This is a genomic window from Ruegeria sp. TASC047 (genome assembly GCF_059612445.1).
The window spans coordinates 1-98,024 of record NZ_JBXWQP010000021.1 but is presented as its reverse complement, the minus strand read 5'-3'; the positions used below and the strand labels follow the sequence as shown (position 1 = coordinate 98,024).

Here is a 98,024-nt window from a genome sequence, read left to right as displayed (position 1 = left end):
CGGTTGCGTTTCAAATAATGGCATGGCGTCAGCCAAACCGGCCCCGCAAGTAGTCTGCTGTCGCCGCCAGACCTTTTTCAAGCGAGTAGTCGGGCTGATAACCCAATCGCTCCTGTGCATGTGCGATGCTGCACCTGCCCTTGGCAGCAAAAAGTTCCAGCAGATGCCGGTCGGGATAGGCGGCACCATCGCCGGAAGACACGCGCCTTTTGATGGCACGCACCAGCGCTTCGAACCGTTCCCGCCCCAGCAGCGTACGGCCAAGCGCTCCGATCCGGGCCGCAGCCGAGAGGGTCTCGGGATCCGCATCATGATCGGGTTCGGGGCCCAATCGGTCCGAGAGGGTTTGATACGGTTCCAGGCGGAGCTCGCCTTTGCCGATGATCCGCGAATAGCCGGATAAAAGGTCGGACCAAGCCACCGGTTCAGGTCCGGAGATGATAAAGCGTTCCTGCCCCAGATCCGCCAGAACTGCCGCCCTGAGAATGGCCTGTACCACATCGTCGACGAACACACCGTTACACAGGCCCAGGGGCTGCGGCAGGACTTGTGTTCCTGTGGCCAGATTTTCCGTCAACTGATCCGTCCACAAGGCGCTGCCGGGCCCATAAATCAAGGTGGGTTGAAGGATGGCGGCCGAGATGGGTCCAGCCATCAGCTGTTTCTCCATCTCGATCTTGGCATGGCGGTACGGGCTGCCACCGGAGCGTTGCACCGGACTGGTTTCATCCAGATCCGCGTCGGGCCAGACATCATAAACCACGATGGAGCTGATATGGACGATCCTGCCGATGCCAGCATCCTGTGCCGCGCTGAACAGTGCGGTAAAATCTGACAGGTTCTTCTCGGAAGTGGCCCGCACGTCATAGGCCAGATGCATCAGTATGTCGTGGCCGCGCAGGGCGTCTGCAATCGCCTTCCGATCACCAAGTGCTGCGGTGACGACAGTGGCGCCCTTTGCCTCTAGGCCCTTCGCGCCATGGCGGCTGCGCAACAGCGCTGTAACCCGCGCCCCGCTTTCCAGAAGGGCCGAAATCAGGCGCCCCCCGAGAAACCCTGTCGCGCCGGTGACAAAGACTGCCTGCCCCCGCAGTTTTTCTGATCCGGTGAAGTTCACTGTTGCCAATCCTTCTTCAATTCAAATCTAGGCATGAAATCGTTGCGCCTCAGAAGCCTAGCGCAGGGTGGTTGCGCATGCTACTCCGCTAACAGATGATCTGCTGTTATAGATGTCCGGGGTGTAACACCCCAAGGTTTTTGAGTGAGGAATTTTATGAGGATCGGTGTGATCGGCGCAGCCGGCAAGATCGGGCAGATGCGCGTGCAGACCATTATCGACAACCCTGACACCACGCTTGCCGCCGTTATGGATATGGACATGGACCGCGCCGAAGCCGTGGCCAGTGGTGCGCCAGCCTTTACCGATGCAGACAGGTTTTTTGATGCCGACATGGACGCGGTCATTATTTCGACTCCGGCACATGTGCGCGAACCTTTGTGCCTGACCGCGTTTGAGCGGGGGTTGCACGTGCTGGCGGAAAAGCCACTGGCCACCACGGCCGAGGCCAGCCGCAGGATCGTTTTAGCAGCCCAGGCGGCGGGCAGGGCTCTGGGGGGCGGATTCAACATGCGCTATTACCCAGCCTTCTCTTACGTGAAAGATATCATCGGATCGGGCCAGATCGGAGAGGTCGATCATGTGCGCATCTATGGTGGCCATGAGGGTCTGACGAAATTCGTGCATGACTGGGAATACAAATCCGAGATATCCGGGGGTGGCGCGCTGTGGGATGTGGGGATTCACATGACCGACATGGCCCGCCATATACTGGGTGAAATCACCAGCGTTTATGGTGTCGCCACCGAAAAGGTCTGGAACGAGCCCGGCTCTGAGGACAACGCGATGGCGATCTTCAAAAACCCCGAGGGCATTCCGGCGATCTATCAGGCGACCTGGACAGACTGGAAAGGTTATAAAAGTCAGGTCGAGGTCTACGGCAGCAAAGGCATGGTGCGCGGCGCCTACGCGCCGATGGAGACACTGCTGATCACCATGGATCGCCCGGGTGGCAGGCCCATCCGTCAACATCGCCGCTATCCCGGGATCATGCTGCGGGAAAAACTGAAATCCTGGAAAACTACGGCGTTGTTGTCTTTTGCAGATGAGCTGCAGGAGTTCGTTGGCCTTTGTGCGGGTCGGACAGGTTTGCGCATTTCCGATGGTCACGCCGCCCTGCGGGCGATCGAGGTTGCCGATGCTGTGCGCGAAAGCAGTGCAACCGGCCAGCCTGTGACGCTCAAGGCGCTGGGGGACATGGCCGCATGACCACTGACCGGTTTCCAGACGACACTTGGCATCCCGACCGGGCCTTGTCAGTATCTGCCTTGAAGAGGCAGGGTTTTTCCAGTTGCAGGAGCTTGCGGTGATAGATCATCCAACGCTTTCCATTGTCGTGACGATTGTCGATGGCGGCTCTTACCTGCGTGACTTCCTGCTGTCGGTTGCCGCATTCGAAGACCCGCCGCCGCTGGACATCATCGTGCCATATGATGCGAGCGTCTCAGACGCCGCTGATTACGCGGCGGAGTTCCCGGATGTGAATTTTCTGGACCTTGGGGTCATCACGCCCGCCCGCCCGATTACCTCTGAGGCAGGTCAGCATGAGCTGTTTGACCGCAGGCGCGCAGCCGGGCTGGCGGCTGCCACTGGTGACGTGATCGCGATCCTCGAAGATCGTGGTCATCCACACCCGGACTGGGCCCGCACCGTCATGCGCCTACACGCGGAAACCGGAAAGAATGTCATTGGCGGCGCCATCGACTGTAAGGAACCGGTCTCGCTGCTGAACTGGGCGTTTTATGTGACCGACTTTGGCCGCTACGGCCTGCCGTTCGACAGCGGCCCGGCGGAATGGGTTTCGGACGTGAACGTGACCTACGGCCGGAAAGCGCTCGAGGCGACCCGCCATCTGTGGAAAGAACGCTTTCGCGAACCGGTCGTTCATTGGTTCCTGATCGAACAGGGCGAAGAGTTGTTGCTGTCCAATGAGTTGGTTGTCGACCATGTCCGCCCTCCGGCTCGGCTGCGCCAGTTGTTGCCCGAGCGCTTTCACTGGGGGCGTCTGTTTGGCCATATCCGGGCGATGCATATGAGTGGTCCGAAACGGCTGGTCTATATCCTGTCCAGCCCGCTGATCCCACCGGTGCTGTGGGTGCGCCATGGTCTGACACAGGCGGGCAAGGGGCGGCTTTTGCGATACTTAGCAGCACTGCCCTATATCATCATCCTGACCATCGCCTGGACCTGTGGCGAGGTCTGGGGCTACATCACGCGCAGGCCCTGAACGATGCAGGCATCCGGACCAGAATACGATGTCATCGTCATTGGCTCCGGCGCAGCCGGTGGATGGGTTGCGAAGGAAACAAGCGAGCGCGGTTGCCGGACATTGATGCTGGAGGCCGGGCGCGCGCTGGATCCTCAGGGTGATTTTCCCGACAGCGACCGCACGGGCGGATCCCGTGTCAGCATCCTCAGCCGTGTCATGGCGATCCTGCGGGGGCAGCATGTGCAGGCGCGCTGCATGTCCTTCACACCTCTGACCGAACATCTGTTCGTCAATGACCGGCAGAACCCTTACACCACACCGTCCGGGGCCCAATTCAACTGGTTCCGCTCCCGTCAGGTGGGTGGGCGGCTGCATCTTTGGGGGCGTAACGCGCTGCGCCTTTCGGATCAGGAATTCAAGGCGGCCGAGCAGGATGGTTTTGGCGACAGCTGGCCAATTTCCTATGCCGATCTCGATCCCTGGTACGGTCGGGTTGAGCAGTTTCTGGGTGTTGCGGGGGAGGCGGCGCAGATTGAAAATCTGCCCGACGGTATCTACGACGCCCCTCACCCGCTGACCAAAGCGGAACGCCGGATCATGGTCGAGCTTGCGCAGAAATGGCCGGATCGGCCAGCCACCACTTGCCGGATCATCCGACATGTGCCCGCGCGAACGCCTTTGCCTCTGATGGTGGCACAGGCAACCGGGAATTTCGAACTGCGCAGCGGGGCGGTGGTTTCAAAGATAGAAACCGATGCACAGACGGGCCTGGCAACTGGCGTCCGGTACATCGACGCGGCCAGCGGTCAGGAACACACCGTGACGGCGCGGGTGATTGCGGTTTGCGCCTCGACCATTGAATCTGTGCGGCTTCTACTGAATTCTCACGGGCCACGACATGAGCGGGGGCTGGGTAATTCATCGGGTAATCTGGGTCGCTACCTGTCGGATCATCTGATGGTTTTCCGGGCGGGCACCCTGCCTGAAATCGAAGGTCTGGGGCCGGATCATGATCCGTATGATTTCGGCGCCCAGTCCGGCATTTATATTCCCGGTTTCCGTAACCGTGGGGGCCATGAGGATTGTGGGTTCCTGCGCAGCTATTCTTTGCTGGGGTCCGTTGGGCGGATCGAGCCCGGCTGGTTTTTCATGGCAATCGGCGAGGTTCTGCCGCGTGCTGAAAACCGGGTGGAGCTTGACCCAACCAAACGCGATATTTGGGGCATCCCCGCGCCAAAGGTCACGCTGCGCCATTCCGATAATGAACGTGCAATGGTGCAGGACATGAAAGACACGCTGAAGGACGTGTCACAGACTTTTGGTCTGCCCGATGACCTGCTGGGGCGTGAAAGTTTGATATCGAAACTGGCCTATAAAATGGCCGGGCCGCTGGTCTATACCCCCGACGGGGCCTTGCAGCCGGGGTCGTCGATCCACGAAACCGGAGGAGCATGTATGGGTGATGACCCAGCTCGACATGTGCTGAACAAAGATCTCGAAGTCTATGACTGCCCCAATGTCCATGTCACGGATTCGGCGTCGTTTCCGACCAATCCTTTCCAGAATCCGGGCCTGACCATCATGGCCTTGTCCGCCCGTGCGGGCGCGCGTATCGCCGAGAAAATAGCAACAGAACGCACGCGCGGTATTTGACGGAGGAACAGGCGTCAGCCGCGTAACCGTCCCACCAGATCGTAATAGGTTTTTTCAAACTGATGATGCACCCAATCCGGGTCGAACCGATCTTCCCTGCTGCGTTTCAGGGCGTTTTTCGCAAGGGTTTTCCGGTGCCCTTCGTCTGACAGGACATCTGCAACAGCCGTGCAGATCGCAGCGACATCACCGATAGGCACCACTGCACCGACGCTGTTGTCGATCAGTTCGACCACGCCGGAACAGGCGGTGGCCACGGCGGGTGTTCCGGCCTGAAACGCCTCGGCGATGGTGAAAGGTAACGCCTCCCACCGAGAGGTTAGCAGGAATAGATCAGCCGCCCGAAGATGACGGATCGGTTTGTCTGTTCGGCCGATGAATTGTAGGTGCTTGCCAACACCTTTTTCCTGCGCCAGAGCATGCAGTTTTACCTCATCCGGCCCGTCGCCGGCGACGACAAAGCGATAGCCGGGGTGGGTCTGTTTCATCCGGGCGACACAATCGATCAGAATATCGATCCCCTTCTGCGGTTGCAGACGGGCCAGCGTTAGGATCACCCGCTCGCCATCCCCAAGCAGCTTGGCTCGCAATTCGGCGATATCCTCGGCGCTGTCCTCGGGCGGAGGCGAGACGCCCAAGCCGATCACCTTTAACTTTTCCTTTGGCACATTCCCGATCGTGGCCAGATCCTCGGCGGAACGATGGCTGGGCGTGATCACCAGATCGCATTTTGCAGCAATCCGACCGAATGCAGCGATCCGTTCAGGTTCGGACCCGTGATAGGTGACGGCAACCGGAATCCGCCGCCCGGTTCGGGCCAGATTGGCGACCAACGCAGGGGCGGATTCATGGCAATGGATCAGATCGACCGGATTGTTTGCCAGCCAACGCCGCAACCGCCAGGCGGCGCTGGCCGTATGGCGCAGCCGGTTGGTGATGCTGCCGCCGTCGCCCGCGACATAGCGGGTGGGCAGGTCCAGAAACCCTGCACCGCGGTCCGGCCCCGCCCAGATGTCGGCGGTGCCCGCAAGCGTGATGCGATGGTTCCTTGCCTCCAGCCACTCGCTCAGCCCGAGGATATGCCGGGTGATGCCGCCCATGCCAAACTGGGAACCCATTTCGACAACATGGAGGGGATTTGAAGAAGGGGCGGTCTGCATTTTTGTGTAGGTCTGAGCCAAATTTCTCAACAATCGGGCAATCATAACACGCGCATGGTATTTGCCCATGTCATGAAGGCGGATCACAGCAGCTTGCAATAATCTGAAGCAAGCCCGCAACACCGGGCGCGAACCGGGCAACTGCGTGGCTTGTGTCTTTCGATTGTGACGAGGATCGTGTTTGATACCGGAAAGTTATTGGTAATCTGGTACAATTCGCATGCAGTCGTTACGCATTCTGATGTTCACCACATTTTACCCGCCATACTCTTTCGGCGGCGATGCTATTGGTATTCAGCGCATGGCCCGGGCGCTGGTGGCGCGGGGACATGACGTGACGGTGGTGCATGACGAAGACAGCTATCTGATCCTGGGCGGAAAACCACAGCCCGAAGGTGCCCCTGACGGGGTCCGGCGGATCGGGTTGCGCAGTCGCAATGGCATGATGTCGAACCTGCTGACCCAGCAGCTTGGCCGCCCGGTTGTCCATGCCGCCCGCATCCGCGAGATACTGGCCGAGCGGAAACCGGATATCATCTGGCACAACAATACTTCGCTGATCGGTGGGCCCGGCTTGTTGCCGATGGGCGAAGGGCTGAAGATCTATGAGGCGCATGAGCACTGGCTGGTCTGTCCCACCCACGTCCTGTGGCGGCACGGGCGCGAGCTGTGCGATGACCGCCAGTGCCTGCGCTGCGTGTTAAACTACAAACGCCCACCGCAGCTGTGGCGTTATACCGGCGCGCTGGACCGGGCATTGGATCACATGGACCTGATCATCGCCAAAAGCGAATTCAGCCGGGCCAAGCATCGCGAGTTCGGCCTGCGGCAGGAGATGCAGGTGCTGCCCTATTTCCTGCCCGATCTGGATCAGGACGCCTTGCCGGAACCGGCGGCGCATGACCGCCCCTATTTCCTGTTTGTCGGACGGCTGGAAAAAATCAAAGGGTTGCAGGATGTGTTCCCGGCCTTTGATCGTTACCCGGATGCCGATCTGCTGATCCTCGGTGATGGCGATTACGCGGATGAGCTGAAGGCTCAAGCCGCAGGCAATGACCGGATCAGATTCCTGGGCCGCAAGGCACCCGACGAGTTGAACGCCTATTACCGCGGCGCGCTGGGGCTGATCGTACCGTCGGTCTGTTATGAGACCTTCGGCATCATCCTGATCGAAAGCTTCCGGCTGGGCACACCGGTGATCGCCCGACGGCTGGGCCCGTTCCCCGAGATCGTCGAGCGGGCCGGGGGCGGGTCGCTGTTCGAGACCGAGGATGATCTGATTGCAGCGATGCGCGATCTGCAACACCAACCCGACCGACGCGCAGGGCAGGGGACCGCTGCGCGCAAGGCGTTTCTGGATATCTGGCACGAAACCCGGGTGCTTGAGGCGTATGGAGCGGCATTGGCCCGTGCGGCACACGGCAAAGGCAACCGCGCGTTGGGCGCGGCGTTGGAGGCCGGGGCGTTTGAGTTTGGAGCGATGAATCAAATGCCCACCGGGCTTGCGTGCACGCAGGAAGGATTTTCAAATGGCGTACGGTAGAACTTCGGGCAGATCAGAGGGGGATTCATTTGTGAGAGGAATGCTCCGATGGGTGCTGCGACTGTTCTGGGCCATCCTGTCTGGTGTGCTGGTGATCTTCGCGCTGCTGGCTGGCTTTCTTCTGCTGCTTGTGATTGCGAACACGGCGCTGCGAGATCTTGAGGTTACAATGCGGGCAACCACAGAACAGGAGCAACTGCCTGAACCCAATCTGTCAGGCTTGCAACGTGCGGCGCTTTTCGCAACGGCGCAGTTTCTTCCGTTGCATCAACCGGGATTTCAGATGGTCACGCCTGGCCGGATTTTCCGGGATTGCGTGGACTGCCCGGAAATGGTTGAGGTTCCCAAAGGGTATTTCCTGCTAGGTTCTCCGATTTTCGAAGAGGGGAGATATGCGCATATGTTTAGTCACACACCTCTTCGGGCACAGTTGAAATTGGCAAATCGGGAAGGTCCGCGGCGTTTGGTACGCATTCCGCGCGCATTGGCATTTTCCCGTTACGAGATCACGTATGGGCAATGGCGCCAGGCGCAGGAAGATCCGGAATGGGCGGCGATAACCGGGCAAGATCCGTATTTGCCCGATTTGGACGCAGGCTATCGCGACGACCAGCCCATGACCCTGATCGATTGGAGCGACGCGAACGCCTATGCGGATTATCTGAGCGCCAAGACCGGGCAAACCTACCGCCTGCCAACAGACGCGGAATGGGAATATGCTGCCCGGGCTGGAACTGTGACGCGGTTCCCATGGGGGAACGACATCGGAAAAAACAACGCTAACTGTATCAACTGCTCGTCTCTTTGGCCGGATCGTAAGCCGGGACCTGTTGGTCTGCACCCACCCAACGACTTCGGTCTTTATGATATGCATGGCAATGGCTTCGAATGGGTCGAGGATTGTTATGAAGCCTATCATGATCCTGTAACGATCGATGGTTCTGCATTTGTGCGGGAAGCTTGTGAGTTTCGAACCGTTCGAGGGGGTGGTCCGTCGTCACCGGCCTGGCAGAACCGGTCTGGATTTCGGGTTGGTCCACACTATTACAATCGTGGTCATGGCCATGCCATTCGCCTTGTTCGAGAGTTGAACTAGACGAATGGTATAGTGTTAGGGGGCCAGCATTCCGATCCGGTGGGCGTTGGCCATGACCGAGAAGGTGATGGTTGTGGCCGGGATGCTGGGCAGGCATGAGGCATCGACCAGATGTATCCGTGACAGCCCTTTCGGCCGCCCCAGAATATCCGACTGCCCCGCACTAGGCGTTTTGGCCATGGGAACCGATCCGCCCACGTGAAAGCTGGATCCCACATCGCCGGGGCGGCGGGCGAAACTCAGCGGCACAAGCCCTGCCAGCTTCATGACCTGCCCCATGCGTGCCGTGGCGCGCGCCATGATCTGTTCGGTTTCGTCATTACCTTGCACGGTCGGGGTTAGCCGCCCGTCTGCGGCCATCGTCAGATCGATCCGGGAGGAATGGGCAGAATGTAAAAACGCCTGCGCCACGACCAGCCGTTGCGCCAGCAGCCTCCATAACGGGGCCGATCCGGGTAGTTTCGAGCCATAAGTATTGATCAGATCATGGTCATAGAACTCGTTCCAGGTATAGACCTGCGCGTGGACCAGATGCGATGAGACCGCGGGGTCATCCAGTTCAATGAAGATCTGCGGCAGCGTATGATAGGGTCTTCGGTCCGGGCGCCGCGGCGCGCGCCAGCGGTGCAGGCTGGGCAGAAAGAAATGCTGACTGTCCTGTAGTTGCAAGCGGGCCGAAGTGTCCGGAGATGTCGCCAGCATCAGCCGCGCGGTTTCCAGAACCCCGGCGGCGACAAAGATACGGTCGGCTTGCAGGGTTTCGCCGTCCTCCAGCGTGACCGTGACATGACCCGGGCGTTCCTCGAACTGGCGGACAAGACCGGTGCGATAGCGGAAATCCGGATTGTGACGCAGGACGTCAAGCGTTTGCCCGGACGCATAAATCAGACCCCAGGGGCAGCCATGCAGGCACTGGCCGCAATATTGGCAACCGGGTTCAACGGCCAGCCGAGCGGCACCGGCATGGGCCCCCAGTTTCGCAAGCCTCGCTGCTTGGCGATCCAGATTCGTCAGCATCCGTTCGGCTTGTGGCGATGGGGTCAGAGGGGCGCGATCCTGCATGGAAAGGGTGGGGAACAGAGTCTGTAATGCGTCCACCCGACCGCTGATGGGAAGGAATTCCGCAACCGCGCGGTAATGCGGTGACAGATCGTCAATTCCGATCGGCCAGTCGGCGATATCTTCGGCGCGGTTGGGCAAAACGGCCGAGCCCCAGAGATTGGACAGCCCACCCGCTGCGTGTGAGGCGCGCAATCCGATCCGGTCGGGCGATACCAGCGTTTCCGCCCCCGGTACCATGGCAAAATCCGATCCGAACCGGCGGACTTGCCCAGGTGGCGTGTCGAACTGAGGAGCTTGCCAGGCTTTTACATCATCGGCGGGCCAGCTTTCGGGATCGGCCGCAGCCAGCCTGTTACGGCGGGACTGCGCCGAGCCTTCCAGTCTGCGCCCTCCATCCAGCATCAAAACCTGTCGCCTCCGCGCCAATAGGGCCTTGGCCACGGACACCCCCGATGGCCCCGATCCGATGACCAGATCGGTCACGAGGTTGGGTCCGTCTGTGCCGGGGTATGCGGCCTCATGCGGGAACCGGGCGCTTCATCTCGGCGACGATGTCATCGATGATCTGCTGCAGCGTTCGCATCGGGCGGAACCCGGTGACACGCTGCAGTTTCGAGACATCAGGCAGGCGGCGCTGCATATCTTCGAAGCCTTCGGGATAGACCGTGTCATAAGGAACACATTGAATTTCCGAGGCAGAGCCGGTTGTTCGGATGACCTGTTCGGCCAGTTCGCGGATCGTGACCTCCTGATCGGTTCCGACATTGAAGACGTCGCCGCGCGCCTCGGGCAGGGTCATCAGACGGCACATGGCCTCGACCACATCGGCGACATGGCCGAAACAGCGTGATTGTTCACCAGTGCCGTGGACCATCAGTGGCGCGCCTTCCAGTGCTGACTTGACGAAATTCGGTAGCACCATCCCATAGCGCCCAGTCTGACGCGGACCGGTGGTGTTGAAGAACCGCAGCACCGTGACCGGCAGGTCGGATTCACGCGCGTGGGCCAGTGCCAGAAACTCGTCGAGCGTCTTGGCACAGGCATAGGACCAGCGCAGATTGCGGGTGGCGCCGATGGTCAGATCGCCTTCTTCCTGAAAGGGGAAATTGGTGCTTTTGCCATAAACCTCGGAACTGGAGGCGATGAACGTATGCGTCTTGTTCACCAGCGCGGCATCCAGCACGTTCTCTGTCCCCGCCACATTGGTCAGGATCGACCGACTGGGTTCGTCCATGATCAGCTTGACCCCGACGGCGGCGGCCAGGTGGAACACCACATCCGCTGGATCGACCAGTTCGGCGACCAGCCCCCGGTCAAGAATGCTGCCTTTGACAAAAGTGAAGCCCGGGTGGTCCGCAACAGAAGCCAGATTGGACATCAGCCCGGTCGACAGATCGTCAAGGATCGTGACCCGATGCCCTTCACCGATCAGTCGTTCCGTTAAATGGGAGCCTATAAACCCGGCGCCACCGGTAATCAGAATATGCATTTGTTTGTACCAGTCACTGTGTAAGAACCAACTTTACCACGATTTTCCCCGCACCATCGCACGGATGCCGCGCATTGCCCTGCGGGCCGTCAGATAGGGCCCGCCGCGCCCGGCAAGATGTGCCTTCCAGCGGGCGATGTTGTTGAAATAGAACATCTCGAGCCGGGGCAGGTCGTGCATATCATCCCCCGCTTTGGCCACGCCCAGCCTTGTGCCGACCGAGGTGTCGTAATGCTGCGCGACCTGTCTGAGAACGCTAGAGTTCGACGCGCCATAAGGCGGTGCGAAATGCCGGGTGGGCTGGCCAAGCCGGGCGGCAATGTCCTGACCGGATCCGCTGACTTCCTCTTCCAGCATGAGCGCATCCAACGTGGTGAGATCGGGATGAGTGACACTATGCGCGCCAAAACAGACCCCTTCAGCTGCCAGCGCCTCGACCTTGTCCCAGCCCATCAGCGGGCGGGCAGGGATATTGCCTCCGGCCCAGCTGTCGCGGCCGCCCATCAGGCCCGAGGGCAAATAGACGATCGGGCAGAAGCCGTGATCGCGCAGGATCGGCCAGGCGGTGTCGGCGAAATCTTCAAACCCGTCATCGAAACTGATGATGACCACGCGGGGGGCGGGCGGGTTGGCCAGCGCGTCCGGCGTGATCACCGGCAGGCCGGATGCCGCCAGCGCCTGCATCTGCGCGGCAAAGATGTCGGGCGCGATCGAGGTCGGCCCCGGCGCATCCGAGATCGAATGATACATCAGGATATCGGCCTGCCAGGCGGACATGGATCAGTCTTCCACCACATGGGTGGCAAAGACTTCGCGATACCGGTTCCATTTCGCGCGGTCGACATGGCCTTTGCCGTCGATGCAATCCGCCGCGCCATAGGCCATGGCAAAGGCGTGATGGGTATTGTCGTGGGCGAACAAACCCTGCCGCCCAAATACGAGCAATCCGTTCAGATTTGAGAGCCACTGATCCACCGTACCGAAACGCTCTTCATAGCCCATATCGTAAACCGGATAGGCGTGGCTCAGCCGTCGGGTTTCACAGCGGCGCACCGGCACAGTGACCGGCAGACCCAGCTGACCCAGCCATTTGGTGAATTCCTGCCCCAGCTCCTCGTCGGACATGGACCACCATTTCTCATCCGGGTCGCAGGGCAGTTCGGCGCACAGCACGGTGACGCCCTTTGGCGCGCCGCTGGCGTTATAGTTTTTGGGCTCTGACATCCGGCTGATCGGGATCGAGAGTTCCGGGAAGTAATGTGCATCGAACTCGGTGAACTGGTCGGTCTCCAGCACCAGGTACAGCAGGATCATGCCGCGGAATCGGATCGCGCGAGCCGCCTCGACCACCTCGGGTGGCGGCGTGTCTATCAGGCGGGTCAGCCCGGTCAGCGGGATGGTCGACAGGATCAGATCGCCGGTCAGGTGCCGTTCACCCTCGCCCTCGCGGATCGTCAGGCCGGTGATGCGATTGCCGTCCCTCTCGATGGCAGTGATTTCGGTGTTGAACAGGAAAGTTGCCCCGTTGCTTTCCGCGCTGTCCCGCATCGCATCCGAGATTTGCCCGAACCCCTTGCGCGGATAAAAGAACCGACCGGCGGTTTCGCTGCGCAGCCCCGGCAGCAGGCGCAGCATCTTCATCAGGATCTTGCCGACCGATCCACTGCCGACCCGGCGCTCGGCCAGTTTCACGGCCAGTTTGTCCGGGTCCAGCCCCCACAGTTTGCGCACGTAGGGGAAATAGAAATTGTCCGAAATCGTCGGCCCCAGCCCGTCATAAAGCACGGTCGAGAATGTCTCGGGCCCGGTGCTTTTCTTGCGGAACGGCTTCAGCACCATGTCCCCGATCAGCGACAGGGCAAAGGGTTTGGGCAAGCGCATCAGCGCGTCGGTCAGTTTCAGCGGGAAGTGGATCCATTTTCCGCCCAGCCGGATGCGCCCATGACGCGGGCGCAGCAGCAGATCGTCCCCCAGCAGGGCTTTTACATCGGCCAGAACCTCGGGCTCTGCCGCGGGGTGAAACCGATGCGAGCCATAGTCGCAGATCACGCCCTCAATCGGGAAGGAAGCCGAATTGCCACCGGCAATAGCGGCGCGTTCGATTACCGTTACGCGGGCCTGCCCGGTTAACGCATGGGCCGCGGCCAGCCCGGCCGGTCCGGCACCTAGTATGATGATCTCGGGCTTGTCGCCGCCATTGGGTCGGGAAACATCCGTCACTTGCACTCTTCCTTTTGGGAATTTGCCGGGGTGCTGAACCGCATCCCGGACAGGGTCAGAACCAGCGCGCCAAGCCCGCCTGCCGTAAACAACACTACCTGCCAGACCAGCCCGGCGGCCACGACCGCAGGCGCGCTGGCGCCAAATGGGGCCAAAAACCCGGCCAGCGTGGCTTCGCGCAGGCCGAGCCCGTTCAGCGAGACCGGCAGTACCGCAATGATTTTGGCCAGCGGCCAGGCGAAAATCCACGGCCCGGCTGTCACATCGACACCCGCCGCAATGGCCAGCCACCAGGCCAGCAGGACCAGCACCAGCTGGATCAGGATCGATGCGACAAAGGCAATGGCCAGCGTGCCGGGTTTGCGGCCCATCCCGGCCAGCGCCTCAGCCAGACGATGGGCAAACCCTTTGCCGGGCAGGGACGGGATATAGCGCCAGGGCAGAGGCAGCAGGCGCGGCATCGCGACCATCCCCGCCAGTGCGGCCAGCAGGATCAGCGCAACCGGCCAGATCATATACCCGCCCGCAGCGCTTTCCCATGTCAGCACCAGACCCAGACAGGACAGGGTCAGCAGCGCCACCATGTCGATCAGCCGGTCAACGGTTGCGCCCGCAACAACCTGCGCGCCGTCTTTCATCGCCGCCTGCGCCAGACCGGCCCGCACCGTATCGCCGCCAATTGCACCGGGCAGGCACAGATTGGCGGCGAGACCAGCAAAATGCGCCCGGATGGCCAGCAGGGGCGGAAGCCCCCGGTTCAGCAGCAGCCACCATTTCAGCGCGGCCCCTACATGGGCCAGCAGGAACAGGGCCAGCACGCATAGAAAGACCCAGATCGGTATCGACTTCAGTGCCGTCACGATGGCCTCAGCCGGAAGCAACCAGAACAGGATCGCCAGCACCACGACCGATCCGGCCACCCGGATCAGCCAACGCCGTTGACTTGGGTCGGAAAGCAGCCTGCCGCTCATGTCACGGTCTGAGGTGCAGCCGCGAGATCATGTCGGCGATCAGCCCCAGTGACCAGATCATGATCGCTGCCAGGAATGAGAACACTGCAGTTTCGCTGAGGTTCCAGTAGAACATGTCGATAATGAACTTCACCGTGCCCAACGTGAAAAATGCCAGACCCAGCGGAATGAACACCCGCAGCGGATTGAAGAGCGTGCTGATGCGCAGGATCAGGATGATGAAATTCAGGAAATCAATCGGGCGGATTTTCGATTTGCCCACCCGTTTGCCGTATTCGATGGGCGTATAGATCATCCGCTTGCCATTCGACGTCATGCACAGCGTGATCGTGGTGGTGAACGAAAAGTTCTGCGGCAAAAGCGGCAGGAACGGGATCAGCTCGGATTTGCGGAACACGCGCAGGCCCGAGTTCAGATCGTTGATCTTGCGCTCGGCCAGAAATGAAGCGAAGGCGAACAGGAATTTCTTGGCCGGCCTGCGCAGCAGCGGCACGTTTTTCATCGCAGCGCCCCGATCGCCCACCACCATGTCCTGATCGCGGCACATGGCCAGCATGCTTGGCAGATAGCGCGCAGGGTATGTGCTGTCGGCATCCAGAATGGCCACATATTCATGCTGCGCCATCCGCACCCCGCGCTTGAGACTGGCGCCATAGCCGGAATTGACGTCGTTGAAGGTAACGGTGGCACCACTGGCCTCGGCCTCGGCGCGGGTATTGTCCTGGCTTGCGTCATCCACCACGATAATTTCGTAAGGGATATTCAGCGGCTCGAGATGGGCGCGCACGTCCTCGACGGTGTGACGCACGGCATTTTCCTCGTTATAGGCGGGGATGACCACGCTCAGGCTCATGCCGGCGGTGTCCGATGCGATCAGCTCTTCAGATGTGGTGCTGCTCGTCACCATCGGCTCTGCGACTTTGTTCATGAAAATGAAAACCTTTTATTCACTTAATAGTCCCAGCCCCAGCCCCCGCTGCAAGATTTGCGTGGCGCATGGAACGTAACGGGCATAATTCCCTGTATTGCGTATAGTATTCGAACACGTACAGACTGAACATAGACAATAAATTTGACCAAATTCGACCGTTAAGGCGTCAAGTTTGTAATTACGTATATTGCACGCAGCAGGTGCAAGTGTTTGAGGTATGTGTCGCCTGGAACATGGCGGGGTGCGGGCAGCAGGAAGGAAACGGATGTCAGGGCGGCAGAGTTTCAGCAGCGGAGTTGCCTGGATGTCGGCTGGTATCTGGGTAGAACAGGCGTTCAACTTCATTATTTTTGCCATTCTTGCCCGTATTTTAGGGGTCGAAGCCTTCGGCCTGCTGGCGATGGTTGCGGCCTTTGTGCTGTTTTCCGAATTTCTGGTGCGTGAAACGATTTCCGACATTCTGCTGACCCGTGATGCGCTGTCACCAGAGCGGCTGAATTCGGTTTTCTGGTTGCTGGCGCTGCTCGGGGGTGTGTTGACAATTGCGCTTTATCTGGGCGCAGGGCTGGTCTCGAAATTCTACAATGAGCCGATTGCGGGCGAATTGTTGATAGGATTATCCCCAACAGTGCTGATGATTTCGCTGACGGCAGTGCCTGTGGCGATCCTGCGCCGGGAAATGAAGTTCCGTGTTCTGGCCATCCGCGCAGCACTTGGCGCGGCGGTCGGAGGGGTTGTGGGAATTGGCATGGCGCTGACCGGGTACGGGGTCTGGAGCCTGGTAGGTCAGCGGCTGGCGATGACAGCGACCAATATCGTGATGGCCTGGGGCGCAGTGTCCTGGCGTCCGGCATTCCACGCGTCGCGGGATCACATGCGCAGGATTTTGCATTTCAGCCACCGGATTCTGGGCCTGCGCGCGGCGGAACTGGCGGCGGTGCAATCCCCCGCGGTGATCATCGGCGCGATGCTGGGGCCGGTGCAGGCGGGGTATTATGCAATTGCCTGGCGGGTGATCGAGACAGCCTCGTTCCTCATGATCACGCCACTGCGCACGGTGGCACAGCCCGCTTTTGGCGCAGCGGCGCGCGATGGAGGTCAAGCGGCGGATCTGCTGATCGACGTCATGCGCCTGACCGGGTTTCTGGCTTTTCCCGCCTTTGCCGGTCTGGCGGTTCTGTCGGAACCGGCGCTGGTCTTACTGTTTGGTCAGAAATGGGCTCCGGCGGCTCCGGTCCTGAGCCTGATGTCGGTGTTCGGCATGTATCTGTGCGCCGAAAAGGTGCAGCAGACCTTCTGTCTGGCCGCGGGTCAGGTCGGGCGTCTCGCGATCCTGTCCTGGGTCGAGGTGGCGCTGGCGGCGGCAGCGATTGTAGTGCTGGCCCCTTATGGCTTATCGGTTGTCACAGCTGGTTTCGTGGCGGTCTTTCTGCTGATCTGGCCGCTCAAATTCGCCAATCTGGGCCATATTGCAAAGCTGCCCGGCCCGGCTTTGATGAAGCAGCATCTCGCACCGTTTCTGCTATCTGCAGGAATGGCTCTCGCAGTGTTTGGAATTGTGCGGCAACTGGACGGGATGTCTCAGGTTTTGCGTCTTCTGATCGGCACTGCGACCGGAATTGTTGTTTATTGTCTGTTGGCTGCTTTGGTTTTGCGCGACAGGTTGCGTCTGCTGATCGCAATGGTGCGCAGGAAAGAGGAAACAGGTCCCGAGATTGACCCGCAAGAGGTCAGTGGATAGCACATATTAATGCGCTACCCATCCTGGTTGATGAGCGGGACAGGCAGCTACCAAATCGGTGCGCCGAGGCGGAAATTGACGGTCTTTTCACCGCCGTCGGATTTTTTGAGGTGAGCGGTGATATTGTTCTCCGTCTCCGAAGGGAGCAGCTCAAAACTGGCGATGGCCCTGTCACCGTTCTGTGTGAATTTGACCGCCTGCACCTCATCGCCATTAATCGTGATCGCTGCAGCCTGAACATCTGGCTCACCGATCCGAAGTTGGATATCAAGGGCGGTGTCGCGTCGGAGTGGGGCATCCATAATCAACCGGGCAACCGACGGTGGGGTGTCAATTGCAAAAGCTCTGGTTCTGTCGTGGGAATTGGGGCCAAAACGGTAATACGCGGTAAACAGAATTCCCGCCAATAACAAAAGATAGCCCCACCGGGTCCATCCCATACCACGCCAGATGCGCCTAAGTGGGCCATTTCGTGTGGCATCAGGGGCAATTCTAGCAGCGAAAATCAGGGCGCCTGTAAGGGCAAGGCCGGTGGCAATCAGGCCGAGAATAATCCATAGTGCCATCGAAAACGCGCCGCCCCAGGTGCCGAAATGCAGCATATCCATCAAGGGCTTCCAATAGGTGAACCCTCCAATATCATCCGGCGTAAATGCCCCCAAAACGTCAAGCGTGACAGGATCTATGAACACACTGCCTGTTCCGAAAAAGCCTGAATGGCCATCCAGATTTCCGGAAAAGTTTATACTATCGGTTTTCTTGTCTGGCAGGAATACAAGGAACGGATCAAACCCTGGCAGCGCTTCCCGGGCCCGGGCTTCTGCCTGGTCGATAAGGGTCGCGTCAAGATTGGCGGGCAGAGCAACATCGCGGGGAACGGGGGGCTTCGGGTGTGGTCTGGTGCCGTCGAGCCCCAGACTGCCCAACAGGAAATAGAAGCTGGTCACAGCGGTCAAAAACAGCAGCGGCGCGGCCCAGAGGGCCGTCAGTCGATGCGTGCTGCCTGCCCATGATCGGAAGCCGGCTGCGCGGCCAGGCCAGCGGAAAAATCCTTTCCAGAAGCGCCTATAGGTAATGAGGCCGCTGACAAGCTGAAACAAAAGCACGACCGACATGGCGCAGACCAGCATGAATACGATCCGCTGTTCGGTCAGGAACGTGTCATGAAGATCACGCAGGATGTTGCGAAAGCCCAATGGTCGTGTTTCCGCGACAACCGCGCCAGTGGTGGGGTCGGTCCAAAAGCTGACTTTCTCTCCCCAGCCTGTGTGGGCTGCCGTACGGTCCACGAACCAGGGGGCCGGTCGCCTATGGATGATAAAGATGCGACTTTCAGGGTGGGTCTCTTTGATACTGCCGTAAATTTCGCCGAAGCTGGCGTTGCGTTCTTCCTTGGTGGCGGTGGTCCAGATTGCCGTACGACCAACCGATTCAAGTTCGAAACCGGCAACAAGCAATGTGCCGGTCAGAAACATGAATGCGAAGAAAAGCGACAGATGCAGCCCCAGCCAGGTGTGGAGTTTGAAAAGTGAATTGCGGATTTTGCGGTTCATCTGAATGTTTATCTGTCTACAATGTCTGGGAACACTAAGCCGAGTAATCGTGCCGGAAACAATGGCAAGATAGCCTTGCCGCAGAAGAGGGGTGAATTGGGCTTTTGATGTTGCGATGAGCACACGTTATTTCATGGTATTCCCGCAGGTTAGGTGTTGTGCGAATCCCGAACTTCGCGGGATGATATAATTATACCCGGGTATTGTTGGGGTAAGCGGTGCTGTTTGATGTTAAATAGAGCTATGAAAACAATTTCCATTGTCTCGCCATGCTTCAATGAAGAAGACAACGTGGCGAATTGTTACGAAACCGTAAAGTCGATTTTCGACACGGAACTGCCGGGCTACAGGCGCGAGCATATTTTCATCGACAATGCCTCCACGGACCGGACCGTGGATATCCTGCGCGAGATCGCCGCAAAGGATCCGGACGTGAAAGTGGTGGTCAATGCCCGCAATTTCGGAGTGTTCCGGTCAACCTTCAACGGGTTGCGCTATGCCACTGGTGACGGGGTTGTTGTCATGCTGCCTGTTGACCTACAAGACCCGCCCGAGCTGATCCCGGAGTTCGTCGAGTTGTGGGAAAGCGGCTATGACGTGGTGGCCGGTGCCCGCAGTACCCGAGAGGAGGGGTTCGTGATGCGTAATGCGCGCGGTCTTTTCTATCGGATCGTCAATGGCCTGTCGGACGTCTGGCTGGAACCATCGGTCGGAGAGTTTCAGCTGATTGACCGCAAAGTGCTTGAGGCAGTGCTGGCCCACAATGACCACTACCCTTATATCCGCGGCATCATTGCCAGCTGCGGCTTCCGCCGGATCATCAAACCTTATGTCTGGCAGGCGCGGAAAAGCGGCTTGACCAAGCACAGCTTGATGGCGCTGACCGATCAGGCGCTGAATGCTATTTTTTCTTTCACGCGTGCCCCGATGCGGTTCTGCACGATCAGCGGACTGGTGATTGCGGCCGGCTGTATTCTGTTTTCGCTCATTTCCGCGGTTTTGTTTTTCTTTAATCCCGATCAGGCGCCGCGCGGGACGACAACCATCATCGTATCCCTGTTTTTCCTGTCAGGTATCCAGATGCTGTTTATTGGAATGTTGGGGGAATACATCACCTCGATCCACAATCAGGTACGCGGCGGCCCCATCGTGACCGAGCAGGAGCGCATCAACATTGAAGGCCCTGCGCGGGATCCGGCACTGACTAGAGACGAGCGTCTGGCATGATTGCCGGTTTGAGTCGCGGCAAATGGTGCGGCCTTGCGCTTGTGATGGCGCTCTGCGCCAGCCCGGCCTGGGCTGTTGACGCACCGACCACCAATGCAACTCTGCCCGAGCTGCGCATATGGTTTGGGTGCATGGTGGTGGCCTCGGTGGTTTTTCTGGGCTTCTTCTGGCTGCGTGGTCAGGTTCTGTTTGGCATTCTGAGTGCAATGGCTCTCTTGGGCGTTGCAGCCCGGCTGTGGCTGACGCAACCGCTTTGGTTTCCACGCCTTGAGATCTCTGCAGACCCGCCTGAGAACCTGATCATGCTGGCGATACTGGCGATGCAGACGGCGGTGATCGGCGTTGTTCTCATACGGCCCTCAGGGCGCGCAGCCATCTGCGGTCTTTTCGCCAAAGCGGGGATATTTCGCCTGTTTCTGCTGATGGTTCTGGTTGCGGTTTTCAGTCTGTCGGCAACTCCTTATATCGCCTATGGCTATCATGTGGCCTATGGCTTGCAGATCGGTGTTGGCGGAGTGTTGTCACTGGTTCAACTGGCCACGCTATTGGCCATGTTTGTTGTGGTTGGGCCAGACCACATGCCGCGAATCCCAGTGGCTGGTTTGGCGGTGTTTGCGATTTTGGTCAGCGCCATACTGGCCTGGACAGCGTTCGATCGGGTGCCCCATGTCGAGGATGAGCTGGCCTATCTTTTTCAGGCACGGACCTTTGCGGCTGGCACGCTCTGGGCTCCGGCCCCGCCCGAAGCGGCACACCCCGCGCTGGAATATTATCTTCTCGAAATACATGAGGGCAAATGGATCAGTGTTCCGGCGCAGGGCTGGGCCATCGTTTTGAGCCTTGGGGTGCTGGTCGGGGCGCCATGGGTGATCAATCCGATCCTGACCGGGATATCGGTTTGGTTGGCCCATGACATTGTCCGCCGGGCTGTCAGCCGGGAACGCGCAGATATGGTCGCGTTGCTTATGGCAACCTCACCCTGGGTGCTGGCTGTTGGGGCCACGCTGATGAACCACGCGCTTATGCTGGTGACGATCTTACTGGCCTGGTGGTGTTTGATCCGGGCCGGAGAGGGGTCTGCCCGCCGGGCGGTATTACTGGCATTTGCCGCCGGGTTGGCCTTGGGATGGGGATTTGTCACCCGACCGTTGGACGGGCTGATCGTGGGTGGTCTGACAGGCCTGTGGGTGCTTCGCCGACTGCCTGCCGGGATCGGGCAAGTGCTTGCCTGCGGTGTCGGGGGCATCCTGTCCGGGTCTGTCGTTTTTCTGCTCAATCACGCGATCACGGGCGATCTGTTGTTGACCGCACAAGCCGACTATCTCAGCCGTCTGTGGCCGGACACGCAAAACGCATTTGGATTTGGGGAGAATGTGGGCCCGCCCGCCCAGAGCTGGGGCGCGCTGGATATCTGGAGCGGTCACAGTCCCGCCGAAGCCGTGTTGAACCTGATCAATGCGATTGCCTCGCTTAACCTCGAACTTCTGGGCTGGACATTCGGATCGCTGGTTCCGTTCTGGATCGTCTTTATCTGGCGCAAAAAGCTGACCGGGTTTGACCGTGCGATGCTGGTGATCTTTGCTGCCCTCGTGGCAGTTCTGTTCTTCTATTGGTTTACAGGCACCTTCTACCTCGGACCGCGCTATTGGCACACGGCATTGCTGCCTATCCTGGTTTTGTCCGCGGCTGGGATCGAGGCGATCAATGACCGGTTGCCCGAGCAGTATCGCGGCCGCCTGCATTGTGTCGTTCTGTTGCTCTGCGCCATTTCGGTTGTCAGTTTCACATCCTGGCGCGGTGTTTCGAAATATGACGGATATGGTGGGTATAGCGGTGACATCAGGCGACAGGTTGAAGCCGCTGATCTGGGCAATGCGTTGGTTTTTGTTTCGACAAAGGGGGATATAGGGTCTGCGCTTTATCTCAACGATCCGTTCCTGCCACAGAATAAACCGATCTTCCTCAATGATCTGGGGCCGGATCAGAACGCCGACATTATCGCTGCCTTCCCCGGACGCGAGGTTGTCTACCTAAGCGACGCAGACTGACACGCCCCGGGTCAGTCGGGTTTTCCCGAGCGCAATTACTCAGCAGCGTGCTGGTTTTCGGCGGCCACAAAGTTGCGTCTGAAATCATTGGCAAACATCGTCCGCGTGAACCGGCCCAACCCCGAGGCATGTTCACCAAAGGTGTCGATCCGGGACAGCAGGGTCGTTTTCACACGCGGATCGACCTGCGTCTGGAACTCACGCGGGGTGTCAAACTGATAATCACGCAAGGAGCCTTCATACCCCGAATTCCGCCAGGCCTCGACGTCGAATGACGAACTCCAGACCGGTTCATGCTCCAGACTCTGTGAAAAGGGAGCATGCAGCATCACGGCGCTGTAATAGTTGATGATCGTATCAAGCATCGCATGCGCTTCGTGATCACCCTCATCCAGCAGGTCCGAGATGGCCCGCTTCAGAAAAATAAGCGCTTCGTCCAGTACAATGAACCGGCCAATCATCGAGTATTTGCTGAGCAGATTGCCCCCCAGTTCACCGCTGATCAGGTCATCGTAATTGTCCTGCGCCCAAGCCACGCAATCGGCGCGGGTTTCAAACAGCTCAGCCTGGTTCTCTTCTAGATAACTAGCCAATGCATTGCGGAACGGCTCCGGTGCCTGATCCAGAATCTTTTGCATATGTTTGATGATCTGGAACGGTCGGATGTCCAGAGAACGCGCCAGCCGGAAGGCTTCTTCGAAATTGTCTTCATAATAGAAGATCGTCAGCAGCAGATGGAAAACACGGGTATCCAGGTAATCCTGGAACGAGAAATTCTCGGACTGGACCACCATTTCCTCGGTCTCGACCACGGTTGGTCCGTTATATTTGCCCAGGCATCGGGCAACGACTCGGTGCAGGGTTTTGAACCCAAATTCTTTGCGGCTGTCAGGATTGGCCAGTGGCGCGCCATGCAGGAGCATCAGCTGGTGTGCCGCCACCCGGCTGACACCGGTTTCGATCAGCTTGTCGACCGCATCCATAAAGGATTCCTTGGTCTCACCCGGCATGCACAGGATCAGCTCGCCATAGGATTGCATGCCCTTTGAATGAAGCTCCTGCTGCACCTCGGTATAGGTATCCAGACTGATGTTGTCGCGTTTGATGTTCTTCAGAACTACCGGATTCAGGGACTGGACCGACGAGGTCATTGGCAACCGGCCCTTGGCCTTACGCATCACCTTGATGATCCGGTCGCCGCGGTTTTTCCCGGTGGTTGTCCGGATGTATTTGGGCCAGTCGTATTTATCCATCAGATGGCCCAGATAGTCGGCCACCTCTTCGTCCTGCACATACATGCCGAAATTGTCGTCAGCAAAACACAAAGGGCTGGCGTGGTTGATGCGGGCTACGATGTAATCCAGATCGGCCTTGGTCCGCTCGAACGAATGGCGGAAAACTTTTGAGTTCGATTTGACCGCCGAGTTGCAGAATGCGCAGGTGAACGGACAGCCGCGGGCCAGCTGCATCAGTGCAAACAGGCCGGTGTCAAAGAACTTGTCCATCAGCCCGGCAAGATAGGGTGACGGGATTTCGTCCAGATTGCGGATGCGGGGCGGCTCACTCCCGCGCAGGATCTCTCCGGTTTTCGGGTGCACGTAAAGCGCGCCATCGACGGCCTCTTCCCACATGCCTTCGCGGCGGGCGCCAACATCGATGAACCGTTGCAGCGTGCTCAGGAAGGCGCGCTCGCCCTCATAGGTGGGGCCGCGCACATGCATGTCGATCTGTGGCATGGTCCGGATCCAGCTGTCCTGTTCTTCTTCGGTCAACGGAAAGTTGGGGCCGCCCATCAGCGTCAGAACATTGGGGTCGATCGCTTTCACGTAGTCGGCAAAGGACAGGGCCAGATGATGGTTCCAGGAATAGCTTGAGAAACCGATGATGTCGGGTGCCGCCGCATCAATGGCTGCCTTCAATTCCTGAGGGTCGCGGAAGATTGCAACTTCCAACGGTGTCGGGCTTTTGGCATAGGTTTTGGCAAAAGTAGCAAGATTGCCGACACCCAGCGGATAGGTGTCCGACGTAGCGGTAACGAGGTTATGGCCGAGATCGGCAAGGTAAAGACGCATTAGTTAACTATCCTCGCGGTACAGTTCTTATGTCAAATTTTTGGCTCCATGGTCGGTTTGGACTTCGATGGCCAATGTGCCGGATTGTTATTTTTAATCATCTTCAAACACTCTGCTGCCAGGGGAAGTGACCCGTCAACACCCTGGAGATCATGATGAAGGCCAGGATGGCGGTGGGCAAAACAAGTACCCCCTGCGCGATGATCGGTTGCAGACCGGCGGACAGCAAACCCTCAAGCGAAAGGGCGTTGAACGCGTAGACGAACAGATAGGACAGCACGTAATAGGGCAAACGCCCAAAACCCTTGGTGTCGAAGACAAGCCGGGCGTGGGTCATGAAGTTCCACAAAACTCCACCAGAAAACGAAATCGCCAGTGCGGCTTGCGGTGGCAGGCCTGACAGGCTGAGGCCGGTAAACAGCGCATAGCCAAACGCCGTATTCAGTACCCCGACCAAAGCGAAGCGCATGAATGATTTCTTTCGGGGGATGAGCAGCTTTTTCATACGCGGGCCCCTTCTGTACAAAGAATGTCCGCCACCCCTGAAGCGATATTGTGTTGCGGGGTAAACCCGGCTTCGTTCCGCAGCCGGGTCACATCCGCTGCAAGCCGGTCGGGATCATTTGCCGCGCGGGAGATAGCCCCCAGCCGGATCAGGTCAGGGTGATGCATCTGGTTTGCGACCTCTTCAATCAACTGCCGGACCGGGACGGCGGTGCCGCTGGCGACATTGATCGCGCCGGTGACATTGGTTTCCAGTAAAAGCGCCAGCGCGCGCGCCAGATCATCGACATGCAGGAAATCCCGTTCCTGTCGTCCATCGGTGCAATCTACGGGCTCACCTATCTTCAGATTTGAAATCAGATCGCCAAACAACCGGCCCGGCGGTTCATCCGGTCCGTAGACAAAGAAAATGCGGGCCCAGGCCAGAGACAAGCCAAGCACATCCTGGCCTGCGCTCAGCGCCAGACCGGTCGCAGCCTTTGCGGCCCCGTACAGGGTCCGGGGCCGCAAAGGTGTTGCTTCGGTCAGCTCCGGCACCGACCAGTCATATTCGGCACAGCTTCCGGCGCAGACCACACGCCGCCCGCCTGTACGCGCAAACTCCCGCACCAAGTGCAGCGTGGCGGCCATCCAGTCCAGATTGGCCGGGGAATCCCAGCGGTCGCGTGGTCCGTCATGCCAGGCCAGATGAACCAGATGGCTGGCGCGGGTTGTTTCAAGGGCCGCTGTGGTGGCGCTGGGGTCCAGCAGGTCACAGGGGATATCGCTTGTCGGGTTGCGGCCCAGCGTCACCACCTCATGGCCCGCCTGTGTCAGAGCCGGAACCGTCGCGCGTCCGATCAATCCGGTTGCGCCGGTCAGCAGAACCCGTGCCATCAGCTGATCCTGACTTCCGGCACGGCGGTCACGAACCGTACCTTCAGGTCGTACAGTTGCCCGATGACCTCATCCCGGATGTTCCAGGGCAGGATCAGCACGTAATCCGGCGGCGCCTCGCGCAGGGTTTCGACCCCATGCACGGGGATATGGCTGCCGGGCAGCAGCGTGTTCTGCTTGGCCGGGTTGCGGTCGACGCAGTAAGAGATCAGATCGGGGCCGATCCCGGCATAGTTCAGCAGCGTATTGCCCTTGGCAGCGGCACCGTAGGCGGCAACCGTGTCGCCCCGCGCCTTTGTTTCACGCAGGAAGGCAAGCAACCCATCGCGCAACGCTTCGACCTGAGTGGTGAAGTTCATGTAGCCCTCAGGCCGGTCGAACTGTGCCGCAGTCTCGTCCGCGCGGACCTTGGCCAGGCCCGGCCCTTCGGGGTGGCTGGCCTCTTCAAGGCAGGCATAAACCCGCAGCGATCCGCCATGGGTCGGCAGCTCTTCGACGTCGAAGACGCGCAAACCCGCCTTGGCAAAGATTGCCTCGACCGCCAGCAGCGACAGATAGGAATAGTGTTCGTGATAGATCGTGTCGAACTGCACGCTTTTGATCAGGTTCAGAAGGTGCGGAAATTCAACTGTATAGACCGCGTCCCCCGTCAGCAGGGTGGCGATGCCGGCAACGAAATCGTTGATGTCAGGCACATGCGCCAGCACATTGGCCGAGGCAATCAGGGCCGGGGGTTTCTCGACCGCAGCAACCTTTCGGGCCAGCGCCTCGCCGAAATAATCGACCAGCGTGCGCACACCCCTTTCCTGTGCCGCCGCCGCCACATTGCCTGAAGGTTCGATCCCCAGAACCGGGATGCCTTTTTCAACGAAATACTGCAGCAGATACCCGTCATTCGAGGCGATCTCGATCACCAGATCGTCCGGCCCGAGATCAAACCGATTGACCATTTTTTCCACGTAATCCCGGCAATGGGCCAGCCAGCTGTCCGAGAAGCTGGAGAAATAGGCGTAATCGGTCGAAAAAATCTCTTCCGCCGGTACGACATCATCCACCTGAACCAACCAGCATTCGGTGCAGACGCGGGCGTGCAATGGATAGACCGGGTCCGGTTTGTCCGCTTTCGCGGGGTCCACATAGGAATTGGCCAGAGGGGACAGTCCGAGATCGACAAGCGTCATCTCAAGGTCCGCGCCGCAATGGCGGCAGGTGGGATGGGTCGCGCCGGTCATACCTGTCTCATGCTCAGTGTTTCGAATTCGGCAATCTGGGCGTGGCACAGCTCGGTTGCCGGAGTGCCGCGGGCCCAGCCCGCATACCAGTCTGCCGTCAGCCTGACGGTGTCGTCAAAACTCAGAACCGGGCGCCAGCCAAGCAGTGCACGCGCCTGCGATACATCCAGCCGGAGCATCTTGGCCTCATGCGGCGTATCCGCCGGGGTGTCGATATCGATCCGGCCCTGCCCAAGCGCCTTGATGACCGCCTGGGCTACATCCAGAACCGGGCGTTCATCGTCACGTTCGGGGCCAAAATTCCATCCCGCTGCGAAGGCACCGTCCTGTTCGAGCTTCTGGGCCAGCATCATGTACCCCCTGAGAGGTTCCAGAACATGTTGCCAGGGGCGGATTGCGCCGGGATAGCGTAATACGACGCGTCCTTCATCGCTCAGACAACCGCGCACGATATCGGGAACCAAACGGTCTTCGGCCCAGTCGCCACCGCCAATGACATTGCCCGCGCGTGCGCTGGCAATCCGGGCCGGATGTGGATCGGCAGCATCCGGTGAATAATAGCTGCGCCGCATTGCTGCGACCGCTATTTCGGTCGCACCCTTCGATGCGGAATATGGATCATGCCCGCCCATCGGGTCGGTTTCGCGATAGCCCCAGACCTGTTCGACATTCTCGTAGGCCTTGTCCGAGGTTGCCACCACCACCGCGCGCAGGCTCGGGGCTGCACGCAGTGCGTCCAAAAGCTGAACCGTGCCCAGAACATTGGTGGCGAAGGTCTCAACCGGAGTGCGATAAGAGCGCCGGACCAGGGATTGCGCTGCCAGATGAAATACGAATTCAGGATCGGTTTCCGCGATGATCCGGTCCAGGGCCGCGCGATCATTCAGGTCGCCGGTGACCGACCTTATTTTGCGCTGATCCAGCAATGCCCAGAGATTGGGTTTCGTTTCGGGGGCAAGGGCGTATCCGGCGACTTCTGCACCAGCCTCGGTCAGCCAGGCAGCCAGCCAGGCGCCTTTGAAGCCGGTATGCCCGGTTACAAGCACCCTACGTCCGGAAAATGCGCTCGCACTCATTCCCAGATTTTCCACGGCGCATTGCCTGTGGCCCAGTGTTCTTCCAGTTCCTGGCGTTCGCGAATAGTGTCCATGGGCTGCCAGAAGCCTTTATGTTCAAAGGCCATCAGCTCGCCATCGCGCGTCAGGTTCATCAGGGGGCTGCGTTCCCAGGCGGTATCGTCGCCGTCAATGTAATCGCCCACTTTGGGGGACAGCACAAAAAACCCGCCATTGATCAGCCCACCATCCCCGACGGGTTTTTCAGAGAAATTCAGGACCTGATTGCTCTGCAGCTCGAGCTGGCCGAAGCGGCGGGGCGGAGGAACTGCCGTGACGGTTGCGAGCTTGCCATGCGCCCGGTGAAAATCGATCACGGCCCGAATGTCGATATCACCAACACCGTCGCCATAGGTCAGGCAGAACGCTTCTTCATCCTTGAGCAGATGCATGACCCGGCGAAGTCGCCCGCCAGTCTGGCTGTCGTCTCCGGTGTCGATCAATGTCACGCGCCACGGTTCTGACTTGCTGTTTGCAATTTCAAGACCGCCATTGGCCAGATCGATCGTAACGTCCGAGTTATGCAGAAAGAAATTCGCGAAGAATTCCTTGATGACATAACCTTTGTACCCCAGGCAGACGATGAAATCAGTGACGCCATGGGCCGCGTAGATTTTCATGATATGCCAGATGATCGGCTTACCACCGATCTCGACCATGGGTTTTGGAATCTTGACGGTTTCTTCGCTGAGCCGCGTGCCTAAGCCGCCGGCCAGAATAACGCACTTCATAAAATTGCTCCCTCGTTAACAACGAGACTGGCTACCAATACACTCGTCTTAACCCGGATCTGGGCATCTAGGTTATTGCAAACATTCGCACGCATTAGGACGACAGCGCCGCCACCCTGTCAAGATTCACAAAGCCACGAGTCGTGAGGCACTGAATTTCCTGTTGCCTTGACGCTCAACCATACACAATGGGTGGAAAGAGACGATATTGTTGACGCGCTCTTTCAGCCGGGCAATCCAGTGAAGAACATCACAGAGATAGCGCTCAAAAGAGCTCATATTCAGGGCCGTACATGTTGTATCAGAATTGCGCGGAGCAAATGCACGTTTCACACCTGCGGGAAATTTTGACAAAGCTATACCGGTCAGAAAACATCGTTACGATTCAAATTATTGGAAAAAGCGCATGCGGTTTAGGACTGTATAGGAGACAGAGGTTTTCACCAATTCTGAACCGGTTTTCGACACAGGCGATCTGGTTCGCATCTGCCCCCTCTCTCTGTGGGATGGACAGCGGGTGCGGTTCGTCTAATCAGGGTGCCGATTTTCTGTACGGAAGGCCGGGCTTCAAAACTCAGGCCCTCTGTTTAAGGGGCTGACAGGATTTTGTTGTGAATCCCGGATAACCTCTTGTAGCCTTAGGTAAGTGTTTTGGTATGGGTGTTAGTCATTTGAAAAAAGATATTGTTCCCGTTGTAGTCATCGGTGGCGGCCCAGCCGGGCTGACAGCCGCCTATGAACTGCAAAAATTGAGCGGCACACATGTTCTCCGGGTCTTTGAAGCTTCGGATATGGTGGGCGGCATTTCCCGAACTGAAACGCATAAAGGGTACCGCTTTGACATAGGCGGGCACCGGTTTTTCACCAAGGTGCGTGAGGTCGAGGACATGTGGCATGAGGTGATGGGGGATGATTTCATCACCGTGCAACGCCTGAGCCGCATCTTCTACCGCAACAAGTTTTATGATTATCCGCTGCGGATCTTCAACGCTTTGGGCAATATCGGCCCTTACGAGACCTACAAGATCATCGGTAGCTTCATCAAATGGAAGCTGCGGCCCAAACCGCAGGAAGACACGTTCGAAGAATGGGTGATCAATCGCTTTGGCGGACGGCTCTACATGCATTTCTTCCACAGCTACACCAAGAAGGTCTGGGGTATTCCACCGTCGGAAATCCGGGCCGACTGGGCCGCGCAGCGGATCAAGAACCTGTCCCTGCCCAAGGCGGTCTGGAATGCGATTTCGGGTGCCAATGATACGGCCAGCCTGATCGAGGAATTCCAGTATCCCCGCCTGGGCCCTGGCATGATGTGGGAAAAGACCCGCGATCTGATCCAGGAAAAGGGCGGTTCGGTCGAAACCCGTTCCGAAGTGGTGAAGGTGAACCGCGATGGCAACCGCGTCACGTCGATTGATGTGCGTCATTGGGACGAAAACGGTGACAAAACAACCGAACGGGTCGAGGGTGAGGAATTCATCAATTCGATGGCCGTGCGCGATCTGATCCATTCCTTTGATCCACCACCACCGTCCGAGGTGGTCGAGGCTGCCGATCGCCTGAAGTATCGCGATTTCCTGATCGTGACCTTGATTCTGGATCACGCCGATCCGTTCCCGGACAACTGGATTTACATCCACAGTCCCAAGGTGAAGGTCGGTCGCATTCAGAATTTCCGCGCCTGGTCCAAGGAAATGCTACCCGACCAGAATACTGCCTCGATCGGGATGGAGTATTTCTGCCAGAAGGGCGACGGGCTTTGGTCCTCCTCCAACGAGGATCTCAAACACCTCGCCAGTGAGGAACTTGAAAAGCTTGGTCTGGCCAAAGCCAGTGATGTCATCGATTGTGCGGTTATCCGGCAACCCAAGGCCTATCCGGTCTATGACAGCGAATACAAAGAGGCACTGGACACGGTCAGTGACTGGCTGAAGACGCTGGAAAACTTCCAGACCGTGGGTCGCAATGGTCTGCACCGCTATAACAATCAGGATCATTCGATGCTGTCGGCGATGTATGCCGCCCGCAATATCATGGGCGAGAACTACGACGTCTGGGACGTGAATGTGGAACGCTCCTACCATGAAGAGTTTGAAGCCAACCCCAAGAAAACGGCTGCGCCAAAAAAAAACTTTCGTAAAAGCACGGCGCTCTGATCCTTAGCCAGGAACTGCGGTGCTTGTGGGTTTGTTTCTGATTGACGTGTTGGGATGATATGTGTCCGGCCAGATGGTGATGTGATCGCGTAATCTGGCGACTTCCCGGCCTTCGTCCTGATGGTCCAGTCCGCATCGTAGCCAAACTTCGGCCAGCAAAAGCCGCAACCGAAGGTCCGGGGCCGTTTCGGTGATTACGTCGTGCATTTGGGTCCGGGTCAGGCCGATCAGGTCCCGCAGATGGGCGTTCCTGAAGTATTCAGGACGAATTTCCAGTCGCTGAAATACCGTCGTCTGTGTCGCGTTCTTGATACGGGGGCTCAGGTTGCGCGGGACATAACGATTGGCGACTTCTTCAACGACCCATTTGTTGCGAACAAACGGATGAGCGTTCCCGAAGGCAAAGGGCGAAAGCCGGAGTTTATGCCGGGTCGGAAGATTGACGGAAAACCGGGCTAATCGGGTATCCAAAAACGGAAGCCGCACTTCGATACCTGCGGCCATGCCCATCGTGTCATTGAGATGCAAAAGCTCTGACAGGGGATGGCGCATGCGATCCAGCGTCCATTGTCTGCCGTGATCCCTGGGGTTTTGTGGCGATGCGTTGTGATGGCAGGAGATCTCCTGCAGCTCTCTCTGTTTTGCATGGTCATGCACCAGCTTTTTTGCGCGCTTCGTAGTCAGGATGGGCCCTATGCCCGACATTGCCTGCACCCGGCGCATCAGCCGTCTGTATCCATCGTTCAAACGCTTTCGCCCAAACCGGGGATTTTCGAGGAACAATTCGTCTGCGCCTGCACCAGAAATCAGACCTTTCATTCCGGAATCAGTTGCAAGCCGGGCTGCCATCATCAGTGGCGTGCAATTTGCAGGTTTTGAGGGGGGGCGTTCATAGTGCCGAATGACTCGGGGAAGCATGTCAATAAAATCGCACTCATCGACATCGGTAACGTGCAACTCCAGTTTAAGACTTCTGGCCAGGTTGCGAGCCGCGTCAACTTCACTGCGTTCACCTTTCACATTGGCATGGAACAACGGCAGGTTTTGATGTTGTGCTGCTGCTATGGCAGCAATCAGTGACGAATCCACACCGCCTGAACAAAAAGCCCCAACAGGCGCTTCGGCGAACAAATGCGCGGCCAAGGATTTGTGCATCAGATCCGCAAACTCATCGACAATTTCGGGCGTGGGCAAGCCGTCAAGCCGGGTCATTTCATCGGGGTCGAAGAAATCGTTCAATCGGAAGAAAGATGAAACCTTGATCTTGTCCGGCCCGTCAAACTGCAGGCAAGTCCCTGGGATCAGGCTCCGGATGCCGTTATAGAAGGTCTGGCCCGGATCTGGTTCTCCGGAATTCATCAGATAAGCTGTTACCGAGTTGATGTCCGGCTGTAATGTCATCCACGGCTCGAACGCCTTTATTTCCGAAGCAAACAGAAAGGCGCGGCCTTCTTTGGTCGGGCTCTGCACCCAATAAAGCGGCTTCATTCCGAAGCGATCCCTTGCCAGCAGAACCTGCCGCGTGCTTCGATCAACAAAAGCAAGTCCAAACATGCCTTCGAACCGGATCAGTGCGTTCGAACCCCATTGGATCAGACTGTGTAAAACAACCTCGGTATCGGAAGTTGTCCGGAAGGAAATTCCCAGTGCTTCCAACTCAGACCGCAAGGACCTGAAGTTGTAGACTTCACCAGTGTAGGCAAGGGTGTAACGGCCCGTTGGGTCCGTGAAAGGCTGATCCGACCGTATATCGGTATCGACAAGGGACAGGCGTTGGTGCGCCAACCCAAGGCCGGGTTCTGTCAGAATATGGCTGGCATCCGGGCCGCGATAACGTATGGAAAACGCGCTTTTGCGCAGCCGCAGATTGTCAGGGGTTTGTGCTGCATCCTCTGGAAAGATACCAAACAGGCCACACATTCGGAACTCCGGTATTACAGTAGGTTAGCGAGGCAAAACCCGCCATATCAGATTCTGATCGCTTTCGACGGCGGGTCAGATGCACTATAGGAAAAGCGGAATGAATGGCACATGTCAGCCTTTGTCATGCCCTGTTCATGTTCGCTGCGCGTGTCAGCTATGAGGGTCTGATGAAAATACTTGTTGCCGAAGACGACGATACGCTGCGCAATAATCTTGGTTGCCTGATGCGAGCGCGTGGTGATGTCGTGCGGCTGGCTGAAAACGGCAATGACGCGCTGTTTCTGGGGGAAACCGAAGATTGGGATGTCATCGTTCTGGATCTGGGGTTGCCGGGACTGGACGGGCTTTCGGTTCTGCACGAATGGCGCAGTCGCAATATGGCGACTCCGGTTCTGATTCTGTCGGCACGTGACAGTTGGAATGACATCGTATCCGGGCTACGCAGCGGGGCTGACGACTATCTGGCAAAACCCTTTCACTCCGAAGAACTCATGGCACGGCTCGAAGCCTTGGTGCGGCGCGCAAGCGGACGCGGCGCACCCTCGATTGAAGTCGGGGACCTGTCAGTTCTGCCCGATGAAAAGACAGCCTATTTCAAGGGTCGGACAGTTTCGCTGACCGCGTTTGAATTTCGCGCTCTGGAGCATCTTGCCCGGCATGCGGGTTCGGTCGTCAGCCGGGCAGACCTGATTGAGCATATCTATGCCGAGGAGATAGACTTGAATTCAAACGTCATCGACGTTTTGATCTCGCGCTTGCGCCGCAAGATGGCGGCCTCTTTGGTGGAAACCGTGCGCAGGCAAGGTTATCGGATTCCCACAGATGATCGGTGACTGGGCCACGATTCCACGTCGCGTATCGATTGCGTCAATCGCGATATGTTGTGCCGTACTTGGACTTGGCGCAGCTATTTTCATTCAGCTCTATCGCGTTCAGGAAATCCGCGAACTGGAATTGCTTCTGGCCCAGGACCTGTTGATCGAATCCAGCCGGATTACTTTGAACGGGACCGACATAGAGCTGTCCGAAGGAGTTGGGCGCGGAATTTATGACCTGGCAGAAGTAAACTGGGTTTGGCAGCTTATCGAAGATCAGGAGGGGGGGGGCTCCAGGATTCTGTTTCAATCTCTGTCACTTGGCCCGGTCACCGCGAACAGCAGGGTCCTTGCCGTACCGCCCTCGGGCAAGGGTGATTTCATAAGCCCTAACGGAGGCTTTGTGCGCGGTATATCTGCCCCCTTTCCGGGAGCCGCGCCCGAAGAAGGGTTGAGCTTTCGGATTGCGGCGCCCATGCGACGTGTCAGCGAAGGAATTCGCAGCGCGACCCAGCTGGTTGCACTGGTTTTCTTCGGTATCGCCCTGACGGTTTCGGTTTCAGTCTATTTTACAGTAAACCGGGGTCTCAGACCGCTCAAACGGCTCAGCGAATCTGTCAAAGCCATGCGCCAGCAGGATACGATCATTGATGGGAAAAACTGGCCGCCAGACTTGATCCCAGTGGTTGATGAGTTGCGAGAGCTGCATCGTCGCAACAACACAAATCTTGAAAAAACTCGTAGGAAGAATGCCGAATTGGCGCATGGATTGAAAACGCCGCTGGCCGCTCTGATCCGCGTTGCCGAAGCGCTGGATGATGACAGGCGCGAGCAGATTATTGGCCTTGTCGATCGGATGACGCGGGTCATCAAGCGCAACCTCAGCCGCGCCCGGACCGAACGTCCTTATGGCAAATCTTCAGCCGTTCGCACCAGCGCCGAAGACGTAATGTATGCGCTTGGTGTTATTTTCAGAGACCGAATGCCCGAGGTGGAAATCACCATTGATGCCGGAATGATATTTTTCGGCGAGATGGCGGACATTCAGGAAATTTTTGGCAACCTGATGGAAAACGCGTGTTTCTGGGCCGAAAGCCACGTGCGTATTTCAGCGATCGCAGAGGGAAAGGATATGATTAAGCTTTGCATCGAAGACGATGGCCCAGGTATGGAGCAAGGTCGGCAAATGTCCGACATGTCCACCGGTGAAGACAGGGGTGAACGCGGGTTAGGCTTGTTGATTGTCCGAGATATAGCCGAGCTTTATGGGGGAATGGTCAATATTGGGAAATCTGCTCTGGGCGGGGCGAAAGTGTCGGTCATACTGCCTGGATGGATCGAAACGTCGAAATGATGCCGATACGGCTATTTGTTTCCCTGATATCATCAATGTGGGTATGCTTGCAGTATTGATATCACATTGCGCATGCAATCCATCCGCTGGACATAAAACACGCAACCAGATGAGAGTTACATGTTATCAGTAGATTGGTTGATTGAAGACATATGCTTTCAGCCGATATCCAGTATGCCTTTCATTGGGTAATCGTCGACTGCTGTATTTGATGAGATTGTATAAGACGTGATGGTATTGCGCCTTTTTATTTCACTCATTGTGTTGGCTGGCATTGTACTGGCCGGTCAGGGCGTCGCAGCAACACTTGCTGCTGATGCGGTGCGGCTGGATGAGGTATCGCCCTATTTCGCAGCCAGCGGTGTTCTGTTTTCCTATGCTTGGGTTCCTCTGGTCGCGCTGTCTGCTTCGGCGCTTTTTGTTGCACCGGGGTTGCTGCTCGCTTTGGGAATAGCTGCGCAGGGGGACCGGTTTGAGCACTGGCTGCTCAAGGGGTTTACATTATCCTTGTTCGGAGTGCCTGCGCTCGCCGCAACGGTACAGGCCGTCAGCGGTGTTCCCATGGCCGGGACGGCCTTCATTCTGTTGCTTGTTTTGCTTTGCCTGCCCGGCATCGGCCTGATCGCAGCCCGACCCAACCCCGAGATCTTGCGGGGCAGGGGTTGGGATATAGCCGGCATGATTGCCTTGCCGCTGGCTGTTCTGCTCTTGCTGGCTCCGAAATTCTACTGGGAGTCGCTGAATGACGATGGGGCGCACAGCTTTCTGAACGCGATGTTGTTCATGACCCGTGGCTTGCCGTTCTGGCCACCGGATGCAGGGGGGGTCGGGGGATATCCGACCCCGAAAATGATGACGGAAACCTTCCTGCAAAGCGGATTCATGCGGTTTTTCGGGTCCTATGAAGTCTCTATCCGTCTTGCATATTTGCCAGGGGTTTCGATCCTTTTTGGGGTGATGTTGTCCTTTGTACGCGATCCCGAAGGACATACTGACCCACGAACCGTTTTCGGGCTTGGGACTGCTCTGCTGCTGTTTTCGTTCGTGATGGCATTCAATCCATCCTACAATCCGTATTTCGCCGACATTGCGCTGCCCATGGCGCGCGAGCCGATGATCCTGCTGGGGGTGCTGGGCTATATCCTGTTCTTCAGCGAACGCAGGTTCGTCGGGATGGCGTTTGTGTCAACACTGGCTTTGCTGACCGCACCGAATGGCACCCTTCTTATCGGGTTTTTTCTGATTTCCCACTTCCTTCTGACCCGACCACTGCCGTTCCGGCAGGTGATTGTCGGAGGGATGGTCGCCCTTGGTTTCCTGGTTCTGGCATCACTGTTTGAGATGATGCTGACATGGTGGGGGTTGATGGACGTGTCCGATGAGTTTGGGGCTGACAGTATTCTGCGCCGCCTGCGCTTCGTGACGATCTTCGACACCGGGCGGTTCCTGTTCTGGCTGCTCCCTTGCGGGATTCTGCCCGGCCTGGCACTGCTGGCCTGGCCCTGGCAGGATAAGCTGTCCAGAACACTGACGCTGACGGTCATTGCCTATGTTCTGTTTTTCTATGTTCAGGCCTATCGGATCCTGCCCCATCATTTTGCACCCGCCGCAGTCATACCACTGATTGTCTTCTGGCGTTTGCGGCCGGTTCAGGTTGCTCCGGTCTCTGCACTGGCTTGTGCTCTGACAGGGCTTGCGGTCAGCGCCTGGATCAGCTGGCCGGAAACTCTGCGCCCGTTTACCCAGACCCGGGATCTTGGCTATCGTATCTCTATCGAAACTGATGAGAGCCCGTTCCCTGACCTGAACGAGATACGTGTTGTTCCGGCACTGATTGCCGGGGCATTCCCGCCCATCTGGACACAGGCCGAGTTGGAAAAGCGCTATATGGCTGGCCAGTTGTCGGTCTATGTTCATGCCAGAATGCCTGCACCCGACACTGCGACCGCAGACTATTTCATACGCGCGGCAACAGCAGCTCTGGTGGATGGAGAAACTGTAATTGGCGAAGCTTTGGAGGGTTGGGTTTTGGTGGCGCGCGATCAGACGGTTTACGAAAATGACCTCGGGAACACCGATGTTCCGGTCAGTATTGCACGTGCCTATCGCGTACCACTTGATACCATCTTCGGACAGGGCACACGTGAGACACCCTACCCGGTTTGGGACATCGCGAAAGTAGCGGGTCTAAGATAGCCACCGATTGAGAAATATAAGATTTGTCCCGAAGAAAAACGGGCAGCTAAATGGAGAACTTTATGAAGCAAAATCTTGCAAAACTGGTTGAATCATACCCGGTCCTCCAGAAGCCTGCCTATTTCGCCTATATCGGCGTGGTCAGCGCCCGGAATGTCAGCCGCCGGTTCGCCATGAACAATCTCGGCTACCTGCCCAAGCGCGTTTCTGACAGGGGCCAGGACATGTGGGTGATCAACGAAGTCTATAATGGCAAGCGCAATGGTTTTTTTGTCGAGCTTGGTGCCGCCGATGGATTCTCAGACTCAAACACGTTCGCTCTGGAAAAACACTATGGCTGGACCGGACTTTTGATTGAACCCAACCCGGTCAATTACCATCGGATTACAAACTGGCATCACCGCACGGCCACCCCGGTTCCGCTGGCGGTTGATCCCGAACCGGGAAAGCTGGAATTCATGATCGACGGTCAGCGCAGCAGCCTGCTGGTGGATGAGGCCGACAACATGACCGAGCGACGCGCTTCGAAACTGGCCCGGTTCCGGGAAAAGGGCAAGGTTGTAACGGTTGAGGCCGTACCTCTGGATGAGGTGTTCGATCGCTATAACGCGCCCAAGGATATTGATTACTTCAGCCTGGACGTCGAAGGGTCGGAAACGCGGATTCTGCGCAATTTCCCGTTCGACAAATACCGTTTCCTGGCCATGACAATCGAACGCCCGACGCCGGAGCTCAACGAGTTGCTGTTCGCCAATGGCTATCATTTCGTGCGCAATTCGCTTTACGACACGTTCTATGTGCATGAAAGCAACCCGCGCTTCGATCAGGTTGAGAAATTACCGTTCGAACAATTACCTGCAAAGCAGTTCTGAACCTGCCTCTGGCACACAGCCATGTCGCGCGAACAGTCAGTTCCGCGTGACATGGAGTTTCTGCTTCTGCCCCAGCACATGATATTCGAACAGGCACCAGACATAGATGGTGGCCGAGTAGACATAATAGACCTGATGATACAGCAGGCATTTGAATGCGAACCACGGTCCGCCATGCCCGGACATGGCGCGCACCAGATCGAAATTGGCGACAAAGGCGGCTGCAAGCAGCAATAAGGGCAGGGGCCATGCCCCCGGCCAGAATGGCAGGACCAGAAGCGACAACAGCAACAGCCCGGCGATTGCTGCCCGTGCCCGCTCGGCCATTGAGGTGTTCAGATCATCCGTCAGCCCCTCACGCGAGATCATCAGCCGGGCCCAGGGCAGGGCACGACAGAAGATGTCCGTGCTCAGGCTGTTGCGGATGGTCCAGACTTTCAGGTGTTTACCCTGCAGCTGTGGCTCGACAAGGATACGGCGACCGGTCCCCGCGATCCGGTAGCCCAGTTCGATATCCTCGATCGAGGGGACCTCGTAGGTTTTCACATCAAAGCCACCGACCTCAAGAAACACGTCGCGCCGGATTGCGCCGCACCCGGCCCAGAAGGTGCGCGCCTCGCGCCGGGCGCGCTGATGGTGATAGCGATGCAGAAGGTTCTTGTATCGCGAGAACCACGATTGCCCATCCGGCGCGTCGTCATAGGATCCGAACACGGCGCCGACATTATCCTCGGACATGGCACGGCGGATATGCTCCGGGCCATCGGGCCAGGCGATGACGTCGGAATCGACGAACCACAGGATGTCACCGGTGGCGTGTTCGGCGGCCAGGTTGCGCGCAGCCCCCGGCCCGCCATTGACAGGCGTGGTCAGAACCGTGGCCCCCATTTCGCGGGCAAGGGCCGCAGTGCCGTCCGGGGACTGGTCATCGACGACCAGAACCTGCTGCACCTGGCCGGTGTTCAGCATTTCAATCAGGGGGGTCAGGACACGGGGCAGCAGATGCTCGGCCTTGTAGGCGGGCATGACGACGCTGATGGAAAGGGTTTGATCTGAAGTCACGAGGTATCTCCGGCCGCGCCTTGCGACACTGACGAACACTGAACAAGAAAAAGAAAGGCAGCCGTAAAGGGCAGCAGCCACATCACACGGGCACCATATCGGTCAGCGGGTTGCGAGACCCCGCCACAGACCAGCGCATTCACTGCAATCCCGATCAGAATGAACAGGGCGAACAGTTTCAGCGGTGGGGCAACTCGTCCGGGCCATAGCAACAACCCGATCACAATGATCGCCGAGATCAGATAGATTGTCGCGTGGATGGAATTGACCGGACCCAGCCAAGGCTGATCGCGCGTCAGGACAATTTTGTCGAGAACCGCCAGCTGCGCCTCGGGCAGCCCCGAAAGTGATTTTGCGTTTCGAATGACAGCCTCGTTCGGGATGGTCATCTCGATGCTGTTCATTCCCAGCTGGGTGAACGCATTTTTGCCAAGTGCGTATATCGTCCCGAACGGCCGGGCGACCAGAACCTGCAGGAAAAAGGCCCGCTGTTCGGCTGCTACGGCCCGCTGATCCTCAATCGGCATCAGCCGGAAAGACCCCAGCTTTTCGGATTGTTCGAAAATGATATGCGTAGCGGTCAATCGGTAAGGGTCATCGGACCAGGACAAAGCCTCGTGCAGGGCGCAGGTTGCCAGATCGGTGCGTGGACAGACATCATCCAGATAGTCCAGGCCGGGGCCGTCAACGATCAGACGTGCCGTGATATAGGGTGTATAGATTACCTCTTTCCGCGCAACGGTTTCTGTTGCGAACTCAAATGCTTTGCGCTCGGCAATGGCCAGCGCAACAAGGCATATGACAAACCCTGCCGCAAGCCATCGCCCGTATCCAAGACGCAGCAAGGCAGCCAGTACGACAAAGGGCACCATCAGTACGGCAATCCCCAGGTGCGAGGGGTGCAGGACCACCGCGAACGCTGCCAAGGCCAGCGCGCCCAGCCATTCCATCAAGTTCATGTAACGACCTGCGGCAACAACCGCCGCAATCAGGATCAGCATCACCGATGTGAAAATATCCGGCATGACATAGGCAATATAGAAGGGCAGCGCGGTCACTGCCCCCGCTAATAAAGGAATGGTTACCAGTTGAAGCGTGCTACGCCCGGTTTGTGCGCTGCGCTGCAACAGGCGCATCGTCAGCCAGACTGCAAACAACAATGCGGCCAGATGAACCCCCGCAACGGCCCCCAGCGCATCGCCCCGCCAGAAAGTCGCAACCAGCAGCGCATAAGCCATCGAGCGTGATCCGCCGGTTACCTCATCCTCTTCACCGTTTTGTTCTGCCTGGCTGCCACTTGCCCCATTTTGAGCACCGGCCGGTTTTGGTGCAGGCAGGATAAGTGAGAGCGCTATATTGCCCTGTCGAAAATAGCTCCCGGTGTCAAAGTAATAGAGCGGGCCGCGATTGATAATCAAAACCGCCAGGCAAATGACCACCGTCGCTGCAAACAGCAGAGCCCCTCTGAACCTTCGGGGTGATCTTCCCGATGCAGTTTGCGCGGCCACCACTGTCCTACAGCTCCTTCATCGCCATCGCAGCAGGCTGAAACAGGCAGTTTTTATCTTCAGCCACTTCCCGGATGCATATCCCGAGCAAAGCGCCCAATTTCATGGCGCTGGTTACACCCCCGGACGAATTCATCAGCGGTTCCCGCAATTTCTGCCATCTCAGGCACAACATCAATTCGCATTATCTCCCTGCTCACAGGCAGGCACTTCAAACAAACGGGCAAATTGCAAAAAATCCGATCGAAAATAAGCGCCTGTACTCAGCACAATAACAACTCAACGCTACACGAAACTTCCAGTGCGTCGAAGGAGAAATGTGACAAGCTTCGGGTTTCATATCTTTTTCCAGGCAGGGGACATCTACAGACACCAAGCATTAACTTTCTTGCAGACAGTAGTTCGTTTTTACTGGAATTGTTTCCTGAGCGGAGTGCAATGCAATCGCGCCTGATCTCGGGGACAGATTTTATTTTTACACGATGATTAGTGCGGTGATGCCGGCAGGACAGCAGTCAAACCTTATGCTGTACGTGTCAGCAGGTCCGCTCATCAGCCTCTAACAGCGCGTGCACCATGAACATGAACAGAGCATGACAACCTCAGCCACGCCACGTTCATCTACCGCTCTTATATTTCCCCGGACCCCACTTCGTCAGTAATCAGTTCCCAGTTTTCAAAATGAAATATAGACCCGAAGTAGATGGATTACGTGCGATCGCGGTGGTGCCAGTTGTGTTTTTTCACGCTGGCTTTTCACTATTCAAAGGCGGTTTTGTCGGCGTCGACGTCTTTTTCGTAATTTCGGGTTATCTGATTACCTCAATCCTTCTCAAGGAACTCGAAGCTGGTACGTTTTCTCTTCTGAAATTCTATGAGCGCCGTGCCCGACGCATTCTACCCGCTCTGGCAGTTATGGTCGTCGCCTGCATACCGGTGGCGATTTTCTTAATGACACCGACAGAAGCAAAGAATTTCGCGCAAAGCGTCGCGGCCGTCGGCCTTTTTGCTTCGAACGTATTGTTCTGGGTCGAGAGTGGTTATTTTGATCTAGACTCGGAAGAGAAACCGCTTCTTCACACTTGGAGTCTCGCGGTAGAAGAGCAGTTTTATATCGTATTCCCGCTGCTTTTGCTGCTGTTATGGACCTATAGAAGAAAACTGCTTGTTCCCATCTTGGTGCTTTTGGCCCTGTTCAGCCTTGTGCTGTGCGAATGGGGTGCGCGAAATGCACCAAGCGCCACATTCTTTCTTGCGCCGACGCGTGCGTGGGAACTGTTGGCCGGATCGTTCTGCGCCATGTTCCTGCGACGTAGCACCACCTCCCATGATTTGCTGGCCGCATTGGGCGTCGTGATGATCGGGGTCTCCATTTTTGCCTTTGGTGAGACGACGCCATTCCCATCGGTCTATGCCCTACTCCCGGTCGGTGGCACAGTCTTTGTAATCCTGTTTGCCGGACCGACAACAGCAACGGGAAAACTGTTGGCCAAACCCGTCTTCGTCGGTCTCGGGCTTATCAGCTACAGCGCCTATCTTTGGCATCAACCGCTCTTTGCCTTCGCCCGTCTCTGGACACCATGGGCCCCATCGCCAACCGTTCTCGTCTGCCTGATCATTCTGACATTCGTGATCGCGTATCTAAGCTGGCGCTATGTTGAAACGCCGTTCCGCCGCACTTCGGGGCCGCATTCCATTGCCCGGCGGCCGGTTTTCATCCTGGCGGTCACGGTCTCATTGTTGTTTGTGGCATTCGGCGGCTGGGGGCAGATGACGAAAGGCTGGCGCAACGCCTATCTGGCGCGCATGTCTGAAGCGGAAAAACGTATGCTTACCCTGACCGAGCGTGCGTATAATGAACAACTCGCCAATGCGCTGTCGCGCTTTGATAATGGCGACTGCGTCTTCGACATCCGCACGCTTGATGAGGCCGTACGTCAGCGTGTCGTCGACTGCGCAAAGAAGTATGGTCCCGGTGTTCTCGTTCTGGGCGACAGCCACGCGATTGACCTTTACGGTGCGGTTATAACCACATCACAGGCCAACGAGCCCTTCATAGTCGGCGTTGTCTCAGGCGGGTGTCGCCCGCATACGCTTTTGCCTGGTTGTGCTTACATGGAACTTGCTCAGTTCATTGAAGATCGCCCAGATGTTTTTGAATTCGCAGTCTATGAACAGGCGGGGTTTTATCTGTTGCACGGGGCCGGGTTTGATTTAGGCGGAAGGCGTATGTTCGAAAGGTTGTCGCCAAATGAACCCGTACCCCGTTTCGAGCCCCACATGGGTTATGTTCAGGCCGTAAAGGAGTATCTGGAACGCATCGCATCCCATATTCCGACAGTCTGGCTATCCCCCCGGATCGAGCCACATATTCAACCGACCTTTATCCGGAAGGCGGGATGTGAATACCCTTATATGCTTCGCCCCGGAACGGAAGAGGTCTTTTTGAAACTCGAAGCTACGATCGCTGAAACTCTTTCAGCATCGCCGGTGGAATTCATGTCACAACACAACTTGCTCAAACTGTCTTTCCCCGAAGACTTCTTATCCTGTGATGTTCTTTTCTGGTCGGATGGTGACCACTTCAGCAACGCAGGTGAAGAACGATTTGGAAAAAGGATGCAGGTTGTTCAGAACGCACGCGCAGTGCTTGGGCTGGAGCGGAAGTGAAGCTCTTGGCGCCTGACGCTCCGTGAGCCCCTGATTCTCTTAACAATTACACCACCCACGTTCACAAAATAGAAACAAACCAATCTACTAGACTACATTATGCTCTCATGATCACTTGAATGCCGCAAAAAAAACATAATTTCTCAAAAAGACCTTAGCAATCAAACAGAAATGATTTATCAATCTTTAACAGTAGGTGCCGTGCTAGGGGTATGCATGGACTCTGTTAGGTGGAAATAAAAGGTGGGTCCTTTAATGTTTAGAAATTTGAAAATGATGCTTGTGGGGCTTGTAGCCGCTGTCTTTATGAGCAGTTCGGCCAGCGCTCTGACACAGGTAGCTGCCGGCGGCAGTTATGACATCACATCCGATAACCTGTTTTTTGGCGCGGTTGACACAACAGCTAAGGGCGGCCCGGGTGTCTACTCTGTCAATTTCACTTCGCCGGTTGATCCTCTGTCCGCATCTGCGCAAGCAACCATCGGCATTCGTCTGCTGACCAACGCTTTCCCGCTGGGCCTGACCGTAAGCTGGGTCGATGCAAACAACCCCTCCAATGTATTGGCCTCGACATCTGTCCTGGGCGGTGTGACAACGACACTGAGCACAATCTTCAGCAGCCTGTCCCCAAACACCCTGAGCCAGAACCTCGTGTTTAGCTGGGCTTCCTCTGAACCAAACGTGACCTTTGACTTTGATGTGGCTGCAGTTCCGCTGCCGGCCGGTGGTCTTCTGCTTCTTACTGCACTTGGTGGTCTGGTTCTGACCCGTCGCCGCAAGGCTGCCTAAGCAAAACACACGAATCTGACCTACATGATCAGGGACCGCTTTGCGGTCCCTTTTCAATTGGCTTGATCAGATATTACCGCCCGATGCCTGACGCAGCATCCAGACCATCCTCTGACATCTGAGCCGGAACAAGGTGGTGATTGCACGCAAGACCTCACCGGTTGAGGCCAATTTGTTACTGGATACAACTTTCGGGGTGTGTACGACTGCGCTTGCTGGCATGGCCAATGCACGAATAGCCCACCGCAGACGCGATGCAGCATTTGTTCCGTTCAACTGATATCCCTCTTGCGTCGTCCGTCGCCATTTGGCCTTCAGGGCCGGCCAGTCCTGCCGGGATGGATGGCTGACGCAAAACTCGTCCCGATAAATCAGACTATAGCCCCGGGCAACGGCACGCATGGTCCATTCCCGATCCTCGGATACGCCATTGATGAACCCACCGATCTTGTCGAATACATCCCGTCGAGTCAGCAGGTTGCCTGCCCCGGAACATCCCTGAACTTCGATGTACCGGCGGAAATTAAAGGCAAATACAGCCTCAAATGCCTCGGCCCCGCTGCGGGGTGACGGGGTTTCATCAAACACGTCAACCCGGCCTCCGATCAAATCTGCCAAATCTGCGATCTGGCGTCCGACCGTCAGCCAATCCGGCGCAGGAACACAATCCGCATCGATAAAAAACAAACGTGGCGCCGTCGTTTCCGCTACGCCACGATTGCGCGCATGGGCTGCTCCCTTTTGCGGCTCCACAAGAAAGCGCACCTCGGGGAAGGCCTGCCGGATGCCATCCAGCGAAATCGGAGAGTTGTTGTCTACAACAACGACTTCGGTTCCACCCAGGTCATTTTTCCTGAGTGCGTGCAGGCATCGTTCCAGCCTTGGAAGGTCGTTATAATGAGGTATGATTACCGCATCGACCGGAGCTTCTTCAGTACGTGCCGTACTCATTCCCGAAGGCCCCACTGATATACCGGCATTTGTTCAAAACAATTCCCATGACATTCGTGAGTTCTGCCAATTGCCGCTCGGCAATGTCGATATGATCAATGCTTGTTTCTTCCGCTGCTGCCAAAAGCAAAGCGCAGTCGACATTCTTAAGAAAACCATGGCTGTCGTCGCTGGCCATCAGTGGCGGCGTGTCAAACAGAATGACATCGGGTTTGTATTCCGCTTCGAGCTGCTCCAGAAATTCGATTGTCCGCCGGCTTTGCAGAATTTCTGCAGGGTTGCGTGTTGAAGAGAAGTTCAACCCGAAAATCACGTTGTTACCGTGGCGCAGTGCGTGTTCGTGAAACGGCACTTTCCCCTGGATGACATCAGCCATACTGTAATTTCCGGTTTGCTTCAGTATCTCTGCCAATCCCCTGCGCCGCATGTCGAAATCGATCACGATCGTGCGCAAGTCCTCCTGTCTGCTAAGGCTGAATGCCAGATTTGCAGCTGCCGTACTTTTACCGCACCCGCTATAGGGAGAGGTAAGCGCCACTCTCCGCCAGCCTTTGGACAAGGTCTGCTGCAACATCTTGGTCCGCAACATGTCATAAGGCGTTGCATCAGCCCCACCGTTAAATGACATCAGACGCTTGCGGGAGATGAGCCCTGGGTCGATCACGATCTCGGGTACAGTCAGCCAGATGTCCTCATCCGCGCTTTCCTGGGGAACATGCAGCTGTTCTTCAGTTACTGGCTGCAGTGGTTGAGGCTGTTGACGGCTGTCTCGTGCCCTGCGGGCCTTCTGAATCGCCTGCTGAAGACGGTCCATTACACCCTCCTTGATTCAATCAGAACAGAAATCACTAGAACACCCCAAGCTTGTCGATCACTTTTTCAGCGAACAGATCCAGTGGCAGATAATAGGTATGCACAGCCCAAACGCCTGCAGGCACACCAACCATAATCACCAGAATGGCTACAACCCAGATAAGGCGCTGCTTCATCACTTCACCCCGAGATCGTACATATGGGATGGTCGCGATGGGCCACACGTCCAGCTTCTTGATCAGATCCTCAGGTCGACGCGGGGCCCGGTTCAACACCTCAAGCAAAAAGATCAAAGCCAAACCCAAGGCGATACCAGTCCCTATTCCCCCGCCTGCAATTAACAGACGGTTGGGCTTGGTCGGTGTGCTGGGGACAGAAGGGTGTTCAATTACCGAAATACGCTGCCCCTGAGACGTAACTTCGATCCGCTCACCAGTTGAAGCCGAGGCCAAACGGGAAACGGCTGTATTATATTGCGCCTGGATATTACTTTGGTCGCGCTGCAATTCTGCCAGCGTAATCGAATTTGCAGGAGTCAGTTCAATTGACTGGGTTACCTTTTCAAGGCTTTCCTCAGTGACGGTTCGCTGATCTTCAAGTGCGGCGATTTGTGAATCCAACTGAGCTAGTTGCAGATCAAGTGACGAGTTTCCCGTTTGTGTGGCCGTCGTAGCTGCACTTGTACTCTGTTCAGCTGCGACAACTTCCTCCAAACGGTTGATCCGGGCACGTAAAATCTTAATCTGCGGGCTGCTTTCGGAATAAATCCCCAGCTGGTTATCAAGCTGGTTGCGCAATTGGGTTAGCTGTTGCTGGGCCTGTGTCTGCGGCTGCTGTCCAACAGTCGTGATCTGACCTGTCGTGCTGTAGATTTCCAGCAGTTTCTCTCGCTGCTTCTGCAGGGTAAAAATCTGCTGATCGGTTTGCTGAAGACTGGCTTGCAATGTTCCTTGCCGCGCCATGCGAAACTGCAGGCTGGCCGGCAGGGCGCCAGCGTTCTCACTCTGAAACTCAAGAACCCTCGCGTCGGCCCGGTCGAGCTCGGCACCAAGGCGCTCGACTTCCTGCTCAAAGAACGCAAGGGTGTCAGATGCTCGTTCTTTACGATACTCGACATCAAGCTTTTGAATTTCCGTTAGATACTCGTTCAGCACGCCGGCTACGATTGGCCCGCTTCTGCCATCGAATGTAATCGACATCAGGTTTGCCTGATTGCGACCGGAAGAAATTCGAACCCGGGTATTTGAGCGCAGCTCATGAAGTATCTCATCCGGAGTAGCCTCGTCCTGGTTCGGCAACACCTTATACTTGCGCGAAATATCAAGAAGAACCGGTCGCGTGAGTAAGCGTTGTTCAACAATCTGGAGCTGTTCAAACGGAGACGTCGTAACCGTACTGGCCGCCAGATTTCCGGGAATCTGCGGCGATTCAACAATCAGACGTATTGTGGAAGAATAGGTTGGCGGCAAGGTCATTGCCACGGTGACCGAAATCGCAGAGACAATCGTCGCCACAATGAGGAAATACGGAAACCGCCGCAGGAAAATGGAGAAATAGTAGCGTGCAGGACCCATCTTAGACCGTCAGCTCCTTCTCAAGTGAGTTTCCGCCAAAGAATACGCCATCATCGATCACTTGATTGATGATGGTTTCGTCGACCTTATCCGCTTCATTTGTCCAGGCATAAAGCAGGGCAAAGTCACAGAACTGATTGACCAGGCGCGGCACACCGCGGGTCTGCTGAAAAATCATCTTGCAGGCGTCTTCTGTAAACTCGCCACCAGACCCGCCGGCCGTTTTCATTCTATGCCTGATATAGGCTTCGACGGACGACTCATCCATCCGTTCAAGATGAAAACTTGCGGCCACGCGCTGCGTCAGCTGGCGCATCTTGGGGTCCAGAACCATGTCGCGCAATTCAGGTTGGCCAACCAGAACAAGCTGGATCAGTTCGTCCGTGTTCGAGTTGATATTGGTCAGCATACGGATTTCTTCCAGACCTTCGACTGTCAGGTTCTGCGCTTCGTCAAAGATCAGGACCACCCGCCGCCCTTCGGCATATTCCGCAACCAGAAAATCCTGCAGATCCCGGAACAGCTGAACATAGGGGGCGTCGTTGTTAATTGGCAGGCCCAATGCATGCAGAACCCATTGCAGCAGCTCTCCGCGGCCACCTTGCGCATTCGAGATCAGCCCAACGGTGATCGACTCTTCCATTTCACTCAGAAGATGCTGCACCAGGGTTGTTTTCCCAGCCCCGATCTCGCCTGTCAGCACTGTAATGGGTGCACAGCTCATGATGCCGAACTGCAGCACCGAATACCCACGCTTGTGCAGCGGTGACCAGTACATGAATCCGGGGTCCGGAAGCAGTGTGAAGGGCCGCCGATCGAGCCCGAAATAGTCTAGATAAAACCCGTCACTGGACGCCATTGCACCTCGGCTGCCTTCCGCCTTGTCAAACCTCGTACCGGCCCCCTGGAGATTATCCAAACTTAAACTCTGAACCACCAGAAATCCCTTACATAAAGAACACGTCACATAAACAAAAAGTACTTGGGTACTACTTTGCCACAAAATCAAGATAGCAGGCACCACTAAACTGCACACGCGGTGAATTGACCTGCGGCCCCCTTCAATCAGAAATATTTCTCACAATTGTTTCCATCTACGCCTTTGAAAAAAGCCCGTCGATGACGCCTCGGCAATCCGGCAGGAATACGAGTCAAAAAGGCCTCTTGGAGGTCAAAATCAGCTCCAAAAGCATAAAATTTTACCTATTGTACCCAAAGGGGAAACGGAAACCCTTGAACTTTCAACAGACCAGTTGAGCAAAGTTTCACGATACCATTAGAAAACTCTCGTACTAAGTCGTTCTGAGATGTCCTTGCCAGTATTATTGTTTTGCAAGCCAAGCCAAATTTGTTAACACTTGATTACGGGAAAGTGGCCTCGCGAGTGAGCAAGCGCAGGGTCGAAGTGGTATAAAAATATAAGATTTTAAGTATATGTAGTTGAGGTCGAGCGTGTTCTGTTCCTGAGTTTGGTAAGTGGTTCGTGAGTATTTGTGTGTGTGTTGGGGGTTTAAATAGTGACAAGTCATTCAAAAGAAGTGGCCAACGCTGGTGCGGGCTACTCTAGCATCTCTGTTATGCCGACCTCAGTTCAGTACCCGGGGTTCTACAGAGTTGTGGGAAAACGCATCTTTGATATCGCGTTTACACTGTTTGCAGCGCCGTTTGTCGTTCCGATGGTTGTGCTTCTGGCCGTATTTCTGGCCAGTCAGGGCGTAACACCGTTTTACCGGCAGGAGCGGGTTGGAAAAGACGGCAAGGTTTTCAAGCTGCTCAAACTGCGCACTATGGTGCACGACGCTGAGGCCGTGCTGAAAGAACATCTGGCAGCCGACCCCGAAGCCCGGGAAGAGTGGAACCGCAACCAGAAGCTTCGCAACGATCCACGCATCATTAAATTCGGCACATTCCTGCGCAAATCCTCAATGGATGAATTACCGCAATTCTGGAACGTTTTTGTGGGTGAAATGTCTCTGGTCGGACCTCGCCCGATGATGGTGAACCAGCAGGAACTGTATCCCGGCAAATTCTACAACGCGATGCGCCCTGGCATTTCCGGGTTTTGGCAGGTGTCCAAGCGCAACCAGTCTTCATTTGCCGAACGCGCTTATCACGACACAAATTACTGGAAAAGCATGTCGTTCAGCACAGATGTGTCAATCCTGATCCGGACTATCTCCGTCGTCCTGCGCGGCACCGGGTGTTAAACCCGGAACGCGTGGCCGGGTAAAACTGTCGGCTGCGTGCGATTTCGTAACTTTTGCGGGAGTGCAGCATTGAGCAGAGCCGGAACCTCTATCAACAAATTGCTGGCCAGCGCCTTCTTGGCCGCAGCCCTGCTATTGAGCGCGTGCGACTCGGCCGAAGAACGCGCAGAGGCGCATTTCCAGGCCGGACTGGCTCATCTGGAAGCCGGTGACGTCGAGCGCGCATTGGTCGAATTCAGGAATGTCTTCAAACTCAACGGTCAGCACAAAGAGGCGCGACTGACCTTCGCCCGGCTGGAGCGCGAGCGGGGCAATATCCGTGGTGCCTACAGCCAGTATCTAAGACTGGTAGAGCAATATCCGGACAACCTCGAAGGACAGCGCAGCCTTGCCGAGATGGCACTGGAAATTGGCAACTGGGATGATGTCAGACGTTACGGCGGCGCTGCCGCAGCACTGGCCCCGAACGATATCGAAATCAAATCCATCAACAACACGCTGACTTATACCGACGCGGTCAGAAATGGCGATGCCGCAGGCGTGGATTTCACTGTCCACACCGCCCTCAAGATGATCGAGAAACACCCCGATCTGATGACTGCGCGGCAGATCGTGATTGACCATCTGGTCCGCGACCAGGACTGGACCGGCGTCTTGAACGAGACCAGTGCGGCACTTGATATCAATCCAAAGGAGGAAAACCTTTACGGGATTCGCCTCCGCGCGCTGCGGGAACTGGACAAGCCCACTGAAATCGAAACGCTGCTCAGACAAATGGCATTTGTGTTCCCTGACGATGAAGGCGTCGAACAGTTACTCGTCCAGCATTTTATCGACCAGGGCAATCTGGATGCCGCAGAACAGATGCTGCGCTCAGAGGTGGACCCAAAAGACACAGATTACATGCCAGCCCAGCGTCTGGTCGCGTTTTTGAACGAAAATCGCAGTATATCGGCCGCGATTACCGAATTGGATACGATCATCACGCATAACGGACCCAATACCGCACGCTTCAAAACGATACGCGCCGCATTGAAATTCCGTTCTGGCGATAAACAGACCGCAATTGCCGAGATGCACGCATTGCTTGAAGGCGCGCAACGCACCATTCAGACAAGGGAAAACGAGGTGGAATTTGCAAGAATGCTATTCCAAACTGACGACCCCGGCGCAGCAAGAACCTTGATTGAAAACGTGCTTTCAGAAGATCCCACCCAAGTTGAGGCGCTCAAGTTCAAGGCATCATGGTTGATTGAAGAAGACAATATCGGTGATGCCATTGTTCAATTGCGCGAAGCACTTCGCCAAGACCCCCGCGACCCGCAATTGATGACCCTTATGGCGCAGGCTCATGAACGCAATGGGGACAGGGATCTGATGGGGGAAATGCTGGCCCTGGCGACGGAAGTATCGCGAAATGCGCCAGAGGAAACACTGCGCTACGCTCAGTTCTTAATAGAAGAAAATGACCCGGAAATTGCCGAACGCATCCTGATCGCATCTCTCCAGCAGACACCCGAAGAACCCGATCTTCTGTTCCTTTTGGGTGAAGTTTATCTGGGCATGAAAGACTGGGCGCGGCTGGAGGTTGTCCTGCGCTCTGTCAAGGACCTGAACACCCCCGAGGCACGGCGCCTCGCAAATGAACTCAAGGCCCACATGCTTGCAGCCCAGGCGCGCACGGAGGAACTGACTGCCTTCCTGAACGAGTTAACAGATGATCCCGAATTTGGCCTGCCAGCCGATATCGCACTTATTCGCTCGTTGCTGGCACAGGGGCAGGCCACTGCCGCCTTTGCTCGCCTTGACGAACTGCTCGCAGAAGATCCGGATTCTCTGCCGGTGCGATTGGTCAAGGCCCACGCCTTGACGGGTGAAGGCAAACGCGGCGAGGCTGAGCAGCTCTATCGCGCGATCCTCGAGGACTATCCGGATACAACGCGGGCCTGGTTATCACTGCACGCACTGATCGTTGAACGCAACGAGGTTGAACTGGCCAAAAGCATTCTGACAGATGCCCTGACTAGATTGCCCGAGAACCCCGAGCTTCTCATGCTGCAGGCGGCAGATCACGAACGCTCCGGAGAGCTGGATCAGGCGATCTCGGTCTATGAAAAACTTTACCCGCTCAGCAACCGATCCTTGGTTGTGGCCAACAATCTGGCCAGCCTGTTGACAACCCACCGCAGCGATGACGAAAGCCTGCAACGCGCCAGCGTTTTGGCAAGGCGACTCCGCGGCACCCGCGTGCCTGTTTTTCAGGAAACCTATGGCTGGGTTTCTTACAGAATGGGCAATTATGACGAGGCCGTCAGCTACCTTGAACTCGCAGCGCGAGCATTCCCCGATCACCCCACAGTTCTATATCATCTGGGCAAAGCCTATGCCGCTGTCGACCGTCGAGAGGACGCCCTGCGCGCGTATCGTGCAGCACGGGCGACGGGAGTTCCCCTGAACATTTCACCTTCGCTGGAAGAAGAGATCGAACAGGTCAGTTCCGCGGACAAGCTGGGGCAATAGTGTTTCCAAAGCGGAATCCGCTGCAAATCTGCCGCATCTCGCATCCGTATGAAACGCTGCAGATTGTTTCGTTACCAATGAGTTGGCATAAAGGGGAAAAATATGAGAGATTTGAACATGCGGACAGTAATCGCTTCATTGATTGCGTTTGTCATGACTATGGTCGTGGCAAGCGGGGCTTGGGCGCAATCCTATCAGATCCAGCCGGGTGATGCTCTTCAGATCGAGGTATTGGAAGACCCCGCCCTGAACCGAACCGTTCTGGTTTTGCCAGACGGCTCCATCACCTTTCCCCTTGCCGGATCAATTCGGGCAGGAGGACTATCAACTAATGGATTAAGTTCATCCCTGGCATCGGCGCTGGCACCAAATTTCAATACACCGCCGACCGTATTTACATCGATTGCAAGGGTCGCACCTCCTGCGTTTCCCGGATCTCTCACTCCAACCGGACCGACAATTGATGTCTTTATCATGGGTGAAGTCAACGCACCTGGAAAATACCTTGCAACCGAGGGAACAACTATTCTTCAGGTTTTGGCTCAGGCTGGCGGCCTGACCAATTTCGCGGCTCGCAAGCGCATCGAATTGCGCCGGGCTGACAGTAAGGCAGGTGCGGTAAACAAATACAAATATAACTACGATGGCTCGGGCAGTGGCATCAAAGGCAATACAGTTCTTAAGACCGGAGACGTTGTTGTGGTGCCCGCACGCCGTTTGTTCGAATAGGGGCTCATACAGGTGGGAAAATCCAAAAATAAACTATCCACCACGCTGGGGGGCGGGGTAGCTTTGTTCTTTTCGCTGACGCCTGCGGTTGGACAGCAAAACCTGACGCAACAAACAACTGTACAGCAAACGGCTGCGCCATCGACGGCCACACAACGCGCCCCCAGCTTACAACTCATCTCTCAACAGGCTCAACGAAACCCAGCGCGCAGGGTCGGTCTGCCGCCCGCCGCCCGGCAAACCGGCGGCACCGGAACCGGGCTGAGCATAACGTTGGATTACCTGTCATCACTCCGGCATGATGACAACCTCAGGCTAACGGACCCTTCCCTTGGGTCGACCACTTGGTGGGAGAACACACTGGCCTTAGGCCTCGTCAACCAGACACCAGGCTCTACTCTGACCTTCGACCTATCGGGGCTGTATCGGATCGCCAACGAACCAATCATTGGAACAGAATCCAGTTTTTCGGACCCGTTCACACAGCTGACATATCAACGAGACAACGCTAACAGCCAGTTTCGATTGCTTGCCGAATACCGTGAAAGAGATTTAGCCTTCAACAGGTCACTGACCGATATAAATCTGGATGGCGTCATCGATGCCTCTGATGTCATCGGCACCGTGGGTGATCAGGTCAATACGCGTGGAAACCTGGACTGGCAAACTGGTTTGAATGATCCTTTGGGTTTCCGGTTTAACTACAGCCACCGCGAACGCAGCTATACGAACACAATTAACCCGAACCTGTTCGACAATAGATCGGATGACTATGCAGCAACCGCGATACTTAGAATCTCTCCGATTCTACAGGGAAACGTGCGCGTTAGTTACATAGACTTCAATGCAGACGATGCTGTAGGCACCGACCGGAAGACGACGACCGTGTCAACTGGTGCAACATATGACGTATCCCCAGTTACCACTGTCAGTGCGAATATTGGCTACACCCAGGTCGATAACACGCTTCGCACGACCAATACCAATAACGTTACGGAGAATTTTGTCTGGGACTTTTCCTGGAACAAAAATCTGTCGAACGGCACGGCCAATATTTTTCTCGACCAGACATTCGGCGTGAATGGTACAAGATCCAACGCCACCTTTGGTCGAAGCTTTCAATGGGCTGGCGGGTTGTTCAGCTTCAATGCCGGATTTACCAGAGGGCCCTTTGACGAAGTCACACCAATTGGCCAGATCGACTATAGCTATCAACTGGCCAGCTCTCAAATCTCTGCAAAAATCCAGCGCCGGGTCGGTACCAGTACACAAAGCAACGAAACCCGCGAAACCGTGGCTTTTCTAGCCTATGATTACTTTATCAACCCGGTATCCGGTCTGTCTTTCAGCGTCAATTTCATCGATCAGGAAAGCGAAGGCCCGGGCCCGTCCAACCCGCGTCAGCGCGGTACTTTCGATGCGTCCTACACCCGCGCAGTCACAAAGGACTGGGCGATGAACATCGGTTATCAATACGAAATGGATGACCAGAACGGATTTAAGGCGACCTCTAACTCGGTCTTCCTGACGCTTGGGCGGAGGTTCACTCTTAAACCTTAAAAAGGTAGCTCCGAACAATCCAACCCTTGCTTTCTGATTGTATCCGTGTGGGATCATAAACGCAGGGCCCGAGGGGGTTACAATTCCAGGGCCTCTCATATTATGCATGATGGTTTGTGATGCATCGTCTCGATTCAAACGACAGCCGCCGCAAAGTGCTTGAGACGGCCCGAACCGCCCTGCCTGCAATCAACGCTGCGGGGCTGTTCTGGTTTGCCCTTTTGCTGCTGGGGTCGCTTCCCGTTTTCTGGATCGGCATTGTCTCGCTGGGCGCGGCGTGGAGCACGCCGGAATACAGTCACGGACCGCTGATCCCCATCATCTCGCTGTACCTGTTCCTGCGTGAATTACGGGACATGCCGCCGCCTAATCCCATTGTGCGCGACCGCTGGCCGGGCGTGGCCGTGATTGCTTTGGCTCTGGCCGTCGCCATTCTCGGCAACCTAGCGCGCATTCCGGATATCGTCACCTATGCAATGATCATCTGGACCGGTGGCGTCATGGTGACCGTTTTCGGCTGGCGACGCGGGAAATACCACCAATTGCCCGTAATCCATCTGATCTTCATGCTGCCCCTGCCCCAGTTCGTCTACTGGAAGCTCACGATCTTCCTGCAATGGATATCGTCCGAACTGGGCGTCTGGTTCGTGCAGCTCGCCGGTGTTTCGGTCTTTATCGAAGGCAATGTCATCGATCTGGGGGTCTACAAGCTGCAGGTGGCCGAGGCTTGCTCGGGCCTGCGTTATCTGTTCCCGATCCTCAGCTTTTCATACCTCTTTGCCCTGCTCTACCGCGGTCCGATCTGGCACAAGGTGGTTCTGCTGGTCTCGGCCGCGCCGCTGACCGTTCTGATGAATTCCATCCGCATCGGCGTGATCGGCATTCTGGTCAATCAGCATGGCATCGAACAGGCCGAAGGGTTCATGCATTTCTTCGAAGGCTGGATCATCTTCCTGCTCTGCGTCGCCATTCTGTTTCTCATGGCGCTCGGTTTGCAGCGTCTGGCCCCCGATCCGAAACCGTTCACCGAGGCAATCGATCTGGATACCGAAGGGCTGGGTACCGTCGCATTGCGTATCTTTGCCATCCGCGCTTCGGTCGCGCTGGCTCTCGCGGCGCTTTTGACGCTTGCGGTCTCGGCCGCGTGGACACTGCGCCCCGCCTCCGAGGTGAAACTCGTCGAGCGGGACCCCTTTGTCCTCTATCCGCGACAATTAGGCGACTGGTCGGGGTCGACTACCAGCCTTGATCCCAATGTTGAACGAACTCTGGGCGCCAGCGATTACCTCCATGCCACTTATATCGACAGCGGATCGGGTGATTTCGTGAACATGTTCGTGGCCTTCTACGACAAGCAAACCGAAGGCGAAGGCATCCATTCACCCGAAGTCTGCCTGCCCGTAGGTGGCTGGGAAATCTTCAGCCTTGAGCCATATGAGATCAATCCGGGCGACACCCCCTACGGCAGCTTTACCGTCAACCGCGCTGTCATCCAGAAAGAGCTGTCAAAGCAGCTTGTTTACTACTGGTTCGAACAGCGCGGCAAACGCGTGGTCAACGATTTCCGCGCCAAGATGAGCGTTATTCAGGACGGGTTCACCATGGGCCGGACCGACGGCGCATTGGTTCGATTTGTCACCCCCATCCTGCCCGGCGAAACCGAGGCGGATGCAGATGCAAGACTCCAGCGGTTCATGGAACCCAGCCTGAACCGCCTACCACGGTTTGTGCCGTTTTGATCTAAGGTAAAAGCCCGGCTTGGTTTCCCTCGATTACAATCGAAAAATACTCCGGTGTGTTCAAAGACAGACGAATAAAAGAGACACCGAGGCACTGCCCCAATCCTTCCACGACCAAATTACTTTGTAACACAACCACCTTATCCTGTCACAATCACCAAGCTCGACTGGAAAGGCTCAGCTGCCGAAGGCCTGAACTAGAAAATGCACCTAAGTGAAAGAGCTGCCAACGAGCGACTTTTTGGGTCCTACCCCTTCCAGATCCGCTTATACGCCGCGATCAGCGCGGGTACCTGATGGGGCCAGGCCATCTCGGCTTCGACCCGGGCGCGGCCATAGCGGCCCATGGTGGTGCGGCGGTCGTCATCTGCCAGCAGCTCGGTGATCTTGTCGGCCATATCCACCGGATCGTTGGCCTTGGCGTAAAGCGAGGCCTCCTGCGCCGAGAACCGCCCTTCGGTCACGTCGAACTGAACGATGGGTTTCTCGAACGCCATGTATTCAAGGATCTTGTTCATGGTGGATTTGTCATTCATCTCGTTCACCCGGTCCGGGTTCACGCAGACATCGGCGGTCGACAGGATCTCAAACAGATCATGATCCGGCGCGCGGCCGGTGAAGGTGACATAATCCGACAGGCCCATATCGGCGGATTGCTCCCGCAGCTTGTCCAGGCTGGGACCACCGCCCACAAGGCAGAACTGGATGTCGTCGCGCCCCTGAACCTGCACAAGATGCGCCACGGATTCCAGCAGCAGGTCAATGCCTTCCTGATCGCCCATGACGCCGACATAGCCCACCATGTATGTCCGCCCGTTGCGCCACGCCGGGTTCGGGGGCAGATGCTGCAACCGGCTCAGATCGGGGCCCGAGCGAACCACAAAGACATCCTCGGGCGCCATGCCGCCGCGCTCGATGGCGATCTTGCGATAGCTTTCATTGGTGGCGATCGACACCCGCGCCGAGGCGAAGGTCAGCCGCTCGAACGTCTTCATCAGCTTCCAGAAGAAGCCGCGCTTGTCGAATTTCGCTTCGTAAAGCTCGGGGTTGATGTCGTGGTGATCGAACATATAGCGCACGCCAAACAGCTTGAAGGGCAGCGCCACCAGAAAGATCAGATCGGGCGGGTTGCAGCCATGGATGACATGAAAGCCGCGGGTGAACTTGATCTTCAGTGACAGCCAGCTTTCCCAGAACAGCGCCGCGCCATATTCCAGCAGATACCCCAGCGCCCCACTGGCATCCAACGGCAGCGGGTGGCGGTAGACCTTGATGCCTTCATCTTCCCAGACACGTTCCTCATGGCCCTTGCCGGTGGGGCAGATAACCGAGACCAGCGCGCCTGCGGCAGCCAGCGTGCGCGCCTCCATCCAGACGCGGCGGTCAAAGGGCACGGGCAGGTTTTCCACCACGATCAGAACCTTCAGCCCTTTCAGCGGCTGGCTCTGGCGCAGCTCGTCGAACGAGATCGGCTGAACAGCGGGCACAGGGCTAGTCATATTCATAGGTTCTTATCACCTCTGCATCGCCAAGGCTCAGATCATTCACGATCCGGTTCGACCCTATCACCAGATCCCAGGGCCCGGCCTCGGCTGTGGCGCGATCCACCAGCAGGCTGTCCATATCGGGCAGATGGGTAAAGGCATAGCCCAGGTTCTGCCCCCGCAGATCGGCCGGTTCAATCGCCGGATCATAGACCGACAGCTGATAGCCTGCGTCCAGCAGCCGTCGGGCAATATCGACATTGGGGCTTTCGCGAAGATCATCAGTTCCGGCCTTGAAGGCCAGCCCCGCCATCAGCACCCGGCCGCCTTCGGGCAGCCGCGCCATGATGTCCTGCGCCTGATAGGTTTTATGCGCCTGATTGGTCTGCAACAGGCTGTCAATCAGATGGGTATGGGCCCCCACCTCACCGGCGATATGCTGCAGCGCGCGCACATCCTTGGGCAGGCACGAGCCCCCGAACGCGCCGCCCGGACGGGTGTAATAGGCCGAGATGTTCAGCTTGGTATCCGAGACGAAGATCTCGTGCATGGTTTTGGCGGATACGCCCATGCTGTGGCAGATACGGCCGATCTCATTGGCAAAGGCCACTTTGGTCGCGTGCCAGGTGTTGTCGACAAATTTGGTGATCTCAGCCTCTTCAAAAGCGGTGTAGAACACCGGCGCGTCCAGACCCTCGTGCATTTCGTCCATCACCGCCGAGCGATTGCCACCGGCTGTACCAACAACGATCTTGGGCGGGTTGAAGAAGTCATCTACCGCCGACGCCTCGCGCAGGAATTCGGGGTTATAGACAATCTCGACCGCCTGCGCCGTCCGCTCGCCCAGATAGCTTTGGAAGATCGGCTCGATCAGTTGCCGCACGGTGCCCGGCCGGAAGGTCGACCGATACGCCACCGTCAGAGGCCGCGCCCGATCCGGCGATACGGTTTCGGCAATCTGACGCGTCACCTCGGCCACAAAGCTCATGTTATGCGAGCCGTCAGTGGAACTGGGCGTGCCCACACAGACAATGGCCAGATCCACATCTCCGAGGTCCGGCATCTCGACCACGGCCCGGATCAGATTTTTCCCAAGCGCCTCGGTCAGCAACCCGGCCACTTTCGGCTCCTTGATCGGGGGCTGGCCTGCGTTGATTTCGGACACCTTGTCGGCATTAACATCGATGCCGATCACCTCGTGCCCTTCACGGGTCAGACAGCACGCTGCCGTGAACCCCACATACCCCAAACCAAAAATCGCAATCTTCATATTTTCATACCGTCTTGAAAACTGGTGTCGTCACTCAATTGTTTCTAAATCGAATACAAGGCTTCACATACCCGATGTCCTTGCTCAAATTGATTTCAAATTGTGGGATTAATCGCAAATTTTCCTTGAAATGTGGCAACGCTTTCTGACACTGAGCGTAGATCATGCGACCTTGTCACTAGATGAATAACAACCTTCAAACTGATTACCAACGACTGGCCTGGATTGCCACAAAAGTTACCGGTGACATGCCCAGATCTGCCTTGGGAGAAGGCAAAACCAGAAACACTGAGGCGTTAAATTGTTTTTTGTTCTAAATGTAGAAAGATGGTGCGATTGACGCATTCTCCTAAAGTAGGCTTGCCTTCCAGCGTGCTGACTCGCAGATCTGCCCTTGCAGTGGGCGCTGCGACTCTCTTGGCGTCCGGCCTCTTCAGACAGGCTTTGGGTTTTGCAACGCTTGCCATCACTGCTCGCCTTCTCAGGCCCGAAGACTTTGGTATCATTGCCTATTTCATAATTGCGACCGCGCTGTTTGAGATGCTGCAGCGCCAGGTCAGCATCGTGTTGATCCGATTGGATGATGTAACCCACGAGCATCTCGACACAGTTTTCACCATGCAAATTCTACTTGGATTGACAACTGGCGCGTTGGTCTGGGTGTCAAAACCCCTTGTAGCTTTGCTCGGCATACCTGAACTTGTCGAGATTTTGCCTGCAGTTGCAGCAATTTCGGTTTTGCTCGCCCTGCGCAGCCCACGTTTTCTTCTGTATGAACGCGGCCTGAGGTTTTCGCTGGCCGCAGCAGAGGAAACGTTCAATCGTATCGCTTATGCCAGTGTCGCCATCTATCTGTCATGGCTGTGGCAGGATTTCTGGGCGATTATTGTAGCCCTGTTTGTCGGTGCTGCGACCCGAAACATTTGGACATTCGCCACTGCTCCTATGTTTCCCAGGCTTTCAGTATCGCGCTGGCGGGAAAGCCTGTCTTTTTCCTCCTGGTCCATGGGCGCGCAACTGTCCCAGTTTTTGGCCAACAACATGCCCCAGATTGTTATCGGCGCAACTCTTGGCCTTGCAGATGCAGGGATTTTCCGGGCCGGCAGCCGCATTACCACGATTGTGACAACACAATTATTTGCCCCGTTGCAACGCGTGATCTACCCGGGTCTGGCAGATGTCTCACGGTCGACCGGGCAACACCAGGAAGCATTTAAGCGCATCAACGAGATGCTGCTGGCTTTCGTTCTGCCGATCAGCGTCGGAACTGCGCTGATTTCGGAAGACATGATCCTTGTCGGTATGGGATACAAATGGATCGCCGCTGCTCAGGTCATCTGGGTTCTGGCGCCACTCAAAGCCTTGGAAACACTCCAGGCGAATGTTCGGGCCGCCAGCTATATCGAAGGGTCAACGCGTATTCTGTTCATCCGGAACGCAACCTTGTTGGCTCTGGTCTGTTTTTTCATGTGGGTCGGTACCAAGTTTGACTTTCGTGGCGCGCTGGCGGCAGCTGGCCTGTCCAGCTTTACCGCGCTCATTATCACCCTGATCATTGCCAGAAGGTTCGGCAAGGGTGGCCTGTTTGAACCGCTGACCGTCGCCTGGCGCAGCATCCTGTCCTGCGCCATCATGATCGCCTTGGTGATCTTTGTTGATATGCTTCTGCACACCGGGGCACATGTCCCGCGCCTCATGGTGATCGTTCTGGTCAAAGTCTGCGTTGGCGTAGTCACCTACACATTGACCCACATCCTGCTGTGGATCATGGCGGGTCGGCCCGAAGGGTTTGAAACACTGGTCTTTTCACTGCTGTCCCGTCTGCGCGGTCACCTCCGGCGCGAGCGCGCCTGAACCAGGAATGTCGTTACAGCGCCGCTTGCAATTGGGCGGTGATATAGTCCAGATGCGCCGCCCCGAGGTACTGGTGCAAAGGCAGGGACAGCGCCTTGTTCTTCAGCGCCATTGCCTCTTCCTGACCGCCCCAGTCCAGGTTGCGGTTGAACCCCGCCCACCACGGCGTCGCCCCTATTCCCTTACTTTGCAAAGTCTGAACGACCCGGTTCCTGTCTGCCACCATCACCGGCATGTTGAGTGGGCAGGTCTCCGGTGCGAGCTCGGGCAACAACAGATGAACACCCGGACTTCCTTCAAGCAGATCTCTGTATCGCTGCCAGTTCGACCGTCGGGCCGATATCGCCTGAGAGACGGAAAATGACTTCAAGGGGCGAGAGGCAAAAACGCTCATCCCTGCGTTCAGAAGAGCCGGATCAAAATAGTAGTGCCCCGGAATATCCTCCAACTTATCGTTCTCACGGGGGGCATTCTCAGCCGCAGGCTTGCCCTTTAGCGCCTGAACCATGCCCTTTGCGCGCGTTGAACCAAGCGCGGCGGTCAGACCAGTACGCACCAGCGTTTTTGCGACAACCTTGCGCGGTGCAGGACAGTTGAACGGATTACCGCTTTGCAAATCGGGCGCATTGATCACCAGCGCACCACCGCCCAGAACCGGAACAAATTTATAAAAGCAAAACACCGACACGTCACCGGTACGACCTTCGGCGGGTGATGCCCCGCTCAGAAGACTTAGCGCGCAATCCTCAATCATCCGCAATCCATGCCGGTCGCACAGCTTGCGCAGCTCTGCCAAAGCCGGCTGAATAACCCCGAAATAGTGGATGACATAGAGCACTTTGGTCTGTGGAGAGATCAGCGGCTCGATCCGAGCAGGATCAGCAATCAGATCCTGCGCCACCGGAAACAGCCGGACCGACAAACCCGCATGGATCAACGGATCAACTTCCGATCCACAATTGTAGGCCGGTGCCAGAACCTCATCCCCGGGCTGCAATTCCAACAGGTCGCAGGCCGCCCGGATCGCAACACGGGTGTTATAGCTTGGAAACGCCCGACGCCCCTTGAACAGAGACATATAACCCCCCTCCGGGTCCGACCGGAAAAGGTTGGAAAAGCGCATCGGAGGATCGCCACAATACAAGGTGTTCCGGGTGGGTTTAGTGGTCATGTCAGCCTGTAAAGTTCAATAGCTTCGCCAAACCCGGCGGCGCATGATCCGGTTTTCGTCACACTGCCCTACAGGGGAAAAGCCCATTTTCAGAATATTCTTGCGAGACGGCAGATTGTAATCTCTGCAATTGGTGAAAATCCCCTCGACCCCATCCGAGGCCCGGTCCGCCGCAATCATCCGCCATAGCCGTTCCTGCAAGTTGCGACCTCGATAATCCGGCAGGACATAGACATGCCAAAACAGCTCCTCCCTCTCGCCCAAGGGGACAAAGAAATCACGACTGTGCATCGCATCGCGCACCCAGGCAAGGGCCTGCACATTGCCATCCTCCTCCAGCAGCCAAAGCCGCCATCCGAGTACCAGCCAGTCCACAGTACCCCAGTCATGCGCAGCCAGTGGATCGGTCATCCAAGCCAGATCCGACTGACCCAGTTCGTCCACAGACAAAACCTCGCGCAAGTGTCCACCCCCGCTCAGAGCGGGCGGCGACATACTGCTGTTCTGAGTATCGAGCCTGAACACCAGATGGCGTTTGCGTACGAAACTGTCGAGAAAGGCCAGCCAGACCTGTTTGATCAGCATTCCCGGCCCCAGCCGCGCCGCGCCCTGGATCAGCTGTATCTTGCCTTTCTTCGCTAACTTCATCTTCAGCACCGCCGACCGTTCTCACATCCAGGCTTCATCCCATGATCGCCCGTTTGACCTTTTTCAAATGCCCCCGCAGCAGATCACGGGCATTTCCGGTTAGAAACACATGTCGGTTCACAATTTTCTGCCGCTCGGAAATCCGTCGGATACTGCGCGGACCGAATTCCGACTTGTACTTGTGGATGTTGAACTTCTTGTCACCCGCAACCGGAGCGCGATACCCCTCTACATCCAGGATGCTGCATCCTTTTTGCTGCGCCCAGCACATCGCCTCAAGCCACAATGCCGGTGCGATACGCAGATTGCCGGCAGCCCTGAGATGTTCCGGCTCGGTTGTGAAGTGACGCCCATGCACGACGTCTTTGCTGCGATAGACCAACAGGCCAGCCAGAAACGCATCCTCCTGCCAGGCCATGATCACGGTTCCAATATCATCATGGCGCAGCACGTCTTCGAATGTCGTCTCATATGTAGCGACGTCCAATTCTTCCAATCCGCGCGTGGCGCGCAGGCGGTTCATGCTGCTTAGAAAGATGCCGAACTCTTCGCTTGTTTCTGCAATACGGAAGGTAACGCCCTGCCGTTCAGCGCGGCGGACTTCGCGCCGGGCGCTTTTGGAGAAACTTTTCATGATCTCCTCGCGGGTCCCGGATATGTCCACCCACCCGGTTTCGCGGAACTGCTCCTCTTCGGAAACCCGCCAACCGTTCCCGGCCAGAACGCTATCCATTGTTATCGCGTCCTGTTCTGTCCAGAATGGGGTGACATTCAGACTGCCCACGCTGGCCAGTTCAGGATGTTCGCAAAGGGCCTTCAAAAACGCAGCCATGTTGTGGGCATCGTCGCATACCGGGCCGCTCAGACAATAAGCTTTGGACCAGGCACCGGGCAAAAAAGGGTGCGGCTCAAGCGAAAGCAGGCCAACAGCCACCAGAGCGCCGCCGCTGCGGTGGGCGCGGGCATACAGAACCTTTCGGCCCGAGGCTTGCTCGGAACGGGCAAAAACCAGAGATTGCCGCGGGTGCTGGTGTTTTGCCCCTTTCAGGAATCTATCCCAGTCCGCGCGTTGTTCCGTGTTCAGGGATTCACTACAGTCGACCACGATATCGTCTTGGGTTCGAAGGTCCGGCGCTGTCAAACTATTACCTCAATATACTGGTCTATACGCTTTGACTTTTACGACCGCTATAAAACAACAATTGTCTTCAGAGGATTGTGGTCAGTGTATTCATAGAATGAAACAATGACTAAGTAATTTGAAATGTGAATGGTTAACGAGAATAGAGTATCATGATTTCATCACCAAACAGCACGTCTACTGCCTGCGCTGTTTCAATCGTGATCGTGAACTGGAACACCCGGGATATTCTTCGGGATTGCCTGATGTCCATCGCAAGCGAAACAATGATGCCGCATGAGATCATTGTCGTCGATAATGCATCAAACGATGGCTCGGCCGAACTCGTGCGAACAGAATTCCCTCGGGTGCGGCTGATCGCGAATAAGACCAACCGGGGCTTTGCTGCCGCCAACAATCAAGGACTGGAAATCGCGCAAGGGGACACCTTGTTGTTGCTCAACCCCGACACCATCATTCTGGACGGCGCGATCGACACAATGGTCCACTGGCTTGGGCAGCATCCCGATGTGGGATGCCTCGGTTGCCAGGTGCTGGAGGATGAGAACACCATTCAGCGCACCTGCTTTGCCGATCCCGGGCCTGCCAATCTTGCGCTGATCGAATTCGGACTGCATCGCCTGTCGCCGCAAAACCGGCTTCTGGGCCATGCCGAGTATGGAGACTGGGACCGAAACTCCGAACGACCGGTTGATGTGGTTTCGGGCATGTTCATGTTGGTCCCCCGTCACGTTTTCGAAGCGGTTGGCCTGTTAGATGAAGCATTCTTTGTCTATTCCGAAGAGGCCGATTGGTGCCGCCGCATTCGCGACGCCGGATGGTCTTGCGTATTTTCCCCCGCAGCGCAGATTCTGCATCTGGACGGGGGCGGCAAAAGCACGGTCCAGATCCGGTCACGCATGTTCGTGCAAATGCAAAAAAGCAAAATGATCTATTTACGCAAGCACTACGGCCTTTGGGGGGCGTTCTGTGGGCGGGCCATCTTTGTCGGGTCCTCTGTATTGCGTTTCCTGATGTCTGCCACCGGACAACATGACGAAGCCGCCGCGCGGCGACGGCTTGCGCGCGCATCCTTGCGGTATCATCTGATCAGACAGGAGCCGGTCGAGTGACCGAAGCTTCAAACCACTTGTCATTCCAGTGGGTTGATGGGGTGAAACCTCTGAGCGGCATGGTGGAAGAATGGATCGCCCTTGCCGATCGGGTGGGTGCGGATATCTATGCCAACCCGGTCTGGGTGCTGACATGGTGGATGCACTTTGGGCAGGGGCGAACACTGCGCGCATTGGTGGTGCGCAATGCGAGCGGGCATCTCGTGGCCCTGATCCCTTTCATGATTCACGCAGTCTGGCTGGGACCGATCAGGATACGTATCGCAAAACTCGCTGCAACGGACCCAAACACAGTGGTCTTTCGCCTCGCAGCCGAGGAATGGGCCGTGACACCCAGCCTGACGGAGGCACTGTCTGACCTTCTCGGGCGGGGGTGTGCCGATCTGATCAGCTTCACCCCCGCATCCGAGCGCGGACAGGTTCTGCACGCTGCGCGTGATGCGGTGGCCCACTACGCGTCTTCTCACCCCCCATTGGTGTTGCAGGATCATGCTGCAGGCACACACACCGTCTTTGAGCTTCCCGGCAGCTTTGACGGCTATCTGAGCCAATTGTCCAAGAAGCGGCGCAATCAGTATCGACGGGATCTAAAACGCCTGCAAAGTGACCATGGGCTGACAACGCAAGTGACCCATCCCGACGCGGTGCAATTCCAGGACTTTGTCAGGTTTCACAACCAACAATGGCAAAAGGCCGGAAAAGGTGGCCATTTCACCGACTGGGCCGGGAGTGAGGCCTTTTACAGTGAGCTTGCCAAAGTGACCCTAACCAGCGAAAAAACATGGTTTGTCGAACAGCACGGCCACAGTTCAGCTCTGGCAACCCAGTTCTGCCTGGTTTCCGGTCAGGTCTGCCACTGGCGCCTGCCCGCCAGATCAACCGACCCCGAGCTTGAACGTTTGAGCCTGGGAAAGATTGGCCTGATTCAGATGATCGAAGAACTGATTGAGGGCGGCATCACACGGATTGAGGCCGGGATTGGCGATTACGGCTACAAGCTGATCTACGGAGGTGAAGCAGTTCCCACCCACCGCCTGATCATCTCGCGGCAATCGGGCTTTGCCGCGATACGTCTCAAACTCTGCCTGGGTTGGGCGCGCCTGCTGCATCTGGCCTATTACAGGCTCTGGTTCGGTCGCCTGACTCCACGCCTGAGAGCGATCCTTCCACTGAGGCATAAACCTTTATGGGCCGCCTGGGTCAGGACAAGGATATAAATTCGTCATGACCCCTGAACCCCTATCTCTTCATATCCTGCCTGCATCCGATTGGCTGGACTGCAGCGCCGCTTTTCAGGATCTGACCTATGAACAGAGCCTGACCTATGCACAGGCAGCCGCACGGCGGATCGGGGCAGAACCGCAATTCGTCCGGGTGGAAACCCCGTCTGGACAGATCGTCGCCGCCGCGTGCCTGCGCATCAAACGCCTGCCCGTGCTTGGGCGCGGAATCGCATGGATTGCAGCGGGGCCATTGCTCCGGCATCGGGATCACCCCGATCCCTCGCCCGAAACCGTGCAGGCAGTGCTCGCGGCACTGCGCGCGCATGCGACAGCAACAGGACATATCCTACGCCTGCGTTTTCCGGTGATTGCCCGCTATGACGTGCCCTCCCTCGACGAACTGGCCGCCAGCCAGGGTTTTGTCCACTCAGAGCGGTCCCCATCTTACAGAACTGTCGTAGTAGACTGTGATCAGGACGAAGACACGCTGATGCGCGCGCTGCACGGCAAGTGGCGCAATCCACTGCGCAATGCGCTCAAGGCTGGGCTGGAGTTGGATATCGTTCCGATTGCAGAGGCTCGCAGCCGGTTTCACGCGCTATATCAGGACGTACAGGCCACCAAGGGGTTTCGCCCGGATATTTCCCCCGAATTCTACTATGGGCTTACAGGGCCCGATTTTGACCATGAGGTTCTGTTCGCTCGGAAGGACGGTGCTGACATCGCCGGCATGACCATTGGCAGAGCCGGCATCAACGCCGTCTACCTTTTCGGCGCCACAGCTGAAGCCGGGCGACGGCTGAATGCCGGACACTACCTGATGTGGCATTCCATTCTACGCTGCAAAGAACTGGGCATGAAATTCTACGATCTGGGCGGTATAGACCCTGATTCAAACCCAACGGTCACACGGTTCAAGCACCGCACCGGGGGGGCAAACCTGCAGGCGGCAGGCCCTTACGAGTTCCAACCCAAAGGGCTGACTGCGCCTGCGATCCGCGCCGCGGAAACGCTGCATTCGCTTTTGAAGAGGCGGCGAAAATGACCAACCTGACAAGCATCAACTTTCACGGTATCGGAGATCCCGGGCGCTCGCTGGAGCCCGGTGAAGCGCCATATTGGCTGTCGCGGGAGCAATTCGAATACGTCCTTGACCAGGTTGCCGCCATGCCTGACCCGGCGGCTGTTGTAATCACCTTTGATGATGGCAACCTGTCTGATCATGATATTGCGCTGCCCGCCCTGATTGACCGGGGTCTTCATGCACGTTTCTTTGTTCTGACCGGGCGCCTCGGGCAAACGGGATCGCTGCACAAGAAGCACCTGCATAACCTGCAGGGCGCAGGTATGTTGATCGGCAGCCATGGAATTGACCATGTCAGCTGGCCAACACTGAACGACGCGATGCTCAGGCAGGAATTGGAGACATCCCGGGCACAGCTTGAGGATATCTGCGGCCGGACGATAACCGAGTCCGGGATTCCATTCGGACGTTACGATGCGCGGGTATTACGGGCCTTGCGTGCATCAGGTTATACGACAGCGTGGTCAAGTGACGGTGGTCAATGGCGGCAAGGTGCATTCCTGCGCCCCCGCACCTCGCTGCGTGGTGATATGTCGCCCGATGAAATGCAGGCCGTTCTGTCAGGTCACATGCCCGCCCTGCGCCGCCTGCGCCGCGCCGTCGGAATGACCCGGCGTCGCTGGACGGTGACCGGTTAAACACATTCCAACGTATAACCTTGTTACTCGGCAGGTTCCGGGTCAGGTCCTTTGGGAAAGCGCGTATAGCGGATTTCCCGTCGGGCGGATGTTCCCTGCACCTGTTCGCCCTCACCTTCGGGTGTTTCCCGGGCATCAATCAACCACATGCCGCTGCCAAGAAGGAACATGAACAGGCAATAGGTGGCATCCCACAAATGCACGGTGAATGCAGACACACTGAGACTTAGGAACGAAATCAGAAATCCGGTTCGAACCCGTGCATAGAGGCCAGTCAAAGGGGCACGGATGATTTGATAACTTGCGATAATGACGGCCAGACCCAGAAAGATCAGGGCCGGAATCCCGTATCTCAGGGCGATGAGCAGCCAGAAATTATCAACGCTTGGCTTCATCCATTTGGGGCGAGTCCATTCACCCAGACCAATCCCAAAAATCGGGTTGCGGAAAATATCGTCAATGGCGTGGTTGAAGATGTGAATTCTGTTCCAGGCTGACCCGGCCGAGAATGTAAGCTCTGTCGCAATGATCTGAAACGCATTCCTGTTCGACGCCAGTTCGAGAATAATGTAGAGAATGCCGAATATGATGGCAAAAATTACCCATCGGCTTTTGATCTTCTTCAGAATTTCATCCCATGCGATCAGGAAAGCCTGCAACATAACCCCCATGAAGGCACCCGAAGACAAAGAGCTGAAAACAGCCGTACTAACAATAATCGAACGTTGGGTTTGCTTGAAGAATGCGCCTTCCGGGCTGAGCACATACCAGGACAGCGCAAGAACGGGTGAACAGAAAACGCCAAACAAAATCGGATGAGGCATCGAGGCCTGCGCCCGCTCCAGCCCCAATCTCGGCTCCTGATTCACGTCTGCATAGACCTGAAACACCCCGCCAAATATGTTCAGCAGGATCGGTTTCCCCGTGATATTTTCGTAAAGCGCAAAGGGGACCAGCACCAGAACGATGGCAAAAAGCCACCACACCGCCGTTCGGAATGTCACGTAGTCCCGGATCAGGACGCGCGCAAACAGATATGGGACGACTGTTTCCACAACCAGAATACCTGCGAATTGCCAACGTCCTATCCCGTGGTTGGCAAACAGGGCCAACGCCGCCCACATCGCCGCAAGCAAAACCAGAATGTCAGGCGACCGCACCGGGCCTGCCGCACCCTTGGCCCACTGAATAAGCACCGGAATTGTGGCAGCCAGAAAATACAGACGATACGCGCTCAGCCTCAGGCCGATGAAGAAGAAAAAGAACGGCATGACGAAAGACAGAATCAAAAGCGCGATTATGAACCCGTGACGGGACTTTTCGGCCGCGCCGGCAGCGGTCTGGTGACCGGACTGCATAACAAGTGACATGAACCGTGCCTTTCTGGAGAACACCTGATCGGTGCTATACTACCAACAATGCCTAACGTGTACGCCAGGGAAGTATAATCTGCATCATCCAAGGGTCCATCACCGCTTGAGGAAAAACAATATCCTGTATTTCGCGCGACTGTTTCGCAAGCATGGCGGTGAATACACAGCAAAAAATAGATGCAGGCCAATCGCGATAGTTTTCTGGCGCGGCTCTGGAATGGTCGTTAAAACACCGACATGGGTTACGATAGGAGCGTTGGATTTGGCCGGGAACCCTTGGTTATTTTTATTTGTATCTTTGGTTAAGGGTAAACAGCTTCGCAGTTTTGCCCGCAGATTGACCCGCAAAGCCGGCAAGACACAACCCGACGGGTTCGATAATGCTGTGCCGCGGATCATCCCCAAGAACATCTGGATGTTCTGGGATAAAGGAATTGATGAAGCCCCCGAAATCGTGCGGATGTGCATTGCATCTTGGCAAGACAAAAACCCGGACTGGACCCTCCGCATTCTCGACAAGGACACGGTCGCAGAGTTTGTCGATATGCCAAAGCTCTCGCCAGAAATATCGATACAATCTTATTCCAACATTCTGCGGTTCAAGCTTTTGAAAGAACACGGCGGTGTTTGGGCGGATGCGACTGCGTTCTGCGTCAAACCGTTGAATGACTGGTTGCCGATTGTCGGACAGCGAGGGTTCTTTGCCTATTTCTGGACCCCGGAAACCCGATGGTTCACATGGCCCGGATATACGCGTGAAGTGGCAACGTGGTTTTTGGCCTCCGAACCGCAAAATGTCATAATGGCGGACTGGTATGACTACAGTGTTCAGTATTGGAAAAATCGCCAGAAACCGCATCTGTATTTCTGGTGCCAGACATTATTTGAACTGCTGATTTACATGCGCCGCCCGTTCCGGCGCGCCCTGCGTGAAGTCCCTAAATTCGGATGCGTCGGGCCGCATCTGGTACACGAGTGCCTCTTGCGGCAACGCGATCATGCCCGGGTTGCCCGCATTCTGGACGATGGCGCGGCACCCGTACAAAAGTTACGCTGGCAATGGAACGCTCAGCATCTTGAAATTGCGAAGAAATTGCTGCGCGTCTCGGAAACCGAAGTTCCCAAACGCCCCAAGGTCGGCTGACCCGCAAGGGTTGGCTGCATCATTCTATCCGGATCAACATATCCGGGTAATTTCGGGCTATCCTTTGTAGATCCTGCTCGTATTTCTGGCGCAACGCGCTGACCGTTTCACTTTGATATGGCCGAAACGGGGTGCCAGCGGCGGCATTCGGTCCGTCGTTGTAGAAAATCTTCTTAACTCGCATGCGGCGTTCTTCAACTGACAGTGAACGATCCAAGGACTCGGCTTGGTGGATCGCCTCTTGCGATGGCGATGTGGTTCTTGTGGGTGGTGGAATCTGTGGGAATGCACCCACGTTCCGGCCTGCAAAAGCTGTCAGAATCTTCTGCCAGTGTGCGCTGTAGTCTTCCTGTCGCCAGACCCGCAATGCTGCACCGGGAAAGGCCGCCATAAGACGCTCGATCAGATCGAACCAACTGGGCGGCGTCTTCAGAACGTCCGCGCCGATCCGGGATTGCCAATACGGATCCGGCGCAAAGGATTTCATCATCTGAGCATAGGCTGAGGGCAACAGCCTGTCATAAGAGCGCACCCCCAAAAAGAGCGCAACAGGAGCCGTTTTTTGCATCTCGGCGACAATATGCGCCCCGCGAAAAGACGGGTAAAAGACAGGCGACAATAAACCGTCGGAATAGCCCAGCAGATCTTCGTCCGAAACAAGAACCGTCTCTGCTCCGCCGCGTAGCGCTTGAGTCTGGCGCATAAACTGATTGGCCAATGGTCTTGACCAGAACCTTCTTCGCCAATGACCGGGGTTTGAATAGCGGCGCTGTAACGGACCAAAAGCTTCCCGGGGGATATAATCCACACCCCGCCGCGCCATCTCGTCCCGATGTGCAAGCAGCGTATCCTGAACATGTGTTGTCGCGGTCTTATGCGCACCCAGATGTATGCGCCATTCCTTTACCGGTTGCACCTGCCCGCTCCGTTCCTTGCCTGCCGGATCACGCTGCAACACCTGCCAGAACATCCCGGTGCAGGGCAATATCCTCGGCATAATAGTCACGAATAAAGTCCTGAAAAACAGGTTCACTCAAGACCGGATGCGGTTGCGTGCCACCGGATTTCATCAGAACGCGACGGGCGGAGACACGCAATGCTTCGTGCACCGGGCTAGGCAAAACGCGACGGGCCAGCGCACTCCCCCCATACATGACCCGTTTCAGCTGTGGGTGACGAAACACCGTGGTCTTGTTGGCATGCCCGATTTCCAGCGAAGCGAGGCCGATCTGCCGGGTCAGAGCCTGAACAAAAAGATCAAGATGTTCGACCGGATAGAGATTGCGCACCAACCGTTCGCCGTTGATCCGGACAAAATCGGATTGCCGGGAAAAATGCACATATTCCGGAGAAATCACCGCAGGATCAGAACAAAGATATGCCACTACCTTCTCGGTCTCTGCGCGGATTTCATCATCGCTGAGCTGCGCAAATTCCTTGCCCAGATACATTTTGGCGCGTTGCGACATGGCGGATTGAAAGCGCTGATACGGGTCACGCAACAGTGCATAGCTTTCGTATTCCTTCAGCTTCCCGAACGCCTCAGGATCAAGGTCACGCAGCAGCGACAGTGGAAGATGGCGATAGTCTATTTCACCCAGTTCAGGATGTCGCTCGACCAGTTTCAGAAACCGGCTGTCTGCATCGTGGAATGACAAAACAGCATTGCGAACAGAAGTTCCCGCACATTTCGGCACGTGAATGAACACAAAACGATGGCTGTCAGACAAAATCATAACTCGAAACTTTCAACACGATCGGCCTGAAACAGCCGCAATTCTCCAGGGCAGGGAATGGCTGTCCTGAAATACAGTTGGCCAGGTGCGATCTTGCACCCAGCCAGCGTAATTTTTCAACCATATATGCGCCGACATTTCGCCGATGCATATCGTGTCAGGCAATCGAAAAATCGTCCTGCACAACCTGCGTGTCTACAAAAACGACCTCGTCGTCGATTGCAAACGCGCTGATTTCACCATCGATATAGCGATTTCTCGCGAAGCCTAGATCCCAACCCCATTCCTTGCCGCCGTGCGCATCGACAAAATCGAAATCGGTATTGGTTTCATCAAGCACCACATTCCCATCGACGAGCACCTGTAGACGGTCTGCATTCTGGTCGACCAAAAAGGTGATCGTGTGGGTTTCGGTATCATTCAGGCCCAGATTATCTACGTGGAATCCCTTGGTGAATTTGCCATCATTGTTTGCGGCATGCGCAATCAGGCCATCACCTGTCAACGTCAGTCCCACATGGCCCTTGTTCCAGACCAAACGCTGGGTGCTGCCGTCTGCTTCGGCTCTGGTAAACTCAACCGTGAAAGCAATCTGCTCGGAATCTTCAAACTCGGTCAGACGCCCCAATTTCACAAGATCCCGGTCTCCGTCAAACTGGATCACCGGACCCGATGCAGTGTCCACAACCGTCGCATCACCGATAAGCTCGGCCTGACCGTTATCTGGCAGGTTCGCGATATCCAGAACAAAGTCGTCAAAGATCATTTGGCTGGATGGGACAGAAGGCGATGTCGATCCAGACGTACCGCCGGTATCCGTACCAGACGTACCACCGGTATCCGTGCCGGACGTACCGCCGGTATCCGTGCCAGACGTACCACCGGTATCCGTGCCAGACGTGCCGCCGGTATCCGTGCCAGACGTGCCGCCCGTATCCGTGCCGGACGTCGTGCCTGACGGTGGTGTACTGGTTCCCGTTCCGCCGGCAACAGGCGTTGTCGCCGTTCCAACCCAAGAATCGTAGGAGAGTGGATAACTATCGACCAGGTCGGAACCTGCCCCCAGAACATCTACTGTACTACCGGGAATAACACCAAACTGGTTGTACCCATCGGTTGCGGTTGTCGCGAAATAGACAAACTGAGCATCATAATATCCGGCTGCGTTCGGGTCTGTATTCTGAACAAAGGCATTGTCCAGAATCGTCCAGTCGGACTGCCCCTGATAGCCAGCAATCCCGGATGTCACATTCTGATCAATGATCACGTTGGTCGAAGATGATCCGACGGTGATTTTGGGAATGGTCACACCACCCGTCACCGAGCGCGGAACCGCAATCAATGTGTTGTTCGAGATCGTCAGACCATCGGTCATGTGAATCGCAATGCCGTTAGTGTGGGCATTGTAGATAACGTTTCCTTCGATCACGATATCCTGGTGCCAGTCCGTCGGATCCGAATAGTTGGCGTTGTCGCCCCCGGCCCAAATGCCCTGCGTGTAGTCACCCGACCCAATATCCAGGACATTGTTCCGAATGATGATGTCGCTGCTGCCATCCCCGCTGGAGCGCTTAATCTGAATCATATCACGGTGATCGTAAGAACCCGCGGCACCCCCGAAATCGTGGATATAGTTGTTCTCGATCAGAACGCCGTCAACCCGACCCAGATTGATACCGTCAGAACGGATTGTGTGAATGTTGTTGCCAATCAGATCAACATCCGAGGAGGTGCCGACATTTACGGCTTTCCACCAGGAATGGAACTCGGAATTGGCGATAGTGACATTTGCCGAACCTTCGACCACAAGCCCCTTGCCGAAACCTGTCCCATCAGCCGAGGTCCCGGTTCCGCTTGCAAAATCCCCATCAAAAACCGAATTGACGATGTTTATGTTGGTGCTGTTGTCGATCCGGAACTTGCTGGCAGATTCACGCTGCCCACTGACATATGTATAGTCAAACTCGATAGTATCGAACGTGACGTTCGAGGTTTGGTTGACATAAACTTCCGAAAAGCTTGCCATCGCGCTCGGATCAGCGGATTTGATCGTCACGTTGGATGTGTAAAGGGCGTTTTTGAGATTCAGCACCCCATAATCACCTGCCGCAAGCAGTATCGTTTCCCCACCTGTCGCCTGAGACAGAGCCTGGTTCAACTCCGCCGCAGAGGTTACCGTGATTGTCGTCGACATCTTTCACCTTTTTGCATAGGCGCTGTGAGTGGCAGCGCACAAGAATCCCGCTCACCCAGGACAGAAGGAACAGCCGCACGAAGGCGACAGATGGGCCAGAATGTGGCTATGTTTGGAAATTGTTGCCTGCATCGGGACAATAATGTCCCTTCGCCTTCATTTCCGAGTGAAATTGATACTCGTTACCGGGAATTGTTCCCCTTCCCTTAGCGGTACCCAAGGGTTTTACGAATTGATTCCTCTGCCGCAACAATGAACACACAATTGCCACTATTCCGGCATGGGCCCGCGTATCCCGAACAAATATCGGCGGTGAATTGCCCGATGCCGTGACGTCAACCCGTGTGGGTGCCCCATCAAATCCATCAACGTTCTGTTCAACACAGCTTTATGGACACGACTCATCCATGCCCGTAGCCTTCCTAATTGATGAACGTGACACGGGCGGACCTGCCATGCGGGACAGACACAGTTCTTTCGGAATGCTGGTGTGTGCCTGCATTTTGCTACTCTCTTTTTCGGCCCCGTCCTATGCCGCCGGGGCGTGTACCGACACGAAAGCCACGACAAACGTGTCCGGTACAGAAAAGGGTCAGATACTCCGCAACGCTTCTGAACTCGCAGGCGCCGTAAAAAATGCGAAGGGAGGAGAGACATTCATTCTTGAAGGCGGGAATTATGGCGCTCTGAAAGTTAGCAATATTTTTGAGAAGCCCGTCACGATCCGCTCAGCCCACCCGGGGTCGCCTGCATGTTTCACGGAATTACGCCTGCAGGGCGCGGGCAACATCGTGTTGGATGGGTTGATTTTTGACTATGAGTATTCCCCGGGGGACAAGGACTCAACCACCCGCTTCACCATCTATTCCAGCAGAAACGTGACCATCTCGAACTCCTTGTTCGATGGTGGCTACAAATCAGGAGTGGGGCATGGCCGCGGACTCCGCCTCAAGGACAATGTATCGATTACACTGACCCAGAACACATTCCGCAGATGGTGGAAAGGACTTACGGGTGGGCATGGCAACGACATAACGATCCGGGGAAACACCTTCTACGACATACGCTCGGACGGTATGGCTATGGGCGCTGTTGATGGGTTGATCATCGAAGGCAATCATCTGCACAATTTTCGCGGTATACGCGGAGGCAAGGATCACCGTGACATGCTGCAGATCATGCGCGCGTCCAACCAACGCAGCACAGACATCGTAATTCGCAACAATATCTTTGACATGGGCGCGGGAGATTATGCTCAGACAATCTGGATGGGCGGAGATGGCAAAAACTTGGGGGATCCCATGGTTCGTCATCAGAATGTGTTGATCGAGAACAACGTGATTTATAATGCCCATGCACACGGTATTTCGATCCATGGGGCAGATAACCTGTCGATCAGGCGAAATTCGGTCATCCGGGTCAGACGGGAGAAAGATGGGGGCATCACCATTCCGCGCATCAGCGTTTCCCCGGATTCAACCTCAGTCGTCATCGAACAAAACGCCGTCAGTAAAATCAGCGGATACAAGAACCAGCGCGATTGGGTCATCCTTAATAACGCCGCCATTCAGGATGTATCCCGAGGGGCACCCGGATTTTACGACAGTGAGTTCATCTACTACGCAACCGGACCGGCAAACGGACATAACGAATATGGCGTGCGGCCGGGCAGCCAAATCGATCGGCTTAATGCCGGCTCCACGCTTGTTAAGAATTACCCAACCCGCAAATAGCCCCAATATGACGGCGCCCGCACCGGGCACATTAGGTCAAATCTTCAGAATACTCCCGGTATTCCCAACGAAAAGAACAGACATGTAGTGGTTACAAACAGACACGGATGCTCAAAAAAGCTGCGCGCAGGCGCGGAACTCTTTGAGGCCCGCATCAAACCATGATCACATACAGCCAGCTACACAATAAACGACATTCAAACGGTGCCGCCAAATATGAACACACCCATGTCGCAGTCTCGGGCCGGTCATGCAGGTCAAGATACCCCGACACTCAGCATTATTGTGCCGATGTTCAATGAAGAGGACGTTCTACCAATCCTGTTTGATCGGCTGGGCCAGTTTCTGGGAAACCTTGGCGAAAGCTATGAGATCATATGTGTGAATGATGGCAGCACAGACGGCACAGCCAGAATTTTAGCCGACGCGCACGAACATGACAGGCGCATCAAAGTGGTAAACTTTTCCCGCAATTTCGGCAAAGAGATCGCCCTGACCGCCGGACTTGACGTTGCCTCGGGCAGAGCAGTCGTTCCGATAGATGCGGATTTGCAGGACCCCCCCGAACTTATTGAAAGCTTTCTCGAGAAATGGCGCGAAGGGTTCGACGTCGTCTATGCCGTCCGGCACCGCCGCAATACGGACACCGCGATGAAACGCTGGTCGGCGATAAAGTTCTATCAGATCATCAACAGGCTCTCAGGGGTTCCGATTCCGGCCAATACGGGTGATTTTCGGCTCATGGACCAAAGGGTGGTTCGCTCAATAACCCAATTGCGAGAACATAATCGTTTTATGAAGGGGCTCTTCGCCTGGGTCGGATTTCGACATGCCGAGGTACTTTATGACCGGCCTGAGCGCGCAGCGGGACAAAGCAAGTTCAACTACTGGCGTCTTTGGAATTTCGCGCTGGACGGCATTACCGGGTTCAGCACCGTCCCGCTGAGAATTGCTGGCTATGTCGGTATGCTGACCGCCCTGGCGGCAATTATCTACGGTATCTTCCTGACCGTACGTACCCTGATCTACGGGGTGGACGTACCTGGTTATGCCTCGCTGATGGTTGCCGTGCTGTTGATCGGTGGTTTGCAACTCGTGGTGCTTGGCGTGATCGGCGAGTATCTGGGGCGTCTCTTTGACGAGGCCCGCAAACGCCCGCTTTACATTGTCGAAAGCAGCCTTGGCCTAACCGCCGAGGCCCTTGCGGAGCCGCCCGACGGAAAACCATTGACTTGAGCTTTCGTCAATTGAACCATCAGGATGTTCAATTCGTTTATTCGGTACAGGCGGTGTTTTGTTGCTCGGCGATCATTTCGAATGTCATGGGAATTGCGAGATAATGTTGCGCCAACAGTTGCCTGCAAGCCATCTGATGCAACCAAAGGGTGCGGGGCAGAGCTGGCCAGCATATAGAAAGGTCACAGGCCCAGAAATAGCACCAATAAGGCCCACCAGGTCACATTATCCAAAAATAGGTGACTATCTTTGCGCAGAATTTCCAATGTTTGCGCATTCGTATGCACATACACCGCAGGAGCAAAAATACCGACAGAAAGCTGCGCGCGCCTCACGCAAGGTCGACTTACCAAATGCCACCCAGAACCGAGGCACATGTGACCGGTAAAACCCCATGATACAACAATCCCCCGCAGTTGGGCGTAATGATCTGGCTGTGCTCCTGCTCATACTGCTTCTCTCCTCCGTGCTGCGAACCGCAGGGCTGAATGCGCCGCTATGGTATGATGAAATTTGGACCGTCGATACGCATGTCCGCCTACCTTGGGGCGAAATGATGCGCGAATACTCGATGAACCATCACTATTTCTTCAGCATGAAGGCTAAGCTGGTTTCGCAGATTTTCGGAGATCAGCCCTGGGCCTATCGTTTTCCAGCGGTGCTGTTCGGCGTTGGTATCGTTGCTGCAATCTGGTGGCTGGCCCGGGATGTTGCAGGCACGAAGGTCGCTCATATTTCGGCCCTGCTTGTCGCACTTTCCTATCATCAGGTTTGGTTTTCGCAGAACGCCCGTGGATATACCGAACTCGCATTCTGGAGCACTTTGGGCCTTATTTTCTTTTTGCGGGGGACGCACCGTCCGACCATCGGCACGTGGATTGCGTTTGGCCTGACTGCCGCAGCTGCGGTTTTCACACACCTGACCGGGGTATTCTTCTTTGTCGCCTTGGGCTTCATCTGGCTGGTGTCACTAGTAACCGGGTTTGGGCGCCCCGCCCTGACCCGTGACTGGGTGCTGCGGCCTCTTATTGGCGTAGCAATGGCGCTGGTCTTAATTGTGTTGTTGTATCTGCCGATCTTTCCAAGCCTCGTGGAAGCCATGGGCGAGGTAGCGGCAACATCCGCTGTCGATCCTATGCAGGAGTATCAGAGCCCGGTCTGGACAGTGCTGGAAGGGCTACGGACGGCAGTCGGAGATACTGGCCCGCTGACCATGATTGTTGCATTCGGCGGATTGGTCGCCCTGGCGTTTGGTGCCGCAGGAGCACATTCAGCACAACCGCTGTTTTTCCCGTCCATCGTTATGCATATCGTGGTGACGCTGGCTATTCTCCTGTCGCTCGACATGCGGATATGGCCACGCTTCTTTTTTGTTGATATCGGCCCGGTCATCATTTTTGCGGTCATCGGCTGCTGGCACGGTGCAAGCATTGTGGCACGAGTGATAAGCCAACCTCGGATCGGAATGCCACTGTTCGCCGTCGGTGTTGCGGCGATGATCGCTTTATCCGTGATTCTTGTGCAGCGGAACTATGCCGCGCCAAAACAGAATCTGGCCGGAGCTTTTGCCTTTGTGGAACAGACCCGCAACCCTTCCGAGCGGGTTTACGCCATCAATCCGGGCGGGCCTGTCTTTGAGAACCATTTCAATGCCAACTGGACAACCATTGGCGACCCCGAAGCATATGCAAAAGCAATAGCTCAGCCTGGTCCTGTGACATTGGTCGTCCTGTTTCCGAACCGAATGTTCAGCGCCATCCCGCAACTGAGGCAGGATGCCAAAGGGCAACTGGACCTTGTCCATGACTTCCCCGGAACACTGGGCGATGGTAACGTTCATGTATATCGGCGTGACTGAGCGACTGCCGAGCTGGAGGTCAGGGGCAAGACCAGACTGACCGGTCTACAAAATCCAGAGGATAACGCCGCGCTTCCTCTATCAGTGCGGCAGAGCGGGTTCCCGCGACAAACACCATCGACCAGACGGTTTCTCCATCCGGAGTGATCTCGAAAACGCGCCCGGATGTGCTTTCGGTTACAAGAATATTGCCGTTGGGCAACGCCTGATGTGTACCCATGATAAAGCTGAAAAAACGCTGATCATCGTTTTGGGGGTAAACCGTCTCAGCCAGACCAGTCACGGGATCGAACCGAAGGACACGGGCACCCACGAAATCACGGCCAGGCATTCGGTGACCGCTGCCATTATCAAAGACGGTGATGGTGCCGTCCTGCTCGATATCGGGATCGTGCTGCTTCAGCCACGGTCCGTGCTGCATCCAGACGATCTTGCCACTGGATCTGTTCAACACAGCCAGCGCGTGGAGATTACGCATGGAGAGCAGCAAATCTCCGGGCTCCGACCCTGAGATGCGCGCGCTCAGCTCAGGGGTGACAACTTCGATATCGTTGAGATGTAGCGGGTCCAGCTCTTCTGGATTGAGCCCATAGATGATGTCCAGTTCCTGATTTTTTATCAGCCAGTCAATCGTTGGCTCCAAGATGGGGATGTCTTCAATGATACGTCCCTCGGGGTCGATCAAAAGCGCTGAATCGGCATAGTAATTGTCGGAATCCATGATTGCTTCGACCGAAGCGCCCGGAAGCATATATTTAGGGGTTATAGTGGCCGGATCACGTTTTTTTGGAATCCAGTACGTCCCATCCGGGTTCTCCGTGATCGAATGGTGGGTCATCTGATCAACAGTCCAGACGGTATCACCGCAAGGACCAAGGCGCGCGGTGCCCAGCTCGGCAAAATTGACGAGGACGGATCCATCCTTTCCCAGGGCAATCCCCTGAGTGTGATATTCTCCAGACCCCTTGGGGATATTCTTATCAGGGATGATATGAGCCGGATTGGACCAAATTGCGTGAAAATCTAGCGGCCAGGTGCGCAAAAGCGTCCCGTCAGCATCATAGACGCGCGCCTGTGCGCCATCGTCAAACATGCCTTGCATGACTGTTAACCCAGCCCAGCTAAGCTCGGGATTATATGTGACAAGGCCGGTTCCCTCATAGCGGCGCGGCATCCACCGGGGGTCACGATACCACGGACCGTGGATCAACTCTTTTACCGTGCTTCTGGCTTCCTGAACCAAAGCTGTCGGCGGAAAATTCAGAACGGCAGCAGAAACACCTGCCAGAAAAGCCAGCGTTGCACCGCATACGAGAAAGACGATAAAACTCACTACATTCTGGCGATCCACGGCCACTTACTCCACCTCATTGCCCGTACTTAATATTTCCTCCAGCGCCTGTGCGTCTGTGGCGTCATGTTCCACGGTCCACTCGGTTCCCGTCGCCGTCTTGTGCTCAATGCGCAAGACCGAGAACGGTTCGCCTCCTGTACTCAGAAATCTGTAACACAGACCGTTCATTTCTGTGGCCAGAGCTTGCCAGGGAAAACGGTTGAACCTGATCCACTCGCCAGCTTCGTTTAACTGGGTTGCAACAATCTGGCCGTCACCGGGTTCTATATCCGCGCAGGTTTGCCCCAGCAGAACGGCCATAGTGTCAGAGTAACAAAGCGCAGCATTCCTTCCGCCCCCCAGAGGAAAGCAGGTAGATTGCCTGGGCAGGGGCTCAGCAGCTTCGAAGCAAACAAAAAGCGTGCCCTCAACCATGAAAACCGATCCATCTTCCGGGAAGGCCGCGCAGGGCCGCGGAGGGGTCAGAACCGACCCGGCATAATTCGCAGCTCCGTAACGAATCTGAAATATGGAATTCATGTCGATGCCACGATGAAAGGTGCTGGGTGTCTGAAAACCACCGAACCTCAGGTGCTGGTCAGCAGGCCCACCAACAGAACGGATCGGTGTCGATGTGATATCAAAACCCTTCATCGATCTGGCTCGCTCCACTATGTCGTCGGCCAGGGCAACATCCTGCTCCGCCACACGCTGAAAAAGTGGCCAGATATGCGATGACGCAATTGCTTGGCTGACACCAAAGATCAGCACCAGGGTCAGCCCTGCAACTGGGGCAAAGCGCGACATGGGCACCCCGGCCATCCCCTGAGCAACAACCGCAGTGCTTGCTAGAGCGACACCGGCGAAGACAAAGCCGATAAAGCCGATGCTACGACCAATCAGATAAGGCTCCGGATAGAGGAACCAGATCAGAACCGGCAATATGAACAGGGCGCCGAACCCACCGAGAAACACGCGAAACGCTCCGAACCATCCTCCGCCAGGGAAAGCGCGTGGGGCGAGAAGCGCGCTCAGGGCAGCCATAAGAACCAACCCACAGACAGCCGCCGTTCCAAGCAGGAAAACTCCGCGATATGGCTGCGGCATTCCCAAAAGCCCACCGCTATGGATAAGCCTTTCCATCCGATGCAACGCGGACAACTTCTCCAAAATCACTGTCGACTCCACCCCGCCTGCAAAACGGAAATTTGCCCTGAGATCCAGAATGGAAATGGTCGCCCGCAGCTGCAGTTGATACAGGGCCAGAGCGACAACAGAAACCACAAGAACGCGGAAGATGCAGAGCACGCTTTCACGATGGTCGTACCCGTCGATCCGGATCAAGACGATAGCCGGGATGAGAAAGCCCATAAGCGCGTAGCTTTGATAGAAGCCGATCGAAATCGCCAGAAGCTCGGCGGCCACGATCATGCGCAGAACCATACCTCCGACTGATTGCGCATGCGGCTGCGCAATCAGAGTCATCGCACCAACAGAAGCCATAAGGCCAAGGCTGAACCATGGGGCTTGCGTCTGATAATGCAGGATTTCAGTCAAATAAACATGAGAAAACCCTGCCAGAAAAACCACCACAATAGCGGCGATCATCATAATTGAACCCGTCCTGGCCACGGACTGGCGTGCGATAAGGACGGAGACCCCAAACAGAGCGGAAAAAATAACAAAAATCAGAAATGCAATTGGCGTATCCCAGCCAAAGAGTTCCTCGTGCGCCCAATGAGTCGACCAACGACCATGCACCTCGGCAAATCCGCGCTCGAGACCGGCGGCAAACCTCCACTCATCCGGATTGAAACCGGACCGCACGACGCCAATCCCGACGGTCGGCAAAAAAAGTAAAGCTGCGAGAACCGCAGCCGTAAGCAACAAAACCCAAGCTGGCGCTCTGGTTTCATCACTCATAAAGGAGCCCAATCAGAAACCGCATAAACCAATGAAACCAAACGACACCTTCTCTCAAACCATTATCTTTATTTTAGTCATTACTTCTCAATGTGTCATCCACTCCCAGCCTCTGCAAAAAAATCCATTTGGACTCCAGATGCCGTTTCTTGATTCCGCCAGTGCATTCCTCGTTCGAAGCATGGCCTCAATACCGGGTATCGCTCAGAGTGTTATTGTCGAAACTAGCGCAATCACCCAAATGAGTTAGACACCTGAAGTCAAAAGGTTTCTCATCGCTATTGTCCGGCTAACAGAGCTTCATAGGAAGTAACTTCCCGCGAAAGTATCAGCCCCGCTTTCACGGCAGCCATGGCAGCTTCACATTCCCAAATCGCATATTCCCCAAACGTCTTGGAAAGCACAATACAACTAGTCAATACGGGTAAACGATCACGAACAATCAGGGGTATTCAGGCAAAAAGGTCAGAGTTCAGCACCAATGGCAACGCGCCGGGACTCCTGCGTTGACTTGGCTCGGGCTGCGGAGGACAAATACACAGTAACGATTGTAATCCAGGTTTCGCCAATGCGTATTGTTTCATACATCTCCGCAATCTTACTCGTTGCTGTCTTTTCGTTTATTTTAGGGATGTGGACGACCCACAAAAACTGGGAACCCTGGAAGGCATTCTCAGAGACCAAAGAGGCCATCAGATCGTGGAGAGCCACTGGGTATATAGTCCCGGGCGGAACCTACCTCCAGCGCCCGGCACGCATGCCATCGGATTCATACGTCGTGCACCAAGCTGATAAAGTCGCGCCCGGTTATGTGCTGATCAACCGGATCGCCAATCCCGCACCCGGCTATCTCACGGACCTCATCGATACCGAAGGCAACGTGCTGCACACGTGGAAGATTGATCATTCAAAAGTTATTGAAGGTGGGAACGAAGCCGAATTCGTTCACGCCATTCGCCCTCTGCCCGATGGGTCGATCCTTGCCAATTTCGACGACAGCATGGGCATGGCCAGGTTTGATACATGCGGCGACATCATATGGCGGCGCACAGATATGGTCTTTCACCATTCGCTGACCGAAGATCCCGACCTTGGCGGCTTCTGGACCTGGACCTCCAAAATCTGGGATGGAGGGCACGATCAGCAAATGACCCGGATCGACGCGGAAACCGGAGAAACGCTTGAGAGCATTGACCTGGCGAAAGACGTCATCCTTCCTGACCCTAAGGCGCAACTGGCATTCCGTATTCCCAACGGTTTCAAGTGGCGCTGGGATGCAGAGGCCGATGAAATCCCGGACATCATTCACCCAAATGATGTCGAGGTCCTGCCATCGGAATGGGCCGGGGCATTCCCTCAATTCTCTGCAGGTGACCTTATCATGTCACACCGAGCAATCGATCTGGTTGGTGTTGTCGATCGGAAGACGAAGCGTCTGAAATGGCACAAAGCAGGACCGTGGGAGCACCAGCACGATGCGGATTTTCATCCCGATGGCACAATTACGGTATACTCGAACAATACCGATCGCCGCCGATCCTCCATTATTGAAATGGATATGAAAACCGGTGAGGTGCGCGATAAATTCGCGGGATCCGAACTGGTCTTCGACAGCTTCATCATGGGACAGCAGGAACGGCTGCCCAATGGCAATTGGCTGATCTCCTCACCAATGGAGGGCCGGGTGATCGAGGTGACGGCAGCCGGGGATTTGGTGCGCGAATTGTCGAACATACTGACTGACGACTACAATTCGATCATCACAACGGCCGTTCATGTTCCGCCCGATTACTTTGACGCGCTGCCGTCCTGTGACAAATGAAATCGCAAAAAAGGCCATCGGCCGCGCTTGATAAAGGCGTGTTGGACCCGAAATTACTCAGGAGCAAATCATGAACAGACGATTTTCAGTTACAGCGAGCGCTGCATTTGCTTTGGTCAGCCTTGCATGTGCCACGCCAGCTCATGCGTATATAGGGCCGGGGGCCGGTCTCGGCGCGATTGGCCTGGCCCTGGCCCTGCTGGTTGTCGTGGTTTTGCTGATTGCCGGTTTTCTTTGGTTCCCGATCAAGCGGGCACTGAATGCCCGTCGCAACGCCAGGACCGCTGAGACCCCTCCTGACGAGCGTCATTGATGATCGCTTTCTGCGTCTCGCTGCTGGCGGTTCTTGGATTTGCAATAGGCTTATTGAAGACCGGAGTTGTTGCGGCGGCCCGGTCTTTGGTTGCATCCTCGGTTCGCGGGGTTTCTGCGATGTTTGACGCGGAAACCACAGATGAAGAGAAAGAGGTCGCCATCCGCCGCGCCGCGTTCGAGCTCTTGAAAGGCGTCTGGCAACTCGCCTGGCGTTTCAGCCTGTCGCTTGTCGCTGCCGGAGCACCAATACTTCTGGCTGATATCGCTGGCCTTGCAACCACCGATGAGGTGATGGGGCTGATGCTCCGCCTTGATTATATCGTCGCCGTCACTGTGGCAGCGATCCTTATCGCCCGGTTCGTCTCGAAGCGTTTGCCCGGAAACGAGCCCTCCGAAACCGAAGCCTATTCGGAAGGTGACCGCCTGGTTCACGCTTTGGCTTTTTCAACGCCATTATTAATGAAATCCCTGGCGGCCGCAGATGACAGGGTCTTTGGGTTCACCAATAAGACAAGGGGATCACGACCTCCGATCTTCATCACTTCCCTAGCCCGAGGTGGCACAACCGCGCTCTTGAACGCATTTTTTGATATGCCCGTGATCGCAACGCACCAATACCGGGACATGCCATTTATCACCGCCCCCTATCTCTGGTCAGTCCTCGGCGGAAAACGATCAGATCGGGTGACACGCCGCGAACGGGCCCATGGTGATGGGCTTGAGATTGACCTCGACAGCCCCGAGGCATTTGACGAAGTGCTATGGCGCCTCTACTGGCCGGACAAATATCACCAGAAAGCCATCGATCTTTGGCAAGAGGGTGACAAAAACGAACCAGCCTGTGATCGGCTGCGTAGACATTTTGACAAGATTGTTGCGCTACGGCGCCCCGGGCAGGCGCAGGCGCGATATCTGTCGAAGAATAACGCAAACATCGCGCGATTGAATGTGTTGCCGTCTTATTTCCCCGGCTGCGACATCATTGTCCCGCTGCGCCGACCGGCCGCACATGCGGCCTCACTGCTGCGCCAGCATAAAAACTTTCTTAACCTTCAGGCCGAAGATGATTTCGTTCGCCGCTATATGCTGGACATCGGGCATCTCGAATTTGGCCTGCTACACCGGCCCATCAAGTTCGACACGTTCGATCCCGGCCAGATCGATCCAAAGCAACCAGATTACTGGCTGCACTACTGGATTGCTGCTTTCCACAACGTCGAAAAGCAAAGCGACAGATGCTTGATCGTCACGCAGGATGATCTCAGAGCCCGTCCTGATCAGACAATGCACGCTTTGTGCGAGACGCTGGAGCTTCCCCGAAAAGTCCAGTGCTTCGACGGCTATTTTCGCAACACACCAGACCAAACCCCTGACCACTTGTTTGACGCCGAATTGCTGCATACGGCGAACGCGCTCTACACTAACCTTGATAAGCTGGCCGTGAGATAACGGAACTCGGGACAATTAGAAAATCCAGCCCATGACAATCGCTCCGAACGCTTGGTTTGGAGCCCTCATCCTGATCATATTTTCTTACAGACAAGATAAGCCCCAAGACATCTAACTGCCTGACTAAAAAGTGATTTATTCCCTTGCGGTGATTGCCTGCATTCTGAGGGATGGCTGCGTTTTTTTGAAAAGCGACCTGTTTTGGTGTAAGGTCCCCCAGAATTCATAAGTTTTCTTTTTTTTCGAGCTGATCATCTCAAGGTCAATACCCGTGATGGAAAAGCTTCTTTTTAAGAAAGTCGAGCTTTGGGTCTTGGGGCTGGTTCTGGTCACAGGGCTGTTATGCATGGTCCTGTTTGGTGCGGTCGTTCTCGATGAAGACCGGGGAAATGAAGATCGGGGTGGTGATCACTTCGGAGCGATAGGTGAAGCGGCACTGGCACTGGCCGAAATCCCCGAGAACGCGCGGCAAGCAATTAAGCAGATTGGGCGACCGGACACCAAAATGATGCCCTTTCTTCGTCTTTCAGCGGATGCAGATTTGCCCGCCGGATGGTCATGGAGGCAACCTCCTGGCTCTGGTGGGCTGACCGGGTACTTGCTAATAAGCCGCTATAACGGCGATCAGGCGCGACACGTGATCGAGTTGATGTCTCTGGAGACCGGAGAGATTCTCAGAACCTGGTCACCAGAGCCCGAAACGTTGCTGGCCACTGTTAACCGACTTCCGGAATTTGATGGGTTCGCACGCTACGAAAACTGGAATAACGCCTATTTTCGCTATATCCACCCGTACCTGACCGAAGAAGGGGATCTTCTGGTCAAAAACCACATTGCGCCGCTGTTCATGTTAACACCTTGCGGTGACGTCCGATGGTCACGAAGCGAATATTTGTTTCACCATTCAACCAGCCCTGACGGCCAGGGCGGTTTCTGGATCCCAAGTTACAAGCTGAATGACTGGCCTGAAAACCTGTCACCGAAATTTGCCCGCGAATCTCTGGTGCGGGTAAATGCCAAAGGTGAAGTGGTTTTCGAAGAGGCCCTGGATGAAATTTTAGATAGCAACGGCTTGCGCCACCTGCTGTTCCCCGCCGCCAATTTTTATCACGACCCAATGCACCTGAACGACATCGAGCCGGTTCTTACCAATGGGCCACATTGGAAAAGTGGGGACCTGTTTCTGAGTTTGCGCACGCCATCTCTTGTTATGCTCTACCGGCCGTCGACCCACGAAATCATCTGGTCCCAGGCAGGCCCCTGGTTGTCGCAGCATGACGTGGACATCCTTGATGATCACCGGATCGCGGTGTTCAACAATAACGCCTATGATCGCGGGCTTGGCGCACGTGTGGAAGGCATAAGCGAAACTTTGATCTATGATTTTGAGGATGGTTCAGTGGAAAGCCCCTTTCGTGCGGCATTGGAAGGTTTGGGGGCCGCGACAGTATCGGAAGGTTTGCAGGATTTCACACCGTCCGGACACTTGATTTTCGAAGAAGCAAACCGCGGCCGCGTATTCGCACTCAATAGCGCTGGTCAGATTGTCGCTACATTCGTCAACAGGGCACAAAACGGAGAGACTTATTCCCTGGGATGGTCACGTTACATATCTCAACCTCACGGCGAGAAAGCCCTGAAAGCCATCTCCGACAGCGGGTGTTAGGGTCACGAGCCCATGCATCCCCATCGCATATATTTTCTAATTCAGGGCACTTATTGTAATGTTACCCAAGAATATTTGACCCTGTCACCACCGGGCACACTTGGTTTTTGCTAAATAGAAATCATGAGCATACTCGAAAAAGATAGCGTGTTCCTAATTAGGCGTGAGCGCCGAAACGTGGCCGTCTTCATTGCTCTGGCAATCACAATTGTGCTGGCGATTATCTTGCGGTTATGGGGAATTGAATCCCGCAGTCTTTCTCATCCGGAAATCTATGTTCCCGGCATCCCTCTTGTTCCCGGCATCTCCGAGCCCCCCCCACGACTTGGGCTTATGGAAACGATCTGGTGGCACTTTCATGACGAGCCGCACCCTATGGGGTGGTATGTGGCCATGTTGGGCTGGACCAAAACGTTCGGAACCTCTCATCTCGCACTACGGTTTCCGGGTGTCCTGTTTGCCTTGGGCTCCATCCCGCTGATTTTCCTGATCGCGCGAAGCGTATTCGGATCGACCGTGGCATGCCTGGCCGCGTTATTGCTGGCGCTCCATGGCTTTCACATCGCATGGAGCCAGATGGCCCGCATGTATGTTGCGGGGGCTTTTCTGTCACTCTTGGCGACCTGGCTTTTGATAACCCTTGTAAGGACACGCAAACCAAGACCTGGAATCGAGATTGCTTATGTTGCTTCGGTCATGGCCGGAATTCTGACGGTCGAGTTCTTCTGGCCCTTGATCCTGCTCCACCTGTTTTGGACAATATTGGTTCTGCCCCGGCCCAATGTAGAGGTTGAATACCTTGCGTATCGGTGGCGGACCCCCAGGCTGTTTCAAATACAAGCCCTAGCCTTCATCCTGTCCGCGCCAGCACTGACGCATGCAGTTTACCGCGCGCGAAAAGCTGCGGTACGCGATCCAAATCCCGAATTTCTGGTAGAATACTTCTCCTTTGGGTTTCTATATGCGAAGGATCACCGCATCATTCCGATGCTACAGATCGGACCAGCCTGGACCTGGATTATTCTTATTTTTGCCCTCGTGTTGCTGGCAGCCAGCCTGAGAGCGCCAAAGCGCGAAGCGCCAGTTGTAAGCCTGGAGCGAAACATCCCTTTTTGGATTTTGGGTTTTGCGGCCATCTGTTCAGCCTGTTTCATGCTGTGGCTTGCCTCAATCGCTCACCGCCGGACCGAATTGCTGACGGCAATGTCCATTTTACCCTTTCTTGCGCTCCTTATTCCGAACATGGGCACGGCATGGCGCGGGCTAATCCCGAGACTGCCATCGAAAACCCTGCACTACCCTCAGGAACGAACCTTGCTCCTGTGGCTTCTTGGAGTGGCTTCTCCGCTGATCATTTTTGTGGCGTCCTACAAGGTATATGTTCTGGCCGACCGGGCCTTCTTACTCTTCATACCCTACTATCTAATCCTCTGTGCAGCGGGTGCCGTCTGGATATTCCGACGCCCGCCCCTCAAGCTGGTGTCGATAGGGATATGCGTCACCGTGTTTGCGTTCAGTATACCTTATGCCGCCCAAAAGCCCGGTGCTCCAAACGATTACCAAGGAATTGCACAAGCGATGCTGCCTGAAATGCGCCCTGATGACCTTGTCTTTATGCGGCAGGCACGCGACTGGACGGATACACCTCTGTTCTATTACATCAACGACGCCAATTTTATTGTATCGGAGCATGAGGCCGCCTTGCGTGCTCATCCAAGTGCCCGTGTCTGGTTGGTCACTTGGCCGGGCGAAGGAACCCCAACAGTATCCGATGCGCGGCGCGCAGCACTTCGAGGCTATAGGCAAACATTATTAATCGAAAAACGACGGGCCAACGCAGAACTCTTTGAACCCAGAACAAAGACCCATTGACCTCAGCGATTACCAGTCGAAACCCAAGCCATGACCTGAGTGACATTCTATATCTTGGAACGTCCAATGACCAAAAGTCCGCAACAGATACATAGCTTCACGGAAGAGCAGCTGTTTAGAACTGGCAAGTTTTTTTGACTTTAAATCATTATATTAGAGATATAATAGACAAAATATAACCAAATTGTTTAGCGCTTTGCATTCTTGAAATCCTGCCTATCATATCCGATAAGTATCCCTTATCACGATTGATTGATTTAACCGGAAAATACGCGCAGAGTGGCAGCCATGAAGCTCCTTGCGCCTTACCTCCCCAGCCCCTCCCCGGCCCTCTCCGCAGAGGATCAGGAGGCACTCACCGATCTTTATGTGCGCGGTACCCCCGCCAATACGCTCAGAGCGTATGAGCGCGATCTGCTCTACATCACCGCTTGGAAGTCCGCGCGGTTCGCAGCGACGCTGGACTGGCCGGAATCTGAGGCCACCGCCCTCGCCTTCATTCTCGATCACGCCCGCGATTTGAGCGAAGCGCCATTGGAAGACATCGCGCGTCAAACGGCAGAAGCGCTCGTCATGCAAGGACTGCGCAAATCCCTGGCCTGCCCGGCGCCTTCGACCCTGGACCGACGCATTGCCTCCTGGCTGGCCTTTCACCGGATGAAGAACCTCACCAGCCCGTTTGATACCCCGCAGGTGAAACAGGCCCGCGCCAAGGCGCGGCGCGCCGCCGCCCGCCCCCCTGCCCCGAAATCCGCCCATCCCATCACCCGCGATATCCTCGAACAGCTGCTGGCCACTTGCCGGGGTTCGCGGCGCGATTGCCGCGACCGAGCGCTCCTGATGCTGGGCTGGGCCAGCGGTGGGCGGCGAAGGTCCGAGATCACCGGGTTGATGCGGGAAGATGTGTCGTTGAAAGAGTTCGAGGCCACGGGTCTGGTGTGGATCTCACTGCTGGAAACCAAGACCACCCAAAAAGGAGAAACCCCACGGCTGGTGCTGAAAACCCGCGCCGCGCAGGCACTGGTGCATTGGATCGAGGTGGGCCAGATCGGGGATGGGCCGCTGTTCCGCCCGATCTCAAAGGCCGACCACGTGCTGAAGCGCCGCCTATCCCCGGATGCGATCTACCAGATTGTTCGGCGCCGCTTGAAACTGGCGGGGCTGCCTGAAGACTTCGCCTCGCCGCACGGGCTGCGCTCGGGGTTCCTGACACAGGCCGCACTGGATGGCGCCCCGATCCAGGCTGCCATGCGCCTGTCCCTGCATCGCTCCATGGCCCAGGCGCAGAAATACTACGATGATGTCGATATCGCCGAAAACCCGGCAAGCGATCTGTTGGGGTGAAAGAAAGGGCGGTTTCGCGCGCGAAACATCAGGTGCCGCGGGCGTGTAGCCAGGTTTTCAGTTCCATAAGAAATTCTTCAGACATCCCTCGACCGGACAGGGTGACCTGTGAACCGTTGCGACTCTGTTTCAAGTGAATGTCACCGAATGTCTCTTTCGAGACCGTCTCGGGAGCGGGCGATTTTACATCCCTTGAGGACAGGCTGTTTGCCGCGCGGGTCAAAACTGATATCTCAGTTTCCGATGTCTCCGGTGCTGCCTCGTGCAGAGCTTTGGCGATCGAAGAGGCCGCTTTCGACTCCTCTTTCACAATCTTAGCAATCGACAATCCCAACCGCTCAGGGATGGCCGAGGCAAACCGCAGGTGATCGTCCAGCGCGTGATAGATCGCGATGAAAGACCCGATCTTGGATCGTTTGGCCCGGCTGGCCGAGGCAAACAGCCCGCGCAGGGCGGCGGCTTCATCCGGATAAACACCCTGCTCTGCCGCGCGCGCCACGATCCGGGCACGCTCATAATAGCTCAGCCCGACGCGGATCTCATTTTCCTCGACCATGGCCACGTAAGCGTCAGATGCGCTCTGTGGTTGCCTGAGAAAGGCACGCACGGTTTCAAAGCGCGCCTCGCCCGTGTTCTGCGCCAAGGCGCGCAGCGCTGTCATCCGACGCCAGCCAGAGATCAGCCCATAACGCCCTTCCGGCAACTCCACGACCTCAATCGGTGTTTGCTGCCCGCGCGCCTTCAAGCTTTCCTTCAGCGCCTCCATATCCGCGTCATCAGCCGCCAGCCGGTCGCGCACCAGGTAGGTTTCCTCGATGGAATCCAGTGGCAGGTCCTGCACCAGCCGACCTTCGGCCCGCGCGGCACGCAATTCTCCGGACAGTTCCTCCAGTGCCGCCTGAGCCGCTGTGGCTCCGGCCACCTGTGCAACCGGAGGCGCAGCGCGGGGCGTATCCGCAGGGAACATAGGGTTCAACCCGGGGGCAGGGCGGGTGTCTTCCAGATAATCCGGCCGGGCAGGGGTCAACCGTTTGCGTTTTGCCATCACTTTCTCCTTTTCCAGCGCAGATCAGACCCTGTTTCGGGCGCCACTGATGTGTTTCGCGCGCGAAACATGATCACCTTAGCGCCAGTTCCGGCGTTCCCGCCGCTTCGGCCTGCTGGGCCAGTTCCTCACCTCGCCAGACACCAATCAGCAGCTTCTTGAACGAGGCATAGGTGGCATCAAAGGTTTCCCGCCCGCGCACATAGGTCTCGCGATTGAAATCACGGTAATCGGCCTCGTAGATGCCGTTGACTTGTTCCCCGGCCTGCCCGATCAGCGCCGTGTAGCCCTGCCAATGTGGCGACAGGGTGCGGCCCAGATAGGCCTGCATCAGCCCGGCCAGCTCTGCCTGCTGGCTGCCGTCATAGCGGGTGATGATTGTGCGTACGGCATCCCATTGAAACGCCATCTCAGGCCGTCCCAGGGCGCGGGCGGCCATGTTCTCTCCGTCTTCGATGGACTGGAAAGTGGAATGTAGCATGTCGAAAAACCGGCCGGTGGAATCAAACTCCAGGAACGACGCACCCATGGGCACCAGCAGGATATCCGAGGCGGCCAGCCCATTGATCGTCAGATAGCCAAGAGCAGGGGGGGTATCGATGAAAATGATATCGTAATCGTCCAGCACCCCATCCTCGTCCAGCGTATCGGTCAGAGCATCCCACAGCTTCCAGCTTCGGCCTTGCATCCGCCAGACGGGAATCTGGAATTCAGCCCAATACAGGTTCAACTGAGCGCCGATCAGATCGATATTCGGCCAATGCGTGGTCTGGATCAGATCGCTGCTGCGGACCTTCAGCGCTTCGGACAGGGTGTCGTCGATCGGATGCGGAGCCTCACCCCGATCAAGCCGTCCCTGATTGTCACGGCGCAGATGGGTGGCATAGTGGCGGGCGAGCAGAGGGAACACCGTCTGCCATTCATCGATTACCTTACCGCTAAAGATCGACGTCATCGAACCCTGACTGTCCAGGTCGATGACCAGCACCTTGTAACCATCCAGGGCGGCCGACATGGCCAGATGCGCGCAGGTTGAGGTCTTGCCAACGCCGCCCTTGAAATTGGCGACCGAGACGATCTTGGCAGGTAGCCCAATGGGCCGGTAAGGGCGGTACTCTTTGGCTTTGGACCCCTCCGAGGCAAAATGTGCCCGCAGCCGCAGAACCTGATCCAGCGTGAACCACTTGGCCCCGCCTTCGGTTTCGGATTGTCCCTGCGGCAGATCCGGGTTGCCCTTCAGCACACGGCGAAAATGGGCGGGTGCAACAGGGATCAGGTATTTGGTGATTTCCCAAGTTGAAAACAGGCGCAGCTTCTTCTGACCGTTTTCCTCCAGCCCCCGGTTTGCCAGATCGCTGCGACCCCGCGCACAAGCATCCGCGATTTGTGAGAAGTCACCCGTGCCGGTCGGATTTCCAAGCTCAGCATAAGCCAGATCCGGATCAATATTGAAATACGGGGGAAGCCCCTCGGAGGTTGCTGCTCGCATTGAAAGCCTGCCTATGTGCTATGTTTTGATCAATATACCACAAAAGGAAGCATGTGGAAGCATTATGAGTACAAAACCGAATTTTCTAAGCAAAATTAAGGGGTAGAAAGCCTTCGAGACGCTGCTTTTGAGCGTATAGCAAAAAAATGTTCAGTTAGAATCCTGTTATCTTATTAGTTACGGCTGAACTTGAGTTCTATTAAGTATAAGAAAAAAAAGAGGTTTTTGTATTTTTTGTGGATCATACTGAATCTGATCCCACGATAGGGTGACTCTGATCCCACGTTGTAGTGACTCTGATCCCACGTTTCGGCGGCTTTACGCTTCCTGTGGATAACTCTACGGTAGGCGTCAATAAAACCACGAACAAAGATTCGGGCAGGACATATGGGCAGGGCAGTATGAGCGGGTCAGGGGCGTTGTTGCCCGACCGGCACCCAACGGGTGATTTTTTTGTATGCGATATCTTCGATGCGCTGCCCAAGACAGATATGGGCTCGATGGAGCATCCGATGTTTTCGCTCTCGACCCGGCCGGATCGCCGGATCCTCAATTACGAGCATAACGGGGTCGAGATCACGGTGACGCCTTCGGTGCGGGGGCTGGCGACGATCCACGACAAGGACATCCTGATCTTTTGCATCAGCCAGTTGATGGCAGCGATCAATGCGGGCCGGACGGTCAGCCGGGTGTTGCATCTGAAAGCGCATGATCTGCTGGTGGCCACCAATCGCGAAACCAGCGGCGATGGCTACAAGCGTCTGCGCGAAGCGTTCGAGCGGTTGGCAGGCACTCGGATCACCACCAACATTGTCACCGGCGAGAAGGAAACCACCACCGGGTTCGGCCTGATCGAAAGCTGGGAAATCGTCCGCCACACCCGGGCGGGCCGGATGGTTAGCGTCAGTGTGAAACTGTCGGACTGGCTGTTTCGCGCGGTGCTGGCGAAATCTGTTCTGACCCTCAGCCGCGATTACTTCCGCCTGCGCAAACCGCTCGAGCGGCGCATCTATGAGCTGGCGCGCAAACATTGCGGGCGTCAGCCCGAGTGGCGGATCTCGGTCGAGGTGCTGTTGAAGAAGTCCGGCTCGGCCTCGCCCCGGCGGGTGTTCCGCAAGATGATCCGCGACATGATCGCAGCCGATCACCTGCCCGATTACGAGATGACCGAAGAGCCCGGCGACCTGATCCGCTTTTCGCGCCGTGGCCAGGTGGTCGAGGGACCGGACAAACCGGTCCTGCCGTCACAGGCGCTTGAGGAAGCTAGGGCAATGGCACCGGGCCGCGATGTCTATGCATTGGAGGCGGATTGGCTGGCCTACTGGGCCGCGTCCGGTCGCCCGCAAATCAGAAACCCGCAACGGGCGTTTCTGGGCTATGTGGCCAAGAGGGTCGCCGGGCGGGATTAGTCCTTAGCTGGAATAGGCGGGGTTTTGTTTCTGCACGCGTGTCTTCACGGCTTTGACAGCACCGATGACGATGAGAGCGGCGATGATGAACAGCCAGCCGAAGAGGACATAGCTGCCCAGGGCCATAAGGATGGACGCACCGGAGAACAAAGCAATCCCGGCGGCGCACAGGCCGACAAGAATGGCTATTCCGATAACTCCGATCATGTTCTCCAAGTCCTCCGGCTATGGTCTTGGTCTGGCCAGCCCCTGAGTGGTTGCAGTTCAGCCATTGGGCAGATGCCCATAATGATTTCGCGGTGAAATCATGGCAAAACTTTGAACTACAGAGGGTTAAAATTTGGTTATTTTTACCGGGAGGAGCTTTGCTCCACTACTCGTGCCACACCGCTTTATAATTTATTGAGACATAGGAGTGTCTGAGTGGATAGTTTCTCAAAACTTTTGTGACAGCAATATGGAACGCCCGCACCCCTAAAAATGTGCAAAGGTTCGCCTATGGCACCGCTCTGTCAATTTGCGGTTGCTTGGATGGAATGCCAGATGAGCGTGCGTTTCGGTCACCTAATGTCAGGGGGATCTGAGGGGGTCACATCTTGACTAAACGCCCGTCCGTCACCCTGATCCCTGTTTTCTCAAAAACATTGCGCGTATCAAAAACCAGCGCCGCCTCGCGCGCGACCAGACCGTAATCCGGGGCGCTGTGATCGGTGATTACGGCCACCGCCGCATAGCGTTTCAGGTTTTCTGCGGTCAGCGGCTGGGATGTGCGACCCGCAAGCTGCGGATATTCGCCGCCTTCGGGCAGGCGGGGGAAATACGGGTCGTGATAGTCCACTTCGGCCCCCAGCTTCTCGAGCTCGTCAAGCAGGACCAGCGCCGGGCTGCGGCGGGTGTCTTCGACATCGCGCTTATAGGCGATGCCCATCAGCAGGATGCGCTGACCGGTCAGGGGCTGCCCGGTCTCGGCGATGGCCGAGCCGTTACGCGCCGCCAGTTCGGCCGCCATCCGTGCCGCCAGCATGGATGGCACGGCGTCGTTGCTGGAGCGCGCCAGATTGATGATCGGCGTATCAGATCCTGCATCCGCGGCGCGCCAGGCCAGATAGGCCGGAGACACCGGGATGCAGGCCCCACCAATTCCGGGACCGGGATAGAAGGGCATGAAGCCAAACGGTTTGGTGGCCGCTGCCTCAATCACTTCCCAGACATCCACATTCATCGCCTCAAGCGCGGTCTTCAACTCGTTGACCAGCGCGATATTGACGGTGCGAAAGCTGTTTTCGACCAGCTTCACCGCTTCAGCGGTAGCGGCCGAGCTGACCGGAACGGCGCTGGTGACGATGGCGCGGTAGAAATCCTCGACCAGTTGCCGCGACAGCGGATCGTCGGCGCCCACCACCTTCGGGATGCTGTGCGTGTCGAACTTGTCATTGCCCGGGTCTTCGCGCTCGGGCGAAAACGCCAGGAAGAAATCACTGCCCGCGCGCAGTCCGCCCGCCTCAAGGATCGGCTGAACCAGAGTGGTGGTGGCGCCGGGCCAGACGCTGCTTTCCAGCACCACCATCTGACCGGGGCGCAGATGCTGCGCGATGGTCTGCGCTGCGGCGGCGACAAAGCGCATGTCCGGGTCTTGTGCATCGGTCAGCGGGGTCGGCACGCAGATCAGGATGATATCGGCCCCGGCCAGTGCCGCGGCGTCCTGCGTTGCGCGGAACCTGCCGCTGTCTACCGCTTGTGCGATCCGGTCTGACGCCAGATACGATATGACCTGATCGCCCTGATTGATCCGTGCCACCCGGTCAGGGTTGAGATCAACGCCAGTGGTATCGAACCCCTCATCATAGGCGGTCAGCGCCAGCGGCAGCCCGACATAGCCCAGCCCAACCACAGCAACCCGCGCATCGCGCGCCGCAATAAGCTGCTTGAGGGAAAGATGGTGCGAGGTTTCGTAGTTCATAATCTATCCTGATCGTACAAAGTCAGACTGAAATTAATTGACGGTGCTACTGCCGGAAACCCAGGCTCCTCCACGGATAGGGCGGAACGGAGGCGAATCCAACATATTTGTCAGCCCGGTCCGAGACTGCAGTATCGTGTTTCCCAAAGTGCCTCAATCTTTGGTCACTTGCGGTATTGTTGAGGGTATTTTTGATAAATCCAAGTAGGAAAATTCTTGTCATTTCGGGCGTAATGCTTGCCGAAACGACGCCTCGGCCAGCTCCGCGCCCTTGTCCCAACTGAACCGGGAAGCCTGCGCCAGCGCCTTTTGCGAAAGATCGGTCCGCAGGCCCGGTTCGGTCAGTAAACGGGCAGCCTGATTTGCCAGTGCCTGGCTGGACAGGGGGTCGAAATACAGCCCGCCATCGCCCACCACCTCGGGCAGGCTGCCGCAATCCGAGGACAAAACGGGGGTACCGCAGGACATCGCCTCAAGCGCCGGCAGACCAAATCCCTCCCAGAGCGAGGGGAAGACCAGCGCATCGGCTGTGTTGAGAAGCAATGCAAGCTGCTCGTCGTCGATCTCACCGGTGAAGATGATGCTTTCGGACCGCGCCGCATCGGCAGCAGCGCTGGCCTTGAGGTCTTCGACATTGTCCCAGAACCGCGCGCCGGTGGTGCGCCCGACAATGGCCAGGCGTGCATTTGGCACACGCGCCAGGATTTCAGGCATCGCCTCGATCAGCCGCAACACATTCTTGTGCCGGTTGAAGCCGCCCACATAGACCAGCAAGGGCGCGTCGGGCGGGATATCGTATGTCTGACGCGTCTGTGCCAGAAGCTGTGCGTCGTGGATTTGCCGAAAGACCGGCTCAGCCCCTTCGGTGATAATGTCGGTGCGATCTGCGGGGATGCGCAGAATACGTTCCAGATCATTGGCGGACGCCTGCGAGATTGTCATGATCCGCGTTGCCTGTTTCTTGGCCAGCCAGCATTTCACCTGCCACAGGCGGAAGTTCAGTTTCTTGGGGAAGATGAGATCCGGAAACCGTTCAGGAATGGTGTCATGAAAACACACGACCGAGGGCCGTCGGATCAGTTGCGGAAAATAGGAGTAGACCGCCGGATAGAAGAACAGATCGCATTCCATCCGCTGTGCGGATCGGGCCATGGTGATCAGATCGGCCCCGCCGCGCGCCGAGGCCCCGGAGGAGGCCTCTGACATCGACTTGTCCGACCCGGCAATCCGGATATCGACACCTTCGGGTACAGGCCGCGTCGGTTCCTGATCGAACAGCAACGTATAGCGAAAGCCCGATTGCCGGGCCGCCAGGGCAGGGATCAGATTGCGGGTGAAACGTCCAAAGCCACGTTCATTTTCCCAGGAACTGGCGTCTACACCGATATGCAGCATGTTTTTGCCTTGATAGCGGCCCCGAGATCCGGGCCATGCGGTTGCGTTTCAAATAATGGCATGGCGTCAGCCAAACCGGCCCCGCAAGTAGTCTGCTGTCGCCGCCAGACCTTTT

General features: G+C 56.3%; 74 protein-coding genes. 36 read left to right on the top strand and 38 right to left on the bottom strand.

The features are described from left to right. Positions 1 to 28 precede the first annotated feature (28 nt). Positions 29 to 1,117 (bottom strand): NAD-dependent epimerase/dehydratase family protein, encoded by a 1,089-nt coding sequence (locus tag AC2FLO_RS05575; RefSeq protein ID WP_496754365.1) that lies wholly within the window; start codon positions 1,115 to 1,117, stop codon positions 29 to 31. 156 nt (positions 1,118 to 1,273) lie between these two features. On the opposite strand from AC2FLO_RS05575, the gene AC2FLO_RS05570 reads away from it, so the two are divergent. From AC2FLO_RS05570 to AC2FLO_RS05560, 3 genes are all read left to right on the top strand, one after another. Beyond that, entirely contained in the window at positions 1,274 to 2,326 is a 1,053-nt protein-coding gene (locus tag AC2FLO_RS05570; RefSeq protein ID WP_496754303.1) for a Gfo/Idh/MocA family protein, read from the top strand. Positions 2,327 to 2,423: 97 nt separating this feature from the next. Then, complete coding sequence (locus AC2FLO_RS05565; RefSeq protein WP_394444029.1) at positions 2,424 to 3,344, top strand: glycosyltransferase; 921 nt, start codon at positions 2,424 to 2,426, stop codon at positions 3,342 to 3,344. Between the two features lie 3 nt (positions 3,345 to 3,347). After that, positions 3,348 to 4,979: a GMC oxidoreductase gene (locus AC2FLO_RS05560; protein WP_496754305.1), complete on the top strand. Its 1,632-nt coding sequence runs from the start codon at positions 3,348 to 3,350 to the stop codon at positions 4,977 to 4,979. Positions 4,980 to 4,993: 14 nt separating this feature from the next. On the opposite strand, the gene AC2FLO_RS05555 is transcribed toward AC2FLO_RS05560, so the two are convergent. Further along, the gene (locus AC2FLO_RS05555) at positions 4,994 to 6,097 is read right to left on the bottom strand and encodes a glycosyltransferase family 4 protein (RefSeq protein ID WP_394444033.1); all 1,104 of its coding nucleotides are present in this window, start codon (positions 6,095 to 6,097) and stop codon (positions 4,994 to 4,996) included. A 262-nt stretch (positions 6,098 to 6,359) separates the two neighbouring features. Between AC2FLO_RS05555 and AC2FLO_RS05550 the strand changes: the two genes are divergently transcribed. Then, entirely contained in the window at positions 6,360 to 7,682 is a 1,323-nt protein-coding gene (locus AC2FLO_RS05550; protein WP_496754307.1) for a glycosyltransferase family 4 protein, read from the top strand. 40 nt (positions 7,683 to 7,722) lie between these two features. Then, positions 7,723 to 8,778: a formylglycine-generating enzyme family protein gene (locus AC2FLO_RS05545; protein WP_496754309.1), complete on the top strand. Its 1,056-nt coding sequence runs from the start codon at positions 7,723 to 7,725 to the stop codon at positions 8,776 to 8,778. A gap of 15 nt (positions 8,779 to 8,793) precedes the next feature. Here AC2FLO_RS05545 and AC2FLO_RS05540 read toward each other — a convergent pair whose 3' ends face one another. Genes AC2FLO_RS05540 through AC2FLO_RS05515 form a run of 6 tightly spaced genes read right to left on the bottom strand, consistent with a single transcriptional unit; the run spans position 8,794 to position 15,448 of the window. Next, complete coding sequence (locus tag AC2FLO_RS05540; protein ID WP_496754311.1) at positions 8,794 to 10,323, bottom strand: GMC oxidoreductase; 1,530 nt, start codon at positions 10,321 to 10,323, stop codon at positions 8,794 to 8,796. A gap of 34 nt (positions 10,324 to 10,357) precedes the next feature. Then, complete coding sequence (locus AC2FLO_RS05535) at positions 10,358 to 11,329, bottom strand: NAD-dependent epimerase/dehydratase family protein (RefSeq protein ID WP_480529129.1); 972 nt, start codon at positions 11,327 to 11,329, stop codon at positions 10,358 to 10,360. A 33-nt stretch (positions 11,330 to 11,362) separates the two neighbouring features. Beyond that, complete coding sequence (locus AC2FLO_RS05530) at positions 11,363 to 12,106, bottom strand: polysaccharide deacetylase family protein (protein WP_496754312.1); 744 nt, start codon at positions 12,104 to 12,106, stop codon at positions 11,363 to 11,365. A gap of 3 nt (positions 12,107 to 12,109) precedes the next feature. Continuing rightward, positions 12,110 to 13,549 (bottom strand): protoporphyrinogen/coproporphyrinogen oxidase, encoded by a 1,440-nt coding sequence (locus tag AC2FLO_RS05525; protein WP_496754314.1) that lies wholly within the window; start codon positions 13,547 to 13,549, stop codon positions 12,110 to 12,112. Then, the gene (locus tag AC2FLO_RS05520; protein WP_496754316.1) at positions 13,546 to 14,520 is read right to left on the bottom strand and encodes a lysylphosphatidylglycerol synthase transmembrane domain-containing protein; all 975 of its coding nucleotides are present in this window, start codon (positions 14,518 to 14,520) and stop codon (positions 13,546 to 13,548) included. Before AC2FLO_RS05520 ends, AC2FLO_RS05525 begins: the two co-directional genes overlap by 4 nt. A gap of 1 nt (position 14,521) precedes the next feature. Further along, positions 14,522 to 15,448 (bottom strand): glycosyltransferase family 2 protein, encoded by a 927-nt coding sequence (locus tag AC2FLO_RS05515; RefSeq protein WP_267365639.1) that lies wholly within the window; start codon positions 15,446 to 15,448, stop codon positions 14,522 to 14,524. A 307-nt stretch (positions 15,449 to 15,755) separates the two neighbouring features. On the opposite strand from AC2FLO_RS05515, the gene AC2FLO_RS05510 reads away from it, so the two are divergent. Beyond that, positions 15,756 to 17,192, top strand: coding sequence for a lipopolysaccharide biosynthesis protein (locus AC2FLO_RS05510; protein WP_496754317.1), 1,437 nt, complete (start codon positions 15,756 to 15,758; stop codon positions 17,190 to 17,192). A gap of 47 nt (positions 17,193 to 17,239) precedes the next feature. Here AC2FLO_RS05510 and AC2FLO_RS05505 read toward each other — a convergent pair whose 3' ends face one another. Next, a complete protein-coding gene (locus AC2FLO_RS05505; protein WP_496754319.1) occupies positions 17,240 to 18,745 on the bottom strand; it encodes a PepSY-associated TM helix domain-containing protein in 1,506 nt (501 codons plus the stop codon). Positions 18,746 to 18,988: 243 nt separating this feature from the next. Between AC2FLO_RS05505 and AC2FLO_RS05500 the strand changes: the two genes are divergently transcribed. Beyond that, the gene (locus AC2FLO_RS05500) at positions 18,989 to 19,972 is read left to right on the top strand and encodes a glycosyltransferase family 2 protein (protein ID WP_394389148.1); all 984 of its coding nucleotides are present in this window, start codon (positions 18,989 to 18,991) and stop codon (positions 19,970 to 19,972) included. Beyond that, positions 19,969 to 22,020: a glycosyltransferase family 39 protein gene (locus AC2FLO_RS05495; RefSeq protein ID WP_496754320.1), complete on the top strand. Its 2,052-nt coding sequence runs from the start codon at positions 19,969 to 19,971 to the stop codon at positions 22,018 to 22,020. The genes AC2FLO_RS05500 and AC2FLO_RS05495 overlap by 4 nt, the downstream gene beginning before the upstream one ends. Before the next feature lie 35 nt (positions 22,021 to 22,055). Here AC2FLO_RS05495 and AC2FLO_RS05490 read toward each other — a convergent pair whose 3' ends face one another. The 6 genes from AC2FLO_RS05490 to rfbF form a co-directional block, all read right to left on the bottom strand. Continuing rightward, positions 22,056 to 24,092 (bottom strand): B12-binding domain-containing radical SAM protein, encoded by a 2,037-nt coding sequence (locus AC2FLO_RS05490; RefSeq protein ID WP_496754321.1) that lies wholly within the window; start codon positions 24,090 to 24,092, stop codon positions 22,056 to 22,058. A gap of 103 nt (positions 24,093 to 24,195) precedes the next feature. Then, positions 24,196 to 24,597, bottom strand: a complete 402-nt coding sequence (locus AC2FLO_RS05485; RefSeq protein ID WP_209599288.1) for a GtrA family protein — start codon at positions 24,595 to 24,597, stop codon at positions 24,196 to 24,198. Further along, on the bottom strand, positions 24,594 to 25,472 hold the full coding sequence (locus tag AC2FLO_RS05480) for an NAD-dependent epimerase/dehydratase family protein (RefSeq protein WP_496806769.1): 879 nt from the start codon (positions 25,470 to 25,472) through the stop codon (positions 24,594 to 24,596). The genes AC2FLO_RS05485 and AC2FLO_RS05480 overlap by 4 nt, the downstream gene beginning before the upstream one ends. Beyond that, positions 25,472 to 26,704, bottom strand: coding sequence for a methyltransferase domain-containing protein (locus AC2FLO_RS05475; protein WP_496754324.1), 1,233 nt, complete (start codon positions 26,702 to 26,704; stop codon positions 25,472 to 25,474). Before AC2FLO_RS05475 ends, AC2FLO_RS05480 begins: the two co-directional genes overlap by 1 nt. Then, positions 26,701 to 27,780: a CDP-glucose 4,6-dehydratase gene (rfbG, locus tag AC2FLO_RS05470; RefSeq protein WP_496754326.1), complete on the bottom strand. Its 1,080-nt coding sequence runs from the start codon at positions 27,778 to 27,780 to the stop codon at positions 26,701 to 26,703. The genes AC2FLO_RS05475 and rfbG overlap by 4 nt, the downstream gene beginning before the upstream one ends. After that, the gene (rfbF, locus tag AC2FLO_RS05465; protein ID WP_496754327.1) at positions 27,777 to 28,550 is read right to left on the bottom strand and encodes a glucose-1-phosphate cytidylyltransferase; all 774 of its coding nucleotides are present in this window, start codon (positions 28,548 to 28,550) and stop codon (positions 27,777 to 27,779) included. Before rfbF ends, rfbG begins: the two co-directional genes overlap by 4 nt. Before the next feature lie 671 nt (positions 28,551 to 29,221). Here rfbF and AC2FLO_RS05460 point away from each other — a divergent pair. Continuing rightward, positions 29,222 to 30,706, top strand: coding sequence for an NAD(P)/FAD-dependent oxidoreductase (locus AC2FLO_RS05460; RefSeq protein ID WP_496754328.1), 1,485 nt, complete (start codon positions 29,222 to 29,224; stop codon positions 30,704 to 30,706). A gap of 3 nt (positions 30,707 to 30,709) precedes the next feature. Here the strand turns inward: AC2FLO_RS05460 and asnB are convergent, their stop codons facing one another. Then, complete coding sequence (gene asnB, locus AC2FLO_RS05455) at positions 30,710 to 32,626, bottom strand: asparagine synthase (glutamine-hydrolyzing) (RefSeq protein ID WP_496811647.1); 1,917 nt, start codon at positions 32,624 to 32,626, stop codon at positions 30,710 to 30,712. Positions 32,627 to 32,730: 104 nt separating this feature from the next. On the opposite strand from asnB, the gene AC2FLO_RS05450 reads away from it, so the two are divergent. The 4 genes from AC2FLO_RS05450 (at position 32,731) to AC2FLO_RS05435 (ending at position 37,866) form a co-directional block, all read left to right on the top strand. Next, a complete protein-coding gene (locus AC2FLO_RS05450) occupies positions 32,731 to 33,462 on the top strand; it encodes a response regulator transcription factor (protein ID WP_394389128.1) in 732 nt (243 codons plus the stop codon). Further along, a complete protein-coding gene (locus AC2FLO_RS05445) occupies positions 33,452 to 34,798 on the top strand; it encodes a sensor histidine kinase (protein ID WP_496754332.1) in 1,347 nt (448 codons plus the stop codon). Before AC2FLO_RS05450 ends, AC2FLO_RS05445 begins: the two co-directional genes overlap by 11 nt. A 231-nt stretch (positions 34,799 to 35,029) precedes the next feature. Then, the gene (locus tag AC2FLO_RS05440; protein WP_496754334.1) at positions 35,030 to 36,994 is read left to right on the top strand and encodes a hypothetical protein; all 1,965 of its coding nucleotides are present in this window, start codon (positions 35,030 to 35,032) and stop codon (positions 36,992 to 36,994) included. A 62-nt stretch (positions 36,995 to 37,056) separates the two neighbouring features. After that, entirely contained in the window at positions 37,057 to 37,866 is an 810-nt protein-coding gene (locus AC2FLO_RS05435) for an FkbM family methyltransferase (protein WP_209507445.1), read from the top strand. Between the two features lie 36 nt (positions 37,867 to 37,902). Here AC2FLO_RS05435 and AC2FLO_RS05430 read toward each other — a convergent pair whose 3' ends face one another. Both AC2FLO_RS05430 and AC2FLO_RS05425 read right to left on the bottom strand, forming a co-directional pair. Next, positions 37,903 to 38,928: a glycosyltransferase family 2 protein gene (locus AC2FLO_RS05430; RefSeq protein ID WP_394444077.1), complete on the bottom strand. Its 1,026-nt coding sequence runs from the start codon at positions 38,926 to 38,928 to the stop codon at positions 37,903 to 37,905. Continuing rightward, a complete protein-coding gene (locus AC2FLO_RS05425) occupies positions 38,925 to 40,436 on the bottom strand; it encodes a hypothetical protein (protein WP_496811646.1) in 1,512 nt (503 codons plus the stop codon). Before AC2FLO_RS05425 ends, AC2FLO_RS05430 begins: the two co-directional genes overlap by 4 nt. A gap of 681 nt (positions 40,437 to 41,117) precedes the next feature. On the opposite strand from AC2FLO_RS05425, the gene AC2FLO_RS05420 reads away from it, so the two are divergent. Together AC2FLO_RS05420 and AC2FLO_RS05415 are read left to right on the top strand one after the other, a co-directional pair. Further along, the gene (locus AC2FLO_RS05420) at positions 41,118 to 43,106 is read left to right on the top strand and encodes an acyltransferase family protein (protein WP_496754338.1); all 1,989 of its coding nucleotides are present in this window, start codon (positions 41,118 to 41,120) and stop codon (positions 43,104 to 43,106) included. Between the two features lie 255 nt (positions 43,107 to 43,361). Next, entirely contained in the window at positions 43,362 to 43,895 is a 534-nt protein-coding gene (locus AC2FLO_RS05415) for a VPLPA-CTERM sorting domain-containing protein (protein WP_496754340.1), read from the top strand. A gap of 66 nt (positions 43,896 to 43,961) precedes the next feature. On the opposite strand, the gene AC2FLO_RS05410 is transcribed toward AC2FLO_RS05415, so the two are convergent. The 4 genes from AC2FLO_RS05410 to AC2FLO_RS05395 are packed head-to-tail and all read right to left on the bottom strand — an operon-like array spanning position 43,962 to position 48,092. Beyond that, positions 43,962 to 44,846: a glycosyltransferase family 2 protein gene (locus AC2FLO_RS05410; RefSeq protein ID WP_496754342.1), complete on the bottom strand. Its 885-nt coding sequence runs from the start codon at positions 44,844 to 44,846 to the stop codon at positions 43,962 to 43,964. Beyond that, positions 44,827 to 45,660, bottom strand: coding sequence for a CpsD/CapB family tyrosine-protein kinase (locus AC2FLO_RS05405; protein ID WP_209507440.1), 834 nt, complete (start codon positions 45,658 to 45,660; stop codon positions 44,827 to 44,829). Before AC2FLO_RS05405 ends, AC2FLO_RS05410 begins: the two co-directional genes overlap by 20 nt. 34 nt (positions 45,661 to 45,694) lie before the next feature. Next, a complete protein-coding gene (locus AC2FLO_RS05400) occupies positions 45,695 to 47,233 on the bottom strand; it encodes a GumC family protein (RefSeq protein ID WP_496754344.1) in 1,539 nt (512 codons plus the stop codon). Between the two features lies 1 nt (position 47,234). After that, the gene (locus tag AC2FLO_RS05395) at positions 47,235 to 48,092 is read right to left on the bottom strand and encodes an ExeA family protein (RefSeq protein ID WP_496754345.1); all 858 of its coding nucleotides are present in this window, start codon (positions 48,090 to 48,092) and stop codon (positions 47,235 to 47,237) included. A 718-nt stretch (positions 48,093 to 48,810) separates the two neighbouring features. Here AC2FLO_RS05395 and AC2FLO_RS05390 point away from each other — a divergent pair. The 5 genes from AC2FLO_RS05390 to xrtD all read left to right on the top strand — a co-directional run bounded on the left by AC2FLO_RS05390 (position 48,811) and on the right by xrtD (position 55,988). Then, positions 48,811 to 49,440 (top strand): sugar transferase, encoded by a 630-nt coding sequence (locus AC2FLO_RS05390; RefSeq protein WP_496811645.1) that lies wholly within the window; start codon positions 48,811 to 48,813, stop codon positions 49,438 to 49,440. A 69-nt stretch (positions 49,441 to 49,509) separates the two neighbouring features. Further along, the gene (locus AC2FLO_RS05385; protein ID WP_496754349.1) at positions 49,510 to 51,960 is read left to right on the top strand and encodes a tetratricopeptide repeat protein; all 2,451 of its coding nucleotides are present in this window, start codon (positions 49,510 to 49,512) and stop codon (positions 51,958 to 51,960) included. Positions 51,961 to 52,062: 102 nt separating this feature from the next. Next, on the top strand, positions 52,063 to 52,689 hold the full coding sequence (locus AC2FLO_RS05380; protein WP_496754351.1) for a polysaccharide biosynthesis/export family protein: 627 nt from the start codon (positions 52,063 to 52,065) through the stop codon (positions 52,687 to 52,689). 12 nt (positions 52,690 to 52,701) lie between these two features. After that, complete coding sequence (locus AC2FLO_RS05375) at positions 52,702 to 54,249, top strand: hypothetical protein (RefSeq protein WP_496754353.1); 1,548 nt, start codon at positions 52,702 to 52,704, stop codon at positions 54,247 to 54,249. Positions 54,250 to 54,368: 119 nt separating this feature from the next. Further along, positions 54,369 to 55,988, top strand: a complete 1,620-nt coding sequence (xrtD, locus tag AC2FLO_RS05370; protein ID WP_496754355.1) for a VPLPA-CTERM-specific exosortase XrtD — start codon at positions 54,369 to 54,371, stop codon at positions 55,986 to 55,988. A 248-nt stretch (positions 55,989 to 56,236) separates the two neighbouring features. On the opposite strand, the gene AC2FLO_RS05365 is transcribed toward xrtD, so the two are convergent. Together AC2FLO_RS05365 and AC2FLO_RS05360 are read right to left on the bottom strand one after the other, a co-directional pair. Beyond that, positions 56,237 to 57,487, bottom strand: a complete 1,251-nt coding sequence (locus AC2FLO_RS05365) for a glycosyltransferase family 4 protein (RefSeq protein WP_496754357.1) — start codon at positions 57,485 to 57,487, stop codon at positions 56,237 to 56,239. Continuing rightward, on the bottom strand, positions 57,480 to 58,742 hold the full coding sequence (locus tag AC2FLO_RS05360; RefSeq protein WP_496754359.1) for a nucleotide sugar dehydrogenase: 1,263 nt from the start codon (positions 58,740 to 58,742) through the stop codon (positions 57,480 to 57,482). The genes AC2FLO_RS05365 and AC2FLO_RS05360 overlap by 8 nt, the downstream gene beginning before the upstream one ends. Positions 58,743 to 59,069: 327 nt before the next feature. Between AC2FLO_RS05360 and AC2FLO_RS05355 the strand changes: the two genes are divergently transcribed. Continuing rightward, a complete protein-coding gene (locus AC2FLO_RS05355) occupies positions 59,070 to 60,596 on the top strand; it encodes an oligosaccharide flippase family protein (RefSeq protein ID WP_496811644.1) in 1,527 nt (508 codons plus the stop codon). 13 nt (positions 60,597 to 60,609) lie between these two features. On the opposite strand, the gene AC2FLO_RS05350 is transcribed toward AC2FLO_RS05355, so the two are convergent. From AC2FLO_RS05350 to AC2FLO_RS05340, 3 genes are all read right to left on the bottom strand, one after another. Then, a complete protein-coding gene (locus AC2FLO_RS05350; protein ID WP_496754261.1) occupies positions 60,610 to 61,674 on the bottom strand; it encodes a DegT/DnrJ/EryC1/StrS family aminotransferase in 1,065 nt (354 codons plus the stop codon). Positions 61,675 to 61,782: 108 nt separating this feature from the next. Next, the gene (locus AC2FLO_RS05345; protein WP_496754263.1) at positions 61,783 to 62,415 is read right to left on the bottom strand and encodes a GNAT family N-acetyltransferase; all 633 of its coding nucleotides are present in this window, start codon (positions 62,413 to 62,415) and stop codon (positions 61,783 to 61,785) included. 34 nt (positions 62,416 to 62,449) lie between these two features. Further along, entirely contained in the window at positions 62,450 to 63,520 is a 1,071-nt protein-coding gene (locus tag AC2FLO_RS05340) for a GNAT family N-acetyltransferase (RefSeq protein WP_496754265.1), read from the bottom strand. Between the two features lie 188 nt (positions 63,521 to 63,708). Here AC2FLO_RS05340 and AC2FLO_RS05335 point away from each other — a divergent pair, with 188 nt between their 5' ends. The 4 genes from AC2FLO_RS05335 to AC2FLO_RS05320 are packed head-to-tail and all read left to right on the top strand — an operon-like array spanning position 63,709 to position 67,613. After that, positions 63,709 to 64,668 (top strand): glycosyltransferase family 2 protein, encoded by a 960-nt coding sequence (locus AC2FLO_RS05335; protein WP_496754267.1) that lies wholly within the window; start codon positions 63,709 to 63,711, stop codon positions 64,666 to 64,668. After that, the gene (locus tag AC2FLO_RS05330) at positions 64,665 to 65,885 is read left to right on the top strand and encodes a GNAT family N-acetyltransferase (protein WP_496754269.1); all 1,221 of its coding nucleotides are present in this window, start codon (positions 64,665 to 64,667) and stop codon (positions 65,883 to 65,885) included. The genes AC2FLO_RS05335 and AC2FLO_RS05330 overlap by 4 nt, the downstream gene beginning before the upstream one ends. Before the next feature lie 7 nt (positions 65,886 to 65,892). Continuing rightward, on the top strand, positions 65,893 to 66,936 hold the full coding sequence (locus AC2FLO_RS05325; RefSeq protein WP_496754270.1) for a lipid II:glycine glycyltransferase FemX: 1,044 nt from the start codon (positions 65,893 to 65,895) through the stop codon (positions 66,934 to 66,936). Then, positions 66,933 to 67,613: a polysaccharide deacetylase family protein gene (locus tag AC2FLO_RS05320; RefSeq protein ID WP_496754272.1), complete on the top strand. Its 681-nt coding sequence runs from the start codon at positions 66,933 to 66,935 to the stop codon at positions 67,611 to 67,613. The genes AC2FLO_RS05325 and AC2FLO_RS05320 overlap by 4 nt, the downstream gene beginning before the upstream one ends. Before the next feature lie 23 nt (positions 67,614 to 67,636). On the opposite strand, the gene AC2FLO_RS05315 is transcribed toward AC2FLO_RS05320, so the two are convergent. Then, entirely contained in the window at positions 67,637 to 68,983 is a 1,347-nt protein-coding gene (locus AC2FLO_RS05315) for an O-antigen ligase family protein (protein ID WP_496754273.1), read from the bottom strand. 340 nt (positions 68,984 to 69,323) lie between these two features. On the opposite strand from AC2FLO_RS05315, the gene AC2FLO_RS05310 reads away from it, so the two are divergent. Further along, on the top strand, positions 69,324 to 70,130 hold the full coding sequence (locus AC2FLO_RS05310) for a capsular polysaccharide synthesis protein (protein WP_496754274.1): 807 nt from the start codon (positions 69,324 to 69,326) through the stop codon (positions 70,128 to 70,130). Between the two features lie 19 nt (positions 70,131 to 70,149). Here AC2FLO_RS05310 and AC2FLO_RS05305 read toward each other — a convergent pair whose 3' ends face one another. The 3 genes from AC2FLO_RS05305 to AC2FLO_RS05295 all read right to left on the bottom strand — a co-directional run bounded on the left by AC2FLO_RS05305 (position 70,150) and on the right by AC2FLO_RS05295 (position 74,060). Then, a complete protein-coding gene (locus AC2FLO_RS05305) occupies positions 70,150 to 71,136 on the bottom strand; it encodes a hypothetical protein (protein ID WP_496754276.1) in 987 nt (328 codons plus the stop codon). Further along, the gene (locus tag AC2FLO_RS05300; RefSeq protein ID WP_209599258.1) at positions 71,075 to 71,866 is read right to left on the bottom strand and encodes a sulfotransferase family 2 domain-containing protein; all 792 of its coding nucleotides are present in this window, start codon (positions 71,864 to 71,866) and stop codon (positions 71,075 to 71,077) included. Before AC2FLO_RS05300 ends, AC2FLO_RS05305 begins: the two co-directional genes overlap by 62 nt. Positions 71,867 to 72,023: 157 nt before the next feature. Beyond that, on the bottom strand, positions 72,024 to 74,060 hold the full coding sequence (locus tag AC2FLO_RS05295) for a right-handed parallel beta-helix repeat-containing protein (RefSeq protein ID WP_496754278.1): 2,037 nt from the start codon (positions 74,058 to 74,060) through the stop codon (positions 72,024 to 72,026). A 317-nt stretch (positions 74,061 to 74,377) separates the two neighbouring features. Between AC2FLO_RS05295 and AC2FLO_RS05290 the strand changes: the two genes are divergently transcribed. The 3 genes from AC2FLO_RS05290 to AC2FLO_RS05280 all read left to right on the top strand — a co-directional run bounded on the left by AC2FLO_RS05290 (position 74,378) and on the right by AC2FLO_RS05280 (position 78,887). After that, on the top strand, positions 74,378 to 75,793 hold the full coding sequence (locus AC2FLO_RS05290) for a right-handed parallel beta-helix repeat-containing protein (RefSeq protein ID WP_496811643.1): 1,416 nt from the start codon (positions 74,378 to 74,380) through the stop codon (positions 75,791 to 75,793). Positions 75,794 to 76,021: 228 nt separating this feature from the next. After that, entirely contained in the window at positions 76,022 to 77,029 is a 1,008-nt protein-coding gene (locus AC2FLO_RS05285) for a glycosyltransferase family 2 protein (RefSeq protein WP_496754282.1), read from the top strand. Between the two features lie 394 nt (positions 77,030 to 77,423). Next, positions 77,424 to 78,887 carry a glycosyltransferase family 39 protein gene (locus AC2FLO_RS05280; protein WP_496811642.1) on the top strand — a complete coding sequence of 488 codons (1,464 nt, stop codon included), beginning with the start codon at positions 77,424 to 77,426 and terminating at the stop codon, positions 78,885 to 78,887. A 19-nt stretch (positions 78,888 to 78,906) separates the two neighbouring features. On the opposite strand, the gene AC2FLO_RS05275 is transcribed toward AC2FLO_RS05280, so the two are convergent. Continuing rightward, positions 78,907 to 80,244, bottom strand: a complete 1,338-nt coding sequence (locus tag AC2FLO_RS05275) for an arylsulfotransferase family protein (RefSeq protein ID WP_496754285.1) — start codon at positions 80,242 to 80,244, stop codon at positions 78,907 to 78,909. Continuing rightward, complete coding sequence (locus tag AC2FLO_RS05270) at positions 80,245 to 81,831, bottom strand: hypothetical protein (protein WP_496754287.1); 1,587 nt, start codon at positions 81,829 to 81,831, stop codon at positions 80,245 to 80,247. It abuts the gene before it with no gap. A 793-nt stretch (positions 81,832 to 82,624) separates the two neighbouring features. On the opposite strand from AC2FLO_RS05270, the gene AC2FLO_RS05265 reads away from it, so the two are divergent. The 6 genes from AC2FLO_RS05265 (at position 82,625) to AC2FLO_RS05240 (ending at position 90,611) form a co-directional block, all read left to right on the top strand. Further along, complete coding sequence (locus AC2FLO_RS05265; protein WP_496811641.1) at positions 82,625 to 83,965, top strand: arylsulfotransferase family protein; 1,341 nt, start codon at positions 82,625 to 82,627, stop codon at positions 83,963 to 83,965. A 70-nt stretch (positions 83,966 to 84,035) separates the two neighbouring features. After that, the gene (locus AC2FLO_RS05260; protein ID WP_496754292.1) at positions 84,036 to 84,278 is read left to right on the top strand and encodes a hypothetical protein; all 243 of its coding nucleotides are present in this window, start codon (positions 84,036 to 84,038) and stop codon (positions 84,276 to 84,278) included. Continuing rightward, positions 84,278 to 85,729: a sulfotransferase gene (locus AC2FLO_RS05255; protein WP_496811640.1), complete on the top strand. Its 1,452-nt coding sequence runs from the start codon at positions 84,278 to 84,280 to the stop codon at positions 85,727 to 85,729. The genes AC2FLO_RS05260 and AC2FLO_RS05255 overlap by 1 nt, the downstream gene beginning before the upstream one ends. A gap of 274 nt (positions 85,730 to 86,003) precedes the next feature. Further along, positions 86,004 to 87,395, top strand: coding sequence for an arylsulfotransferase family protein (locus tag AC2FLO_RS05250; RefSeq protein WP_496754293.1), 1,392 nt, complete (start codon positions 86,004 to 86,006; stop codon positions 87,393 to 87,395). A 123-nt stretch (positions 87,396 to 87,518) separates the two neighbouring features. Further along, the gene (locus tag AC2FLO_RS05245) at positions 87,519 to 89,267 is read left to right on the top strand and encodes a glycosyltransferase family 39 protein (protein ID WP_496811639.1); all 1,749 of its coding nucleotides are present in this window, start codon (positions 87,519 to 87,521) and stop codon (positions 89,265 to 89,267) included. Between the two features lie 288 nt (positions 89,268 to 89,555). Then, the gene (locus AC2FLO_RS05240) at positions 89,556 to 90,611 is read left to right on the top strand and encodes a tyrosine-type recombinase/integrase (RefSeq protein ID WP_496754295.1); all 1,056 of its coding nucleotides are present in this window, start codon (positions 89,556 to 89,558) and stop codon (positions 90,609 to 90,611) included. A gap of 28 nt (positions 90,612 to 90,639) precedes the next feature. On the opposite strand, the gene AC2FLO_RS05235 is transcribed toward AC2FLO_RS05240, so the two are convergent. After that, complete coding sequence (locus AC2FLO_RS05235; RefSeq protein ID WP_496754297.1) at positions 90,640 to 91,656, bottom strand: ParB/RepB/Spo0J family partition protein; 1,017 nt, start codon at positions 91,654 to 91,656, stop codon at positions 90,640 to 90,642. Positions 91,657 to 91,729: 73 nt separating this feature from the next. After that, positions 91,730 to 93,145: an AAA family ATPase gene (locus AC2FLO_RS05230; RefSeq protein ID WP_394444395.1), complete on the bottom strand. Its 1,416-nt coding sequence runs from the start codon at positions 93,143 to 93,145 to the stop codon at positions 91,730 to 91,732. 401 nt (positions 93,146 to 93,546) lie between these two features. Here AC2FLO_RS05230 and AC2FLO_RS05225 point away from each other — a divergent pair, with 401 nt between their 5' ends. Further along, positions 93,547 to 94,554 carry a replication initiator protein A gene (locus AC2FLO_RS05225; protein WP_496754299.1) on the top strand — a complete coding sequence of 336 codons (1,008 nt, stop codon included), beginning with the start codon at positions 93,547 to 93,549 and terminating at the stop codon, positions 94,552 to 94,554. A gap of 3 nt (positions 94,555 to 94,557) precedes the next feature. Here the strand turns inward: AC2FLO_RS05225 and AC2FLO_RS05220 are convergent, their stop codons facing one another. The 3 genes from AC2FLO_RS05220 to AC2FLO_RS05210 form a co-directional block, all read right to left on the bottom strand. After that, positions 94,558 to 94,761: a hypothetical protein gene (locus tag AC2FLO_RS05220; protein WP_209599306.1), complete on the bottom strand. Its 204-nt coding sequence runs from the start codon at positions 94,759 to 94,761 to the stop codon at positions 94,558 to 94,560. Between the two features lie 382 nt (positions 94,762 to 95,143). After that, positions 95,144 to 96,514, bottom strand: a complete 1,371-nt coding sequence (locus AC2FLO_RS05215; protein WP_496754300.1) for a nucleotide sugar dehydrogenase — start codon at positions 96,512 to 96,514, stop codon at positions 95,144 to 95,146. Between the two features lie 219 nt (positions 96,515 to 96,733). Further along, entirely contained in the window at positions 96,734 to 97,909 is a 1,176-nt protein-coding gene (locus AC2FLO_RS05210; protein WP_496754302.1) for a glycosyltransferase family 4 protein, read from the bottom strand. Positions 97,910 to 98,024 lie beyond the last annotated feature (115 nt).

Coding starts and splice junctions, on each gene's coding strand:
- AC2FLO_RS05260 (WP_496754292.1), top strand. CDS start 84,036: ATGAACAGACGATTTTCAGTTACAGCGAGCGCTGCATTTGCTTTGGTC.
- AC2FLO_RS05490 (WP_496754321.1), bottom strand. CDS start 24,092: ATGCGTCTTTACCTTGCCGATCTCGGCCATAACCTCGTTACCGCTACG.
- AC2FLO_RS05345 (WP_496754263.1), bottom strand. CDS start 62,415: ATGAAGTTAGCGAAGAAAGGCAAGATACAGCTGATCCAGGGCGCGGCG.
- AC2FLO_RS05365 (WP_496754357.1), bottom strand. CDS start 57,487: ATGACTAGCCCTGTGCCCGCTGTTCAGCCGATCTCGTTCGACGAGCTG.
- AC2FLO_RS05495 (WP_496754320.1), top strand. CDS start 19,969: ATGATTGCCGGTTTGAGTCGCGGCAAATGGTGCGGCCTTGCGCTTGTG.
- AC2FLO_RS05295 (WP_496754278.1), bottom strand. CDS start 74,060: ATGTCGACGACAATCACGGTAACCTCTGCGGCGGAGTTGAACCAGGCT.
- AC2FLO_RS05235 (WP_496754297.1), bottom strand. CDS start 91,656: ATGGCAAAACGCAAACGGTTGACCCCTGCCCGGCCGGATTATCTGGAA.
- AC2FLO_RS05355 (WP_496811644.1), top strand. CDS start 59,070: ATGGTGCGATTGACGCATTCTCCTAAAGTAGGCTTGCCTTCCAGCGTG.
- AC2FLO_RS05285 (WP_496754282.1), top strand. CDS start 76,022: ATGTCGCAGTCTCGGGCCGGTCATGCAGGTCAAGATACCCCGACACTC.
- AC2FLO_RS05400 (WP_496754344.1), bottom strand. CDS start 47,233: ATGGGTCCTGCACGCTACTATTTCTCCATTTTCCTGCGGCGGTTTCCG.
- AC2FLO_RS05560 (WP_496754305.1), top strand. CDS start 3,348: ATGCAGGCATCCGGACCAGAATACGATGTCATCGTCATTGGCTCCGGC.
- AC2FLO_RS05245 (WP_496811639.1), top strand. CDS start 87,519: ATGAGCATACTCGAAAAAGATAGCGTGTTCCTAATTAGGCGTGAGCGC.
- AC2FLO_RS05515 (WP_267365639.1), bottom strand. CDS start 15,448: ATGAACAAAGTCGCAGAGCCGATGGTGACGAGCAGCACCACATCTGAA.
- AC2FLO_RS05555 (WP_394444033.1), bottom strand. CDS start 6,097: ATGGGTTCCCAGTTTGGCATGGGCGGCATCACCCGGCATATCCTCGGG.
- rfbG (WP_496754326.1), bottom strand. CDS start 27,780: ATGAGTGCGAGCGCATTTTCCGGACGTAGGGTGCTTGTAACCGGGCAT.
- AC2FLO_RS05510 (WP_496754317.1), top strand. CDS start 15,756: ATGTCGGCTGGTATCTGGGTAGAACAGGCGTTCAACTTCATTATTTTT.
- xrtD (WP_496754355.1), top strand. CDS start 54,369: ATGCATCGTCTCGATTCAAACGACAGCCGCCGCAAAGTGCTTGAGACG.
- AC2FLO_RS05350 (WP_496754261.1), bottom strand. CDS start 61,674: ATGTCTCTGTTCAAGGGGCGTCGGGCGTTTCCAAGCTATAACACCCGT.
- AC2FLO_RS05210 (WP_496754302.1), bottom strand. CDS start 97,909: ATGCTGCATATCGGTGTAGACGCCAGTTCCTGGGAAAATGAACGTGGC.
- asnB (WP_496811647.1), bottom strand. CDS start 32,626: ATGTGTGGCCTGTTTGGTATCTTTCCAGAGGATGCAGCACAAACCCCT.
- AC2FLO_RS05405 (WP_209507440.1), bottom strand. CDS start 45,660: ATGGACCGTCTTCAGCAGGCGATTCAGAAGGCCCGCAGGGCACGAGAC.
- AC2FLO_RS05530 (WP_496754312.1), bottom strand. CDS start 12,106: ATGTCCGCCTGGCAGGCCGATATCCTGATGTATCATTCGATCTCGGAT.
- AC2FLO_RS05215 (WP_496754300.1), bottom strand. CDS start 96,514: ATGAACTACGAAACCTCGCACCATCTTTCCCTCAAGCAGCTTATTGCG.
- AC2FLO_RS05220 (WP_209599306.1), bottom strand. CDS start 94,761: ATGATCGGAGTTATCGGAATAGCCATTCTTGTCGGCCTGTGCGCCGCC.
- AC2FLO_RS05320 (WP_496754272.1), top strand. CDS start 66,933: ATGACCAACCTGACAAGCATCAACTTTCACGGTATCGGAGATCCCGGG.
- AC2FLO_RS05410 (WP_496754342.1), bottom strand. CDS start 44,846: ATGAGTACGGCACGTACTGAAGAAGCTCCGGTCGATGCGGTAATCATA.
- AC2FLO_RS05250 (WP_496754293.1), top strand. CDS start 86,004: ATGGAAAAGCTTCTTTTTAAGAAAGTCGAGCTTTGGGTCTTGGGGCTG.
- AC2FLO_RS05485 (WP_209599288.1), bottom strand. CDS start 24,597: ATGAAAAAGCTGCTCATCCCCCGAAAGAAATCATTCATGCGCTTCGCT.
- AC2FLO_RS05280 (WP_496811642.1), top strand. CDS start 77,424: ATGATACAACAATCCCCCGCAGTTGGGCGTAATGATCTGGCTGTGCTC.
- AC2FLO_RS05450 (WP_394389128.1), top strand. CDS start 32,731: ATGGCACATGTCAGCCTTTGTCATGCCCTGTTCATGTTCGCTGCGCGT.
- AC2FLO_RS05265 (WP_496811641.1), top strand. CDS start 82,625: ATGGCAACGCGCCGGGACTCCTGCGTTGACTTGGCTCGGGCTGCGGAG.
- AC2FLO_RS05445 (WP_496754332.1), top strand. CDS start 33,452: ATGATCGGTGACTGGGCCACGATTCCACGTCGCGTATCGATTGCGTCA.
- AC2FLO_RS05395 (WP_496754345.1), bottom strand. CDS start 48,092: ATGGCGTCCAGTGACGGGTTTTATCTAGACTATTTCGGGCTCGATCGG.
- AC2FLO_RS05545 (WP_496754309.1), top strand. CDS start 7,723: ATGCTCCGATGGGTGCTGCGACTGTTCTGGGCCATCCTGTCTGGTGTG.
- AC2FLO_RS05230 (WP_394444395.1), bottom strand. CDS start 93,145: ATGCGAGCAGCAACCTCCGAGGGGCTTCCCCCGTATTTCAATATTGAT.
- rfbF (WP_496754327.1), bottom strand. CDS start 28,550: ATGAAGTGCGTTATTCTGGCCGGCGGCTTAGGCACGCGGCTCAGCGAA.
- AC2FLO_RS05390 (WP_496811645.1), top strand. CDS start 48,811: ATGCCGACCTCAGTTCAGTACCCGGGGTTCTACAGAGTTGTGGGAAAA.
- AC2FLO_RS05440 (WP_496754334.1), top strand. CDS start 35,030: ATGGTATTGCGCCTTTTTATTTCACTCATTGTGTTGGCTGGCATTGTA.
- AC2FLO_RS05535 (WP_480529129.1), bottom strand. CDS start 11,329: ATGCATATTCTGATTACCGGTGGCGCCGGGTTTATAGGCTCCCATTTA.
- AC2FLO_RS05270 (WP_496754287.1), bottom strand. CDS start 81,831: ATGATGATCGCCGCTATTGTGGTGGTTTTTCTGGCAGGGTTTTCTCAT.
- AC2FLO_RS05255 (WP_496811640.1), top strand. CDS start 84,278: ATGATCGCTTTCTGCGTCTCGCTGCTGGCGGTTCTTGGATTTGCAATA.
- AC2FLO_RS05325 (WP_496754270.1), top strand. CDS start 65,893: ATGACCCCTGAACCCCTATCTCTTCATATCCTGCCTGCATCCGATTGG.
- AC2FLO_RS05500 (WP_394389148.1), top strand. CDS start 18,989: ATGAAAACAATTTCCATTGTCTCGCCATGCTTCAATGAAGAAGACAAC.
- AC2FLO_RS05380 (WP_496754351.1), top strand. CDS start 52,063: ATGAGAGATTTGAACATGCGGACAGTAATCGCTTCATTGATTGCGTTT.
- AC2FLO_RS05240 (WP_496754295.1), top strand. CDS start 89,556: ATGAAGCTCCTTGCGCCTTACCTCCCCAGCCCCTCCCCGGCCCTCTCC.
- AC2FLO_RS05475 (WP_496754324.1), bottom strand. CDS start 26,704: ATGACCGGCGCGACCCATCCCACCTGCCGCCATTGCGGCGCGGACCTT.
- AC2FLO_RS05315 (WP_496754273.1), bottom strand. CDS start 68,983: ATGTCACTTGTTATGCAGTCCGGTCACCAGACCGCTGCCGGCGCGGCC.
- AC2FLO_RS05480 (WP_496806769.1), bottom strand. CDS start 25,472: ATGGCACGGGTTCTGCTGACCGGCGCAACCGGATTGATCGGACGCGCG.
- AC2FLO_RS05505 (WP_496754319.1), bottom strand. CDS start 18,745: ATGAACCGCAAAATCCGCAATTCACTTTTCAAACTCCACACCTGGCTG.
- AC2FLO_RS05415 (WP_496754340.1), top strand. CDS start 43,362: ATGTTTAGAAATTTGAAAATGATGCTTGTGGGGCTTGTAGCCGCTGTC.
- AC2FLO_RS05570 (WP_496754303.1), top strand. CDS start 1,274: ATGAGGATCGGTGTGATCGGCGCAGCCGGCAAGATCGGGCAGATGCGC.
- AC2FLO_RS05435 (WP_209507445.1), top strand. CDS start 37,057: ATGAAGCAAAATCTTGCAAAACTGGTTGAATCATACCCGGTCCTCCAG.
- AC2FLO_RS05360 (WP_496754359.1), bottom strand. CDS start 58,742: ATGAAGATTGCGATTTTTGGTTTGGGGTATGTGGGGTTCACGGCAGCG.
- AC2FLO_RS05420 (WP_496754338.1), top strand. CDS start 41,118: ATGAAATATAGACCCGAAGTAGATGGATTACGTGCGATCGCGGTGGTG.
- AC2FLO_RS05300 (WP_209599258.1), bottom strand. CDS start 71,866: ATGATTTTGTCTGACAGCCATCGTTTTGTGTTCATTCACGTGCCGAAA.
- AC2FLO_RS05520 (WP_496754316.1), bottom strand. CDS start 14,520: ATGAGCGGCAGGCTGCTTTCCGACCCAAGTCAACGGCGTTGGCTGATC.
- AC2FLO_RS05550 (WP_496754307.1), top strand. CDS start 6,360: ATGCAGTCGTTACGCATTCTGATGTTCACCACATTTTACCCGCCATAC.
- AC2FLO_RS05335 (WP_496754267.1), top strand. CDS start 63,709: ATGATTTCATCACCAAACAGCACGTCTACTGCCTGCGCTGTTTCAATC.
- AC2FLO_RS05225 (WP_496754299.1), top strand. CDS start 93,547: ATGAGCGGGTCAGGGGCGTTGTTGCCCGACCGGCACCCAACGGGTGAT.